Source organism: Pseudomonas sp. GW823-FHT02C02 (assembly GCF_058797635.1).
The window spans coordinates 514848-630190 of sequence record NZ_JBXAJV010000001.1 but is presented as its reverse complement, the minus strand read 5'-3'; the positions used below and the strand labels follow the sequence as shown (position 1 = coordinate 630190).

The 115343-nt window shown below is 60.2% G+C and carries 95 protein-coding genes, 1 tRNA gene, 3 pseudogenes and 2 riboswitches (2 of these 101 cut by a window edge); of the genes and pseudogenes, 53 read left to right on the top strand and 46 right to left on the bottom strand.

Features of this window, described 5'->3' with window-relative positions; all coding sequences use genetic code 11:
• From AC1ROI_RS02765 to AC1ROI_RS02715, 11 genes and pseudogenes are all read left to right on the top strand, one after another.
• On the top strand, positions 1-344 hold the end of the coding sequence (locus AC1ROI_RS02765; RefSeq protein ID WP_010461053.1) for a LysR substrate-binding domain-containing protein. 592 nt of this gene lie to the left of the window's left edge; only the last 344 of its 936 coding nucleotides appear in the window; the start codon falls outside the window, past its left edge; its stop codon occupies positions 342-344.
• A 325-nt stretch (positions 345-669) separates the two neighbouring features.
• A complete protein-coding gene (locus AC1ROI_RS02760) occupies positions 670-1860 on the top strand; it encodes an aromatic ring-hydroxylating oxygenase subunit alpha (RefSeq protein WP_172962165.1) in 1191 nt (396 codons plus the stop codon).
• Positions 1861-1870: 10 nt separating this feature from the next.
• Positions 1871-3316 (top strand): aldehyde dehydrogenase family protein, encoded by a 1446-nt coding sequence (locus AC1ROI_RS02755; RefSeq protein ID WP_010461049.1) that lies wholly within the window; start codon positions 1871-1873, stop codon positions 3314-3316.
• A gap of 5 nt (positions 3317-3321) precedes the next feature.
• Positions 3322-3486 (top strand): annotated as a pseudogene (locus AC1ROI_RS02750) (rubredoxin); the annotation flags it as partial.
• A complete protein-coding gene (locus AC1ROI_RS02745; protein ID WP_256580157.1) occupies positions 3475-4722 on the top strand; it encodes an FAD-dependent oxidoreductase in 1248 nt (415 codons plus the stop codon). The pseudogene AC1ROI_RS02750 and the gene AC1ROI_RS02745, both read left to right, overlap by 12 nt.
• Before the next feature lie 10 nt (positions 4723-4732).
• Positions 4733-6061: an NAD(P)/FAD-dependent oxidoreductase gene (locus AC1ROI_RS02740; protein ID WP_102593974.1), complete on the top strand. Its 1329-nt coding sequence runs from the start codon at positions 4733-4735 to the stop codon at positions 6059-6061.
• A complete protein-coding gene (locus AC1ROI_RS02735; protein ID WP_042932004.1) occupies positions 6058-6429 on the top strand; it encodes an ethanolamine utilization protein EutQ in 372 nt (123 codons plus the stop codon). Before AC1ROI_RS02740 ends, AC1ROI_RS02735 begins: the two co-directional genes overlap by 4 nt.
• A gap of 151 nt (positions 6430-6580) precedes the next feature.
• Positions 6581-7831: an MFS transporter gene (locus AC1ROI_RS02730; RefSeq protein WP_102593999.1), complete on the top strand. Its 1251-nt coding sequence runs from the start codon at positions 6581-6583 to the stop codon at positions 7829-7831.
• A 51-nt stretch (positions 7832-7882) separates the two neighbouring features.
• On the top strand, positions 7883-9130 hold the full coding sequence (locus tag AC1ROI_RS02725) for a M24 family metallopeptidase (protein WP_102593975.1): 1248 nt from the start codon (positions 7883-7885) through the stop codon (positions 9128-9130).
• Positions 9131-9358: 228 nt separating this feature from the next.
• Positions 9359-10915 (top strand): BCCT family transporter, encoded by a 1557-nt coding sequence (locus tag AC1ROI_RS02720; RefSeq protein ID WP_102599720.1) that lies wholly within the window; start codon positions 9359-9361, stop codon positions 10913-10915.
• Between the two features lie 88 nt (positions 10916-11003).
• Positions 11004-11600, top strand: a complete 597-nt coding sequence (locus tag AC1ROI_RS02715) for a cysteine dioxygenase family protein (RefSeq protein ID WP_102594000.1) — start codon at positions 11004-11006, stop codon at positions 11598-11600.
• Positions 11601-11800: 200 nt separating this feature from the next.
• Here AC1ROI_RS02715 and AC1ROI_RS02710 read toward each other — a convergent pair whose 3' ends face one another.
• The 4 genes and pseudogenes from AC1ROI_RS02710 to AC1ROI_RS02695 all read right to left on the bottom strand — a co-directional run bounded on the left by AC1ROI_RS02710 (position 11801) and on the right by AC1ROI_RS02695 (position 13645).
• On the bottom strand, positions 11801-12289 hold the full coding sequence (locus tag AC1ROI_RS02710; RefSeq protein ID WP_102593977.1) for a GNAT family N-acetyltransferase: 489 nt from the start codon (positions 12287-12289) through the stop codon (positions 11801-11803).
• Positions 12290-12357: 68 nt separating this feature from the next.
• Positions 12358-12525: pseudogene (locus tag AC1ROI_RS02705) on the bottom strand (transposase domain-containing protein); the annotation flags it as partial.
• A 15-nt stretch (positions 12526-12540) separates the two neighbouring features.
• Positions 12541-13373: pseudogene (locus AC1ROI_RS02700) on the bottom strand (IS3 family transposase); the annotation flags it as partial.
• A gap of 184 nt (positions 13374-13557) precedes the next feature.
• Positions 13558-13645: transfer RNA gene (locus tag AC1ROI_RS02695), tRNA-Ser, on the bottom strand.
• Positions 13646-13768: 123 nt separating this feature from the next.
• On the opposite strand from AC1ROI_RS02695, the gene AC1ROI_RS02690 reads away from it, so the two are divergent.
• Positions 13769-14440: a Bax inhibitor-1/YccA family protein gene (locus AC1ROI_RS02690; protein ID WP_010461027.1), complete on the top strand. Its 672-nt coding sequence runs from the start codon at positions 13769-13771 to the stop codon at positions 14438-14440.
• Positions 14441-14499: 59 nt separating this feature from the next.
• On the opposite strand, the gene AC1ROI_RS02685 is transcribed toward AC1ROI_RS02690, so the two are convergent.
• Positions 14500-14829: a YceK/YidQ family lipoprotein gene (locus tag AC1ROI_RS02685; protein WP_010461025.1), complete on the bottom strand. Its 330-nt coding sequence runs from the start codon at positions 14827-14829 to the stop codon at positions 14500-14502.
• 57 nt (positions 14830-14886) lie between these two features.
• Complete coding sequence (locus AC1ROI_RS02680; RefSeq protein WP_008155029.1) at positions 14887-15324, bottom strand: Lrp/AsnC family transcriptional regulator; 438 nt, start codon at positions 15322-15324, stop codon at positions 14887-14889.
• Positions 15325-15459: 135 nt separating this feature from the next.
• Here AC1ROI_RS02680 and AC1ROI_RS02675 point away from each other — a divergent pair, with 135 nt between their 5' ends.
• Positions 15460-16353: a DMT family transporter gene (locus tag AC1ROI_RS02675; RefSeq protein ID WP_077749695.1), complete on the top strand. Its 894-nt coding sequence runs from the start codon at positions 15460-15462 to the stop codon at positions 16351-16353.
• 8 nt (positions 16354-16361) lie between these two features.
• On the opposite strand, the gene AC1ROI_RS02670 is transcribed toward AC1ROI_RS02675, so the two are convergent.
• Together AC1ROI_RS02670 and AC1ROI_RS02665 are read right to left on the bottom strand one after the other, a co-directional pair.
• Entirely contained in the window at positions 16362-17381 is a 1020-nt protein-coding gene (locus tag AC1ROI_RS02670; RefSeq protein WP_172962166.1) for an FUSC family protein, read from the bottom strand.
• A 68-nt stretch (positions 17382-17449) separates the two neighbouring features.
• Positions 17450-19075, bottom strand: a complete 1626-nt coding sequence (locus AC1ROI_RS02665; protein ID WP_010461018.1) for an NADP-dependent glyceraldehyde-3-phosphate dehydrogenase — start codon at positions 19073-19075, stop codon at positions 17450-17452.
• A 401-nt stretch (positions 19076-19476) separates the two neighbouring features.
• Between AC1ROI_RS02665 and AC1ROI_RS02660 the strand changes: the two genes are divergently transcribed.
• Together AC1ROI_RS02660 and AC1ROI_RS02655 are read left to right on the top strand one after the other, a co-directional pair.
• Positions 19477-20364, top strand: a complete 888-nt coding sequence (locus tag AC1ROI_RS02660; RefSeq protein ID WP_077749693.1) for a Dyp-type peroxidase — start codon at positions 19477-19479, stop codon at positions 20362-20364.
• Between the two features lie 15 nt (positions 20365-20379).
• Positions 20380-21348, top strand: a complete 969-nt coding sequence (locus AC1ROI_RS02655; protein ID WP_102593979.1) for a Gfo/Idh/MocA family protein — start codon at positions 20380-20382, stop codon at positions 21346-21348.
• Between the two features lie 30 nt (positions 21349-21378).
• Here AC1ROI_RS02655 and AC1ROI_RS02650 read toward each other — a convergent pair whose 3' ends face one another.
• Both AC1ROI_RS02650 and AC1ROI_RS02645 read right to left on the bottom strand, forming a co-directional pair.
• Complete coding sequence (locus AC1ROI_RS02650) at positions 21379-22116, bottom strand: TorF family putative porin (protein ID WP_102593980.1); 738 nt, start codon at positions 22114-22116, stop codon at positions 21379-21381.
• 109 nt (positions 22117-22225) lie between these two features.
• Positions 22226-23968, bottom strand: coding sequence for an amidohydrolase (locus AC1ROI_RS02645; protein WP_102593981.1), 1743 nt, complete (start codon positions 23966-23968; stop codon positions 22226-22228).
• Between the two features lie 103 nt (positions 23969-24071).
• Between AC1ROI_RS02645 and AC1ROI_RS02640 the strand changes: the two genes are divergently transcribed.
• From AC1ROI_RS02640 to AC1ROI_RS02605, 8 genes are all read left to right on the top strand, one after another.
• A complete protein-coding gene (locus tag AC1ROI_RS02640) occupies positions 24072-24989 on the top strand; it encodes a LysR family transcriptional regulator (protein ID WP_010461008.1) in 918 nt (305 codons plus the stop codon).
• Positions 24990-25027: 38 nt separating this feature from the next.
• Positions 25028-25645: a transcriptional repressor LexA gene (lexA, locus tag AC1ROI_RS02635; RefSeq protein WP_102593982.1), complete on the top strand. Its 618-nt coding sequence runs from the start codon at positions 25028-25030 to the stop codon at positions 25643-25645.
• Positions 25645-26262, top strand: coding sequence for a translesion DNA synthesis-associated protein ImuA (gene imuA / locus AC1ROI_RS02630; protein WP_010461005.1), 618 nt, complete (start codon positions 25645-25647; stop codon positions 26260-26262). The genes lexA and imuA overlap by 1 nt, the downstream gene beginning before the upstream one ends.
• Before the next feature lie 7 nt (positions 26263-26269).
• Positions 26270-27685: a Y-family DNA polymerase gene (locus AC1ROI_RS02625; protein ID WP_102593983.1), complete on the top strand. Its 1416-nt coding sequence runs from the start codon at positions 26270-26272 to the stop codon at positions 27683-27685.
• The gene (locus AC1ROI_RS02620) at positions 27661-30759 is read left to right on the top strand and encodes an error-prone DNA polymerase (protein WP_197678975.1); all 3099 of its coding nucleotides are present in this window, start codon (positions 27661-27663) and stop codon (positions 30757-30759) included. The genes AC1ROI_RS02625 and AC1ROI_RS02620 overlap by 25 nt, the downstream gene beginning before the upstream one ends.
• A 215-nt stretch (positions 30760-30974) precedes the next feature.
• Positions 30975-31649, top strand: coding sequence for a CsgG/HfaB family protein (locus AC1ROI_RS02615; protein WP_154505590.1), 675 nt, complete (start codon positions 30975-30977; stop codon positions 31647-31649).
• 60 nt (positions 31650-31709) lie between these two features.
• Positions 31710-32051: a DUF4810 domain-containing protein gene (locus tag AC1ROI_RS02610; protein ID WP_371857854.1), complete on the top strand. Its 342-nt coding sequence runs from the start codon at positions 31710-31712 to the stop codon at positions 32049-32051.
• On the top strand, positions 32048-32707 hold the full coding sequence (locus AC1ROI_RS02605) for a DUF799 domain-containing protein (RefSeq protein ID WP_010460994.1): 660 nt from the start codon (positions 32048-32050) through the stop codon (positions 32705-32707). Before AC1ROI_RS02610 ends, AC1ROI_RS02605 begins: the two co-directional genes overlap by 4 nt.
• 51 nt (positions 32708-32758) lie before the next feature.
• On the opposite strand, the gene AC1ROI_RS02600 is transcribed toward AC1ROI_RS02605, so the two are convergent.
• The 7 genes from AC1ROI_RS02600 to AC1ROI_RS02570 form a co-directional block, all read right to left on the bottom strand.
• Positions 32759-33421 (bottom strand): flavin reductase family protein, encoded by a 663-nt coding sequence (locus tag AC1ROI_RS02600; protein ID WP_010460992.1) that lies wholly within the window; start codon positions 33419-33421, stop codon positions 32759-32761.
• A 12-nt stretch (positions 33422-33433) separates the two neighbouring features.
• Positions 33434-34921 carry an amidohydrolase family protein gene (locus AC1ROI_RS02595; RefSeq protein ID WP_102593985.1) on the bottom strand — a complete coding sequence of 496 codons (1488 nt, stop codon included), beginning with the start codon at positions 34919-34921 and terminating at the stop codon, positions 33434-33436.
• Positions 34918-36114, bottom strand: coding sequence for an amidohydrolase family protein (locus AC1ROI_RS02590; protein ID WP_083376562.1), 1197 nt, complete (start codon positions 36112-36114; stop codon positions 34918-34920). Before AC1ROI_RS02590 ends, AC1ROI_RS02595 begins: the two co-directional genes overlap by 4 nt.
• A 133-nt stretch (positions 36115-36247) precedes the next feature.
• Positions 36248-37309, bottom strand: a complete 1062-nt coding sequence (locus AC1ROI_RS02585) for an extracellular solute-binding protein (RefSeq protein ID WP_010460986.1) — start codon at positions 37307-37309, stop codon at positions 36248-36250.
• Positions 37310-37326: 17 nt separating this feature from the next.
• The gene (locus tag AC1ROI_RS02580; RefSeq protein WP_010460984.1) at positions 37327-38115 is read right to left on the bottom strand and encodes an ABC transporter permease; all 789 of its coding nucleotides are present in this window, start codon (positions 38113-38115) and stop codon (positions 37327-37329) included.
• Positions 38112-39029 carry an ABC transporter permease gene (locus AC1ROI_RS02575; RefSeq protein ID WP_102593986.1) on the bottom strand — a complete coding sequence of 306 codons (918 nt, stop codon included), beginning with the start codon at positions 39027-39029 and terminating at the stop codon, positions 38112-38114. Before AC1ROI_RS02575 ends, AC1ROI_RS02580 begins: the two co-directional genes overlap by 4 nt.
• A 1-nt stretch (position 39030) precedes the next feature.
• Positions 39031-40116, bottom strand: a complete 1086-nt coding sequence (locus AC1ROI_RS02570) for an ABC transporter ATP-binding protein (protein ID WP_010460980.1) — start codon at positions 40114-40116, stop codon at positions 39031-39033.
• A 140-nt stretch (positions 40117-40256) separates the two neighbouring features.
• Here AC1ROI_RS02570 and AC1ROI_RS02565 point away from each other — a divergent pair, with 140 nt between their 5' ends.
• The 3 genes from AC1ROI_RS02565 to uvrA all read left to right on the top strand — a co-directional run bounded on the left by AC1ROI_RS02565 (position 40257) and on the right by uvrA (position 45953).
• Positions 40257-40946 (top strand): GntR family transcriptional regulator, encoded by a 690-nt coding sequence (locus tag AC1ROI_RS02565; protein ID WP_010460977.1) that lies wholly within the window; start codon positions 40257-40259, stop codon positions 40944-40946.
• 146 nt (positions 40947-41092) lie between these two features.
• Positions 41093-43204, top strand: a complete 2112-nt coding sequence (locus AC1ROI_RS02560) for a hybrid sensor histidine kinase/response regulator (protein WP_102593987.1) — start codon at positions 41093-41095, stop codon at positions 43202-43204.
• 121 nt (positions 43205-43325) lie between these two features.
• On the top strand, positions 43326-45953 hold the full coding sequence (gene uvrA / locus AC1ROI_RS02555) for an excinuclease ABC subunit UvrA (protein WP_102593988.1): 2628 nt from the start codon (positions 43326-43328) through the stop codon (positions 45951-45953).
• A gap of 76 nt (positions 45954-46029) precedes the next feature.
• Here the strand turns inward: uvrA and AC1ROI_RS02550 are convergent, their stop codons facing one another.
• The 6 genes from AC1ROI_RS02550 to AC1ROI_RS02525 are packed head-to-tail and all read right to left on the bottom strand — an operon-like array spanning position 46030 to position 51457.
• Positions 46030-47973 carry a response regulator gene (locus AC1ROI_RS02550; protein ID WP_102593989.1) on the bottom strand — a complete coding sequence of 648 codons (1944 nt, stop codon included), beginning with the start codon at positions 47971-47973 and terminating at the stop codon, positions 46030-46032.
• Positions 47963-48838: a sensor histidine kinase gene (locus AC1ROI_RS02545; protein WP_102593990.1), complete on the bottom strand. Its 876-nt coding sequence runs from the start codon at positions 48836-48838 to the stop codon at positions 47963-47965. The genes AC1ROI_RS02550 and AC1ROI_RS02545 overlap by 11 nt, the downstream gene beginning before the upstream one ends.
• Positions 48831-49841, bottom strand: coding sequence for an ATP-binding protein (locus AC1ROI_RS02540; RefSeq protein WP_077749701.1), 1011 nt, complete (start codon positions 49839-49841; stop codon positions 48831-48833). Before AC1ROI_RS02540 ends, AC1ROI_RS02545 begins: the two co-directional genes overlap by 8 nt.
• Positions 49838-50242: an anti-sigma regulatory factor gene (locus AC1ROI_RS02535; protein WP_010460966.1), complete on the bottom strand. Its 405-nt coding sequence runs from the start codon at positions 50240-50242 to the stop codon at positions 49838-49840. Before AC1ROI_RS02535 ends, AC1ROI_RS02540 begins: the two co-directional genes overlap by 4 nt.
• Positions 50239-50601: an STAS domain-containing protein gene (locus AC1ROI_RS02530; RefSeq protein WP_077749680.1), complete on the bottom strand. Its 363-nt coding sequence runs from the start codon at positions 50599-50601 to the stop codon at positions 50239-50241. Before AC1ROI_RS02530 ends, AC1ROI_RS02535 begins: the two co-directional genes overlap by 4 nt.
• 4 nt (positions 50602-50605) lie before the next feature.
• Entirely contained in the window at positions 50606-51457 is an 852-nt protein-coding gene (locus AC1ROI_RS02525; RefSeq protein WP_010460961.1) for an STAS domain-containing protein, read from the bottom strand.
• 281 nt (positions 51458-51738) lie between these two features.
• On the opposite strand from AC1ROI_RS02525, the gene AC1ROI_RS02520 reads away from it, so the two are divergent.
• Positions 51739-52011 (top strand): hypothetical protein, encoded by a 273-nt coding sequence (locus AC1ROI_RS02520; RefSeq protein WP_077749679.1) that lies wholly within the window; start codon positions 51739-51741, stop codon positions 52009-52011.
• 54 nt (positions 52012-52065) lie between these two features.
• Here the strand turns inward: AC1ROI_RS02520 and AC1ROI_RS02515 are convergent, their stop codons facing one another.
• Positions 52066-52587 carry a DUF4142 domain-containing protein gene (locus AC1ROI_RS02515; RefSeq protein ID WP_077749678.1) on the bottom strand — a complete coding sequence of 174 codons (522 nt, stop codon included), beginning with the start codon at positions 52585-52587 and terminating at the stop codon, positions 52066-52068.
• Between the two features lie 218 nt (positions 52588-52805).
• On the opposite strand from AC1ROI_RS02515, the gene AC1ROI_RS02510 reads away from it, so the two are divergent.
• A complete protein-coding gene (locus AC1ROI_RS02510) occupies positions 52806-53048 on the top strand; it encodes a hypothetical protein (RefSeq protein WP_010460955.1) in 243 nt (80 codons plus the stop codon).
• A 111-nt stretch (positions 53049-53159) separates the two neighbouring features.
• Positions 53160-53402 carry a hypothetical protein gene (locus AC1ROI_RS02505; protein ID WP_010460953.1) on the top strand — a complete coding sequence of 81 codons (243 nt, stop codon included), beginning with the start codon at positions 53160-53162 and terminating at the stop codon, positions 53400-53402.
• Positions 53403-53509: 107 nt separating this feature from the next.
• Here the strand turns inward: AC1ROI_RS02505 and AC1ROI_RS02500 are convergent, their stop codons facing one another.
• The 7 genes from AC1ROI_RS02500 to AC1ROI_RS02470 all read right to left on the bottom strand — a co-directional run bounded on the left by AC1ROI_RS02500 (position 53510) and on the right by AC1ROI_RS02470 (position 62015).
• Entirely contained in the window at positions 53510-54601 is a 1092-nt protein-coding gene (locus tag AC1ROI_RS02500) for an SMP-30/gluconolactonase/LRE family protein (RefSeq protein ID WP_010460951.1), read from the bottom strand.
• Positions 54598-55737, bottom strand: a complete 1140-nt coding sequence (locus AC1ROI_RS02495) for an SRPBCC family protein (protein WP_102593991.1) — start codon at positions 55735-55737, stop codon at positions 54598-54600. Before AC1ROI_RS02495 ends, AC1ROI_RS02500 begins: the two co-directional genes overlap by 4 nt.
• Positions 55738-55837: 100 nt before the next feature.
• A complete protein-coding gene (locus AC1ROI_RS02490) occupies positions 55838-56701 on the bottom strand; it encodes a LysR family transcriptional regulator (protein ID WP_010460947.1) in 864 nt (287 codons plus the stop codon).
• A 54-nt stretch (positions 56702-56755) separates the two neighbouring features.
• Entirely contained in the window at positions 56756-58480 is a 1725-nt protein-coding gene (locus AC1ROI_RS02485; RefSeq protein ID WP_102593992.1) for a hydrogenase maturation protein, read from the bottom strand.
• A 303-nt stretch (positions 58481-58783) separates the two neighbouring features.
• Positions 58784-60631 (bottom strand): amidohydrolase, encoded by a 1848-nt coding sequence (locus tag AC1ROI_RS02480; protein WP_010460943.1) that lies wholly within the window; start codon positions 60629-60631, stop codon positions 58784-58786.
• A gap of 294 nt (positions 60632-60925) precedes the next feature.
• Entirely contained in the window at positions 60926-61240 is a 315-nt protein-coding gene (locus AC1ROI_RS02475; RefSeq protein ID WP_102593993.1) for an SCP2 sterol-binding domain-containing protein, read from the bottom strand.
• Between the two features lie 64 nt (positions 61241-61304).
• Positions 61305-62015 carry a histidine phosphatase family protein gene (locus AC1ROI_RS02470; RefSeq protein ID WP_077749673.1) on the bottom strand — a complete coding sequence of 237 codons (711 nt, stop codon included), beginning with the start codon at positions 62013-62015 and terminating at the stop codon, positions 61305-61307.
• Positions 62016-62219: 204 nt separating this feature from the next.
• Between AC1ROI_RS02470 and sohB the strand changes: the two genes are divergently transcribed.
• The 3 genes from sohB to AC1ROI_RS02455 all read left to right on the top strand — a co-directional run bounded on the left by sohB (position 62220) and on the right by AC1ROI_RS02455 (position 72043).
• The gene (sohB, locus tag AC1ROI_RS02465) at positions 62220-63242 is read left to right on the top strand and encodes a protease SohB (protein ID WP_010460936.1); all 1023 of its coding nucleotides are present in this window, start codon (positions 62220-62222) and stop codon (positions 63240-63242) included.
• A gap of 132 nt (positions 63243-63374) precedes the next feature.
• Positions 63375-68237 carry an NEL-type E3 ubiquitin ligase domain-containing protein gene (locus AC1ROI_RS02460; RefSeq protein ID WP_256580156.1) on the top strand — a complete coding sequence of 1621 codons (4863 nt, stop codon included), beginning with the start codon at positions 63375-63377 and terminating at the stop codon, positions 68235-68237.
• Complete coding sequence (locus tag AC1ROI_RS02455; RefSeq protein ID WP_102593995.1) at positions 68234-72043, top strand: dermonecrotic toxin domain-containing protein; 3810 nt, start codon at positions 68234-68236, stop codon at positions 72041-72043. Before AC1ROI_RS02460 ends, AC1ROI_RS02455 begins: the two co-directional genes overlap by 4 nt.
• A 50-nt stretch (positions 72044-72093) precedes the next feature.
• On the opposite strand, the gene AC1ROI_RS02450 is transcribed toward AC1ROI_RS02455, so the two are convergent.
• A complete protein-coding gene (locus AC1ROI_RS02450) occupies positions 72094-72588 on the bottom strand; it encodes a DUF934 domain-containing protein (RefSeq protein WP_010460931.1) in 495 nt (164 codons plus the stop codon).
• Positions 72572-74230, bottom strand: a complete 1659-nt coding sequence (locus tag AC1ROI_RS02445) for a nitrite/sulfite reductase (protein WP_102593996.1) — start codon at positions 74228-74230, stop codon at positions 72572-72574. The genes AC1ROI_RS02450 and AC1ROI_RS02445 overlap by 17 nt, the downstream gene beginning before the upstream one ends.
• 524 nt (positions 74231-74754) lie before the next feature.
• On the opposite strand from AC1ROI_RS02445, the gene AC1ROI_RS02440 reads away from it, so the two are divergent.
• A complete protein-coding gene (locus tag AC1ROI_RS02440) occupies positions 74755-75828 on the top strand; it encodes an ABC transporter substrate-binding protein (protein WP_102593997.1) in 1074 nt (357 codons plus the stop codon).
• Here the strand turns inward: AC1ROI_RS02440 and AC1ROI_RS02435 are convergent.
• Positions 75825-76043 carry a DUF2970 domain-containing protein gene (locus AC1ROI_RS02435; protein WP_010460924.1) on the bottom strand — a complete coding sequence of 73 codons (219 nt, stop codon included), beginning with the start codon at positions 76041-76043 and terminating at the stop codon, positions 75825-75827. The two genes, AC1ROI_RS02440 and AC1ROI_RS02435, sit on opposite strands and share 4 nt — an antisense overlap.
• 596 nt (positions 76044-76639) lie before the next feature.
• Positions 76640-80350 carry a methionine synthase gene (gene metH, locus AC1ROI_RS02430; RefSeq protein WP_102595011.1) on the bottom strand — a complete coding sequence of 1237 codons (3711 nt, stop codon included), beginning with the start codon at positions 80348-80350 and terminating at the stop codon, positions 76640-76642.
• Between the two features lie 155 nt (positions 80351-80505).
• On the opposite strand from metH, the gene AC1ROI_RS02425 reads away from it, so the two are divergent.
• From AC1ROI_RS02425 to nfuA, 3 genes are all read left to right on the top strand, one after another.
• On the top strand, positions 80506-82791 hold the full coding sequence (locus AC1ROI_RS02425; RefSeq protein WP_102595010.1) for a fatty acid cis/trans isomerase: 2286 nt from the start codon (positions 80506-80508) through the stop codon (positions 82789-82791).
• A gap of 186 nt (positions 82792-82977) precedes the next feature.
• Entirely contained in the window at positions 82978-84012 is a 1035-nt protein-coding gene (locus AC1ROI_RS02420) for an acyltransferase family protein (protein ID WP_102595009.1), read from the top strand.
• A 57-nt stretch (positions 84013-84069) separates the two neighbouring features.
• Positions 84070-84654 carry a Fe-S biogenesis protein NfuA gene (nfuA, locus tag AC1ROI_RS02415; RefSeq protein WP_007898222.1) on the top strand — a complete coding sequence of 195 codons (585 nt, stop codon included), beginning with the start codon at positions 84070-84072 and terminating at the stop codon, positions 84652-84654.
• Between the two features lie 156 nt (positions 84655-84810).
• On the opposite strand, the gene cobM is transcribed toward nfuA, so the two are convergent.
• The 4 genes from cobM to AC1ROI_RS02395 form a co-directional block, all read right to left on the bottom strand.
• Complete coding sequence (gene cobM / locus AC1ROI_RS02410; protein ID WP_077747683.1) at positions 84811-85557, bottom strand: precorrin-4 C(11)-methyltransferase; 747 nt, start codon at positions 85555-85557, stop codon at positions 84811-84813.
• Positions 85558-85655: 98 nt separating this feature from the next.
• Positions 85656-86069 carry a cobalamin biosynthesis protein gene (locus tag AC1ROI_RS02405; RefSeq protein WP_102595008.1) on the bottom strand — a complete coding sequence of 138 codons (414 nt, stop codon included), beginning with the start codon at positions 86067-86069 and terminating at the stop codon, positions 85656-85658.
• Positions 86066-86770, bottom strand: coding sequence for a CbtA family protein (locus AC1ROI_RS02400; RefSeq protein WP_102595007.1), 705 nt, complete (start codon positions 86768-86770; stop codon positions 86066-86068). Before AC1ROI_RS02400 ends, AC1ROI_RS02405 begins: the two co-directional genes overlap by 4 nt.
• Before the next feature lie 11 nt (positions 86771-86781).
• The gene (locus AC1ROI_RS02395; protein ID WP_010460909.1) at positions 86782-86973 is read right to left on the bottom strand and encodes a CbtB domain-containing protein; all 192 of its coding nucleotides are present in this window, start codon (positions 86971-86973) and stop codon (positions 86782-86784) included.
• 119 nt (positions 86974-87092) lie between these two features.
• Positions 87093-87320, bottom strand: a riboswitch (cobalamin riboswitch).
• 176 nt (positions 87321-87496) lie between these two features.
• A riboswitch (cobalamin riboswitch) is annotated at positions 87497-87710 on the top strand.
• A gap of 100 nt (positions 87711-87810) precedes the next feature.
• On the opposite strand from AC1ROI_RS02395, the gene cobW reads away from it, so the two are divergent.
• The 5 genes from cobW (at position 87811) to AC1ROI_RS02370 (ending at position 96384) form a co-directional block, all read left to right on the top strand.
• On the top strand, positions 87811-88872 hold the full coding sequence (gene cobW, locus AC1ROI_RS02390) for a cobalamin biosynthesis protein CobW (protein WP_102595006.1): 1062 nt from the start codon (positions 87811-87813) through the stop codon (positions 88870-88872).
• Between the two features lie 3 nt (positions 88873-88875).
• Positions 88876-92757, top strand: coding sequence for a cobaltochelatase subunit CobN (gene cobN, locus AC1ROI_RS02385; protein WP_102595005.1), 3882 nt, complete (start codon positions 88876-88878; stop codon positions 92755-92757).
• A gap of 149 nt (positions 92758-92906) precedes the next feature.
• Positions 92907-93905 (top strand): magnesium chelatase ATPase subunit I, encoded by a 999-nt coding sequence (locus AC1ROI_RS02380; RefSeq protein WP_102595004.1) that lies wholly within the window; start codon positions 92907-92909, stop codon positions 93903-93905.
• 53 nt (positions 93906-93958) lie between these two features.
• Complete coding sequence (locus AC1ROI_RS02375; RefSeq protein ID WP_102595003.1) at positions 93959-94570, top strand: vWA domain-containing protein; 612 nt, start codon at positions 93959-93961, stop codon at positions 94568-94570.
• Between the two features lie 167 nt (positions 94571-94737).
• Positions 94738-96384, top strand: coding sequence for a phospholipase D-like domain-containing protein (locus tag AC1ROI_RS02370; RefSeq protein ID WP_102595002.1), 1647 nt, complete (start codon positions 94738-94740; stop codon positions 96382-96384).
• A 113-nt stretch (positions 96385-96497) separates the two neighbouring features.
• Here the strand turns inward: AC1ROI_RS02370 and poxB are convergent, their stop codons facing one another.
• Together poxB and AC1ROI_RS02360 are read right to left on the bottom strand one after the other, a co-directional pair.
• Complete coding sequence (poxB, locus tag AC1ROI_RS02365) at positions 96498-98222, bottom strand: ubiquinone-dependent pyruvate dehydrogenase (protein ID WP_102595001.1); 1725 nt, start codon at positions 98220-98222, stop codon at positions 96498-96500.
• Positions 98223-98305: 83 nt separating this feature from the next.
• The gene (locus tag AC1ROI_RS02360) at positions 98306-99529 is read right to left on the bottom strand and encodes an NADH:flavin oxidoreductase/NADH oxidase family protein (protein WP_102595000.1); all 1224 of its coding nucleotides are present in this window, start codon (positions 99527-99529) and stop codon (positions 98306-98308) included.
• Between the two features lie 77 nt (positions 99530-99606).
• On the opposite strand from AC1ROI_RS02360, the gene AC1ROI_RS02355 reads away from it, so the two are divergent.
• Entirely contained in the window at positions 99607-100011 is a 405-nt protein-coding gene (locus AC1ROI_RS02355; RefSeq protein WP_010460898.1) for a MerR family transcriptional regulator, read from the top strand.
• Here AC1ROI_RS02355 and AC1ROI_RS02350 read toward each other — a convergent pair.
• Both AC1ROI_RS02350 and AC1ROI_RS02345 read right to left on the bottom strand, forming a co-directional pair.
• On the bottom strand, positions 100008-100265 hold the full coding sequence (locus AC1ROI_RS02350) for a DUF2790 domain-containing protein (RefSeq protein ID WP_077747692.1): 258 nt from the start codon (positions 100263-100265) through the stop codon (positions 100008-100010). The genes AC1ROI_RS02355 and AC1ROI_RS02350 overlap by 4 nt on opposite strands.
• Before the next feature lie 63 nt (positions 100266-100328).
• Complete coding sequence (locus AC1ROI_RS02345) at positions 100329-101867, bottom strand: MFS transporter (RefSeq protein WP_102594999.1); 1539 nt, start codon at positions 101865-101867, stop codon at positions 100329-100331.
• 164 nt (positions 101868-102031) lie between these two features.
• On the opposite strand from AC1ROI_RS02345, the gene AC1ROI_RS02340 reads away from it, so the two are divergent.
• On the top strand, positions 102032-102898 hold the full coding sequence (locus tag AC1ROI_RS02340) for a LysR family transcriptional regulator (protein WP_102594998.1): 867 nt from the start codon (positions 102032-102034) through the stop codon (positions 102896-102898).
• 104 nt (positions 102899-103002) lie between these two features.
• On the opposite strand, the gene AC1ROI_RS02335 is transcribed toward AC1ROI_RS02340, so the two are convergent.
• Positions 103003-103443 (bottom strand): thioredoxin family protein, encoded by a 441-nt coding sequence (locus AC1ROI_RS02335; protein WP_010460892.1) that lies wholly within the window; start codon positions 103441-103443, stop codon positions 103003-103005.
• A 344-nt stretch (positions 103444-103787) separates the two neighbouring features.
• Between AC1ROI_RS02335 and AC1ROI_RS02330 the strand changes: the two genes are divergently transcribed.
• The 8 genes from AC1ROI_RS02330 (at position 103788) to AC1ROI_RS02295 (ending at position 110489) form a co-directional block, all read left to right on the top strand.
• The gene (locus tag AC1ROI_RS02330) at positions 103788-104636 is read left to right on the top strand and encodes a transporter substrate-binding protein (RefSeq protein ID WP_010460890.1); all 849 of its coding nucleotides are present in this window, start codon (positions 103788-103790) and stop codon (positions 104634-104636) included.
• A 52-nt stretch (positions 104637-104688) separates the two neighbouring features.
• The gene (locus AC1ROI_RS02325) at positions 104689-105351 is read left to right on the top strand and encodes an amino acid ABC transporter permease (RefSeq protein WP_008015908.1); all 663 of its coding nucleotides are present in this window, start codon (positions 104689-104691) and stop codon (positions 105349-105351) included.
• 9 nt (positions 105352-105360) lie between these two features.
• On the top strand, positions 105361-106023 hold the full coding sequence (locus AC1ROI_RS02320; protein ID WP_077747697.1) for an amino acid ABC transporter permease: 663 nt from the start codon (positions 105361-105363) through the stop codon (positions 106021-106023).
• Entirely contained in the window at positions 106020-106811 is a 792-nt protein-coding gene (locus tag AC1ROI_RS02315) for an amino acid ABC transporter ATP-binding protein (protein WP_077747698.1), read from the top strand. The genes AC1ROI_RS02320 and AC1ROI_RS02315 overlap by 4 nt, the downstream gene beginning before the upstream one ends.
• A gap of 32 nt (positions 106812-106843) precedes the next feature.
• Positions 106844-107233, top strand: coding sequence for a RidA family protein (locus tag AC1ROI_RS02310; RefSeq protein ID WP_010460883.1), 390 nt, complete (start codon positions 106844-106846; stop codon positions 107231-107233).
• Positions 107234-107390: 157 nt separating this feature from the next.
• Complete coding sequence (locus tag AC1ROI_RS02305) at positions 107391-108155, top strand: IclR family transcriptional regulator (protein WP_010460880.1); 765 nt, start codon at positions 107391-107393, stop codon at positions 108153-108155.
• Positions 108156-108194: 39 nt separating this feature from the next.
• Positions 108195-109412 carry an amino acid deaminase gene (locus tag AC1ROI_RS02300; protein ID WP_102594997.1) on the top strand — a complete coding sequence of 406 codons (1218 nt, stop codon included), beginning with the start codon at positions 108195-108197 and terminating at the stop codon, positions 109410-109412.
• A gap of 141 nt (positions 109413-109553) precedes the next feature.
• Positions 109554-110489, top strand: coding sequence for a sugar kinase (locus tag AC1ROI_RS02295; RefSeq protein ID WP_083376588.1), 936 nt, complete (start codon positions 109554-109556; stop codon positions 110487-110489).
• Between the two features lie 121 nt (positions 110490-110610).
• On the opposite strand, the gene AC1ROI_RS02290 is transcribed toward AC1ROI_RS02295, so the two are convergent.
• On the bottom strand, positions 110611-110886 hold the full coding sequence (locus AC1ROI_RS02290; protein WP_007898282.1) for a peptidylprolyl isomerase: 276 nt from the start codon (positions 110884-110886) through the stop codon (positions 110611-110613).
• 65 nt (positions 110887-110951) lie between these two features.
• Positions 110952-113489: a PAS domain-containing hybrid sensor histidine kinase/response regulator gene (locus tag AC1ROI_RS02285; RefSeq protein ID WP_077747701.1), complete on the bottom strand. Its 2538-nt coding sequence runs from the start codon at positions 113487-113489 to the stop codon at positions 110952-110954.
• Positions 113490-113610: 121 nt separating this feature from the next.
• Here AC1ROI_RS02285 and AC1ROI_RS02280 point away from each other — a divergent pair, with 121 nt between their 5' ends.
• Together AC1ROI_RS02280 and AC1ROI_RS02275 are read left to right on the top strand one after the other, a co-directional pair.
• Positions 113611-114720: a PilT/PilU family type 4a pilus ATPase gene (locus tag AC1ROI_RS02280; protein WP_102595012.1), complete on the top strand. Its 1110-nt coding sequence runs from the start codon at positions 113611-113613 to the stop codon at positions 114718-114720.
• A 125-nt stretch (positions 114721-114845) separates the two neighbouring features.
• Positions 114846-115343, top strand: partial view of a hypothetical protein gene (locus AC1ROI_RS02275; RefSeq protein ID WP_102594996.1) — the 5' end (the start) only. 3363 nt of this gene lie beyond the right edge of the window; only the first 498 of its 3861 coding nucleotides appear in the window; the start codon lies at positions 114846-114848; its stop codon lies off the right edge, out of view.

The following is a 115343-nucleotide window of genomic DNA, read 5'->3' as shown; positions in this document are numbered from 1 at the left end:
CGCAGCGTGACTGGATTGGTTGGACTGAGTGGTTCCAGCGTCTCGGGCTAAAGAGCATTGAGCCAAGGCGCCGGATCAATATCAACAGTTACTCCATGCTGATCCAATCGGCACTCAGTGGGCAGGGTATCGCTTTGGCTTGGTCGAACCTGGTCGACAATCACCTGCAAACCGGTGCTTTGGTGCGGCCGATCGATACAGTATTGAGTTCAGACGCACAATTCTGCCTGCTAGAGCCGAAGGGCCAGGGGAGGATGCGGCAAAGTGTTAAATATTTTCGCACCTGGTTGATCGAACAGTTACCGACGACGCTCAGTGACTCAGAATTCGGTTCCAGCGAGTAGATACCATTCTTAAATAAAACATGCCGCAGGTGGGCAGCCTGCGGCACGGTTGCACTATGGCTCCACTGCCTCCCCCCTCTTTATGCATCATCAAAATTTGCTCCATTCCCACTACCTAAAAGCGTTGATCGACGATCTTTTGAAATCCCGTGTGTCGCTCTGATGCATGAATCTGGCGTGTTTGAATTGATGATTAAAAGTCATAAATGGTGACGTAAATATCGTTTGTCGAACAATGCTCTATTTCTCGAAACTCACTGCCAACGGACGATGGCCAGTGAGCCTGCCGAACATTTCACACCGTGCCCAGCAGGGGAAAACAATAATGAGCAATACCGCCTTGCAACAAATTCCTGTGCGTCATCTGGAAACTGTACTTAACCCGATTCATCAAGCCACCGGGTTGAGCAACGAGTTCTATACCAATCATCAATACTTCGAATTGGAACGTGACCAGGTGATGGGTAAGACCTGGGCGTGTGTCGGGTTCGCCAGCGACCTGACCAAGAACGGCTCGGTCAAGCCTGTCGACTTCATGGGGCTGCCATTGCTGCTGATGCGCAACCGCGAAGGTCTGGTGCAGGTCTTCCATAACGTCTGCAGCCACCGCGGCATGAAGCTGGTGCAGGAAGAAGGTGAAGTACAGGGCGTTATTCGTTGTCCCTACCACTCCTGGACTTATGACCTCAATGGTGCCTTGCGTGGCACTCCGCATGTCGGCGGTATTGATAAGCACAAGGACGAGCGTTTTGCTTGCGAAAAGCACGGTTTGAAAGCAATCAACAGCGCCATCTGGATGGACATGGTGTTCATCAATCTGTCGGGTGACGCACAGCCGCTTGAAGAAATGCTTGCTCCCTTGACCGCGCGCTGGACGCAGTTCCTTGGCGAGGACGGTATGAGTCAGCTGCGCCGCCGTCCGGGTCATGACGCGACCACATTGGATATCAACTGCAATTGGAAGTTGGCCGTCGAGAACTACTGCGAAGCCTATCACCTGCCGTGGGTGCACCCGAGCCTGAACTCGTATTCGCGCCTGGAGGATCACTACAACATCCTGTTTGACGAGCATTTCGCTGGTCAAGGCAGCTATGCCTACAACCTGTCCGATGTGGCCGGTACGCACTTGCCCAAATTTCCAAGCTGGCCACAAGACCGCCTGCGCAATGCCGAATACGTAGCTTTCTTCCCCAACGTACTACTCGGCATCCAGGCCGATCATGCGTTCGCCATGCAATTGGAGCCCGTAGCACCGGGTCGCACCATTGAACACCTGCGCCTGTTCTATGTTGGGGACGAGGCTCTGGGTGATGAATACGCCGCCTGCCGTAACGCCATTCTGGAATCCTGGAAAGTGGTATTTGCCGAAGACATCAGTTCGGTCGAAGGCATGCAGAAAGGCCGTCACTCCCCTGGTTACAAAGGTGGTGCCTTCTCGCCAGAGATGGACGTTCCAACGCACTTTTTCCATCAGTGGGCTGCGCGTCAGTTGCTAGCCACCGTACCGGACGCCTGAGGAAATGAGCATGTATTCAATAGCATCCCATTGGCTCAATTACATCGATGGTGAATGGCTTGATAGCCCGCAGCAGCTGTCGGTGAACAATCCAGGCACCGGCCAGCCACTGGCGACTATCGCCCAGGCTACTGTCGATGATGCCGAGCATGCCGTGCGGGCGGCTCGTCGTTGCGCCGACAGCGGTGAGTTGACCCGCGTTCGTCCGGCGCAGCGGGTCACTTGGTTGCTGCGCATTGCCGAAGAAATCCGCGCCGTGGCCGAAGAGGGCGCCTGGGTGTTGTGCCAGGAAAACGGCAAGAGCCTCAACGATGCCAAAGATGAGTTCGTCGAGGCTGCACGCTACTTCGAATACTACGCAGGCATGGCTGACAAAATCGAAGGCACTTCGATTCCATTGGGCAATGGCTACATGGATTTCACCCTGTATGACCCGATGGGCGTGTCCGCGCAAATCGTACCGTGGAACTTCCCGGTTTCGATCTGTGCCCGCTCGCTTGCACCGGCGTTGGCGGCTGGCAATGCGGTGGTGATCAAATCGCCCGAGCTGTCGCCTTTGGGGATGTGCGTGCTGATCCGCGCTGTTGCCAAGGCCGGGTTGCCTAAGGGCGCGGTCAACCTGATTTGCGGTCGTGGCCGTGAGGTTGGCGCGCACCTGGTTGGCCATCGTGATGTCGATCAGATTGTCTTCACCGGCTCAGTGCCGACCGGTCAATCGATTCTGCGCGATGCCGCCGAACATGCCATCCCCAGCGTTATGGAGTTGGGTGGCAAGTCGGCCGCGATTGCTTTCGCCGATGCGGATCGCGAACAACTGCTTGCCAGCGTCAAGGGCGGTATTTTCTTCAACGCCGGACAGGTGTGCTCTGCCATGTCGCGCCTGCTGGTGCAGCGTGAAATTTATGAAGAGGTCGTCGAGTCTGTTGTCGCCTTGGCCGAAGGTCTCAGCGTGGGCGTCGGCCACGACAACCCCGACCTCACACCAGTGGTCAGTGCCGGGCAACTGGCAGGCATCGAAGCTTTGTGTCGGCGCGCCATTGAAGAGGGCGCAGTAGCGGCCACTGGCGGTGAGGGGTTCAGTGACCGTGCCGGGTACTTTATGCGACCGACCGTGTTCCGCGACGTGAGCCCCGATATGTGCATCGCCCAGGAAGAGGTCTTCGGTCCTGTGTTGGCGGTGATCCCGTTCGACAGCGAAGAAGAGGCGATCGCGATCGCCAATGGAACCGCTTTTGGTCTGGTCGCGGGTGTGTTCACCCAGGACATCAGTCGCGCCATGCGTTGCACCCGTCGCCTGAAAGCTGGCCAAGTGTTTGTGAACGAGTGGTATGCCGGTGGAATTGAAACCCCGTTTGGCGGTGTCGGCCTGTCCGGTTTTGGCCGGGAAAAAGGGCAGGAGGCCTTGTACAGCTACGTGCGTACCAAGAACGTGGCGATCCGCGTAGCAGGGGAGTGAGCAACATGTTCAAGACTTGGCTTTGTGTGGTCTGTGGGCTGATCTACGACGAGGCCCTCGGTTGGCCGCAGGACGGCATCATCGCTGGCACGCGTTGGGAGGATGTGCCAGAAGACTGGAAATGCCCCGAGTGTGGCGTCGGCAAAAGCGATTTCGAGATGTTGGATATCAGTGAGCCGGTGACCGCTGCCGTCAGTGCGCCGGTAGTGCCTGCAGTGCAGCTGCAATCGCCGCCACCGGCCACACTGCCACGCCAGCCGATCGTCATCATCGGCAGTGGCTATGCCGGTTACGGTCTAGCCCAGGCGTTACGCAAGGTCGACCCCAAGGTCGAGATCCGCGTGCTGACTCAAGAGTCTGGCCACTTGTATTCCAAGCCAGCGCTGTCCATTGGCCTGGCACAGGGCAAGAGCGCTGAGGCATTGTCCGGTGAGGCGCCGCTGGCGATCGAAAAGCGCTTGAATATCCGCGTCTATCCGCACTGTACGGTGACGCGTATCGACAGCGCGAGGCAGCGCCTGCACACCAATTTCGGTGAGATGGAGTATGGCCAATTGGTACTGGCCAGCGGTGCGCAGAGCATCCGACTGCCGATCGAGGGTAAGACTGCGGCATTACTCAGTGTCAACAATCTGCACGATTACCAGCGCTTGCGTGAACGCCTGGTGGGCGTGCGGCGAGTGGCAATCCTGGGTGACGGCCTGATCGGCTGTGAGTTCGCCAACGACTTGGCAGGCAGTGGCTTTGCCGTCAGCGTCATTGGCCTCGGCCATTGGCCGATGGAGCGTCTGCTGCCGGCGCAGGCCGGACGGCGGCTGCAATTCGCCTTGAGCGAGCTGGGGGTGAGCTGGTATCTGGAGAACACCCTGAAACGTATTGAGCAGACTGAAGACGGCTATCACCTGACCCTGGCCGATGGCCAAAGCCTTGAAGCCGACCTGGTGTTGTCCGCCGTGGGTTTGCGTCCCAACCTTAGCCTGGCCGAGACCGCCGGGGTCGTCGTTGGTCGCGGCATTCAAGTGGACGCCCAACTGCAGACTTCGCAACCGGGCATTTATGCCCTGGGCGACTGCATCGAAATCGACGGCCAATTGCTCCCGTACCTGGCACCCATCAACCAAGGTATTCAGGCACTGTGCAAGACCTTGCTCGGCCAGCCTACCAACGTCAGCTATCCATTGATGCCAGTCACCGTGAAGACCCCGGCGGCGCCACTGTGCCTGCTTCCACCTGCCGTCGGCGTCGCCGGGGAGTGGCAATGCACGCCGACTGCCGATGGCCTAAGCGCCAGTTATTACGACATCGAGGGGGCACTTTGCGGGTTTGTCCTGCTCGGTCGCCAAGCACAATTGCAGCGCAATACATTGCTGCAGTCCTGTCAGAACGCTCAACGGGCCATGGCCTGAGGGCAGCACCATGAAAAATACAATCAACCTTCCCCATGACGATGCCAGCTGTGGCTGGTATGCCGCCTTGCCTGAGCAACCACCTTGCACGCGGTTGGAGGGTGAACAGCGCGCCGACTACACCGTGATCGGCGCCGGCTTCGCTGGCTTGGCCGCGGCCCGCCGATTGGCCGAGCTCTGTCCTGAGGCCCGAATCCTGCTGGTCGATGCCCAGCGCGTCGCTTATGGTGCCTCTGGACGCAACTCGGGTTTTGTCATCGACCTGCCACACAAATTTGCATTGGAACATCCGGACCCGGCGCACAAACAGCGTTTGCTCGCACTCAATCGCGCTGCCATCGCCCAGTTGCAGGGATTGATTCAAACCCATGGAATCGATTGCCAATGGTCCCATGCCGGCAAGTATCAAGGCGCGGTAGGTCCTCGCGGCCTGGCTTATCTGGATCATTTCGAACACTTGATGAGCGAGCTCGGTGAGCCGTTCCGTCGGGTCGAACGCGCGGAGTTGGCTCAGGTGGTTGGCAGCAGCCATTACAGTGGTGCGATCTACACCCCTGGTTGCTACTTGATGCAGCCGGCAGCGCTGGTCAATGGCCTGGGCCGCTCACTGCCGAGTAATGTCGAGCTGCTTGAGGAATCACCGATCCAGCGCTTGGAGCGAGACGGCCAAGGCGGATGGATTCTACATGGCGCTCAGGGCCGGATTCGCACCGCGCAGTTATTGCTTGGCACCAGCATTTTCACTCAAGAGTTCGGTTTCCTGCGTAATCGTCTGTTGCCGGTGATGACCTTTGCCAGTTGGACTCGTCCACTGACCGATGCCGAGTTGGCGGTCTATGGCGGTCAATTCGATTGGGGTCTGACCCCGGCAGACCACGCCGGTACCACGGTGCGTATGACTCAGGATCGTCGCTTGATCATCCGCAATACCTACAAGCATGTTCCCAAGTACGGCCAAAGCACCAACGATGCCATGCGCGCCAGTGTGCGCAAGGATCACCGAAAAGCGTTCCTGGCGCGTTTTCCGCAACTCGCCGAAGTCCCTTTCAGTCATACCTGGGGGGGCGTCTACGCCATCTCGCGCAACTTCACCAACTTCTTTGGCGAACTGGAGAAAGGTGTCTATGCCTCGGCGTGCGACAACGGCGTCGGCGCGGCCTGGGGCACCATTTCAGGCACCTTGCTCGCAGACCTTGCCGTGGGTGCCGATTCGGCGCAACTGCGCGACATTCAGGCCGTGACGGGCATGCCTTCACTCAATCCGCCGGAACCCTTCCTCGGCCTTGGTGTGCGCTCACGTATCCGTCTGGCGGCCTGGAACAGTCGGAGTGAGCTATGAGTAGGGTCTTTACTGGAAAAGGCCCAGTGCTGCGCGTCGATCATCATGATTTGGATTTCACGCAGCGTGGGGGTCCCCCCGGTGCCGCTTATGTCGCCCGTGCGATCAGTAATGAAATATCGCCAAATATCGGGGTCGGCTTTGCCCGTTGGGAGGGCGCTGAAGTGGCGTGGACCCTGCTGTATGACGAGGTGATCTTCGTCATCGAAGGCTGCTTCGAATTGCAGGCCAACGGTGAGCTGTACCGGGTTGAACCGGGACAGTTGCTGTGGATTCCCGAAGGCACCGAACTGGTCTATGGCGGCCATGCGTTGTTCGGGTATGTGGTTCAGCCTGGCGACTGGAAACAGCGGCACGGTTTATCCTGAGTCGGGAGCGCAGAGCAATGCAGAATGAACAGAGCGATGTCATGGGGCGGCAACGTTGCAGCTTGCAATCTCACGCACACATCATTGACGAGGGTGCTCAGTGCTTGGACTGACGAAGGCGTTCGGCGCCCTGTATCTGAGCAGCTTACTGATGCAGTTGGGTTCAACCTTGTTGATGACCTACCTGGCGCTGCGCCTGAACGCGGGGGGGGAGGCCGAGACGTGGAGCGGTGCATTGATGGCAGCCAACGCCTTGGGCATGGTGTTGGGAGGCAAGGTCGGGCACTACCTGATTGAGCGGGTCGGGCACATTCGCAGCTACGTCACCTGCGCCGGCGGGATCGCCGCCGCAGCTCTGGCTCATGAATTCAGTAGTGCCTTGCCATTTTGGCTGCTGCTGCGAGCGCTGGTGGGAGTGGCCATGATGTGTCAGTTCATGGTGTTGGAAAGTTGGCTCAACGATCAGGCTCGGAGGGAACGGCGCGGCAGCGTGCTGGCCCTCTATATGGTTGCCAGCTACGTTGGCATGATGCTTGGCCAGCTGGCGCTGAGTCTCAATGGCGACCTGGGAGTCCATGCGTTGCTTGGCGTGGCCATCGCTTTTGCGTTGAGCCTGGTGCCGGTGGCGTTGACCCGCTGCCCGCATCCGACGCCCATCCTTGCGGCGCCTGTCGACGTTAAATTGTTCCTGCGTCGAATACCGCAGTCGTTAGTGACCCTGGTGGTGTCGGGCATGATGACGGGGGGCTTTTACGGTCTGGCCTCGATCTATGCCAGTCAGCAGGGACTCGATACGGTCGAAATTGGTCAGTTCATGGCCTTGGTGATTGGGGCCGGATTACTGGCCCAGCTACCCTTGGGCTGGCTTTCGGATCGATTGCCACGTGCCAGCTTGATTCGCGCTGTGGCAGTGCTGCTGGTGCTCGTCACGCTGCCGCTGGTTTTTTGTCAAAGCCCTTCGTTCAACACCCTGATGCTGTTCGGTGCGGGGATAGGCTTTTTGCAGTTTTGCCTGTATCCGCTCGGTGTGGCACTGGCCAACGACAATATTGAGCCGCAATTGCGTGTTTCATTGGCCCGCGTGTTGTTGGTGGCGTTTGGTGTGGGGGCCGGCATCGGTCCGCTGCTGGCCGGTTCACTGATGGAGCACTTCGGCGCATCGAGTCTTTATTTCTTCTTCGCTGCCTGCGCTGCGCTGCTTGTCGTGTTTGTAGGGCAGGGCAAGGTCACCGGTGAGCATTTGCAAGACGATGCTCCCCTTCATCACCCGTCAACGCCCAATGGTCTGGCCAGTTCCAGTCTGGTGGCGGTTGTCGAGTCGGTCGGCGTAAACGCCCAGAGCTCGCAGTGCGACAGAGTGATCAACGAGACTGAAATCGCCACCGCGCTGAATCGTCCATGACGCCAAATGGTGACGTTCCTTTCTCCTATTTTGATTAACGGAATCGAAAGCATGTTCGAAAATAAGAATAAGTACCCTACGGGCGATGACTCCACGCAACCCTTGCACAACCCGGTCACGCTGGAAACGCTGCAATCGGCGCGTACCTACCGCCTGCAGCGGGTGCGCGATCAGTTACTGGCGCGCGATTGTGCCGCCATCCTGCTCTATGATCCGGTCAATATCCGCTACGCCACTGACACCTCGAACATGCAGGTGTGGACCTTGCACAACTTCGCTCGTTACGCGTTGGTGTTTGCCAATGGGCCCGTGATCCTGTGGGAGTTCCACAATTGCGAACACCTGCATGAGGGGATCAGTCTGATCGATGAAGTGCGCGAAGCGGTCAGTTGGAGTTATTTCGGTGCCGGTTCGCGCATATCCGAGAAGGCTGCCATTTGGGCCCGAGAAATTGTCGATGTGATGGGTGAACACGCTGGTGCCAACGCGCGCCTGGCCGTGGATAAGGCAGACTTCGAAGGGCTTGAGCTACTCCAAACTGAGGGGTTGAGCCTGGTCGAGGGGCACAGTCTGATGGAGGAGGCGCGCAAGATCAAATCAGCCGCCGAACTGGAGCTGATGCGCTGGACCATCGAGGTGTGCGAGAAAGGCATTCAGCGCATGCATGATGAGCAGCGTCCTGGCATTACGGAGAACCAACTGTGGGCCTGGCTTCACTACGAGAATATCCGCCACGGTGGAGAGTGGATCGAAACCCGCCTGCTCGCTTCCGGACCTAGAACCAACCCGTGGATGCAGGAGTCAAGCGATCGGGTGATGCAGGAAGGTGAAATCATTTCCTTCGACACGGATCTGATCGGTCCCTATGGCTATTGCGCGGATATCTCGCGAGCTTGGACCGTCGGTCACGTTGCCCCTACGGCCGAGCAGCGCAAGCTGTATGCGCTGGCCCATGAACAGATCCACCACAACATGGCGCTCTTGCGCCCTGGCCTGAGCCATCACGAGTTCGTTCAGCGATCCTGGGATATTCCACAACCTTATCAGCACAACCGTTACTGCTGTGTTGTGCATGGTGTGGGTCTGGCCGACGAATATCCGGCACTGGCGCATAAAGGTGCTGATTGGGAGACCAGTGGTTATGACGGTGTTTTTGAAGAGAATATGGTTATTTGCGTGGAAAGTTATATGGGCAAACGTGGAGGTAAGGAAGGTATTAAACTTGAGCAGCAAGTTTTAATTACCCACAACGGTTGCGAGGCGCTTTCAAATTATCCGTGGCAGGAGGACTGGTTGTAATCGTTCATCTCGGGTGGTGGCAGTTATATGCACATCCCAGCCTGGTACGATAGTACTCATGAGAAATAGTCATTAGTCGCGCAGATAAAATGATTTGTCGTACACCGCTTCCTGTTTGAACATCATTTCCAATGCGTTGCCGTGCATTCCGGTCTGGATAACGTTACGCCTAATGGGCGGTTATTCGATGTTAGCTGTAAATACAAAAATAATAGAGAGGCCCTTAGCATGAAAGAATTAGTTGTCGATGAAGAATCCTGTTCTCGATCGTTCAATACCCGCATATTAGGATTTAATGTTCACCGGGTTATTTTTCCTGTTTCATTCTTGATTGTATTGGCGCTGGTTTTGGTTGCGTTGCATGATCCGATAACCTTCGGCCAGTCCTTGGAGGGAGCGAAAGGCTGGATTCTTAAGAACTGCGACTGGTTCATCATGATTATGGGCAATCTGGCCGTGCTGTTTTGCGCCAGCGTGGCCATTTCACCCTTTGGTAAAATTCGCTTGGGTGGAAAGGAGGCGACGCCGGAGTTCAGCACACTGTCCTGGTTTTCGATGCTATTTGCAGCCGGAATGGGTGTTGGCCTGCTGTATTGGGGCGTGGCTGAGCCGGTCGCACAATATACCGCTTGGTGGAAAACGCCACTCAATGTCCTCGCGAACACCCCACAGGCCGAGCATGCAGCAATGGGGGCAACGATCTTTCACTGGGGATTTCATCCTTGGGCCATCTACCTGACCAGTGCGTTGGTGGTTGGATTTTTTGCCTTTAACAAGGGGCTCCCATTTGCCCTTAGTTCGGGGCTGCAGCCATTGATTGGTAAAGCACATCGAGGGCTGCCAGGGCAGTTGGTCGACGTGTTTACCGTGGTGCTTACCGTATTCGGCTTGGCCACCTCTTTAGGCCTTGGCGCCATGCAGTCGACTGCCGGTATCTCACAAGTATTGGGCATTCCCAACTCCTTTAGTTTGCAGTTGCTGTTCATCTTGGTCGTGACTGGACTGGCCGGGTTTTCTCTATGGCGGGGCATGGATGCAGGAGTCAAGTTGCTAAGCAATATCAATATGTTACTGGCGCTGGGCTTATTCATATTGGTTGTGTTTGGAATTGGGGTATCGACGTTTTTTTCTGGAGTGCTGAGCACGACCGTCGACTATGTCGAGTTCTTCCTGCCACTGAGTAACTGGATCAATCGTCCCGACCAGGACTGGTTCCATGGATGGACGGTATTCTATTGGGCGTGGTGGTGCACGTGGGGTCCGTTGGTCGGTGTATTCGTTGCGCGTGTTTCCCGAGGCCGCACGCTCCGTCAGATGGTCGGCGTGGTGATGTTGGTGCCAACCCTGGTGGCTATCGCCTGGTTCACAGCGTTCGGCGCGGGTGCCATCGATCAAGTCATCTCCGGCAGTGGAACCCTCGCGGCAGGTCTAACCGATGTCAATATGGCGATCTTTCAGTTCCTACAGATGCTGCCGATCCCGCTCATAAGCTCAGGATTGGTGGTCATCCTGTTGGTAATCTTTATGGTGACTTCTATGGACTCGGGCGCCTTAGTAGTCGACAACCTGGCCGCGGGCGGTGACCCGGAAACTTCACCAGTACAGCGGGTACTTTGGTTAGTGATGATTGCATTAGTCACCATCACGCTGTTCGTAATCGGTGGAGATACCGCGTTGAAAGGTATCCAGGCCGGTGCAGTGGCCATGGGGTTGCCGTTTATGGTGCTCATGCTGTTGCTAATGATCGGCTTCGTTAAAGCGCTGGCCAAGGAACCTCGTGACTAAAGTTGCTTTAAGGAGAGCGGCCTACTTCTTCGGAGGTAGGCAGTTGGCCAACTCATGGAAGGCAAAACGGCTGAGGGGGATGTTGAGAATGGAATCGCAACAAGACGATATACAGAGTTTTGTGGGTGAACTAAGGAAAATTGTGCATGACGCAGCGAATGAGGCCGAACTTCTTTCGCTCGTCGGCCCTTTGGTTCAACGAATGGTGCAAAAGCGTAGTTGGCTAAGCGCCGAAATGTATGAAGCCGACTCAGAATTGGGATATGGAACGACGTTGTTACACGTCGAGCCTGACCAGTCATTATTCGTGGTGGTCGATAGCTGGCTACCCGGGCGTGGTGTGCCGCCCCATGACCACGATACCTGGGCGGTGGTGGTAGGTGTCGATGGCACCGAGCGCAACCTGTTTTGGCAGCGTCTGGACGATGCGCTACTTCCTGGATACGCCGAGCTGCAGCTAATGGGTGAGCGATGCATCACAGATGGAGAAGCGCTACTTTTGCCAAGCGGGAGTATTCACAGTGTGATCAATGAAACTGAACACACAAGCCTTTCGTTTCATGTGTATGGTCGACATTTGAATTTTACCGAGCGACGCCAGTTCGACCCGGAAAACAATCTTGAACGGCCGTTCAAAATAGCCCCACGCGCGAGCCATGGCGCGGCTGGAGCCCAATTACCATAGATCATTAAGCGGAGTATCGGATCGAAGTTAACGGTCGCTTATGGTATGGCAACTGGGGAGGATTTCTGTAAGCGTCCGGTAATCCCACCCATTGATCCCTAGGCTGCACAGCGCTGCCCATTCAGCACTGACTGTACCTGAACCAAAGCAACCAACTGAATACCTGAAAGCAGCTGCATTAAGCGGGCTTTCAATGTGAGTTATGGTCGGGCCGCTCTGCTGCGGGCCATATGGATGAGTGCTGATCTACGACTATCTAGGGAAATTCGCTCTTCCACAGCAAATGGTAAGAAGCCCAGTTTTGGATAAAGCAGCAAGCCTGCTGTATTTTCATTGAAGCACGAGATCTGCACCTCTGTGGCGTCATAGCGGTCGAACGCCAGAGCTGTCATCGTCTCCACGATGAAGGTCGCCACACCCTTTCCTCGTGCCTCTTGGGCAACGATGACATTGCCGATACAGCAAACCCCACCTGTTTCAGCCCGATAAAAGTTAGCAAAGCCGACGACGCTGTTCCCGGTCTCGACAACCGTTGAGTCGAATCGTTGAGCAATAGCATTAGACAGCTGAGCTTCAGTCAGAGGGTATTGAGCTTTCGGGAACATATAAAACAGTTCCCGAGCGTTCAGGGGAAAGCTACAGATAGTTTTGATGTCATCAGCCTTCACTGGCCTGTGTTGCAATATCATCGCGCGTCCTTGAGGTCTATGCATCCGGCATTCTAGCTCACCTAGATTTGCTCATACACCTTGCCTGGTTACCGCGGCACCCATTGATGCGGTAGCAGGTTTGCAATATCCCACGCCCGCTGCGTCGGCAGCCGCGTGAGAACATCCTTCAGATAAGCATATGGATCATGCCCATTGAGCCGTGCCGATTGGATCAAATTCATGATCGCTGCCGCACGTTTGCCACTGCGTAATGAATCGCCCCGGATTCTTTAGACACCTTGCAAGCTCGCTGTGTAACGCTTTTCAAACTCTACCGGTGACAGCTGATTGTTGAAACCATGACGACGCTTCGAGTTGTAAAACATCTCGATGTAATCGAACACATCACCACGAGCATCCTGTCGGGTGGTGTAAATTTTCCGCTTGATCCGTTCCCGTTTCAGCAGCTTGAAGAAGCTCTCAGTCACGGCGTTGTCATGACAATTGCCTCGGCGGCTCATGCTGGCAACCAAATTGTTTGCCTTCAAAAAACTGCGCCAATCGGAGCTACTGTACTGGCTGCCCTGGTCGGAGTGAACCATCACCTCTTGTTTCGGTTTTCGCCTCCAAACCGCCATCAATAACGCATCAATGGCCAAATCACTGGTCATCTGTGACTTCATTGACCAGCCAACGACCTGACGAGAAAACAGATCCAGCACCACCGCCAAATACAGCCAGCCTTCATACGTACGAATGTAAGTGATGTCGGTGACCCAAACTTTGTTGGGTTCTACGACATCGAACTGGCGCTTCAGTAAATTGAGTGAGGCGACTGCTGGCTTACCGCCGTATTTGCCAGGCGGCGTCGATACCCTGTCTGAGAGCGCAGACCTTCAAGACGCATCAGCCTCGCCACACGATGCCGACCACAATCCTCACCGACTTCGCGCAGATCGTCATGGACTTTGCGATAGCCATAAACGCCGCCGCTCTCCAGCCAGGAATGCTTGATCAAACCCAGCAGTCGCCGGTCGTCTTTGGCGCGTACAGATGGCGGCTCAGACAGCGAGGCGTAATAACCGCTGGGATGGACTTTCAGCGTCAGGCAAAGCCGTCGTATGGGCCCAACATGCTTTCGCGTTTCATACACCGCGCTGATTGCCAGCGATGAGGGGTTCAAATGTTAGCCGCTTGTCGAAAATCGATGATTTATCCAAGGTATGGGCTGAAGTATGGGCTGCAGGGTTTTGTCAAAAGCCAGAAACGAAAAAGCCCTGAATAATCAGGGCTTTAGCGTTTGAATATGGCGGAGGCGATGGGATTCGAACTCATGGACCTGTTACAGTCGACGGTTTTCAAGACCGTTGCCTTAAACCACTCGGCCACACCTCCGTTTGCGTTGCGGGCGCCATAATACCTGAATGAAACACACTGTCAAACTCTCTGCATGGCTTGTTACAGAGCGTCTGTTATGATCTTTGCGACTGAACGTTTCAAACCAACAGGAGTGTCGCCATGCGCGAACAGGATTACGCAGTTAATAACAGCGTGCAGGTTGAGCAGCTAGAGGTTAGCCGCGTCCTGCGCAACACATACGGCTTGCTCGCTCTCACCCTCGCATTCAGCGGCGTGATGGCGTTCGTTGCTCAGCAGATGCGTGTCGGCTACCCGAATATTTTCGTGGTGCTGATCGGCTTCTACGGGCTTTTCTTCCTCACCAACAAACTCCGTGACTCGGCCTGGGGCCTGGTGTCGGCATTTGCCCTGACCGGTTTCATGGGTTTTCTGCTTGGCCCGATCCTCAACCGCTACCTGGGCATGCAGGGCGGTGCTGAAGTTGTCAGTTCGGCATTCGCGATGACGGCGTTGGTGTTCGGTGGTCTGTCGGCTTACGTGCTGATCACCCGCAAGGACATGAGTTTCCTCGGTGGTTTCATCACCGCAGGCTTCTTTGTACTGCTGGGTGCGACGCTGGCGAGCTTCTTCTTCCAGATCAGCGGTCTGCAACTGGCGATCAGCGCAGGTTTCGTGCTGTTCTCCTCGGTCTGCATTCTGTTCCAGACCAGCGCCATCATTCACGGCGGCGAGCGTAACTACATCATGGCGACCATCAGCCTGTATGTATCGATCTACAACCTGTTCGTCAGCTTGTTGCAGCTGTTCGGCATCATGAGCCGCGATGATTAATCGCAGGCTCTAAGTAAAAAACCCGCTCAGGCGGGTTTTTTATCGCCCGGAATTCGGGCTCATTCCGTGATGATAATGCTGCCATCGGCCTGCTGGCGGTAGATGGTATAGGGCAGGAGCAACGTATCGAGGGCGCCGGAAATGACTGCGTCGATAAGGACAATGGCCGGAGCACTGTCATGCACCTGTGCATCCCGTCCTTTTTGCAGGGGAGCATAGAGCATGCAGAAATCGTAAGTCACGCCGCTGTAGATACGGGGAACGGCACCGCAGTAACTTTTGTACTCCTTGAGACTCTTCGAAGCCACTTCATCCCCGCGCACAACTGTTTGAACCGTGCCGCAGCCGGCGAGCAACAACGTCGCGAGTAAAACCACCTGAATTTTCATACCGCCAATCCTTAGCCGGAAAGCGGTCAATTTACGCGTTTCCAATCAAAACCGCACTCACGCCATCGGTGGCAAGCGGCGTTTGACCGGGGTCTTCTTGACGATGGCGGTGTTGGTCTCCGCGTGGGTGTTGAGGCGATCGAGCAGGGTGTCCAGTTGCTCCATCGAGCGCACATGCAAGCGGGCGATGAAGCAGTCATCGCCGGTGACTTTGTCGCACTCGGTGAATTCCGGGATGGCCTGAATCTGCCGTTCGACTTCCTGCAACTGGCCCGGCAACGGGCGGATCCGCACGATGGCCTGGAGTTGATAACCAAAGCACTTGGGGTCGATTTCGACGGTGTAACCTTTAAGCACGCCACGCTCTTCGAGTCGCCGCAAACGCTCGGCAACGCTGGGCGAGGACAGGCCGCTGATCTGCGCCAGCGCCTTGAGCGAGCGGCGTGAATCTTCCATTAATGCGGTGATGAGCACTTGGTCGATGTCGTCGGTCATGGCAAATCCCCTGTTAGGCCGTTGACTGAATACGCCTTGAAAAAAAAGGCAAAAACCGAGTTTAGCCTGCTTTTTGCGCTGGAGATGCCCTTGGACGGATTGGCATAATTTGGCCTCAATCACAGGAGTCTGATGATGGACAAAAACATACGTCGCGGTTCATTCGAAATGACCGCCGCCATGCTGATTTCCGGGACCATCGGTTGGTTCGTGCTGGTGTCCGGGCAGCCCGTGCTGGACGTGGTGTTCTGGCGGTGCGTGTTCGGCGCCGGCACGCTGTTGTTGATCTGCGCGGCATTCGGCTTCCTGCGTCCGGGCATTCTGACCCGCACCACCTTCCTGCTGGCAGTGCTCAGCGGGGTCGCGATTGTCGGCAACTGGGTGTTGTTGTTCGCCTCTTATTCCCGTGCCTCAATTGCCATCGGCACGGCGGTTTATAACGTTCAACCGTTCATGCTGGTCGGGTTGGCGGCGTTGTTTCTGGGCGAGAAGATCACCCTGCAAAAACTGTTCTGGCTGGGCATTTCGTTTCTCGGGATGCTGGCCATTGTCAGCGCTCATGGCGAGCAGGGCGCAGGTGGCAACGATTACCTGATGGGCATCGGTCTGGCCTTGGGGGCGGCGTTTCTGTATGCGATTGCAGCTCTGATTATCAAACACCTGACCGGCACGCCACCGCATTTGATTGCCCTGATCCAGGTCAGCACCGGGGTGCTGCTGCTCGCGCCATTTGCACACTTTTCTGCGTTGCCGCAAGCACCCAGCGCCTGGGCCAGCCTGGTGACGCTGGGCATCGTCCACACCGGCGTGATGTATGTGCTGCTGTACGGCGCGATTCAAAAACTGCCGACGGCATTGACCGGGGCGTTGTCTTTCATTTACCCGATTGCGGCGATTTTCGTTGACTGGTTTGCCTTCGGTCATCGCCTCGAACCGCTGCAGTGGGTCGGTGTTGCCGCTATTCTGCTGGCTGCCGCGGGCATGCAGCAGGGCTGGGGCTTGAAGTCTCGTCGGGCGGTCACACAATAAGACGGGCGTCAGATGTTCCAGCGCGGCGCGGTCTTCGCCAGTCGTTGGCGCATCTCGCCGATGTTCGAAGCGAACTGGCGTATCAATAATTGATGGCCGTCCAGCGGGTTGTAGACCGGTGCTTCAAGACTTGAATCAACCGGCAAATCGATGGGGCGACTGAGTCGCTGCGATGCGCCGGTTTTCAGCGCCCGGGCCATGCCGATCAGCTGCACGCGAATCTGCCGGTGTTCGGCTTTGAAACTCGATTGCAGATGCGCCATGGCGTCGCGATCCTTGGAGTCCGGCCGGGTGTTACCAAGAATTTCCAAGGTGCTGACGCACATTCGCAAATGACGCTGAATCGCATCGAGCTCGGTCATGGAAATCTTCACTTCCTTGGACACCGACGGCATCAGCGAACGCAATTGCACCATCGACGCGTTCAGGCGATTCATCAGCTTCAGGTGTTCGTCATCCGAGACGGACTGACCATCGATGATGCGCCCGTAAACCGCCGCGCAATCGCGCAGCGAGTTAGCCAGGTTATAGCGCCAGGAAAAAACCGCATACGACGGCAGGGCGAAAGAAAAGGCCAGGGCCAGGGCCACGCCAATCAGAATGTCCACTGCGCGCCACAGTCCGTCGGAGATCGGGTTGTCGCCATGCCCGGCGACAATAAACACCGTGATCCCGGCCAGCAGCGCGGTGTAACCGCCCTTGCCGATGGCGTGATACGAGAAAAACCCGCACACCGCCGACATCACAAAATAGGTCAGCCAAGGCATCCCGAGCCAGGCCTGTTGCGCCACCAGCAGCAGGCCGATAGCGGCGCCGATCAACGTACCGATGGCACGCTCGGTGGCTTTTTTGCCGATGTTGCCGTGGTGCTGCAAACCGCCGATCACCACCAGCATCGTTACCGACGCCCACTCACCGTGGGGCAGGTTGATGCCGGTGGTCAGCATGATCGATGCCAACAAGCCGAGCGACACGCGGACCGCGTGGATCAGCTTGGCGTAGCGATAGCGCCGATACGGGTCCAGCAACGGACGCAGTAACCGGCGCAGCAGCGGTGGCAGTCGATGGGCTCTGAACGTGTTCAGGCTCGGTGTCCTCAGAAGATGTAATCGGTGGTCAGGAAGCTCGAACTGCGCCCGCTGATGATCTCGCTGATGAGTTCCTTGTTGGTTTCCTGGAACTTGGTCGCGACCAGCGTCCTGATCGAAAATACCCGCAGCGCATCATGCACCGACAATGTGCCTTCGGCGGAGTTCTTGCGGCCGTTGAACGGGTAGGTGTCCGGGCCGCGCTGGCACTGGGCGTTGAGGTTGATCCGACCGACCTGGTTGGCAAAGGTGTCCACTAGCCGACCGACCGCCACCGGGTTGGTGCCGAAGATACTCAACTGCTGGCCGAAGTCCGATTCCAGGACGTAGTCGATCACCGTATCGAGATGCCGGTAAGGCACGATCGGCACCACCGGGCCGAATTGTTCTTCCTGGTAGACGCGCATCTGCGGCGTCACCGGGAACAGCACCGCCGGGTAGAAGAACGACGCGCGCGCTTCACCGCCATTTGGATTGACTACGGTGGCGCCTTTGCTGACTGCATCCGCGACCAGCGAGTGCAGGTAATCGACCTTGCTCGCTTCCGGCAGCGGCGTCAGCGCAACACCACTTTCCCATGGCATACCCGGTTTCAGAGTGGCCAGTTTGGCGTTGAATTTTTCGATGAACGACTCGACCACGTCTTCATGGACGAAAAGGATTTTCAGGGCGGTGCAACGCTGACCGTTGAACGACAGTGAGCCGGTCACTGCTTCGTTGACGGCGTTGTCCAGATCAACCTCCGGCAACACGATGCCCGGGTTCTTCGCGTCCAGGCCCAGTGCCGCGCGCAAGCGGTGAGGTTTGGGGTGGAGTTTTTTCAGGTCGCTGGCGGCTTTGTTGGTGCCGATAAACGCAAAGATATCGATCTTGCCGCTGGCCATCAGTGCGCTGACGGTCTCGCGGCCGCTGCCGTAGATCACATTGATCACCCCGGCCGGGAAACTGTCGCGAAAGGCTTCCAGCAGCGGCCGAATCAAAAGCACACCCAGCTTGGCCGGTTTGAACACCACAGTGTTGCCCATGATCAGCGCCGGAATCAGCGTGGTGAAGGTTTCGTTCAGCGGGTAGTTGTAAGGCCCCATGCACAAGGCGACGCCCATCGGTACGCGGCGAATCTGCCCCAGGGTGTCCTGTTCCAGCTCGAAGCGGCTGGAGCGACGGTCGAGTTCCTTGAGGGCATTGATGGTGTCGACGATGTAATCGCAGGTGCGGTCGAACTCTTTTTCCGAGTCCTTGAGGTTCTTGCCGATCTCCCACATCAGCAGCTTGACCACGGCCTCACGCTGTTCGCGCATGCGGCCCAGAAACGTTTCGACGTGCTGGATGCGTTCGGCCACGCGCATGGTCGGCCACAAACCCTGGCCCCGGTCATAGGCGCGGACGGCGGCGTCGAGCGCGGTCAATGCGGTTTCTGCATCGAGCAGCGGCGTGCTGCCGAGGATCACTTGTTCATCGCCATTTTCGCCGGTCAGGTACACCGGGCTGCGGACTTGGGCGAGGGGGCCGGACCAGGTTTTCAGTTCGCCGTCGACCAGGTATTCACGCTGCTCGGTCTGACCGTCGAGGCGGTATTTTTCCGGGATGTCGCTTGAGTCGGGAAACAGGTTGCCAAGGATATGTGCTGTGGTCATGTCGCTACCCCGTCTGGATTGGGTGATGAACTGATGAATCGTTTTAGCAGACCTCGGCCTCGCTTGTCATGACTCATCTCATCGTTCGGCGGTTCAGGGTTTTCGATCGTGGGATGGCCGGCACCGTCGGTCCTGGTCCCAGATGCCCCTCTGGTTGGCCCCCAGAGGGGGGACCCCATGAGAGGACGACCATGCGGGCCATTCCAGTCTCTGAAAAGCCTAGCCTTTGTTTGGTGTTGATGGGCGGCGTCTTGCCGGCGCTGCTCAGCGGTGTTAACGATAAGCCCCAGCGCGTTTCGCAATCAGAGCCCAGCGCGATTTCGCCGTGCGGGGAGGGATGGCAAAGCCACACAAACCCTCGTGCTCCGGTTAAACTCCGTGCTCTTTTTCAAGGAGTTCATATGAGTTACTACCAGCCGGGCATTCTCGCCACCCCCGTTCCGCCTCAAGCCCGCCATATGTTCTTCGCCCTCGAATCCGCCGAAGCATTGCCGGCCGCGCTCGACAACTTGATGCAACTGGTGGACGGAAAATCGGCGGTGGTCGGCTTCGGTGAATCCCTGGTCAAGGCGCTGCACGCACAGATCGATGGCCTGCGACCGTTTCCGGCGCTGACCGGCGTTGGCGTCGACAACCCGTCGACCCAACACGCGCTCTGGTGCTGGCTACACGGCGTCGACCGCGGTGAACTGCTCAATCGCAGCAACGCTATCGAAGCCGCGCTGGCACCGGCCCTGCGTCTGGTGCAGATGAACGAAACCTTCCGCCACATGACCGGCCACGACCTGACCGGCTACGAAGACGGCACCGAGAACCCGCACGACGAAGCCGCCGTGGCCGCCGCGCTGTTGGGCGAGGGCGCGGAAGGACTGGTCGGTGGCAGCTTCGCCGCGATCCAGCAGTGGCAGCATGATCTGAAAGGCTTTCACGCGATGCCGTCCCAGGAAAAAGACAACATCATGGGCCGTCGCTTGAGCGATAACGAAGAACTCGATGACGCGCCGATTTCCGCCCACGTCAAACGCACCGCCCAGGAAAGCTTCGCCCCTGAGGCGTTCGTGGTCCGTCGCTCGATGCCGTGGATCGAAGGGGACCGCGCCGGCCTGATGTTTCTGGCGTTCGGTTTTTCCCTCGACGCCTTCGAAGCCCAACTGCGGCGCATGAGCGGACTGGAAGACGGCATTACCGACGGTTTGTACCGCATCAGCCGCCCGATCACCGGCGGCTACTACTGGTGCCCGCCACTCAAGGACGGCCATCTGGACCTGCGCGCCTTGCGCATCGGCTAAGGATAAGGAGAGAACATGGACGTAGTGCGCTGGGGCATGATCGGTTGTGGCAGTGTCGCTGAACGCAAGAGCGGGCCGGCCTTTTACAAGGCCCCCGGTTCGGCATTGGTGGCGGTGATGGGGCGGCGGCTGGACGCGGTGACCGACTACGCCGCACGTCACGGCATCGCCCGGGTTTACACCGATGCGCAAGCGCTGATCAATGATCCTGAGGTGGACGCGGTGTACATCGCCACGCCACCCGACAGTCACCACGCCTATAGCTTGCAGGTCGCCGCAGCCGGCAAACATTGCTGCGTCGAAAAACCGATGTCGCTGAATGCCGGGCAAAGCCGCGAGATGCAAAAGGTCTTTGCCGACGTCGGACTGCACCTGTTCGTTTCCTATTACCGACGTTCGCTGCCACGCTTTCAACAAGTGCGGCAGTGGCTGGAGGAGGGGCGGATCGGCGAGGTGCGGCATCTGTCCTGGACGCTGACCAAGGCGCCTTCACCGAACGATTTGGGTGGCGCCGACAATTGGCGCACCGACCCGCTGATTGCCGGCGGCGGCTACTTCGCCGACCTGGCCAGTCATGGCTTCGATCTGTTTCAGTATTTGCTCGGGGATATCGTCGAAGTCGCCGGTTTTACCGCGCGGCAGGCCGGTTTGTATGCCGCCGAAGACGCCGTCAGCGCCAGTTGGCGGTTTGCTTCGGGTGCCCTGGGCATGGGCTGCTGGAATTTCGTCGCCGACCGCCGCGAAGATCAGGTAGAACTGATCGGCAGCCAGGGCCGGATCAGTTTTTCGGTGTTCGATGAGCACCCGGTGCGACTTGAGGCGGATGAAAATCTCAGCCTGCACATCGACCATCACGAGCACATCCAGTGGCATCACGTGCTGGGCATGAACGCGCATATCCGGGGCGAAGCGCAGCATCCGGCGATGGCCGAACACGCGCTGAAAACCGACTGGGTGATGGACCAGATCCTCAAGCGCACCTGAAATTTAAGCTTCAATGCAATCCTGTGGGGGTCAGAAGGATTTGCTCAGGCTTGCTACTACGGTCGCGGTGCAGACATCTCCATAACCCCAATTACTGACGCACTGGCTTTTCGACAGGTCAGTATCGATGTAACTCAAACCCAGCATTACACCGGCCAGTTCGTGGGACAGTTTGACCTCCCATTCGCGGTACGAGTCTTCGGCCTGGCCTGACATCGAGTAAAGGTGCGGGTCCTTGAAATCCATGTTGCCGTATCGCAGTTTCAGACCGGTGTCGTAAGGCAACTCGGTTTCGTAGCCCACGTAGCTGTACAGCGAGCTCTGCTTGCTGTCGATGCCTGGCGCATCCGCGGAATAATAGGCCGCCAGCTTCACGCCATAAGCGCTGAGGATTGCGTAGGTCTCACCCTGGTTAAACTGACTCTCCCTGGGGTAAGCGTATTTGAGATAGCCAAGGTCCAGGCTGACCGTATCGGTCGCTTGCCAGAGCCAACCGGCGTAGTAATCGACTTCCTGCCGGGTCTTCAGACCGCCGCCGAAATCGACGTTTGAACTCCATGCGCCGAGGTACAGCCCGCTGCTGTGGGCCAGGGTCAAACCGGCCTGCACTGCAGGATCATTCTGGGTTTGCGAAATGCCACGGGTGCGGTAGTCGCTGGCCAGGGTCAGGTCGACCAGTAGGGCGAAATCGTCATTCAAGGGCAGCGCCTGACTGCTCAAGGGAAGAAGGCTCAAGGAACCGAGGGCGAACAGGGTGAAAGCTTTCATGGGGTGCGTCCCGTTATTGTGATTGTTATGGGCAGATTTTTTACGGCAAGGCTGCGCCGAACCCCGGCGACAAACGCGGGGGGCGGGCAGTGGTTTCAGATGATTTTTCTTACAGCGTCGGTGCGTAGACTTCGCGACCGGCGAACCAGGTTTGCAGCACCTGGGTGTCATGCAGGGCTTTGTTGTCGACGCTGAACACGTCGCGGTCCAGCACGATGAAGTCGGCTTGCTTGCCGGGGCTCAACGAACCGATCTGCTTCTCCAGGCCGATGGTGCGCGCAGCGTTCAGGGTGTAGGCATACAACATCGTTTCGCGATCGATGCGCTCATCGGCGTTCAGCACGCCCAGCGGGCCTTCCCGTGAGATGGCCTGGGCCATGGCGTTCCATGGATTGGGAGAAGACACCGCCCAGTCACTGGCGCCGGCGATAGTCGCGCCCTGTTTGAGCAATGAGTGCGCCGGGTATTGGTAACGGAAAGCGAGCGCACTGACATACGGCTTGATCATGTCCAGGGTGTACTCGTCGGCGCTGGCCCACAGCAGTTGCATCGAGGCGATGACGTTGAGCGGTTTGAACCGCGCGAACTCTTTCGGGTTGACCATTTGCAGGTGGGTGATCGAGTGGGTCACGCCGCTCTGGCGGTCCTTGCGCGCCTGGGCGATGCCGTTCAGCGATTCACGCACTGCGCGGTCGCCGATGGCATGGATGTGCACCAGCCAGCCGCGCTGATCGATGGCACTGACCAATTCGCCAAAGTGCTTCGGATCGATCAGCAGTTCACCCTGTTTGTGCGAGTTGCTGTACGGATCGATCATCGCCGCGCTCTGCGCCGGGTATTCGATCACGCCGTCGGCGAAGATCTTGACCCCGGGCAAGGTCAGGTTCGGGATGCCCTGGAATTGCTGGCGGACCTTGTCCAGGGTGTCGAGATCGGCCGGCACGCTTTTCGGATTGGCCACCAGCAGTGCAGCGACGTGGGCGCTCATGCCGCCGCTTTCGGCCAGCGCTTTGTACACCGGCAGCACGCCGACGGTGTTCTCCGTGGGCTTGAGCGCGAACACGGGTTCGCCGGGTGCGGCGTTGGCGGCGGGGTCCATCCACGCGGTGATGCCCAGGCTGTTGTTGTAGCGCACGGCGGATTGCGCGGCTTTCAACATGTCGGCGGGGCTCGGCACCGGCATCTTCGAGGCGACGCGATCCCAGCCGGCGTCCACCAGAAAACCGTTGGGGCTGCCATCGGCGAGTTTGCCGATCGTGTCTTTCTCGGCGTCCGGCAATGACTTGAGCAGCGCCGCATCAATCCCGGCGCGTTCGAGCATCACGTTGTTGGCCCACGCGGTGTGGTGATCGCTGCCGGTGAACACCACGGGCACCTTGGCCCACTCGCCAGCGTTGAATTTCTGGCCAAAAGCTTCGGCCTGGGCCCAATAAGCCGAACTCATGCCGGCCACGCCCAGCACATCGCCATGCCTGGCCTTGCCGTCATCGCGCCAGGCTTTCAGGCGTTTTTCCAGTTCGTCGAGGTCGACCACCTCGTCTTCCATATTGGCCGAGGTCATTTCCAGACCGCCGAATATGGCGTGGGAATGACTGTCGATCAGGCCGGGCATCAGGGCTTTTCCGCCGAGGTCGACGACTTTGGTGCCCGACGCGATCAGGGCCTTGATCTGCGCATTGCTGCCCACTTGCAGCACTTTGCCGTCCTGCACCGCCAACGCCTGCACCTTCGGTTGCGCGCGGTCGGCGGTGAAAATCTTGCCATTGAACAGCACCAGATCGGCCGCTGCCATGGCTTCCATCGAGGCAAAACTGACGGCGGCCATCAATAGATTCGGGATGAATCTTTTCATTGAATGTTTCCTTGTTATTGCGTCTGATGGCCAGATTAGTGGCTTGTCACGGCCAGCAGAACGCCTCGCTCACGAAAAACGTTTTTGCCTGAATGGAAAAAGAATGGACAAGTTGGGTGCATTGAAAATGTTCGTGGTCACGGCGCAACTCGGCAGTTTCAGCCGCGCCGCCGAGCAACTGGGCAAGACCCCGTCGGCCCTGACCAAAGCGGTCAATCACCTCGAAGCGGAGCTCGGCGCCCGCTTGTTCGAACGCAGCACCCGACGGATTTTGCTGACCGAATCGGGTCGTCTTTATCTGGAAACCGCGCGCCAGGTGTTGCAACGGCTGGAGGAGGCCGGCGAGGAAATCGAGCAGTTGCAGCATGGCCTGCGCGGCAACCTGAAAATCACCGCGCCGCTGGCGTATGGGCAGGCTTTTCTCGATCAGGTGTGCGGAGGCTTTCTGGAGCAATACCCGCAGATCAACCTGCAAGTGGACCTGTGCGATGAGTTCGTCAACCTGTTGGAAAGCGGCTACGACCTGGCGTTGCGCGAGGGGCATGACGATTTGCCGGGGTTGATTGCTCGCGTCGTCGGCAGCAATCGGCTGGCGTTATGCGCCAGCCCTGAATATCTGGCGCGCAAGGGGTTGCCGGTCACGCCGGACACCCTCGATGACCACGAATGGCTGCTCTACCGTCATCCGCTGCTCAGCCGCGAGTTCTGGTGGGCCGAGCGCGACGGACAACGATTGAGCCTGGCGCAACCGCAATCACCACGATTGCGCAGTGACAACTACGACCTGCTGCTGGCCAATGCACTGGCCGGACGCGGTTTGCTGCACACGCCGTTGTGGAGTGCCGCGGCGTACATCGCCGACGGGCGGCTGGTGCGGGTAATGGCCGATTACGACATCGATCCCGACAGTTTTGGCTCGTACATCCTGGCGGTGTACCCCAGTCATCGGCGGGCAACCGCCAAAGTGCTGGCCTTCATCGATTACATCGCAGGGTTTCTGGCGTCACGTGGCTTGAGCTGACTGGCGGTCCTTGCCAGGAAAATGCCGAAAGAGTACAAATGTACTCCATGACGACTTTAACTCCCCGCCGTACCGCCATCCTGACCTTTATCCGTGATCGAATCGCGGAGCACGGTCAATCCCCGAGCCTCGCTGAAATCAGCGAGGCATTTGGTTTCGCCTCCCGCAGCGTGGCGCGCAAGCATGTGCTGGCGCTGACCGAGGCCGGTTTTATCGAGGTCAACCCGCATCAGGCCCGGGGCATTCGTTTGCTCGGGCAACCGGCGCGGCCCGAATTGCTGGACATCCCGGTACTCGGGCGGGTCGCGGCGGGTGCGCCGATCGGTGCCGATGCCGAAGTGCACAGCCGCTTGCTGCTCGACCCGTCGATCTTCTCGCGAGTGCCGGACTACATGCTGCGGGTCCAGGGCGACTCGATGATCGAGGACGGTATTCTCGACGGCGACCTGGTGGGCGTACACCGCAATCCCGAAGCGCTCAACGGCCAGATCGTCGTGGCGCGGCTCGACGGCGAAGTCACCATCAAGCGTTTCGAGCGGGTCGGCGATGTTGTCCGGTTGTTGCCACGCAACCCGGCCTATAAGCCGATCATCGTCGAGGCCAGTCAGGACCTGGCCATCGAAGGCGTGTTCTGCGGTCTGGTGAGGCAAGGGTGATGGGCGCCGTCGTTGCGTTGGATACGTTGTTCAATGGCGGCCAGGTCTGGAAGGGCCGGCCTGCGCCACCATCTGTCAGCCCGCAACCGACCGGGCATGCCGCACTGGACGCGGCGTTGCCCACCGGCGGCTGGCCGGAGGCGGCGCTGACCGAAATCCTCCTGGCCGGGCAGGGCGTTGGCGAGTTGCAACTGGTGTGGCCGGCCCTGGCGCGGCTGTCGGCGGCGGGCGAGCGCATTGTGCTGGTGGCGCCGCCTTACGTGCCGTATCCCCAGGCCTGGCAGAACGCCGGGGTCGATCTGCGCCAGTTGTCGATCATCCAGGCCAGCGAGCGCGATGCACTGTGGGCGGCGGAACAATGCCTGCGTTCGGGCAGTTGCGGCGCGGTGCTGTGCTGGCCGCACAAGGCCGATGACCGGGCGTTGCGGCGCTTGCAGGTGGCGGCGGAAACCGGCTCGACCCTGGCGTTCGCCTATCGCTCGATCAACGAAGCCATCAACCCTTCGCCTGCGGCGCTGCGCATCGCCATCGATGCCCGGCCTGCACAGTTGCGTGTGCTCAAGTGCCGGGGCGGGTTGGCGCGTTCGGCGCCGATTGCCTTTCCCGTGGGGCATTGAGGTTGCCATGCGCTGGGTGTGCATTCTCTTCCCGCAATTGGCGCTGGACGCGGTACTGCGTCAGCGCCCCGATCCCGATGAACCGTTGGCGCTGCTGACGGGCCCGGCACAGCGCCGGGTGTTGCAAGCGGTCAACGTTCCGGCGCGGGCGCTGGGTTTGCGCCCGGGGCAGTCGATGACCGCCGCCCAGGCCTTGAGCAAAAGTTTTGTCACGGCCGAATACGATGTCGCCGAGATCGAGCACTGGCAACAGTTCCTGGCGGCGTGGGCCTATCGGTTCAGCTCTCAGGTTAGCGTGCATTACCCGCGTGCCGTGGTGTTTGAAATCGAATCCAGCCTGGGGTTGTTCGGGCCGTGGCCGCAGTTCGAGGCGCGGTTGCGTGCCGAGCTCGGCGAACTGGGCTTTCGGCATCGGATCGTCGCCGCGCCCAACCCGGTGGCTGCGCGGGTGTTGGCCAATATGTATGACGGCCTGGTGGTGCCGGACGATCAAGCCTTGCGCTATCACCTGGGGCAATTGCCGGTTGACCGGATCGCCCTGGAACCGGCGGTGGCCACGGCGTTGTCGCGCATGGGGTTGCGCACCTTGAGCCAGGTTCAGGCGTTGCCGCGCAACAGCCTGGCGCGACGTTTCGAGGCCCAAGTGCTCAAGCACCTGGATGCGCTGTTCGGCGAGCGGCGGCTGGCGCTGGCGTTCTACCTGCCGCCGGACCGGTTTGATGTGCGCATCGAGCTCAACTTCGATGTGCAATCCCATCAGGCGTTGTTGTTTCCATTGCGTCGCTTGACCGGCGATCTGTCGGCCTTCCTTTGTGGCCGGGACAGTGGCGTGCAGCGTTTCGACCTGCATCTGGAACACGCCGGCTTGCCGGACACGCTGATCAAGGTCGGCCTGCTCAGCGCCGAGCGCGATCCGGCGATGCTCTTCGAACTGGCCCGGGGACGGCTGGAACAGGTGCAGGTCGAGGCCCCGGTGCGCGGTTTTCGGCTGCGCGCCGAAGACCTGCCGAGCTTCGTCCCGCAACGTCAGGAACTGTTCGACGACCGTCCGCAGCAGTCCTTGCCCTGGGAGCAACTGCGCGAACGCTTGCGTGCACGGCTCGGGGATGACGCGGTGCATGGCTTGCGTTTCCAGGCCGATCACCGGCCAGAGTGCGCGTGGCAGGCACGGGCCGACAAACAACTGTGTGCGGGATTGGCGGGGGTGCAGCGTCCGGGCTGGTTGCTGACGGAACCGCAGGCCGTACACGAAGGCTCGACACGGATCCTCATGGGGCCGGAGCGCATCGAGTCCGGCTGGTGGGACGGCGACGACGTGCGCCGCGATTACTACCTGATCGAAACCCGTTCCGGCCAGCAGGGCTGGGCCTACCGTGCGGTGGGTGAGGGTGGCCCGCTGTGGCTGCAAGGCTGGTTCGCATGAGCGTCGAGTATGCGGAGCTGCACTGCCTGTCGAACTTCAGTTTCCAGCGCGGTGCTTCCAGTGCCCTGGAATTGTTTCAGCGGGCGAAAAAACACGGCTATCAAGCGCTGGCGATCACCGATGAATGCACCCTGGCCGGTATCGTCCGCGCCTGGCAAGCGGCCAAATCCGTGGAGCTGCCGCTGATTATCGGCAGTGAAGTGCGCATCGAGAACGGTCCGAAGCTGGTGCTGCTGGTGGAAAACCTTGAGGGTTACCAGACCCTGTGTCGGTTGATCACCCGGGCGCGGCGCCGCACGGAGAAAGGCCAGTATCAAGTGCTGCGTGAGGACTTCAGTGAACCGATGCCGGGGTTGCTGGCGCTGTGGGTGCCGGACACGGTCGATGATTTTGCCAGCGGTCATTGGCTCAAACAGACGTTCACCGATGGCCTGTGGCTGGCGGTGCAGTTGCATCGCGGGCAGGACGACACCCGGCGACTGGACGCGCTGTTGACCCTGGCGCGGGAACTGCGAATTCCTGCGGTGGCCAGCGGCGATGTGCACATGCACACCCGTGGACGGCGCGCCTTGCAGGACACCATGACCGCGATCCGTCATCACCTGCCGGTGGCCGAGGCCGGGTTGCGGCTGCATCCGAACGGCGAGCGGCATGTACGCAGCCTCGATGCCCTGCAATCGATCTACCCGCAAGCACTGCTCGATGAAACGCTGACCATTGCCCGGCGTTGCACCTTCGACCTCGGCCAGTTGCGTTACCAGTATCCCCGCGAGCTGGTGCCGCAAGGCCAGACGGCCACGTCCTGGCTGCGGCATCTGACCGAAGAGGGGATCGCGTGGCGCTGGCCGGACGGCCCGCAAGCCAAGGTGCTGGTGCAGATCGACAAGGAGCTGGAGCTGATCGCCGAGCTGGGCTATGAAAGCTACTTTCTCACGGTGCACGACATTGTGCGGTTTGCCCGTGAACAAAAAATCCTCTGTCAGGGCCGGGGTTCTGCCGCGAACTCGGCGGTGTGTTTTGCCTTGGGCATCACGGAAATCGACCCGGACCGCACCACGCTGTTGTTCGAACGCTTTCTCTCCAAAGAGCGCAATGAACCACCGGACATCGACGTCGATTTCGAACACGAGCGCCGCGAGGAGGTCTTGCAGTACGTGTTCCAGCGTTATGGCCGGACCCGCGCCGCGCTCACGGCAGTGGTCAGCACCTATCACGCGGCCGGCGCGGTGCGCGATGTGGCCAAGGCCCTGGGTTTGCCACCGGATCAGATCAACGCCCTGGCCGATTGCTGCGGCCACTGGAGCGATGCAACGCCGCCCGTGGAGCGCCTGCTTGAAGGCGGTTTCGACCCCGAGAGCCCGGTGCTGCGCCGGGTGCTGAGTTTGACTCAGCAACTGATCGGTTTCCCCCGGCATCTGTCCCAACACCCCGGCGGTTTCGTGATTTCCGAGCAGCCACTGGACAGCCTGGTGCCGGTGGAAAACGCTGCCATGGCCGAGCGCACCATCATTCAGTGGGACAAGGACGATCTCGATGCGGTGGGGCTGCTCAAGGTGGATATTCTGGCCTTGGGCATGCTCAGTGCGATCCGCCGCTGTTTTGATCTGCTGCGCCGTCATCGCCATCTGGACTTGAGCCTGGCGACGATCCCCGCCGAAGATGTCCAAACCTACGACATGATCGGCCGTGCCGACACCATCGGCGTGTTCCAGATTGAATCCCGGGCACAAATGTCGATGCTGCCGAGGCTCAAGCCCCGGACCTTCTATGACCTGGTGATCGAGGTGGCAATCGTCCGTCCGGGGCCGATCCAGGGCGGGATGGTGCACCCGTACCTGCGACGGCGAAACAAGGAGGAACCCGAGGTTTACCCGTCCCCGGCGCTGGAAGTCGTGCTCAAACGCACCTTGGGCGTGCCGCTGTTTCAGGAACAGGTGATGCAGATTGCGATTGTCGCCGCCGACTACAGCCCCGGCGAGGCTGATCAGTTGCGTCGCTCCATGGCCGCCTGGAAACGCCATGGCGGACTGGAACCGCACAAGGATCGGCTGGCCGCCGGGATGAAGAAAAACGGCTATACGGCCGAGTTCGCCGCGCAGATCTTCGAACAGATCAAAGGCTTCGGCAGTTATGGTTTTCCAGAGTCCCACGCCGCCAGTTTCGCCTTGTTGACCTACGCCAGTTGCTGGTTGAAATGCCATGAACCGGCGGCCTTCGCCTGTGCGCTGATCAATAGTTGGCCCATGGGTTTCTACAGCCCGGACCAGATTCTGCAGGACGCGCGCCGGCATCATTTGCAGATTCGCCCGGTGGACGTGCGCGCCAGTGACTGGGATTGCAGCCTCGAACCGATCACCGGCGCGCAGCCGGCGATTCGCATGGGGCTGCGGATGATCAAGGGCTTTCGCGAGGACGATGCCCGGCGCATCGAAGCGGCGAGGGCAAAGGGTGTATTTGTCGACATCGCCGACCTGGGCGAGCGCGCGCGACTCGACGCCCGTGCCCAGGAGCAACTGGCCGATGCCGGTGCGCTGCGGGGGCTGGCCGGTGACCGTCATCGGGCGCGCTGGGAAGTGGCGGGGGTTCAGAAGCAGCTCGGTTTGTTTGCCGGCCTGCCGAGTCAGGAAGAACCTGCGATCTATCTGCCCAAACCCACAGTGGGCGAGGACCTGCTGGCCGACTACAACAGTGTCGGCACCACCTTGGGTCCGCATCCATTGGCGTTGTTGCGTGGTGAGTTGAAAGCCCGACGTTGCCGCAGTTCGAAAGAGCTGATGGAGGTCGAGCACGGGAGACCGGTCAGCGTCGCCGGGCTGGTCACCGGCCGGCAACGGCCGGGCACGGCCAGTGGCGTGACCTTCGTCACCCTCGAAGACGAATTCGGCAACATCAACGTCATCGTCTGGCGCGACCTGGCTGATCGGCAGCGAAAAGTGCTGGTCGGCTCGCAGTTGCTCAAGGTCGATGGCCGCTGGGAAAAGGAAGGCGAGGTGCGCCACCTGATTGCCGGACGCTTGAGCGACCTGAGCCCCTTGCTGGATGGCATCAGCGTGCGCAGCCGCGATTTCCACTGATCCCAACCACTGATCGCGACAGCCAATGCATTGGCGCCAATAAAAAATTAAACACTGTTATCAGTGATGGCACTTTGGCATAATGCCGGCCGCCGACGTCCCGCACGTCGATTATCGATTTGATTCCCCCTCGCTTTTTCGCCGCTGCAATCCGCAGCGGTTGGCTATTGCCGTGCCGGGATAAACCGTTTTTTCAGAAGGAATGCACAGTGAGAATGATCTCTCGGATGTTGGTATCGACGGCAGCGATTGCCCTTTTGGGCAGCATGGCCGGTTGCGCCACGGAAAGCTCGCGCGCCTTGCCAGTCGCAAAAGTCGAAAGCGCCAGCGTGGCGTATGCCGGTGTTCGTGTACCCATGGCGGTCGGCAAGTTCGACAACCGTTCAAGCTACATGCGCGGGATCTTCTCCGACGGCGTGGATCGCCTCGGCGGTCAGGCCAAGACCATCCTGATCACTCACTTGCAGCAAACCAACCGCTTCAGCGTGCTGGACCGCGACAACATGGGCGAGATCCAGCAGGAAGCCGCGATCAAGGGCCAGTCCCAGCGCCTCAAGGGTGCTGACTTTGTGGTCACCGGTGATGTCACCGAGTTCGGCCGCAAAGAAACCGGCGACCATCAGCTGTTCGGCATTCTCGGTCGCGCCAAGACCCAGGTGGCCTACGCCAAGGTCAACCTGAACATCGTCAATATCAGCACCTCCGAAGTGGTTTATTCGACTCAGGGCGCGGGCGAGTACGCCTTGTCGAACCGTGAAGTCATCGGCTTCGGCGGCACCGCTGCCTACGATTCGACCCTCAACGGCAAAGTGCTCGACCTGGCCATGCGCGAGGCGATCAATCGCCTGGTAGACGGGATGAACGCCGGGGCATGGAAACCGGGTAACTGATCAAGGTTGATGACAAGGAGCGGTAAAAGCATGTTCAAGACGTATGTGTCGTGGGCGCTGATGGCGTCGACATTGCTGGTCAGCGGCCTGTTGGCCGGTTGCGCTGGCCCGAAAACCCTTTACCAGTGGGAAAGCTACCAGCCGGAAGTTTACGAGTACTTCAAGGGTGAAACACCCAAGGAAGCCCAGGCCGAAGCGCTGGAACGCGACCTGCAGAAGATCAAGTCCACCGGCAAGACGCCGCCGCCTGGCTACCACGCTCACCTGGGGCTGTTGTACCTGAGCATGGGCAAGGACGATCAGATGGTGCAGCAGTTCAGGACTGAGAAAACCCTGTTTCCCGAGTCGACGCCGTACATGGATTTTCTGCTTAAAAACGCCAAGACCGGAGACACCCAATGATCGCGCGTTCATTGAAACTGATGGCCGGGTTGCTGGCGCTGGCTGTGCTCGGTGGCTGCGTCAGCCCCAAGACCGTGGACTATTCGGCGTACAAGCAAGCCCGTCCGAAAACCATTCTGGTGCTGCCGCCGCTGAACAACTCGCCGGACGTCAAGGCGTCCTACAGCATGTTGTCGCAGGTCACGTACCCGTTGGCAGAAGCCGGTTACTACGTGCTGCCGATCACCCTGGTCGATGAGACATTCCGCCAGAATGGCCTGACCACACCGGCGGACATCCACCAGGCCCCGGCCAACAAGCTGCAGGAAATTTTCGGTGCCGATGCGGCGTTGTACATCACCGTGACGGACTACGGTACGCGCTACATGATCATCAGCAGCGAAACCGTGGTGACCGCCACCGCGAAACTGGTAGACCTCAAGAGCGGCACCACCCTGTGGACCGGCTCGGCCCGGGCTTCGAGCGAAGAGGGCGGCAACAACGGTGGCGGCGGCTTGGTTGGCATGCTGATTACGGCAGCGGTCAAGCAAGTGATCAACAGCGCCACCGACGCCGGTCACCCGATTGCCGGTGTGGCCAGTGCGCGCCTGCTGTCGGCCGGGCAACCGGCGGGCTTGCTGTACGGACCGCGTTCGCCGAAATACGGTACTGATTGAACCCAGTGAGATCGTTCCCACGCTGCGTGGGAACGATCAGTTAAGGGACGATCATTTGGTGACAGGCCAAAACCGCTCCCCACCCCCCGGCGCATCCGTCCACGCCTGCAACGACCGCGTCGGTAAATCGAAATAATCCCGGGTCCGCGCATAGCCATGACCACCCATGCGCCCGATCGCATCCAGCCCCAGCTGATCGATGTACAAGGTTTTCGGGTCGATCAATTCGTCCCGCACATGCGCCATCAACACTTCCCCGAAGATAATTTCCCGCGACTGCCCGATGGACAGCGCCATCATCCGCCGACACTCCAACGCCACCGGCGCCTCGCCGATGCGCGGGCATTTGACCGTGGTGCCGGCAATCGCCGTCAGCCCCGCAGCCGTCAACTCATCGAAGCCGGGCGCGAAGGGCACCGCGCACACATTCATCGCCTCCACCAGCGCATCGCTGACGATGTTGACGGTGAATTCCTGATTGAGCTGGATGTTGCGGGTGGTGTCCTTGGGGCTTTGGTCGCCGTAGTTTTCCACGCCCAGCGCCAGGATCGGCGGGTCGGCGGACAGCGCATTGAAGAAACTGAACGGCGCGGCATTGATCCGGCCTTCGCCATCAATCGTGGTGACCAGCGCAATCGGCCGAGGCACCACGCTACCGATCAGAATCTTGTATTTGTCCCGCGCACTCAATGTGCTGAAGTCGAAGCTTTGCATTGGCAGACATCTCTAAATAAGGGGATTGATTACGCTCAACGGCGCGTCTGCGCTGTAGTCATCGGCGAACGGAATGGCCGGTTTGAACAGGGTTTTCCAGTCCGGTCGGCCCATGGCCCGGTCGCTGTGGCTGCGCATCAGTTTTTCGAATTGTTGTTGGGCCTGGCGTTGCAGAGCGGGGTAATCGATGCCCTGAACCTGGCCGTCTTGCATCACGCAACGGCCGTCGATGTAACTGGCGATGCAGTCGTCACCGCGCCCGGCCAGCACCAGGTTTTTCAGCGGGTCGAACAACGGCCCCAAGTGCAGGCCGCGAAGGCTGAACACCGTGATGTCGGCCTTGGCCCCGGTTGCCAGGCGACCGAGATCATCGCGGCCCAAGGCTTTCGCACCGCCGAGGGTGGCGGCGTTGTACATATCCAGCGTGGAGGTCAACGCATCGCCGCCCTCCATCAAACGGGCGATGTTCAACCCCTGGCGCATGTTTTCCAGCAGATCCGCCGGCCAGGTGTCAGTGCCCAAGGCGAAGTTGATGCCCTTGGCCCGATAGCGCCCAAACGAATTCAGTGCCTCACCGTCGCGAGCAAACACCACCGGGCAATGCACCAGGCTTGCGCCGCCATCCACCACCCGTTGCAGATCGTCATCGCCCGAGGTGTAGATGCCGTGGGGCAGCAGGCTGCGCGGGGTCAGCAGGTCCAGTTGCTGCAACCAGTGCAGCGGCGACACACCACGCAGTTGCTCGACCATCGCCACCTCGCCAAGCCCCTGGCAGCAATGCAAACGCATCGGCGCGCTCAATTCGCGACTCAGCGCAGCGGTGCGTTGCAGCAGCGCCGGGGTGCAGGTCTGGATGCGATCCGGCAACAAGGCGCCGCGAATCAAGCCTTGGTGCGCATCTTCGAAATCATGGAAAAACCGAACCGCCGCATCGAGTCCGGCCATTCCCCGGGCTTCATCCCAGTGATGCCCGAGGGTGCCATCGGCCCGCCAATAACTCATGCCGCTCATGTAGCAGGGGCCGAGGTAAGTGCGCAGCCCCAGTTCGGCCGCCACGCCGGCCACCGCTGCAAATTCGTCGTAGGTCTCGGCCCACTCGCGGTAGTACATCGAGGTGATTGGCAGGGCCGTGGTGATGCCGTTGCGGATCAACTGCGTGAAGGCGTAGCGGTATTTGAAGACTTCTTCATCGGGGTCGAAACTCTCGCGCGGACCGGCCGCCAGATAGTCCTCAGACCACATCCGGCCCATGTCGCGTTCATCGCCGTTGTCCAGCGTCAGCACCGTGGAATCCAGATCCCCTAGTGCGTCCAGATCGATGAAACCCGGGCCGATCAACGCATTGCCATAGTCGACCCACTGATCGACCGGCCCGGTAAAACCACGCCCGACAAACACAATGCGCGAACCTTCGAACACCACTTCGCCGTCGCGCCACAGCACATGCTGCGTGCCGTCGAAGCCGACCACGCAACTGGCCTTCAGACCGATGCATTTCACAAGCGGCTTTCCAGCAGCCGACCACCTGAGGCGATCAACTCACCGCCGCGATAAACCTGCCGCACGGGTCGAGAAACCACGGCTTCGCCCAAAGTCTGTACCGGCATCAGCAGGAAGTCCGCCGCTTGGCCGATCTCCAATCCATACCGTTCACAACCCAGCGCCCGGGCACCGTTCACCGTCGCCGCTTCGAACGCTGCGGCCAGTTCATCGTCCTTGTTCAAGTCAAAGCGCAAGGCCAGCAGCATTGCCCGTTCCAGCATGTCGCCGTTGCCCATCGGCGACCACGCATCGCGAATGCCGTCCGAACCCAGGCAGACATTCACGCCTGTTTCACGCAACGCAAGGAAAGGCGGCACCGCGCAATCGGCCGGCGCCGAACTCATCAGCGAAATGCTCAACGCCGCCAAGCGTTCGGCCAGCGGTTTGACCTGACTCCACGGCAACATCCCCAGGCAGTAAGCGTGACTGATCATCACCCGACCTTGCCGCCCGAAGCGCTCGGTGTAATCGGCGATCAACGCGATTTGCCACAGGCCCAGTTCACCTTTGTCATGCAGGTGAATGTCGACGCCACGGTCGAATTCGCTGGCCAGCTTGAACACGAAGTCGAGTTGCGCGACCGGGTCGTTGTCGATACCGCACGGGTCGAGGCCGCCGACGTTTTCCACGCCCAGCGCCATGGCTTCGCGCATCAGTTCGGCGGTGCCGGGGCGGCTGATCAGGCCGGTTTGCGGAAACACCACCAGTTGCAGGTCGATCAGGTCGCGGTAGATGTCGCGCAGTTGTTGCATGGCCTCGACATGGCGCAGGCCGAATTCCGGGTCGATGTCGACGTGGCAACGCATCGTCAGCGAGCCACGGGCGATGCAGTTTTCCAGCAACGCGCCGGCACGATGGGCGATGGGCGCGTCAACTTCACGCAGGACGCGGCGCTCGTTGGCGATGTAGTCCTTGAGGGTCGGGCCGGCGCTGTTCGGGCGCCAGGGTTGGCCCCACAGGGTTTTGTCGAGGTGGACGTGACTTTCCACCAGGGCAGGGGTGAGGAGCTGGTGTTGGCCGTCGATGTCGGTGGCGGCCAGCGCGGTGTTGGAGGCCGGGCGGCGTTGTTTGAACAGGCCGTTTTCCAGCAGCAGGTCTTCGGCTGTGGCGCCGTAGGGGCGCACGTTGCGTAGCCAGCGGGGTTGAGTCATTGCATACACCTCAAATTTGATGGTGGATTGGCCGGCGTCTTCGCGGGCAAGCCTCGTTCCTACAAGGTTGCGCATTCCCCTGTAGGAACAAGGCTTGCCCGCCAAGGCCGCACCTCGGTCTAAAGCCAGGCACTCAGCCCTTGAGCTTCGACCAAACCCGATCCTGCAGCTCCCGCGCCTTGTTGCTGCACTCTTTCTCCGGCCGCAAGCGCGAGGCAAATTCGTCGGGCATGTTGATGGCGTCCATGACTTTCCACTTGGCGTCGAGCAGCTTGTCGCTCTGGATGCCGTTGGCGTAGGCAATGGAATTGGACACGGCGGCGGCGTTTTCCGGTTTCATCATCCAGTCGATGAAAATCTTCGCGTTACCGGGGTGCGGTGCGCTTTTCGGCACGGCGAAGTTGTCCTGGAACATCGCCAGGCCTTCGCGCGGATACACGTATTTGATGGTGCTCTTCTGCAAGGTGGCGCGTGCGGTCGAGCCGTTCCAGTTCTGCATCATGATCACTTCACCGGAGGCCATGCGGTCGACGGTGTTGTCCGAGCTGTACATCTTCAGGAACGGTTTCTGTTTTTGCAGCAGTTCGAGGATGCGCTTGGCGTCCTGCGGGTTTTCGCTGCATTCGTCGACGTTCAGGTAATGGCTGGCGGCGTTGATCACGCTGCTGGAAGTGTCGAGGGCGGCGAGTTGCCCTTGCAGTTCCTTGCGCGGTTCGAAGAACTCTTTCCACGAATCGTCGAGCTTGCCGCCGGGCACGCGCGCGCTGTCATAGGAGAACCCGGTGGTGCCCCACAAATACGGTGCGGAGAACTTGCGGCCGGGGTCGAATACCGGATCGCGGAATGCGGGTTTCACGTATTGAAAGTTGGGCAGGGTGGAGGCGTCGATTTCCAGCAGCAGGTTCTGGTTGATCAAGGTGCGCATGATCGACTGCGACGGCACGATCACGTCATACGCCGCGCCACCGGCCTGCAACTTGGCCAGCAAGGTTTCGTTGCTGTCGTAGCCGTCCATGGTGACCTTGATTCCGGTCTCCTTTTCGAACTTGGCCAGCAGGTCGACCGGGTAATAATCGGTCCAGTTGTAGAAAAACAGTTCCTTGGGTTCGGCGGCGTGCGCGCCGAACGCAGTGAGTGCAGTGAAGCAGCTTAGGGCCAGACCGGCGACAGCGGGACGCATGCTTTTTGTTTTCATTCGAGAACGCTCCAGGCTCATTGTTGTTTACCGCGCTGTCCCAGCCAGAAGGCCAGCACCACCAGCACGATGGAAATCAACAGCATCAGGGTCGAGATCGCATTGATCTCCGGTGTTACGCCGGCCTTGATTGCCGAGAAGATGTACACCGGCAAGGTGGTCGAACCCGGGCCGGCGACGAAGAAGGTCATGATGAAATCGTCGAGGCTGACCACGAACGCCAGCACCGAACCGGACAGCACTGCCGGCCACAACAGCGGAAGCGTCACCCGGCGGAACACCTGCCACGGGTTGGCGTACAAGTCGTTCGCCGCCTCCAGCAGGCTCTTGTCCAGATCATTCAGGCGTGCGCGGATCGGCAGGTACGCGAAGGGAATGCAGAAGCCGATGTGCGCGACGATCACCGTCAGCAAACCGAGCTTGATTCCCAGCGCCATGAACAGCAGCAGCGTGGCCACGGCGGTGACGATTTCCGGCAGGATCAGCGGCAGGTTGATCCCGCCCTCGACCATCTTCTGTCCATAGAACGGCCGGTACGTCGCCAATGCCGCGAGCAGCGCAATCGCCGTGGCGCAGACCGTGGCGATGCTGGCGACGATGATCGAATTCAATGCCGCCGTCTGGATCGACGGGTTGGCCAGAATCCGTCCGTACCAGGCGAACGAAAACTCGGTCCACACCGTCGCCGAGCGGTTGGCGTTGAAGCTGTAGGCGATCAGGACGAAGATCGGCACGTACAGATAGGCCAGGATCAGCAGGCTGACTTCGCGGGTCAGTGGCAGTTTTTTCAGGTGCAGGGCGATCATGCGGTGGCTCCCCGACGTAGTGTTTTGGCAGCGCTGCGGCTATAGAGGGCGTAACCCACCAGCGACAGCAACAGAATCCCCAGCAACAGGAACGACAGCGAACTGCCCAGCGGCCAGTTGCGCGCGGTGCCGAACTGCTGCTGGATCAGGTTGCCGATCATCAGCGTCTTGCCACCGCCGAGAATCGCCGGGGTGATGAAGGCCCCCAGGCTCGGCACAAACACCAGCAGGGCACCGGCAATCACCCCCGGCATCGACAGCGGCAGGATGATCCGCTTCAGCGCATGCCAGCGATTTGCACCGAGGTCGTAGGCGGCTTCCACCAGGCGCCAGTCGAGTTTTTCCAGGGTCGAATAGATCGGCAAAATCATGAACGGCAAGAAGCTGTAGACCAGCCCGACACAAACGGCGAAGTCGTTGTAGAGCAGGGTGATGCCGCCGGCCTGGGGGAACAGCGCGTTGAGGCTTTGCGCGACCCAGCCGTGCTCGCGCAGGATGATCAGCCAGGCGTAGTTGCGGATCAGCAGGTTGGTCCAGAACGGGATGGTAATCAGCAAGACCATGAGGTTGCGCCGACGCGGCGTGAGGCTCGACATCCACAACGCCACCGGAAAGCCGAACAGGAAACACAGCATGGTGGTGCCACCCGCTTGGAACACCGAGCGCAACAACGCCTGGGCGTAGACCCAGTTCAGTTCCAGTTCACCGTCGAATCCTTCCTGGAAAAACAGCTGCACGTAGCTTTGCAATTGCCAGTCGGCCTGCCAGTCGACGCCGCCGTACACATTGCGCGGCAACAGGCTGATGTAGCCCATGATCCCCAGCGGAATCGCGATCAGCGCCAGCAAGGTCAGAATCACCGGGCTCAGTAACAGGGCGCGGTTGAGGGCGGGAGAAGTGCTACTGACGCTCATCTCAGGCCTCCATCAACAGGCAGGCGTGGGGCGGCAGATTGACCGCCACGCGATCACCGACCACCCGGCCACGGTTCAGGCCTTCGTTGTTTTCGCGCAGCATGACCTTGATGTCGTTGTTCAAGCGGCACTGATAAAGCGTCGCGGTGCCGACATACAACACCGCTTCGATTACGCCGCGCAGGTGATGCGGTTGCGCCGGATCGACCAGTTGCGAACGTTCCGGGCGAAAGGCCAATTGCACCTTGGCGCCGTCGAAGCCTTGAGCCGGGCAAGGAATTTCCACCGGCATGCCGCTCGGCACGAAGAGTTTTTCGTTCTGCTGGCCGCGCTTGAGGTGGCCGGGGAGGAAGTTGATGTCGCCGATGAACTGGGCGACGAATTGATGTTGCGGGCGTTCGTAAATGTCGTTGGGCGTGCCGATCTGCAGGATCTTGCCGGCGGACATCACGGCAATGCGATCAGACAGCGTCAGCGCTTCTTCCTGATCGTGAGTCACGAAAATGAAGGTGATGCCGGCTTCCTTCTGTACGCGCTTGAGTTCGACCTGCATTTCCTTGCGCAGCTTGAGGTCCAGCGCCGACAGCGGCTCATCCAGCAACAGTACTTTGGGTTTCGGCGCCAGGGCCCGGGCCAGGGCTACGCGTTGCTGTTGACCGCCCGACAATTCGGCCGGTTTGCGCCTGGCCAGGTGTTGCATTTGCACCAGCGCCAGCATCTCATCGACACGCTGGGCAATTTGCTTGTGATCAAGACCCTGCATCTCGAGGCCGAAGGCGATATTCTGCGCGACACTCATGTGCGGAAACAGCGCGTAGCTCTGAAAGACGGTGTTGACCCGACGCTTGAACGGCGGCAAATCGTTGACCGGTTCGCCCGCCAGACGGATCTCGCCGTCGCTGACATGTTCGAAGCCAGCGATGGTGCGCAGGAGGGTGGTTTTGCCGCAGCCGGAAGGGCCGAGCAGGGTGAAGAATTCGTTGTCGGCAATGTCGACTGATACGTTGTCGAGGGCTGGAGCCAGTCCCGGATCGTCGGAATACCGTTTAGAGACGTTACGCACTTCGATAGCTATTGGTTGACCCATAATGGTGCAATCCTCTAATTATTGTATGCAATATCTGGATGCAATCTACAAATAACCGGATTAATCTGCCCGTGCAACCCCCTTTTTCAAAGGCTGCTCATCGCCTGGGGCCGGTTGTTTAGCGCTAAAGGAGGGTTGAAATGACCGATAAGAAACTCGAAACCACGGTCGACCGCGTCTACCAAGGGGTTTACGAGGCGATCAGCAAACGTTCGTTGCGCCCCGGCATGAAGCTCGGAGAGGCTTCGCTGGCCGAACTTTTTAATGTCAGCCGCACGTCGGTTCGTGCCGCGCTCAAGCAATTGGAAGCGGATGGGCTGGTCACCACCGAGCCCAATAAGGGGGCGTCGGTGTCGTTGCCCAGCGACGAAGAGATCCGTTCGCTGTTCGAAACCCGGCGGTTGATCGAGATCGGCATCGTCAGCGAACTCTGCCGTCGTCGGGACACCGCGGTGACCCAGGACTTGCGCGATCATTTGTTGCTGGAAGATGAAGCGCACCGCAGCGGCGACCACGAACGGCTGATTCATCTGCTCGGCGAGTTCCACATCAAACTCGCGCGAAGCCTGAACAACCCGGTGCTGCTGGACTGGTTCCAGAAGCTGATTTCCCGCGCCTCGCTGTACGCCGCCGCCCTCGACGACGACAGCCACGAGGCGTGCCGCGATGATGAACACCTTCGGCTGATCGAATACATCGAGGCCGGCAATCAAAGCGCGGCCATCGAGCTGACCTGCATGCATTTGAATGGTATCGAGAAGGCGATCCTCGACGTCGCCGCCACACTGAAAACCGGCTACCACCCGCTCAAGCACCTGATTGAGGTCTAGCGTTCGCCACAAGAGCCCGCACGGTTTGAATCGGCTAACCTCATATGAAACCATTGGCGTCGGCGATGCTCGAAACAAACGGGCACGCGCCGTCCTCGCACTGCGATCCCGCATTTCAGTCACTCACAGGGACAAAGAGCCAGTCGATGCAGTTTCTATCTGATAGCCACGGGTGTGCCGGCTGGAACGGTGAAATGGCCGGGCGCATCCGCGCGTTCGACTGGAGCCAGACCGAGCTTGGAAACATCGACACCTGGCCCGCCAGTCTGTGCAGCACGGTGCGGCTGATGCTCGCGTCGCCACTGCCGATGGTGATGCTCTGGGGGCGCGAGGGCTACATGATCTATAACGATGCCTACTCGACGTTTGCCGGTGGTCGCCATCCGTATCTGCTGGGCTCGCCGGTCGAGTTGGGTTGGCCGGAAGTGGCCGAGTTCAATCGACATGTGGTGGATACCTGCCTGGCCGGCGGCACCTTGTCCTATCGTAATAAATTGCTGGAATTGCTACGCGACGGGGTCCCCGAAGACGTCTGGCTGGACCTGTATTACAGCCCTGTCGCCGATGATGAAGGGCGCCCCGCCGGGGTCATGGCGATGGTCGTTGAAACCACTGAATATGTAATCTCCGAACGCCGGCGCCAGGAAGCCGAAGACGCCTATCGCGCCGACAACGAACGGGTGCGCCTGGCGCTCAATGCCGGGGCTTTGCTCGGCTCGTTCGTCTGGGACATCAAGGGCAACGTGCTGTCCGGTGACGAGCGCTTCGCCCGGACGTTCTCCTACCCGACCGAGCAGAACCTGGCCGACCTGCCCGCCGACATTGCTGAAGCCAAGATTCATCCCGACGACCGCAGCTGGGTCCAGGAACGGGTCAGTCAGTCAGTGGCGACCGGCGAGCCCTTCAACGCCGAGTACCGGGTCTTGCGCCCCGACGGCAGCTATTTGTGGGTGCAGGCGAGCGGCTGCTGCGAGTTCAACGAACAGGGCGAGCCGTTCCGCTTCCCCGGCGTGTTGATTGACATTCATGAACGCAAGATTGCTGAAGAATCTCTGCTCAAATTCACCCGCAACCTGGAGCAGCGCGTGGCCGATGAAGTCGATGCGCGGCTGGCGGCTGAAGAGCAACTGCGCCAGTCGCAGAAGCTCGAAGCCATCGGCGGCCTCACCGGCGGCGTGGCCCACGATTTCAATAACCTGCTGCAGGTGATCGCCGGCAACCTGCACCTGCTGGCGCGGCATGAGCCGGACAACGCCAACGTGCAGCGCCGGGTCAGTGCATCGATTGCGGCCGTCGAGCGCGGCGCCAAACTGTCTTCGCAATTGCTCGCGTTTGCCCGCCGCCAACCGTTGTCGCCGGCGGTGTGCGACCCACAACTGATATTCGAAGGGCTGGGTGAGCTGTTGCAACGGGCTCTGGGGGAAACCATCCAGATTGATGTGCAGGTGCCGCAAGAACCTTGGTACATCAACGTCGACCGCAACCAGTTGGAAAACGCCATTCTCAACCTGGCGATCAATGCCCGTGACGCCATGCAGGGCGAAGGGACCATTGAGCTGAGCGCCGGGAATGTCGCGCTCGATCGTAAATTCTGTGCCGGTAAGGGCATCGCGGCGGGCGATTATGTGCGTGTCGCGGTGGCCGACAGCGGCGCCGGTATGTCGCCCGAAATACTCGGGCAGGCGTTCGAGCCGTTTTTCACCACCAAGGCTGATGGTCAGGGCACGGGGTTGGGACTGAGCATGGTGTTCGGTTTCGTCAAACAGAGCGGCGGGCACATCGAGATCTCCAGCATCGTCGGGCAGGGCACTCGGGTGCAGCTTTACTTCCCGCGCAGCTTGCGTGCGTTGCCCATTGAAACAACATTACGTAATTCACCCCGGCAGGGCGGGCACGAAACCATCCTGGTGGTGGAGGACAACGAAGCGGTGCGCAGCTCGGCGGTGGAATTGCTGAGCGAAGAGGGCTATCAGGTCCTGACCGCGGCCAACGGCGACCAGGCGATGCAGATGTTGCTGGAGGGCGTGCGGGTGAACCTGATTTTCACCGATGTTGTCATGCCCGGCCTGATCAAAAGCTCGGACCTGGCAGCCTGGGCCAAGGTGCAGAATCCCCCGGTGGCGGTGCTGTTTACCTCCGGCCACACTCGGGACATCATCTCGCGCAATCACCAGCTCAGCCCGGATACCCATCTGCTGAGCAAACCTTATGGGCCCGAAGCCCTGACACACATGATCCACACCGTCCTCAGTGGCTAACCACGCACACATTATGGGGGGTTGAATGATCGTTCCCTCGCTCTGCGCGGGAATGATCAGGTGGGAGCACGCTCGCTCCCTAGGATTTTGTGTTTTTTCTGCTATCCAATAAGGGCTCACGATGACTTCAACGCGTACCTCCAATCCTCCTTCCGGCATGGTCAGGGTACGCGGTGCCCGGGAACACAACCTCAAGAACATTGACGTCGACATTCCACGGGATGCCCTGGTGGTGTTCACCGGCGTCTCGGGGTCGGGCAAGTCGTCGCTGGCGTTTTCCACGCTGTACGCTGAAGCGCAGCGCCGTTATTTCGAATCCGTGGCGCCCTACGCGCGGCGGCTGATCGATCAGGTCGGTGTGCCGGACGTGGATTCCATCGAAGGCCTGCCCCCGGCCGTGGCCCTGCAACAGCAGCGCGGCACGCCGAGTACGCGGTCTTCGGTGGGCAGCGTGACGACGCTGTCGAGCCTGATCCGCATGCTGTACTCCCGGGCCGGCAGTTATCCGCCGGGGCAGCCGATGCTGTACGCCGAGGACTTCTCACCCAACACGCCTCAAGGCGCCTGCGCCGAATGTCATGGCCTGGGCCGGGTGTATGAAGTCACCGAAGCCTTGATGGTCCCGGACCCGAGCCTGACCATCCGCCAACGGGCGGTGGCGTCCTGGCCCACGGCGTGGCAAGGGCAGAACCTGCGCGACATCCTGGTGACGATGGGCTACGACGTCGACAAACCCTGGCGTGATCTGCCGAAAAAGCAGCGTGACTGGATCCTCTTCACCGAGGAAACACCGACTGTTCCGGTGTATGCCGGGCTCACCCCGGAAGAAACCAAAGTGGCGCTCAAACGCAAAATGGAGCCCAGCTACCAGGGCACCTTCACCGGCGCCCGACGCTACATCCTGCACACGTTCAGCCACTCGCAAAGTGCGTTGATGAAGAAGCGCGTCGCGCAATTCATGCTCGGCAGTCCTTGCCCGTTGTGCGACGGTAAACGGCTCAAGCGCGAGGCGTTGTCGGTGACCTTTGCCGGCTATGACATCGGCGAGCTGTCGCAGATGCCGTTGCTGCAAGTGGCCGAGGTGCTGAAACCGGTGGCGGCCCACAGCTACCTTGAACAGGCCGATGAGGCGGGCGAGGTGTTGACTCACCGTCAGACCCGCGAGGCCCGTGAACAGCGCGTGGCCCACGGCGCCAGCGGCCACGCCAACGCGCCGGATGTGCGGCATACGCCTAACTTGTCGGTGGAGAAACGCCTGGCCGCGCAACGCATCGCCCAGGATTTACTGGAACGGGTCAGCACGTTGACCGATCTGGGTCTTGGTTATCTGGCGCTGGAGCGCAGCACGCCGACACTGTCGTCCGGCGAGTTGCAACGGCTGCGCCTGGCCACGCAATTGGGTTCGCAGTTGTTCGGCGTGATCTACGTGCTGGATGAACCGTCGGCCGGTCTGCATCCGGCCGATGGGGAAGCGCTGTTCGAAGCGCTGCAACGCTTGAAGGCGGCTGGCAATACGTTGTTTGTGGTTGAACACGACCTGGAAACCATGCGCCGTGCGGACTGGCTGATCGATGTCGGCCCGGCGGCGGGTGAGCATGGCGGTCGGATCCTCTACAGCGGACCGCCACAGGGGCTGACCGAAATCAAAGATTCCCAGACCCGCGCCTACTTGTTCGCCGAGCAAGTCACCGAAGCCAGAACCAGCCGCAAGCCGACCGATTGGCTGCGCCTGGAAGGCATCACGCGCAATAACCTGAACGACCTCGGCGTCGAGTTTCCCTTGGGGTGTTTTACCTCGGTGACCGGCGTTTCCGGTTCCGGCAAATCGAGCCTGGTCAGTCAGGCCTTGCTCGAGTTGGTGGGTGCGCATCTGGGGCGCGCGACCAGCGCCAGCGAACCTGAAGAGTTGAGCCTTGAGGACGATGCGCCACAAGTCAGCGGCGGTCAGGTCACGGCGGGGCTGGAATCGATCAAGCGCCTGGTGCAGGTCGATCAGAAACCCATCGGCCGCACGCCGCGCTCGAACCTGGCGACCTACACCGGGCTGTTCGACAACGTGCGCAAACTGTACGCCGCCACTCCCCAGGCGCAGGCCGAGGGCTACGACGCCGGGCAGTTCTCGTTCAACGTCGCCAAAGGCCGTTGCCCGACGTGCGAAGGCGAGGGGTTTGTCAGCGTTGAGTTGCTGTTCATGCCCAGCGTCTATGCACCGTGTCCGACGTGCCATGGCGCTCGCTACAACCCCGAGACGCTCGCGATCGTCTGGCAAGGTCTGAACATTGCTCAGGTCTTGCAATTGACCGTGGACGAAGCGGTCGAGGTGTTCGCCGAGCAACCGGGCATTCGCCGTTCGCTGGAAGTGCTACGCGACATCGGCCTGGGCTATCTGCGCCTCGGCCAGCCAGCCACGGAACTCTCGGGTGGCGAAGCCCAGCGCATCAAACTGGCCACCGAGCTGCAACGCAACCAGCGCGGGGCGACGTTGTATGTGCTCGACGAACCCACCACCGGCTTGCATCCAAGGGACGTTGACCGGCTGCTCGAACAGTTGAATACGCTGGTCGCGGCGGGGCACACGGTGATTGTGGTGGAGCATGAAATGCGCGTGGTGGCGCAGAGTGACTGGGTGATTGATATCGGGCCGGGGGCGGGGGATGAGGGCGGCAAGATTGTCGTTGCCGGCACGCCGCAGAAAGTCGCCAGGAGCAAGAAGAGCAGGACTGCGCCGTTCCTGGCCCGGGTCCTATGATCGTTCCCACGCGTGGGAACGATCAAAATCCGGTTATCGTTCTTCGCGGGCGAGCCTCGCTCCTACAGGATCGGAGTCAGGCGCAATCGAGCGTGCGTCGGACTTTGTCCAACAGCTCATTGATCTGAAACGGCTTGATCAGCATCTCCATGCCATCGCCGAGGAATACCTGGCGATTGATCGCGTTCTCCGCGTAGCCGGTCATGAACAGGATCGGCAAGCCTTCACGCCATCCTCGGGCGACATCGGCCAGTTCCCGGCCGTTCATGCGCGGCAGTCCCACATCCGTCAGCATCAGATCAATCGAGGGGTCGTTCTGCAGGCGTTCAAGGGCGCCTTCGATATCGCCCACCTGCGTGCAGCGATACCCGGCATCCACCAACACTTCGGCAACGAACATGCGCACCGACGGCATGTCTTCGACAATCAGCACATGCTCGCCCGCGCCCTGTTGATCGACGGTCGCCGGTTCCGCTTCCGTGGTGGTCGGGTCGGCGCTGGCGGGCAACATGATCGTGACTTCGGTGCCGCGACGGGCCACGCTGCGGATGTGCGCATCGCCCCCCGATTGCCGGGCGAACCCGTAAATGCTCGACAACCCCAACCCGGTGCCCTGGCCCAGTGGCTTGGTGGTAAAAAACGGGTCGAACACCTTGTCGATCACACTGTGTTCGATGCCCGTCCCGTCATCGCGCACTGAAAGCGCGACATACGCTCCGTCCGCCAGTTTCAGGTCGCCGTGGGAATACGCCGCATAGGTGCTGACCCAGATATTACCGCCTTGGGGAAGGGCGTCGCGGGCGTTGATCACCAGGTTGAGCACGGCGCTTTCCAGCTGGATCGGGTCGACCAGGGCAATCGCGGCCTTGGAGGTCAGTTCGAGTTTGAGCGCAATGTGTTCGCCGATGGTGCGCACCAGCAGTTCCTCAAGGGAACGGATGTGTTCGTTGATGTCCACCGGACGCGTATTGAGCGGTTGCTGGCGCGCGAACGCCAACAAGCGATGGGTCAGCGAGGCGGCGCTCATGGCCGAGTTCAGCGCCGCTTCGGCATAGAACTGGACCTTGTCGGTACGCGAATCGGCCACCCGTTTCTGGATCAGTTCCAGGCTGGTGATAATGCCGGTCAGCAGGTTGTTGAAGTCATGGGCGATGCCGCCCGTCAGCTTGCCCAGCGCGTCCATTTTCTGCACTTGCAGCAACTGGCTCTCGGTGCGCACGCGTGCGGCGATCTCGTGTTCCAGTTGCGAGGTGGCATCGTCGAGACGGGCCAGGTGCGAGCGCTCGCGATGGCGATGCTCGGTGACGTCTTCGACGAATACCAGGCTCAGTTCAGGGGTGCGATACGGCGAAATCTGCCACTCGGTTTCCCGCAGCTCCCCGTCGATGCGCATATTCAGCGTGCCTTTCCAGCGTTCACCCGCCGTCAGGCGCACCCGCAATTCATCGAGGATCGACTCCTGTTGCTCGGCGAAGCATTCGCGCAAGCTCTGTGGATCGCGATTGTCCTGAATCAGTCGGGCGAAGGCGTGATTGCATTCGTGGACTTTGAATTGCGCGTCGAGCACCGCGATGGGGGCCGAGACGTTGACGAAAATCTCCCGAAAACGCGCCTCGCTTTCTCGCAGGGCGTTTTCCGTTTCACGCACCCGCAGCAGGGTGCGCAGGGTGGCCAGCAATACGTCCGGGTCCACGGGATGGATCAGGTAGGCATCGGCTCCAGCGTCCAGGCCAGTGATGATGTCGCCGGTCTGGATCGACGCCGCCGACACGTGAATCACCGGCAACAGCGCCGTGGCCGGCTCCGAACGCAGCTTGCGCACGATATCGAAGCCACTCATGTCCGGCAGGTTGACATCCAGGATCAGCGCGTCGATCAATTCACTGTCGATCAGCGCCAGGCCGTCGCCGCCGGTCCCGGCTTCGAGCACGAGGTAACCGTGGCGTTCCAGGCGTCGACGCAGGGCATAGCGGGTGGCGACGTTGTCATCGACGATCAACAGGCGGATGTCACGTTTCATCGGCGGGCTCCATGGCGATGGCCAGCGGGATGATCACGAAAAAGGTCGAGCCGACCCCGGGCGTGCTTTCTACCCCGACGTCGCCTCCCAGCAGCGCGGCGAAGCGTTTGCACAAAGACAAGCCCAGACCAGTACCGCGCAAGCGTTTCTGCAAGGGCGAATCGACTTGGGAAAAGTCCTCGAACAATGCGCCATGTAGCTCGGCAGCGATACCTATTCCTGTATCCGTGACGGCAAAGCGCACGTGGCTGGAGCCTTCGAGGGAGGCCGAGACCCGCACTTCACCGCGTGTGGTGAATTTCAGCGAGTTGGAAATAAAGTTGCGCAGGATCTGCGCGAGCTTCTTGTCATCGGTGTACAGGCGCGGCAGGCCAACCGGTTCTTCAAAGATCAGGTCCACGGCGGATGCATTGACGATCGGGCGAAACATGCCGCGCAGGGCGGCAAACAGGTCGAACATGTCGAACCAGGCGGGCGAGATGGTGATGCGCCCGGCCTCGATTTTCGCCAGGTCGAGCAAGTCGTCGACCATGTCGCTCAGTTCCCGCGCGGCCGTGCTGACGAACGCGACCTGTTTGTGCTGCTCGGGGCTGAGCGGGCCGTCGAGTTCATCGGTCAGCAGGCTGGCGATGCTCAGGATCGAGCCCAGGGGCGTGCGAAACTCGTGACTCATGTAGGACAGGAAGCGGCTCTTGAGGTCCGACGCCTGACGCAGTTCTTCGGCCTGGTTGTCGAGTTCGGCGTAGAGCGCGAGCACGCCCTGATTGGTTTCGTCGAGCTCTTCGCGCAGCGCCGTGGCTTCACTTTGCAAGCGCTCGATCAATGCCGATTGTTCTTCGATCGGCAGCAGGGGCGATTCAGCCATGGGCAGCCTCCAGTGCAACGACCAGTACCGTTACATCGTCCCGGCCGCGACAGAAGTCGCGATGCAGGACCGCGGCGATCACGGCGGGATGGCGGTACACCAGGCCGGGGTAATCGTGGAGGTTCCAACGGGATTGCAGGCCGTCGCTGTACATGATCAATAGATGTCCGTTCACATGAGCGTAGTCAAAGGGTTGGGCTTTGCGGTATTGCCCGCCGACGATTCCCGGATGGGACGCCAGGCCACGGGACTTGTCCGCACTGATCAGGCTGCCGCCGATATTGCCGATACCGGTGAATCTCAGCGTACCGAGGTGACCGTCGAACTGCGCAATCGCCAGCGCACCGCCGCGGGTGCCTGTCATGGCCTGGTGAATGTCTTCGAGCAGGTACACCGGCGAGGCAAAAGGGGCCAGGGCGAAAGCTTTTTCACCGGCGCGGGCGGCGCGTTCGGCTTCTTCGCCATGACCCAGGCCGTCGATCACCAACGCGCTGAGGTTCGCCCCGTCAAACGCCAGGTGCCAGACATCGCCGCACGCCGGGTCGTTGTGCAGCGAGTGCTGGCTGATGCCGATGCGCAAGTCGGCGGCCTTGCTGGCGCGTGGGTATAACCGGGCCAATAACACGGTGCCGCGCGAGTCGGTATGAACATCGAAGACTTCCGCCTGGCGCGACACTGCCCCCAGGCCGATACCCTGCGTACCGCCCGTGGAAAACCCGTCCGTCATGCACGCCTGCAGGTCAAAGCCTTGGGCACGGTCCACTGCGAGTATCTCGATGCCGTTGGCGCTGCTGCCCGGCAGGATGCGCAGGTGTAATTCGCCCCTGGCCGCATGCTTGAGCACGTTGCTGGCCAATTCAGTGGCCACCAGTGCCACGCGTCCGGCATCCGTCGCGTCGAAACCGTTGTCTTCGGCGAGCTTCTGCGCCGTGCGCCGGGCATGGCCGATCTGGCTGCTGTCCTCGATCAACAGCACTTGGGTCAGCGACCCCCCGATGTTCATGTCCATCGGGTGATCGTGATGCGAGTGCCCTGTCCGGGTACGGTGTCCAGTTCGAACTCATCCACCAGCCGTTTCGCGCCTGTCAGGCCAAGGCCCAGGCCGCTGCCGGAAGTCCAGCCGTCGGTCATTGCCAGTTTGATGTCCGGGATGCCCGGGCCTTCATCTCGAAACGTCAGGCGCAGGCCGACCCGCGAGTTTTCGTCGAGGATCTGCCAGTCCATGTCGCCACCGCCGCCATAGACCATGGTGTTGCGCGCCAGCTCGCTGACGGCGGTCACCAGTTTGGTCAGGTCGATCAGGCGCATGCCGCACTCGGTGGCCAGCTTGCGCGCCGTCTGCCGGGCCAGGACCACGTCCTGCTCGATTTGAATGGGCTGAGTGCCGCTGCTGCGCAGGGTCATTGCTCGCGTACTCGTTCCTGGAGCAGTTTCATCCCGCGCTCGACGTTCAGCGCGGTGCTGACGCCGGGCAAGGTCAGCCCGAGCTCTACCAGCGTGATCGCGACCGCAGGCTGCATGCCGACCAGCACGGTCTGGGCATCCATGATTTTCGACAGGCCGGAGATGGTGCCGATCATTCGACCGATGAACGAGTCGACCATGTCCAGCGCCGAGATGTCGATCAACACGCCGCGAGCGGAAGTCTTGCTGATGCGTTCAGAGAGATCGTCCTGGAGCGTGAGGGCAAGCTGGTCATGCATGTCCACCTGAATGGTCACCAGCAGGAAGTCGCCCATCTGCAAAATCGGAATGCGCTCCATCGTCTTAAACCGTCTTGCTGACGGTGATTCCCAGACGGGTCAGGGCCAGTTTCAGGGCATCGGCCAGGTTGGCCTTGGTGACCACGCCTTGCAGGTCCAGCCCCAGGTGAACGATGGTCTGTGCGATCTGCGGACGCACGCCGCTGATGATGCAATCGGCGCCCATCAGGCGAATTGCAGTCACGGTTTTGAGCAGGTGCTGAGCCACCAGGGTGTCAACGGTCGGCACACCGGTGATGTCGATGATGGCGATTTCCGAGCCGGTATCGACGATGCGTTGCAGCAGCGATTCCATCACCACCTGGGTGCGTTGCGAGTCCAGGGTGCCGATCATCGGCAGGGCGAGGACGCCGTCCCAGAGCTTGACCACCGGGGTGGAGAGTTCCAGCAGTTCTTCCTGCTGACGCTTGATCACTGCTTCGCGGGATTTCTGGAAGGTACGGATGGTGTGCATGCCCAGCGCGTCGAGCAGCTCGGACACTTGCCAGAGCTGTTCGGCCAGTACCCCAGGATTTTCTTTGTAGTGAGACTGCAGCAGGGAAAACAGCGGACCTTTCAGTGAAAAAATGAAACTGGCGGTCTGGTGCGAATCCTGGCCGAGCAGGGCGCGGCTGTGGGAGAGTTTTTCGAGGAACTGACGAGCCTCATCCCAACCCGGCGCGGCGATGTTGGGACCGTTGCCGTTTTCCAGGCCCGCGGTCACCAGTTGCAGAAAATCCGAGGTTTGCTGCTTGAGATCGTGGTCTTTGACATTACGATTGGCACCACCGGCTTCCAGGCTCTTGATCCATTCCCCAAGCAAATACGTGTGGTTGTTTTTCATCGCGTCGAGTGTGTTGATCTGCATTGCTGCCATGTCCTTGTGCTCCTGAAAGATGGCGGGCCGATTCCCCAAAAACGATCGACCCGAATCAGTGACATTTGCCGTCTGAAATAGTTGTTCGTCCCGACAAGAATTTTTCGTCCTGGCCGGCATTTGCCCGGTAACTCTAGTCGGCACTGCCGCAGACGGCGATTTTTTGACCTTGAGCCTGACGTTGCCTGTCCATTGGATTGAACCCCTGTCCCGGGGTGGCTTCGAACCTTTAAGCCCCCGGCTGTTTGAATCGTGGGCTGGCCGTTACGAGCGAGGTGTGTATGAAAGACGAATCGACACAACAACAGGATCAATCGGGGATGCCGGTCGACCGCAATGACCCGGCGATTGACCCGCAGACGCCGGGTGAGGGTGCGCCAGGCGGTCAGCGTCAGAGCCAATCCTCCGACTCAGAAAGCGCTGACGCAGCGGTGGATCAGAAGAACCGCCATACCGACAATGACAACGAGTTCAGCCCCGGCTTCAAACCGAATCCCGACCGGCCGAAACCCGGCGATGACACGGATGCCGACATCGATACCGATGGCGGCTAGTGCCGGCAGTATGCAGAAAGGCCGCATCCATCGATGCGGCCTTCTTTTTACCGGTTATTTGCTGGGGTGGGCGGCCTGGAGCTCTTTCGCCATCTCCAGGTGTTTTTCCAGTGCCGGCAGCATTTTTTGCGCGAAGCCTTTCAAATCGGTGGCGCCTTTGACCTTGTCGTCCGTCACCGTGTTGGCCTGTTTTTCGAACAGCTTGATCGTGTCTTCGTGGGCCTTCACTTGGTTATTGGCATAGGCCGCGTCGAAGGACTCGTCCCGCATGTCGAGGATTTTTTCCTTGGCCTGTTTGACCAGCGTCGTCTCGTCCGGGACCTCGATGTCATTCTTTTTCGCCAGGGCCGCCAGTTCATCGTTGGCCTTGGAATGATCGGTGATCATCATGTTGGCGAATTTCTTGATGTCGGCCGATGAGCTTTTTTCCAGCGCCAGTCGGCTGGTCTCGATTTCCGCAATGCCACCTGCGGCTGCGTTGTCGACAAAGTCATTGGAAGTGGCAGCAAAAGCTGTGCCCATGCTGGTGCTCAAGGCGACGGCCAGGGCGAGATGGCGCAGGGTGAATCCGTCCATTGGTCATTCTCCACACAGGTTCGGGTTAGCGATCGAGGTGATCGTTATTCAATGGAGGCAGGCGCTGCGCTAAAGGTTTTATCGGGTTTGCGCCAGGACGACGAACGGACACCGCTGGTCTGATAGGCGGTCGACAGAACCGGCCAACCGAGGCCATTCTGATAGTTGGCGAACGCAATCGATCGCGTTTGCTGCCGATCAACAAACGGAGGTGTTCCATGCCGGTGCCACACGACCTTTATCAGGACCTGAAACTTTCAAAGGAAGATATCCAGCAAAAACGCTCCAAGGATCCGTTACTGGATTCACTGATCAACAAGTATTCGCAAGCGGACGCCGAGGTAGTAAAGGCTGAAACCGCAAAATCGGATGCGCCCAGCGATGACGCACTGAAGAAGCTCAAGGAGACGCGCGTGCAGGTTAAGCAAAAGATCGTTGACCGGCTCCAATCGCCGTCCTGACACGCCTTGTCCACCCACCGACAACCGGTGACTGAAAAATTGGAACGGTGATCAAGACCGGCACCTCGAAAGATCAGAGTCCGACCTTTTCGACTCCTTGCGAGGTGCCTTATGAACGAGCCCAGATTTCCAAGTGAAGAGCAGGGCGGGTACGACCCGATCCCGACTCATCCCGAACCGCTAAGCCCCGGCCGCACGACGGTCAATCCCGAAGACGAGCCGGGCATCGACGAATTGCCGAACAACGAAGGCGTGCGCCCGCTGGATGAAGACGACTCCACCGCGATGGACCCTGAGCGGGTGCTTGAAGAGACGGACAATGCCGTGCGCGATAACGAGATAGATCCCCGCTAGCCAAAACCACCACATACCCCCTGTAGGAGCGAGCCTGCCAGTCAATATCACTATTGAATGGCAGACTGCCCGCGCGAGCAGGCCCGCTCCCACATTTTTGGTGTGCGTTATTTCTGGAGCGCGGTGTTCAGGGGCAGGCGCGCCATGTTTTTTGCCTTCAACGAACCCAGGTACAACCAGTCCCCATACTCGCGTACTGTCGTGATCGGCGAGTAATTACCGGTGCTCGCATCCTGCAGGTTGGCAATCACCTTGCCGTCCAGGTCCAGACCCAGCGCAAAGGCGCGCTTTTCCACGGGTTTGGGCAGTACCGTCAATGCCCGAACAATCATTTTGCGCACGAACGGGTGCTGCGCCGTGGCGTCGAGCAGCGCATTACGCGGTGCGTAGAGCGCCACCCAGAAACGGTCGCGGCCATTGAACGCGAGGTTGTCCGGCAGCCCCGGCAGATTGTCGATAAATACATCGTGAGTTCCGGCATTCGGCCCGCTCAACCAGAAACGGATGATGCGGTAAGCGCCAGTTTCGTTGACCAGCACAAAGCTGTCGTCCGGGCCCAGCGTCACGCCGTTGGCAAACTCCAGCGTGTCCAGCAACACCGTGGTCTTGCCGGTCTGGAAGTCGTAACGCAACAAACGGCCGTCGCCCCCGTGCTCGATGATTGCCTCGCCATCCTTGCCGTAGCCCCAGCGGCTGGAAGCGTCGCTGAAATAGGCGTAGTGCCCGGATTTATCGATGGCCACGTCATCGGTAAACCCGAAAGGCACGCCGCCGGCCGAGGTGGTCAGCGGGATCAACCGGCCCTGGGCATCCAGCGACAGCAAACCCTTCACGCCGTCAGCGATTACCAGCAACCCGTTCGGGTGCCGCGCCAGGCCCAGAGGCCGGCCGCCGGTATCGGCCAGCACTTTGGTGTCCTTGCCGTCGAGGCTGGTGCGGATCAGCCGGCCGTCGTGCAGCCCGGTGATGAGCACGTTATCTTCCAGCAGCAGCGCCTCGGGCCCTTCGATGTCCGCCGGGCCGACACGCTCCACCCCTTTGAGCCGCTGATTGTCGGCATACACCCCGCTGGTCAGGGAAGGCGCCGGCGGCGGTGTCCAGGCCACCGGCCGAACCTTGGTCGGGAACAACAATAGAAAAGCCCCCAGGACAATGATCAGCAGCGACAACAGATGGCGAAACCTGAAGGCGCTTCTCACACGCTGACTCCTGCCGGATTCAGGTTTTTCTGCGCCATGTCACGCAACGCCAGCATCGATGCTGCGGACTCACGCTCGATACGTCGCTTGAGCAGCAATCGATTGGTGATTCGCATCGCCAGGCCCGAGAATTGATACTCCAGGGTCCGTACAAAACGTGTGCCTTCGCCCTGCGCCTCGCATTCGTAGGTCACGACCAGCGACAACCCGTGATCACCGCGCGCCCAGGCACTCCAGCGGCGTCCTGGCAGGTATTCGTTGACTTCCCAACTCAAGTGCCCCGCGCGCCCGCCGGCACTGATGTCCTCCTCGAACCGCAGGCCGGCATGCAGCGGCCCACCCTGGCCCTCGACCTTCAGGGACGACGGATGCCACTCCGGCCAACGGGTGACGGTGCTGGCATAGGCGAGCACGTCAATCGGAGTTCCAGCGATAGCGATCTGGTGCTGCATGCGGGTCATGGTCGTACTCGTCAGGGGGGCAGGCACCGGCTCCCAGTACAGGGTGCCGAACAGGTAGTCCATCAGCGGGAAAACGATATTGAAATTGCGTTCCTGCATCAGCTCGCGGCGGTGATGCAGTTCATGCAGGCGGCGCATCTGGCGGATCCACGGCAGACGTGTGACCGGGTTGTCCGGCGGTAAATGCTCGCAGGCATGGAACACCTCGTACATCAGGTACCCTAGGACCAGACAGCCACCAAACAATCCGGCGACGTTGGCATTGACCTGCTTGAACAGCCACCAGGCGGGCAGGGTGAAGACCACGGTGTGGATCACGATCAGCCAGGCTGGAAACAGAATCACCCGCCAGTCCCGGGCAGTATCGTAGGTCATGTGGCCGGGGGCGAAAAAACTGTGATGGTCGCCGGCATGGCGGGCGTAGAACATCCGCGCGAAGCTCTTTTTGTGATGCCCCAAGTGCCGGTGCACCAGGTACACGCCGAAGTTGAAGAACAACAGCGTCAACGGCACTGTCAGCCATTCCAGCGGCCGGACCTGATGCACAGTGCTCCAGAACCCACCGATGGCCAGCACGCCGAACAGCAGCACAAAGGCCCCGTGCAGCCAGGGGTTGTAGAGCGGATGGATGTCAGCGCGATAGCGGTCGCGGAATGCCTGGGTGGTTTGCCTCACTGCGTTCACCTCTGCTTATTGTTATCACCAGCAGATTAGCTGATCTGCCCGCGCAAGCTTGGGCAAACCTGGATGACACAAGCGCCATGATCCGGTGTATTCAGGTCAGCGGATTCCAGCGCTGGGACCAGTCGTCGTCGATCTTGATCACTTCACGCAGTAAATCGAAGGCCCGTTGCAGGGTCGCCGAGTCGCGATCCCGCGAGTAAACCAGGTAGGTCGGGTAACTGAATTCCGGGGCTTTGGGCACGGGCTCCAGCACGCCGCTTTCGAGGTAACTCTGCACCACGCGTGTACGGAAGTAGCCGCTGCCGCCGTTTTCCAGAATGTATTGCAAGGCCAGGGGGCCGAGGTTAAAGCTCAGGGCGGCCTTGGCTTTTTCCGGCAGGGCGGCATCGTGCTGGCGGCGGAAGTCCGGACCCCAGTCGATATACACATAAGGATCGGGCTGCCCGGCGAGGCGTACCAGGATGAGTTTTTCTTCGAGGATCTGCTCGACTTGCAGGCGCGGCCAATATTCGGGCTGATAGACCAGCGCCGCGTCCAGCACCCCCAGTTCCAGTTGGCGCAGCAGGGTCTCGCCGTCGCGGATTTCCATGCGCAAGGCGTGACTGGGAATCTTCTCGCGCAGTTCGCCGGCCCAACTGAGCATCAGCGGATTGCACAGACTGACCTCGCCGCCAATGTGCAGCACATCGCGGTAACCGTCGGGCAACGGCAAGTCCCGCCGCGCGGCTTCCCAGGTCTCGACCAGTTGATTGGCGTACACCACAAAGGCCTCGCCATTGGGGGTCAGCCGCGCGCCGGCACGGTTGCGCACGAATAACGTGCTGCCCAGCTGGCTCTCGAGTTTTTGCACGCGCGCCGTGATTGCGGTCTGGGTGACGTGAAGTTTTTCCGCCGCGGCAGCCAGGCTGCCGTGGCGAACAATTTCCAGAAAGGTGCGAGCGAGATCAATGTCCATGGGGCGGCCGGTGCGGGAGGTGCCGGCATTGTAAACGGATCTGCGGGGGCCGGCTTATGTAGCAGCGGCCAACGGCTGCGTCCGGCTGCGCTGGCGTGCCCACTGCGCCACCAGCCGCACCGGTGTGCCGCACGCCTTGCGCTTGAACACAAAATGTCGGCACTTCTCGGCGAACTGTTTGCGGTCGTGCACCATGTCCAGTTCCATCGCCGCCAGCTCGGCGTTTCTGCAGTGCTGCATGAGTTGGGTATCGAGCCGGCTCTTGCGCTCGCGCACAGCGGCATACGCCGGATCGGTCAGCGCATTGCCCGCCCGTTGCAACAACCACCGGCCGAACGCGTCCGGGCAGCGTGGGCCGATTTCCTGAACCATGCCCAGTTGCATGGCATGCGTCGCGCTGACCGGCAGGCACTCCTCGCAAAGTTTTTCCGCCATCCGCGGACCGACGGCGCGGGGCAGGCTGTAGGTCCAGTATTCAGAGCCGTACAGCCCCATGGTTTTGTAGTGCGGGTTGAGGACGATATCCGCGCGCGCGAAGACAATATCTGCGGCCAGCGCCAGCATCACGCCGCCGGCCCCGGCACTGCCCGTCAGGCCGCTGACCACCAGTTGCCGGGCGCTGAGCATTTCTTCGCAGACGTCGTCGATCGCCTGGATATTGGCCCAGGCCTCCAGCCCCGGCGCCTCGGCAGCCTGGATCACGTTGAGGTGCACGCCATTGGAGAAACTGCCGCGCCCACCCTTGATCAGCAGCACCTGGGTATCTCGGGTCTTGGCCCAGCGCAGAGCGGTGACCAGTCGCTGGCATTGCTCGGTGCTCATGGCGCCGTTATAAAACTCGAAGGTGAGCTCGCCGACAGTCCCCGATTCACGGTAGCGGATCGGTTGATAGGTTTCGGTGTCAGGGGACGAGGCGATCGATCCGTGGAGGATGGGCACGTTATTCAGTTGAGCAGCGAGTACATGCCGGGCTGGACGTTTGAAGGTTTCTTCGCCCGGCCGGGGTTTGCGTCGCATCGAACCGATCCACACACTGTGATCGCCGGTGGCGACCAGTACCGCGTCGTCGCGCACCGCCAGAATGTCTCCAGGTGTGCCGCTGCGTGAGTCCAGATGGGCGTCGTACACGTAATACTGACCACCTGCCAGGCTCGCCAATACGCCAGGTTGCCCGTCCGCTGCGTCGATGCAGCGTTTGATGAATCGCGAGCAGTCATGCCAACCGAAGGTCCGATCAGCCTGGTTCATGTTCGGCTGCAAGTGGCCCATCACCCGGGGATGATGTTCGACCGGTACGGGCTCATAACCGTCGATGAATTTGTCCACGACATCACGAATGCAGCGGATCGCGGCATCGCTGACCGGGCCGTTATACAGCTCGGATTTGCGCAGGCCTTGGGGGAGGTTGAATTCGCACGTAGACCAGACCGGCCCGGCATCCATGTCTTCCACGGCTTGAAGCGCGGTGACACCCCAGCGGGTCAGCTCACGGGTAATGGCCCAATCCAGTGCGCTGGCGCCCCGGTCACCGACAATGCCCGGATGGATAATCACCAGCGGGCGATCACGGTTGCTCCACAGGAGTTGCGGCACCCGGTCCTTGAGGAATGGGCAAATCACCAGGTCGGCCCCCGACTGCTCAATCTGCTCGCAGACAGCTTCTTCGTCGGTGAACAGCACTACGCTGGGGCTATGTCCCAACTCGCGCAATTCGAGCCAGGCCCTTTGGCTCAGACCATTGAATGCCGATGACAACAGGATAATGTTGAGTGAACGCATGTTTGACTCTTCCTTGAGAATGGCCGGCCATCAGCCTCGAATAAGCCTTCATTGGCTTTCGATGCAAGTTAGGTTGCGGGAATGACAGGCGCTGGACCTTGATGTGGGTCAAACCATTCCGACTTGCCTGTCAGTTGAAAGAATAGGGCCGACGTCCTTGTGCTGGCACCTGTAAGAACTAACAGTTTTTTAGACGAGTTTGCGATGTCGGCGGTCGCTAAAGAAGGGGGGATTCGCGAGTGCGGCTACAGCCTGGGAGTCATGCCTGAGGCAGACCCCCAGTGGGTGTGGGGGAATCATTATTCAAAACGCAAAACACGAACAGCCAAACGCGCCCCAGAACCCCTGAAAGTCGCTGACCGGCGCTGACGACAATCGCGCCCGCTCGTGGCTGTGCGCATGCACCGCGCACGCGCCGATGCATTGATGCACCTGCGCCGTCAGTGGCGCCACGGGCTTCCAGTGGCCCGGCACCTTGGCGACGGGCGACCACTCGGGCACCACAGGAATCGGCGGCGGCCCGAGTTTTTCAAACTCGACGCTGCCGTAGACGATCTTGCCGTCGACAATGGTCAGCACCGACTCGATCCATTTGATCGCTTCATCGTCGATGTGGAAATAGTCCGCCGAGAGTGCAATCAGATCCGCCAGTTGCCCGACCTTGATCTGGCCTTTCTTGCCTTGTTCGGACGAAAACCAGGCGCTGCCGTGGGTGAAGAGTTCCAGCGCCGTATCGCGGCTCAAGCCTTGCGGGTACAGTTCCAGTCCGCCAACGGTGCGGCCGCTGACCAGCCAATACATCGATGTCCAGGGGTTGTAGCTGGACACCCGCGTGGCATCGGTGCCGGCCCCCACCGGAATACCTTCTGCGAGCATGCGCGCAATCGGCGGCGTGTGTTCGGCGGCTTTGGCGCCATAGCGGTCGACGAAATATTCGCCCTGGAAAGCCATGCGATCCTGAATGGCGATGCCCCCGCCCAAGGCTTTGACCCGCTCGATGTTCCGCGGGGTGATGGTTTCCGCATGATCGAAAAACCACGGTAAACCGTCGAACGGGATGTCGCGATTGACCTTCTCGAACACGTCGAGCATGCGGCTGATGGATTCGTTGTAGGTGGCATGCAGGCGGAACGGCCAGCGCTGTTCCACCAGATGCCGCACCACTGGTTCCAACTCCTGTTCCATGGTTTGCGGCAAGTCCGGGCGTGGTTCGAGGAAGTCTTCGAAGTCGGCCGCCGAAAACACCAGCATTTCCCCGGCACCGTTGTGCCGCAGGAAATCGTCGCCCTGGCCGTAATGGGAGGTGCTGGTCCAGTTTTTGAAGTCGGTCAGCTCTTCCTTGGGTTTCTGTGTGAACAGGTTGTAGGCGATGCGCACGGTGAGTTGCTGGTCTTTGGCCAGCTGCTGAATGACTTGATAGTCGTCCGGGTAATTCTGATAACCGCCGCCGGCATCGATGGCGCTGGTCACGCCGAGGCGATTGAGTTCGCGCATGAACTGGCGGGTCGAGTTGACCTGATAGTCCAGCGGCAACTTCGGCCCCTTGGCCAGGGTCGAGTAGAGAATCATCGCGTTCGGGCGGGCGATCAGCATGCCGGTGGGATCACCATTAGCGTCCCGCTGGATTTCGCCGCCCGGCGGGTTCGGCGTGTCGCGGGTATAACCGACCACTTTCAGCGCCGCGCGGTTGAGCAGGGCGCGGTCGTAAAGGTGCAGCACGAACACCGGGGTGTCCGGTGCGGCTTTGTTCAGTTCATCAATCGTCGGCAGGCGCTTCTCGGCAAACTGGAATTCGTTCCAGCCACCGACCACCCGCACCCATTGCGGTGTGGGCGTTCGGTCGGCCTGGTCCTTGAGCAGGCGCAGGGCATCGACCAGCGATGGCACGCCTTCCCAGCGCAGTTCGAGGTTGTAGTTCAAGCCACCGCGGATCAGGTGCAGGTGCGAGTCGTTGAGGCCGGGAATCACCGTGCGTCCGTGCAAGTCGACGATCTGTGTGCCGGGGCCTTGCAGGGCCATGGCCTGGGCGTCGCTGCCGACTACCACGAAGCGTCCGTCCTTGATCGCGACGGCGCTGGCCTGGGGTTTCTTGCGGTCGACGGTGTGCAGGCGTCCGTTGTACAGAATGAGGTCGGCCGGGGTGTCGGGCATGGTTTTACTCCCTGCGATGAGCGGGCTGATCCAGGCACCGACGGCGCCTGCCGAAAGGCCTTGCAGTACACGTCGGCGGTTCAGACCTTCGTGGTTGTCAGGTGGACTCATGGCAGTGCGCTCCGTCAATTCATCGAGGGGCAAACAGCCGATGTCTGACGCATGCGGCCACAAGGAATATAGACGGCAAATTCACCGGTAGCCGATTTGCGGGGGCGGAAAACGACGAATCCCGCCACAAGGGGCGGGATTCGTGTGCAGCCAGAGAGGTTCCCGAAGATGGGAACCGCCGTCTTAGCTTGGGAACAGCTCGGACAGTTTCATGGCCAGCATCATGTCGCCTTCAGCGCGCAGTTTGCCGCCCATGAACGCTTGCATGCCGTCGGTCGAACCGTCGACGATGCCTTGCAGGGTTTCGCCGTCCATCACCAGAGTGACCTGGGCGTCAGGATTTTCGCCTTCCTGCAGCTCGCAAGTGCCATCTTTGACGACCAGCGAGAAATTCTTGGTGTCGTCGATGCGGAAACCGAATACCAGGTCCAGACCGGCAGCGGCGGCTGGGTTGAACTTGGCTTTCATTGCTTGTACGGCATCAGCTACGGAGGTCATGGTTCGATCCTTTCTTGGGTAATTAGAGCTGGGTGATTACAGCCAGGGTCACAATAGTCCGGACTCAGCGAAACGTGATGAGTTCCGGTGCCTTCAACAGCTGCAAGTGCGCATGACTGTTGAAAGAAGACAGTGCCACCTCGCGACCGCGAAACTTCAGCAGGTTGAGCGAGGTGTTGACGATTTGCCAGTTCAGTTCAAATGCCTGCCTTGCGGGCATCTGAGTAATGAGGTGGAGCAGGGCAGTGATGGTGCCACCGGAGGTGAACACGGCGATTTTCTGGGTGTTGTCGGCGCTTTCGAGGAGGCGGTGCAGACCGGCCTGTACGCGTTCGACAAACCCAAGCCAGCTTTCAAGCCCCGGCGTGTCATAGGTGCCGGCAAGCCAGCGCTCGATGATCAGGGCGAAGATGCGCTGGAACTCGGCACGGTTTTGCGCGGCATTGCGCAGGATGTCCAGGGCTTCGGGTTCATCCTCCAGCATGGCTGGCAGCAGCGCGCGGATCACCGCGTCGGCGTCGAATTCGTTGAAGGCGGAATCGATTTCCAGGGTCGGCACCGGCAAGCCCACGGCAGCGAACTGTTCCAGCGCGCTGGTGGCGGTGTGCTGCTGACGGCGCAAGTCGCCCGAGAGGCAGCGGTCAAAGCTGACACCCAGCTCGGCGAGGTGCTGGCCGAGGATTTCTGCCTGGCGAACACCGGTCGGCGACAGGACGTCATAGTCGTCTGCACCAAAGGAGGCCTGGCCATGTCGAATCAGATAGATGCTGCCCACGTCCGCGTCATCCCGGTACGTTGAAGGTTTGGCGAGGTTATGAGGATGACAGTGAGCTGTCAATGAAAAAACATACGCTTGTTTGAAATGCCCGTTACAGGCCTGTTGCCAGAGGTTTCACGGCTGGCCGCCGAGGCGGAGCATGGGTATGCTGGCGTTGTCCCGCGCGTGTTTTAAGCCGCGCATCGTTTTGAAGGAGTCACTGTGGAGTTTTTGTCCGAGTACGCCAGTTTCCTGGCCAAGACCGTGACACTGGTGATCGCCATTCTGGTGGTCCTGGCCAGTTTCGCGGCGCTGCGCAGCAAAGGTCGGCGCAAATCGGCCGGCCAGTTGCAAGTCAGCAAGCTGAATGATTTCTACAAAGAGCTGCGCGAACGCCTGGAGCAAACCTTGCTCGACAAGGACCAGCTCAAGGCCTTGCGCAAGTCCCAGGCTAAAACCGATAAAAAACAAAAGAAGAAACCCGAGGCCAAGCCGCGGGTATTCGTGCTGGATTTCGACGGCGACATCAAGGCGTCGGCCACTGAAAGTCTGCGCCATGAGATCACGGCACTGTTGACGTTGGCGACGCCCAAAGACGAAGTGGTACTGCGTCTGGAAAGCGGCGGCGGCATGGTTCACAGCTACGGCCTGGCGTCCTCGCAGCTGGCGCGCATCCGCGATGCCGGCGTGCCGTTGACCATCTGCATCGACAAGGTCGCGGCCAGTGGCGGTTACATGATGGCGTGTATCGGCGAGAAGATCATCAGCGCCCCGTTTGCGATTCTGGGTTCGATCGGCGTCGTGGCGCAGTTGCCTAACGTCAATCGCTTGCTGAAAAAGCACGACATCGACTTCGAAGTCCTGACCGCCGGCGAATACAAGCGCACCTTGACTGTGTTTGGCGAAAACACTGAGAAAGGCCGCGAGAAGTTTCAGGAAGACCTGGACATCACCCACCAGCTGTTCAAGAACTTCGTCTCGCGTTATCGCCCGCAACTGGCCATTGACGAAGTGGCCACCGGTGAAATCTGGCTCGGCATCGCCGCGCTGGACAAGCAACTGGTGGACGAACTCAAGACCAGCGATGAATACCTCGCTGAACGAGCGAAGAAGTCGGAGCTGTACCATTTGCATTACGCCGAACGCAAAAGCCTGCAAGAGCGTATCGGGATGGCGGCCAGTGGGTCGGTGGATCGCGTATTGCTGAGCTGGTGGAGCCGGTTGACCCAGCAACGCTTTTGGTAACACTTTAAATCAACGGTCGCTTGCACTGCCTTGCAGTGAAAGCGACCGTTTTTTTGTGGCGGTATATAGATAGCGCTTTTTAAAAAAGTGGCTCGATAGGCTAGCGATCCTAGTCAGTTTCGAGTGATCACAATGTCTTCTCCGCCCACAAACTCAAACACGCCTGTGTTGACGCCAGATCAACAGGGTGTCTTTTTTGATCTGATTAAAAGTAATGCTCCTGCCTGGTTGTTGACTGCCTCAAGTCAACGGCGAAGTGAACTTTATGAAAGCCTGACCGCCAGCCATCGTTCAAGAGGTGAACTTGCCGACCTCCTGAAGGGCTTCAAATCGCCTGAAAGCGTCTGTCGTCCCTTACTGGCTCAAGCCATGTCGGACAAGCTGGGTACGCCACTGGATACGCAGGGCGTCATTTTCCAGCACGTGCGATCAACGTCCAGCCTGCTGGGACTTCGCAAGAAACTGGTGCTGCCGATTGATCGGGATCTGCTGTCGGCCGCCTGTGAAAATTTTGAACTCAGCGAAACACTGGCCGGAAACTATAGCGATACATCGTTAATTTATATCCCGCAAACCATCACCGGCACAGTCAATAAAGTCTTATCGATAGAGCCGCATGAGTTCGCCGCGTTGTGCCGCAAACTTGATCTTGGAAAACAATACCAGGCGCATGTCAAATCACTGTTTGAGCCAGCGTCCGGTATCAACCACTTATCTAACAAGTATGTTGCACACGCCAAGAACAGCTTTGAAGTACAGCGGCATGTCGCGCTGATGAAAAAAGCCATCAGTGTCGAAATGCACCAGGCATTGAAGTCAGTCAAGGAACAGCGCCCCGTCAAACTTGGCAACCACACACTGGGTTACCAGGCGTTGGAAATGTTTGATGTCACGGTCAATGGCGCGATGTTTATCGGGCCGGTCGAGGAGCATGACGATGACGATTACCGCTGCGTGGTCTACCTGCCGGATGACCCGCTGCACCCGTTGAAGGAATACGCGTCCTTCACGGATTTCGAGGTGGAATTGAGTAAGCGTCTGAGAACCTCCGCGTTCCAAAAATTCTTCATGCGCTACATCAAGCTGGGTGAACGGTCCGCGTTTCTGCAAGCTCTTGAAAAACGCTTGTCCGTCCCCGTTTCCTCGCCGCTTCCCGCGACCAGTGTCTACGTGTCGCTGTCGGGTGTGGACATACAAGGCGACATGTTCGAGGAAATTTTTCGTCAGTATGCGAACCAGGTCATCGCCGATGCCCGGCTTCTGGTGGTGCCCACGGACGACGAAGACGAAAAATCCCGACTGGACAGGCTGGAGACCTACAAGGCCATCAGCCTTAATGTCCTGTTGTTCGGTGCATCGTTTGTGCCGTTTGTTGGCCACATCCTCTTGGCTGTGACGGTGATGCAGTTGCTGTCGGAGGTGTATGAAAGCGTGGCCAGTTGGTCCAGGGGCGAGCAGGAGCAAGCCACGGATTATCTGTTCGATACCATCGAAAACCTGATCCTGATGGCCGCGTTTGCTGCTGGTTCGGCGGCTGTTGGTACCGCGTTTAAAAACATCAGGACATCCGTCTTCATCGAGCGCCTGAGAAAGGTCCCGGGTGTGGACGCTCGGGGCCGTCTGTGGAATCCCGATCTTACGGTGTATCAACAGAGCCGACGGTTGCCCCCGGCACTCGCAGCGGATGCGAGAGGACTGCACTGGATGGACGGTCAGGCGTACCTTCCAATCGATACACATCTGTATGCCGTGCGGCCAAAAACGGCGACGGACCTGTGGGAGGTGATTGCCCCGGTGGGGAGCGGAGGCACCTATTCACCCGAGCTCGAAACCAACGATGTCGGGGCGTGGCGCCATGACTCTGAGCTGCCGCAAGAATGGGATCGGCTAAAATTGTTTCGCCGTTTCGGTTACACCCGCGACAAGGTGCCCGATACCACGGCGACGCACATCCTTGCCGTCTGCGGGATCGAGGACACGGTCTTGCGCCAGGCACACGTCGACCGCAGCCGGCCACCGGCACTGCTGGTCGATACAGTGCAGCGGTTTCGGGCGGATGCTGCGGTCACCGACTTTATCGAGCAGTTGAAAACCCCGTCGTCGGCAGTCTTGGCAGACCCGGATCTGCAATTGCACCTGCTGACGACGTCCCGTCATTGGCCAGACAACTCGGCCATCAAAGTTGTCACTGCCGCAGGCAGGCAAACGGGGTTCTATGGCGCGGCCACGGCGTTACCGGGGAAAACCGTCAGCCTCAACCAGGATGCTTTGCATAAGGGCCAATTACACACCTCGCTGCTGACAGCCATGGACAGCGCCCAACGCCAAAGCCTTCTGGGCTCCACTACCCAGGACGCGAGCGCGCGGGCAAAGGCCCTGACAAAGCTCATTGCCGATCAAGCCGAAAGCAGCAAGCTCGCGCTGTTCGAGCGGATTTACAAACGTACTGAAGTACCGGCTGATACCCGGGTCACGGTGTTGATCGACAAGATGGCCCAGTTGCCCTCGGCGATTGCCGAAGAACTGGTGCGGCATGCCGATGCTGCGGAGTTGAGCAGCCTGGAGGAGGGCAACGTACCCTTGCGTCTGGCGGAGGAAGCCCGTCGTTATTTGCAACGGGTGCAGGTCAGTCGCGCTTACGAAGGGTTGTACCTTAATGCCGTGGGTGGGCTGGCCACCGACCGCCTGGTGCTCGACACCCTTGAGCAACTGCCGGGATGGACGGGTAATACCAGGGTTCAGTTACAGGCTTCGTCAGGTGCGCAAAGCGAGTCGACCAGCATTGGATCGGCGGACGCTGCGCAGAAGCTGCAGATCGACGTCCATCCTGATCGATACAGCGTGTCGATCGACGACATTGCTCCCGCCACCGCATTCGCGGGACGCACGCGCGAACAGTATTTCAAGGCCCTCTGGCATGGCCTCTCGACGCCGCTCAAAACAGCACTGGGCGTTAACCTGAGCGACGGCGGGGCAGCGTTGCGAGAGAAAATAACGCAGCTCGCCCTGACACGGCGAACCGCCATCGCGGAACTGATCGATGCACGCCCCCCGCGAGCGGGCTACACCTCCCCCATGCGGCTGGCAGACAGGCACGCGACGTCGTCTTCTCCCGTTATACCGAGGCCCGTGCTCATCAAAACCACCCAAGACGTCCTGGTCCGCAGGGCGCTGGAACTGTATCCGATGCATTCCCCGGTTCGCATTCACGCGTTGGTAAATGATCTGGGGCAGAACGTGACGGTCGTCTTGAAGAAGCTGGAAGCGTTGAGGCTGCAATTTCAGACCATCAGGCAGGTACTGAGTCACTGGGTCAGTCGGCAAACCTGGTATCTGCGGCCCGATGGCTCAAGGCAGGAGGTCAGTCGTCTCAGCAAATATCGCATCGCTCAGGCGATCATTCGCTGCTGGCGCAACGAGCCCGAGGCGAGTGAAGCGGGCGCTAACCTACGCTCCACACTCAGCTTTGACGCCCAGCCTCTGGGCGAATTGCCGGTTATCGTCGGGGACTTCAGCCACGTCGAGAGGTTGGTGCTGGACGGCGTGGGCGCCAGCGCCGGGCTGAACGCCTTCCTGAGAAACTTCCGCACTCTTCGAAGCTTGTCATTGAGAGGCAATCAACTGACGAGGCTGCCGCTGGCGTTGAGCTCAATGCCCGGGTTGGCCCATCTGGACCTGAGCGACAACCTCATTCAACTGACCTCTGAGTCGGTGACTCAATTGGCCGATATGACCAGCCTGCAATCAGTGAACCTGGCGTTTAACCCAAACCTTGTGAGGGCTCCCGATGTCAGCAAGTTGCAGCACCTGGAACACCTGAACCTGCAAGGCACCGGGATAAAAAACTGGCCTTTGGGCGCCTCCGGTTTGCCCAGGCTGAGTGAGCTGGATTTACGAGACAATCAGATCGAAATCCTGCCTGAGGATGTCTTCAAGGGGCATGCGGTCCCGAACAAAGGCACCAACCTGTATGGCAATCCTCTGTCCGCCGACACGTTGAAAAAGGTCGTGGTGCATCAGCAGAAGACCGGTGTAAGCCTGGGGATCATTGCTTCGGACTACCGTCGCTCAGGCGCTTACTCGCCGACCGAGGCTCACAGTTCCGCGTGGCTGACCGGGCTTGGCTCTACCGAAACCCGGCGCAAGCGCGGGTTGTGGGATTCATTGCGCGCCTATCCGGAATCCAGGGGCTTTTTCACTGTGCTTGCGCAACTGTCCGAGACGGCCGATTACAAACGACTGTTCAGCCACTTCAGCCAGCGGGTGTGGAGTGTCGTGGAGGCTGCGACGGAAGATGATGGCTTGCGACGCAGGCTGTTTCGTCTGGCCCGGGTCGGAAGGTTCAGCGCTGATGGCTACTCCGCACTCTTCAGTGAGATGGAAGTGCAGGTGTTGTTTTATCGGGCCATGGCCGCAGCCCTCACCGGGCCTGCTTCGGTGGAGCAGCAACTGATCACCCTGCTAAGGGGGTTGTTCAGGCTGCATGAGGTCGAGGGGTTTGCGCTGGCGGATATCAATGCGCGCACCGGTCCACAGTCCGGAAGCTACGAACAAGCTCTGGAAATCAGTCTGGCGTATCGCGTGGGGCTGGCCGAACGCCTGAGCTTGCCGGCTCAGCCCAGAATGGTGACATCGGCGTTGGATGTCGAGGTGGCGCCGGCGGCGCTGGAACGGGCTTATCAGAAAGTCCTGACCACCGAACGCACCAGCGCGTTGCTGGAATGGATGATCATCCAACGGTTTTGGGTGGAGTATCTGGAGGTGTCAAATCCAGATCGTTTCCTGGCAATCGCCGACCGCTCGGCACGAGATTTTGCGCAGGTGGAGAGGCAGGCTGAACTCACCCGTCCGGTGGCCACCGAACGCCTGAACGCCATTTTCGATAACTTCAAAAATGAACGTCGGGCATTGATCAGGCAGCTCACCGGTGCGGCGCTGATGCGCCATCCTGCGCCGCCAGTCCCGGGGCCCAGCCATTCGGGGGCACCTCAATGAACGACATCGCTCACGAGTCTGCTGATAGCCCGACACCGTCGGCGGCGCCGAAATGGCGTGATGAATTGAAAGCCGTTATCGATCTCGCCTTGCCACAATCCCCAGGGCAGTTCGGCGAATGCCTGATCAAGCAAAAGTGGGGCGCGGGCATCGACCCGCAGACGGCCTTGCTGGTCACGCTCGATTACCATTACAAGGGTCATCCTGCCGAGAACGGTTTCGAGCAGGGACGAGTGGCAAGTTCCCGGTCGCTGCTGCACGCGCTGCTGTCCAACGACCAGACGGTGGGTGACGGGCGTTTTGCCGAGACGGCGTTCGGCCTGTACACGCCGCCGGACGTGGGACCGACCATTCGGATCGTCGAGCACGTCGACGAATTCGCCGATCACGGCAGCGGCAATCACCAGACCTATGAAGGCATCTACCGGCAGACCACCCCGCAGGTATATGGGCCGCTGACTCAGCTCAATCTCAGGCCCGCCGATTTCAAGAAATGGGTCTGGGAGCTGGAGCTCAAGGACCTGTACCAAGCGTATCTCGATCAGGCATGGCCAGCCGACGCTGTGCAGGTGGCGGCCAGACCGTCCGCATTGAGAACGTCGGTCAAGGCGGCGTTCGTCATGGCGGCCTGGTTGCAGAGACATGAACAACGCCTGACGCAAGAAGGTCTGGCGCTGGCGATGCGGGCGGCAGGTCTGTCCGCCGATCAGTCCTGGCAAACGCTGACCCTTGAGCAGCTGCAAGCACCGACTCGCGTGCCTTCAACCGTCAAGTTCGGCCTTCTGAAACTGTACCGCTACACCGCGACCGATATCTGGGCCTTCCGTGACACCGTCAGTGCCCGTGTGCTGGTGTACATCCCTGGCAATTCTTCCCCGCTGCATGAATTCGCCAATACCGCGCAGTTGCGCCAGTGGGTTGCCACGCAGGGCAAGCTCGACGCGACCAGGCAGGCCTTGGCCCGTCACTTTGCCGAAGACGATCGCGAAGATGGAACGTTTCACGCCGGTGTCCTGACAGCGCTGGATGGCATGGCGATTTATCCGGCTAAACATTGGCTGGGCAACAACGCCGGTTTCTTCAACAACGACGGCTATTGGGACCCGAACGATTACATCGGCTTCGATGATCCGGCGGCGGCGACCGACCCTTTTGCCCGCCTGCTAATGACAATGAAACAGGCCGCACGGGCAGAGCTTCAGGCCATCCGTGACGATGCGCAGGTCAACCGGGATCAGTTGAGCGCCGTCGTCGAACCCGTTGTGCAATGGGTCAACCGGTTTGGTCCGCTCGCCTTGTTTGTCCCAGGAGGCGAGGGGGTGCTGGCATTGGCCGGGCTCATTGACGCCGGGTATGGCCTGAATCAGGCGGTCAATGGAAAAACGCCGGGCCAACGCTCGGAGGGCCGGACACGCACGGTGTTTGGCTTGCTGAATGCGTTGCCGATGCTGGGTGCCGAGTCAGCGCTCAATGGGAGCGCTGCGCAGGCCGATAGCATGGCGGAGCGCGTCCGCGAGCCCAGCGTCGATCCGGCAGAGCCGGGCGCCCGTCCTGCGTCGGAACCGGCCGTTGCGCCGACGCCCTTGAACCCTCGCATCGAATTGATCCGTGGAATCGGCCCCTCGGTGGCCTCCTTCAGCGATGAGGTCCTGGCGCAGATCGCCAAGGTCAGCGCGGTCGACGATGACATGCTGCGGTTGATGCAGACGGGCCGTCCACCGACCCCTTTATTGGCGGATACCATCAGCCGCTTCAAGATCGATCAGGATCTCGGTCTGGAAGCAGACACTGTGCTTTTCAACCAACGCTACGAAGCGCTGCAAAAGTCGGAGCATGAATGGGTCCGGCTATTTCAGCGCGAGTACCCCGACCTGCCGACAATCGCCATCGAGCAGATGCTCGACCGCTATGGCATCGACATCACGTCGTTGCCAGATGCGAACGAGGCCAGGCAGGTATTCGCGCGACTGGACGGCAAAGCCCGGCAATACCAACAGCATGTCCGTCTCGACCGGGTCTATGAAGGCTTTTACCTGCGCTCGGTCGCGAATGCCGAGACGGACACGCTGGCATTGCACTCGCTGAACAATCTGCCCGGCTGGCCGAAAGACCTGCGCATCGAGGTCCTCGACGGTGCGTCCTCTGGCCGGGTGCTTGATCGTTGCGGCCCCCTTGACAGCCCTCACTGCCGAAACATCATCAAGGTGGGAAACCGTTACCTGCGCCAAGGCCGGCAAACGGATGTCTATGACGCGGTCCTCGGCGTGCTGACGGACGAGGAACGCTCGGCGTTGCACCTCACGTCACCAGACCCGGCCAAGGCGTTGCGGCTCAACCTCGGCGATCGGGCATTGTCCCGTGCCGATACCCTGCTCGGCCTGCAAAGGCTGGACACGGGGTTGACCTTTGAACGGCAGGGACTGCGCGGCGGCGGTTACCCGACAACCCCTCAGGGTGACGCCCTGAAGTTGCAAGCGATCAAGTTGCAGTTCAAGGATATTTATCCGGACATCAGCGACGCGAGCATTGATCAGGTGTTGCTGCTGGCAGAGGGCAGGGTGCAGGCGTATATCGACCTGCTGGCTCTGCAACTGCAACAGCTCAATGTCGATTTGACCGAATGGGTCGATCAAGCGGTACAAGACATTGCCGATATGGACGTTCCCTTCGTGGCCATGGGCGATGAGGAGGCGGAGGGGATGAACCCTGCGCAAATCGCCGTGCACAATGCCCACGTCCTGCACACCGCCCTGCAACAGGAGCGCGGGGTCAGGAATGAGCTTGCCGTGGAGCTTGTCGCCATTTGGCAAAAACGCGGGCCGCTGCAAGATCGTGTCTATGTCGACGGGCAACTGCGTGGTGTCAGGTTGGACCTGACCTTCGAGGACTTTCACCGATTACCCACGCTGAATGCCAGGCTCAACGATGTGATCGAATTGTCGATGCATGGTTTTCACCTGACCGAGCACGAGAGTCTGAACGGGTTCCTGGAGGGCTTTCCGAACCTTGAAGTGTTGAATCTGGAAGGCTTCGATTTGCGTCCTTTCTTCGTAGGCGGTGACGCAGGGCGCGCCTTGCCGCCCGTTATCGGGCAGTTGCCGAAACTGGTCTCACTCAATCTGCGAGCCACACAGTTGGCATTCACTGAGCGCGCCGCTTCACAATTGAGTGATCTGACCCACTTGCAAACCCTGGACCTGAGCGACAACCCGTTGGGCGTTCCGCCGGTGGTGCTGGGCATGAACAATTTACGCCAGCTCAACCTGAGGAATACGGCGATCAATCGCTGCCCTGTCGGGGGCAAGGATGAGCCTTATCTGACGATGCTGGACCTGCGCGACAACCGTATTACCCGGGTTCCGCCCGCGATCATCAATCAGGCGGTGGCGGACGACCGCGTATTGCTATGGGGCAATCCGTTGACAGACGAGGACACGCTGCACCGGTTGATCAGTCATCGTGAACAGACGGGCATCAATCTGTGGCTGAGCGCTCCGGCCGCGGATTATGGTACGCCGACGGTGTGGTTGCGCGACTGCGACGAAGCGTTGCAACAGTCCCGGCAAGCCCTTTGGCAGCGATTGGCAGGTAAACCCTCCGGTACGCGGTTTTTAGCCGTCATAGACCGGCTGAGCCTGACGGCCGACTTTCGGGTCAGTTACCTGTCACTTCAGGCGCGAGTCTGGCGGTTGTTGCATGAGGCCGATGCTTCAGAGGACATGTGGGGGCGGATAATTCGCGGGAGCGGGCGCTTCGATCACCCGATGGCGGCATTCCGGGCGCTGGAGGCGCGTGCGGGTTTCTAAGCGAAGGAGGGCGCCTTGAACCCCGGGCGGGGTTCAAGGTTTTGCCGGTATCAGCGGCGACGGAACAACGGCAGCGGTTCGTCGGTGGCGGCCTGATAGGTCACCGAGAAGTCCTTGAGACCTTCAAGGGCTTCATACGGGTCTTTATCGGCGCGAATGGCAAAGGCGTCGAACCCGCAGCGGTGCATGTAAAAGAGCTGGTCGCGCAGCACATCGCCGATTGCCCGCAATTCGCCTTTGAAGCCATAGCGGTCACGCAGCAGACGTGCGTTGGAGTAGTTGCGCCCGTCGGTGAAGGCCGGGAAATTCAGGGCGATCACTTGGAACTGATCGACGTCTTCACCGATTTCCTCGGCTTCTTCATCGGCATCCAGCCACACGCCAAGACCGCCATCGCGGGCCTTGAGCATACGACTGTGTTCGCGCCACAGCTGCAGCGGGACGATCAGGTCATCGCAGTTGCTGATCTCGTCGATGTTGAAATCCTTGGGCAGCAAGTGCCAGGTTTCGTCGACGACCTCGTTGTTCTTAATGATTCGCTGCATAGACGCGTTCCTTGAAGAGGTCGATGCCAATACGCTGATAGGTGTCGATGAAGCGCTCGTCTTCGGTACGTTGTTCGATGTACACGTCGATCAGTTTCTCGATCACGTCAGGCATGGCTTCCTGGGCGAAGGACGGGCCGAGGATCTTGCCCAGGCTGGCGTCGCGGCTCGCGCTGCCACCGAGGGAGACCTGGTAGAACTCTTCGCCTTTCTTGTCCACCCCGAGGATGCCGATGTGGCCGACGTGGTGGTGACCACAGGCGTTCATGCAGCCGGAGATGTTCAGGTCCAGCTCGCCGATGTCGAACAGGTAGTCCAGGTCTTCGAAACGACGCTGGATCGACTCGGCGATCGGGATCGACTTGGCGTTGGCCAGCGAGCAGAAATCACCGCCGGGGCAGCAGATGATGTCGGTCAGCAAGCCGATGTTCGGCGTGGCAAAACCTTGCTCGCGCAACTCGCCCCACATCGCGAACAGTTGGGACTGTTCAACGTCGGCCAGGATGATGTTCTGCTCGTGGGACGTGCGCAGTTGACCAAAGCTGTAGCGATCGGCCAGGTCGGCCACCGCGTCGAGCTGCTTGTCGGTGATGTCGCCCGGCGCAACACCGGTCGGCTTCAGGGACAGGGTCACCGCGACATAACCCGGCTTTTTGTGGGCCAGGGTATTGCGGGTGCGCCAGCGGGCGAAGCCCGGGTGTTGTTTGTCGAGCTCGGCCAGTTGGGCCGCCTGGTTGTCCAGGGCCTTGTAGTCCGGGTCGACGAAGTGTTTGGCGACGCGATGCACTTCGGCCTCGGTCAACGTGGTCTGGCCACCGCGCAGGTGTTCCATTTCCGCGTCGACTTTCTGGGCGAAGACTTCAGGCGTCAGGGCCTTGACCAGAATCTTGATCCGCGCCTTGTACTTGTTGTCACGACGGCCATAGCGGTTGTAGACCCGCAGGATGGCGTCGAGGTAGCTCAACAGGTCTTGCCACGGCAGGAATTCATTGATGAACGCGCCCACTACCGGTGTACGGCCGAGACCACCGCCCACCAGCACGCGGAAACCGAGTTCGCCGGCCGCGTTGTGCACCGGCTCGAGCCCGATGTCATGGACTTCGATGGCCGCACGGTCAGACGTCGAACCGTTGATAGCGATCTTGAACTTGCGCGGCAGGTAGGCGAATTCCGGGTGGAACGTGGTCCACTGGCGAACGATCTCGCACCAAGGACGCGGGTCAATCAGCTCATCGGCAGCGACACCGGCGAACTGGTCGGTGGTGACGTTACGCAGGCAGTTGCCGCTGGTCTGGATCGCGTGCATCTGCACGGTGGCCAGCTCAGCGAGAATGTCCGGGATGTCTTCCAGCGCCGGCCAGTTGAACTGGACGTTCTGCCGGGTACTGATGTGGGCATAGCCCTTGTCATAGTCGCGGGCAATCTTGGCCATCATCCGCGTCTGGCGCGAAGTCAGTTGGCCGTAAGGCACCGCCACCCGCAACATCGGCGCGAAGCGTTGGATATAAAGCCCGTTTTGCAGGCGCAGGGGGCGGAATTCTTCTTCGCTCAGCTCACCTGCCAGATAGCGTCGGGTCTGATCACGGAACTGCTTGACGCGGTCCTCGATGATCCGCTGATCGTACTCGTCATATACGTACATATAAGTCCTGTTCTCAGGCTTGGGCCGGTCGGATCCCGTTGCGTTTTTTCGCCTGGAGGTCTCCGATGCTGCCTCGGCAATTCTGCGCGCACGGCCGCGCACTCCCTACGGAGCCGGGGCAAGATACCAGTTTGCAGTTATGCGCAAAAGTGATGTTTGAGTATATGTAAAGAACCAAAACGACTAACGAGATCCGTTATGGATAAACCCGTATTTGTCGTGAGGGCAATCGTCGTCTTTACTGTGGTCGAGTCTTTATGCAATCACCGATAAAACCGACAAGAGGCGATGCAATGAGCAACCCTACCAAAGCGACAAAACCTGATAGCACGGTCGATGCTTGGGCGATTCTGTTCCTGATCATCCTGGTCGTGGGCACCGCTGTATTTTGGGTCAGCCATCAATAACCGACCCCGTCCGGGCCCGGTTCCGACGATTGTCGGACAAAAACCGGAATAAACGCCGTTTGCCGGGACTTCGCTGGCTATAATACGCGGCGAAAATTTCCGGGGGCTCGGGCGTTAATGTTGAAGTTTGTCTACACCTTCCTGCTGATGCTTGGCGCGGCTTGGGGCCCTGTCGCGCATGCAGAGTCGGTGTTGTTCCTCAATCCGGGCAAGACGGATGAGGCCTTCTGGATCAGCTATTCGCAATTCATGCAGGCGGCCGCCAAGGATCTGCGCATTGATCTGCGAATTCTGTATTCCCAACGTATGCCCGAGCTCACCGTGGCGCAAGCCCGCCTGGCCCTGCAAGGTCCCGATCGTCCGGACTATCTGGTGTTCGTCAACGAGCAGTATGTCGCTCCACAGATTCTGCGCCTGGCTCAAGGCAGCGGGGTGAAGCTGTTTACGGTCAACGCTTCGCTGACAGCCAATCAGCTGAGCCTGCTGGGCGAGCGTTCCGATCGATTGGGCAGCCTGGTGCCGAACGATGAGGAGGGCGGCTACCTGATGCTCAAGGAGCTGATTCGCCAGCATCCACCCGTGGCGCCTGGCCAGGTCATCGAATTACTGGCGTTTTCCGGCCTGAAGATCACGCCGTCGTCGCAACTGCGCGAACAAGGCATGCTGCGCGCCTTGGCCGAGCACCCGGAAGTGCGCTTGCGCCAAGTGGTTTACGGTGGCTGGAGCCGGGGAAGGGCCTATGAGCAGGCCAAATTGTTGTTCCGGCGTTACCCGAATGTCTCGTTGGTGTGGTCTGCCAATGACGAAATGGCGTTTGGCGCCATGCAAGCCTATTCGGAGACGGGTGGCGTGCCCGGCAAAGATGCCTTGTTCAGCGGGGTGAACACGTCGCCCGCTGCATTGCAGGCGATGATCGACGGTCACCTGAGCGTGTTGGTGGGCGGGCACTTCACATTGGGCGGTTGGGCGCTGGTGGAGTTGCATGACGTGGAAATGGGCGTGGATCTGGACCAGTACGGCGGGCGCGACCGGTTGATTCCGGTATTGCAACTGATCGACAAGGCCCACGCCAAGCGGTTGCTGGCGATGGGCGCATCACCGGATTACGGGGTGAATTTCCGTCGTCTGTCGGCCAAGGGCCGGCCGACCTCCTATCGCTATCCGTTCAGCCTGCAAACCCTGATGCGCTAACGCCCCGCCAGATGCACCACCAGTTGCACGATGCCGAACAGCGTCAAAGCGAACACGGCCGTGAACAGAATCCCCAGAATCACGAAATGACTCGGCTTGCCGTGGGTGAAGTCCCGCGCCCGATTCTTCCCGCTCTGCACACCGAACGCCGCCGCCATGACGCTTTGCAGCATCTGCCAGAAGGTCGGTGGCTTGTTGTCGACTGGATCGTCCATAAATCCCTCGTCATCAATGTGTGAAGAGTAAGCATAGACAATCCGTGGCATGCACAAAGCAAATGTGGGAGCGAGCTTGCTAGCGAAGGGGTCGTAACACTCAACATTTTCGTTGACTGTCACATCGCCTTCGCGAGCAGGCTCGCTCCCACACTTGATCGGGTTGATCCACACGTTTGTGAACGACCCAAAACAACTGTGCGAGCTAGCCTGCTAGCGAAGGGGTCGTAACATTCAACATTTTCGTTGACTGTCACATTGCTATCGCGAGCAGGCTCACTCCCACACTTGATCGGGTTGATCCACACGTTTGTGAACGACCCAAAACAACTGTGGGAGCTAGCCTGCTAGCGAAGTGGCCATAACATTCAACATCTTCGTTGAACGTTATAACGCCATCGCGAGCAGGCTCACTCCCACACTTGATCGGGTTGATCCACACGTTTGTGAACGACCCAAAACAACTGTGGGAGAGAGCTTGCTAGCGAAGGGGTCGTAACATTCAACATCTTCGTTGACTGTCACATCGCCTTCGCGAGCAGGCTCGCTCCCACAGGGGGCTCATCTGGCCACAATATTGTGGCCAGGCGCCTGGGTTAGTTGTCGTAACCGAGGTTCGGCGCCAGCCAGCGTTCGGTCACGCTCAGTTCCTGCCCTTTGCGCGATGTGTAGCTCTGCACCTGGTCTTTGTCGATTTTGCCCACCGCAAAATATTGCGCCTGCGGATGAGCGAAGTACCAGCCGCTGACCGCTGCCGCCGGGAACATCGCGTAGTGCTCGGTGAGGAACACGCCGCTGCGGCCGGCCTGCATTTCGCTGGCCTCGGGGTCGAGCAAGGCAAACAGGGTGCTTTTCTCGGTGTGATCCGGGCAGGCCGGGTAGCCCGGGGCAGGGCGGATGCCGGTGTATTGCTCTTTGATCAGCGCCTCGTTGTCGAGCGTCTCGTCCTTGGCGTAACCCCAGTGTTCTTTTCGCACCTGCTGGTGCAGCCACTCGGCACACGCCTCGGCCAGTCGGTCGGCCAGAGCCTTGACCATGATCGAGTTGTAATCATCGCCGGCGTCTTGATAAGCCTTGGCCACTTCTTCGGCGCCGATCCCGGCCGTGGTGATGAATCCACCCACGTAGTCGGTGATTTCGCTGTCCTTCGGCGCGACGAAGTCGGCGAGGGAGAAGTTCGGCTTGCCATCGGTCTTGATGATCTGCTGGCGCAAGTGATGCAGCTTGGCAATCGGCTTGCCGTCATCGCCGTAGACTTCGATGTCATCCTCACGCACCTGGTTGGCCGGCCAGAAGCCGAACACCGCACGGGCGCTGATGAGTTTCTCGTCGATCAGCTTGGCGAGCATTTCCTGAGCATCGGCATACAACGCGGTAGCGGCTTCACCGACCACTTCGTCCTGGAGGATGCGCGGGAACTTGCCGGCCAGGTCCCAGGAGATAAAGAACGGCGTCCAGTCGATGTATTCGGCCAGAACCTTGAGGTCGATGTTGTCCAGCACCCTGGAACCGGTAAAGGTCGGTTTGACCGGCACATAAGTGCTCCAGTCGAACTGCGGCTTCTTGGCGATGGCGGCCGGGTAGCTCAGGCGTTCGGTGCGGGCGCTGCGATTGGCGGTGCGCTCGCGAACGTCTATGTATTCCAGGCGAGTCTTTTCGACGAACGCCGGTTTCAACTCCTTGGACAGCAACTGCGTCGCCACGCCCACGGCGCGGGAGGCGTCGGTGACGTAGATCACCGCATCGTTGCTGTACTTCGGTTCGATCTTGACCGCCGTGTGCGCCTTGGAGGTGGTCGCGCCACCGATCATCAACGGCAGATGGAAATCCTGACGCTGCATCTCGCGGGCCACGTGGACCATTTCATCCAGCGAAGGCGTGATCAGACCGGACAGGCCGATGATGTCGCACTTCTGCTCCTTGGCCACTTGCAGGATCTTCTCCGCCGGGACCATCACGCCGAGGTCGACGATGTCGTAGCCGTTACAGCCGAGCACCACACCGACGATGTTCTTGCCGATGTCGTGCACGTCGCCTTTCACCGTGGCCATCAGGATCTTGCCCTTGGCTTCCGGCTTGTCGCCTTTTTCCAGTTCGATGAACGGGATCAAGTGGGCCACGGCCTGTTTCATCACACGGGCGGATTTCACCACCTGCGGCAGGAACATTTTGCCGGCGCCGAACAGGTCGCCCACGATGTTCATGCCGGACATCAGCGGGCCTTCGATCACTTCGATCGGGCGGGCGAACGACTGGCGCGATTCTTCGGTGTCTTCCACGATGTGCGTGGTGATGCCCTTGACCAGCGCATGCTCCAGACGCTTGTTGACGTCCCAGTTGCGCCACTCTTCGGTCTCGGCTTCCTTGACGCTGCCGTCGCCCTTGTATTTGTCGGCGATGGCGAGGAGGGCGTCAGTGCCGTTCGGCGTGCGGTTGAGCACCACGTCTTCGACCGCGTCGCGCAGCTCGGCCGGGATCTGGTCGTAGATCTCCAGCTGACCGGCGTTGACGATACCCATGGTCAGGCCGTTGCGGATCGCATACAGCAGGAACACCGAGTGAATCGCCTCGCGCACCGGGTTGTTGCCGCGGAACGAGAACGACACGTTGGACACGCCGCCCGAGGTCAGCGCGTAGGGCAGTTCGTCGCGGATGTAGGCGCAGGCGTTGATGAAGTCCACAGCGTAGTTGTTGTGTTCTTCGATGCCGGTGGCCACGGCGAAGATGTTCGGGTCGAAAATGATGTCTTCCGGCGGGAAGCCGACTTCGTTGACCAGAATGTCGTAGGAGCGTTTGCAGATCTCTTTCTTGCGCGCTTCGGTGTCGGCTTGGCCGGCTTCGTCGAACGCCATCACGACCACGGCGGCGCCATAGCGCTTGCACAGTTTGGCGTGGTGAATGAATTGCTCGACGCCTTCTTTCATGCTGATCGAGTTGACGATGCCCTTGCCCTGAATGCACTTGAGGCCGGCTTCGATCACTTCCCACTTCGAGGAGTCGATCATGATCGGCACACGGGAGATGTCCGGTTCACCGGCAATCAGATTGAGGAAGGTCACCATGGCCTTCTTCGAATCGAGCATCCCTTCATCCATGTTGATGTCGATGATCTGGGCACCGGCTTCAACCTGTTGCAGGGCCACTTCCAGCGCTTCGGTGTAGTTGTCTTCACGGATCAGGCGGGCGAATTTCGCCGAGCCGGTGATGTTGGTGCGCTCGCCGACGTTGACGAACAGCGAACTGCGATCGATGGTGAACGGCTCCAGGCCCGAGAGGCGGCAAGCCTTCGGGATTTCCGGAATGACACGTGGTGCATAACCGGCCACAGCTTTGGCGATGGCTTCGATGTGGCCCGGCGTGGTGCCGCAGCAGCCGCCGACGATGTTGAGGAAGCCACTCTGGGCGAATTCTTCGATGACCTTGGCGGTTTCCGCCGGCAGCTCATCGTACTCGCCGAATTCGTTCGGCAGGCCGGCGTTCGGGTGTGCCGAAACGTGGGTGCCAGCCTTGTTTGACAGTTCTTCCAGGTACGGGCGCAATTCTTTGGCACCGAGGGCGCAGTTCAGGCCGACCGAGATTGGCTTGGCGTGGGCGACCGAGTTCCAGAACGCTTCGGTGGTCTGGCCGGACAGGGTTCGGCCGGAGGCGTCGGTAATGGTGCCGGAAATCATGATCGGCAGTTCGATACCCAACTCTTCAAAAACACCCTGCACGGCGAAGATCGCGGCTTTGGCGTTCAGCGTGTCGAAAATGGTTTCGATCAGGATCAGGTCGGCGCCGCCTTCGATCAGGCCTTTGGTGGCCTCGGTGTAGTTTTCCACCAATTCATCGAAGGTAACGTTGCGGTAGCCGGGGTTGTTCACGTCCGGTGACAGCGAGCAGGTGCGGCTGGTCGGCCCGATCACGCCAGCGACGAAGCGCGGCTTGTCCGGCGTTTCCAGGGTCTTTGCGTCGGCCACCTTGCGTGCCAGGCGCGCGCCTTCTACGTTTAACTCATATGCCAGGCCTTGCATGCCGTAGTCGGCCAGGGAAACCTGGGTAGCGTTGAACGTGTTGGTCTCCAGAATATCGGCGCCGGCATCCAGGTAGGCTTTCTCGATCGACCCGATCACGTCCGGGCGCGTCAACACCAAGAGGTCGTTGTTACCTTTGACGTCGCTTGGCCAGTCAGCAAAGCGTTTGCCCCGGTAATCCTGCTCTTCGAGCTTGTAGCTCTGGATCATCGTGCCCATGCCGCCATCGAGAATCAGGATGCGCTCTTTGAGGGCGTGCTTGAGAGCTTGAAGGCGAACGCTGCGATCGGACATTGGGACTACTCGAAAAGACCATGACGAAGGGCCGGGATAATAGCAAACCTGTGCGCTTTTAGAGCATGCTCCGGTTTTGCATGAATATCGCTCATGTTGGTGAGAGGGCGAGACCGGTAGAATCGCGGCGTTTTTTCAGGATCAGGACCAGGGACATGTCGTATCGCGTCATCACCAGCATCTTTATGCTGCTTATAAGCTGGGATGCCGCTGCGCAGGATCCGGCGATTTCCTACACACGTGACATTCAACCGATCTTCACCGAAAAGTGCGTGGCCTGCCATGCCTGCTACGACTCCGCCTGTCAGCTCAATCTGGGCAGCGGCGAAGGGGCGGCGCGTGGCGGGACCAAATCCCCGGTCTACGACGGCGAACGCAGTCAGGCCGCGGCGCCGACCCGGTTGTTTTATGACGCTTTCGGCAAGCGTGCCTGGCAGCAGAAAGGCTTCTATTCGGTACTTGACGCCCAAGGCAGCCAGGCGGCGTTGATGGCGCGAATGCTGGAACTGGGCCACACAACCCCGTTGCAACCCAACGCCAGGTTGCCGGAAGACATCGTCCTGGGCCTCAACCGGGAAAACATGTGCGCCATGCCGGCGGAGTTCGACGGCTACGCCAGTACCCACCCGAAAGAAGGCATGCCGCTGGCCGTCACCGGCCTGACCGACCAGCAATACCAGACGCTCCAGCGCTGGCTGGCTTCGGGTGCGCCTATCGATGAGCAAGGCCTGGTCCCGAGCGCGAAAGAGGCCATGCAGGTGGTGCAGTGGGAAAACCTGCTCAACGCCCCGGGTGCCCGGGAAAGTCTGGTCGGTCGCTGGTTATTCGAGCATTGGTATATCGCCCATATTTACTTCAAGGACGGTGAGCCGGGGCATTTCTTCCAATGGGTCCGTTCACGCACCCCGACGGGGCAGCCGATCGACCTGATCGATACGCGCCGGCCGAATGATGATCCGGGCACTCGGATTTATTACCGTTTGTGGCCGGTGCAGGGCGTGATCGTGCACAAGACCCACATCACTTATCCGCTGAGCGCGTCGAAGATGGCGCGGATCAAAACACTCTTTTACAGCGGCAACTGGCAGGTCGATGCCTTGCCGGGATACGGGCCGGAGCGCCGGGCCAATCCGTTCAGCACATTTGAAGCGATCCCGGCTCAGGCGCGTTATCAGTTCATGCTCGATAACGCCGAGTACTTCGTCCGTACCTTCATTCGCGGTCCGGTCTGCCGTGGCCAGATCGCCACGGACGTGATTCGTGACAACTTCTGGGCATTGTTCCAGGCGCCGGAACATGACCTCTACATCACCGACCCGAACTACCGCGGCCAGGCCACGCCGTTGTTGGCGATGCCGGGACAAAACGACGATGTCGGCAGCGTCCTGAGCCTGTGGCATGACTACCGCGACAAGCGCAACGAGTACGAAGCGCTACGCCGGGACAACTACGCCGATCTGCCGGCGCCGAGCTGGTCGACCCTGTGGGCAGGCAACGACAACGCGTTGCTGAGCATCTTTCGGCATTTCGACAGCGCGTCGGTGAACAAGGGCCTGATCGGCGACGTGCCGCAAACCATCTGGCTGTTTGACTATCCGCTGCTGGAACGCACGTATTATCAGTTGGTGGTCAACTTCGACGTGTTCGGCAACGTGTCTCACCAGGCCCAGACACGCTTGTACTTCGACCTGATCCGCAACGGCGCCGAGCAGAATTTCCTGCGCCTGATGCCGGCCGATTCGCGGGACGATTACCTTGATGATTGGTATCAAAGCGGTGGCAAATTCAAAATGTGGCTGGATTACGAGTCCATCGACAATGACACGCCGACGGCCCTGAAGCTGGATGAAAAGGACCCCAAGCGCGACTTCGCGATGCAACTGCTGGCCCGTTATGGCGAGCTCGATGCCAAGCCTGATCCGATCAACCGTTGCGACGGCGCTTACTGTTCGCGACCGAACATCGACCCGGCGTTGCAGAGTGCCGAGCAAGCCTTGAGTCGCCTGACGTCACGCCCGGCGGCCGGTTTGAATGTCATCAATCAATTGCCGGAAGCGACGGTGCTGCGCATCGAGACGGCGAGCGGCAAGCGCGAGGTCTACAGCCTGCTGCGCAATCGGGCCCACAGCAATGTGGCCTTCCTGCTCGGCGAATCGCTGCGCTATCAGCCTGGGCTCGACACCTTGACCATTTTCCCGGGCGTGCTCAGCAGCTACCCCAACTTCATGTTCAACATACCCGCCGACCAGGTTCCGGCGTTCGTCGATGCGATGGAAAACGCCAAGGATGCGCACCGCTTCGAGAAAATCGTCGAACGCTGGGGCATTCGCCGCAGCCATCCGCAGTTCTGGTTCTACTTCCATGACCTGAGTCGCTACATCCACGAAACCGAGCCGGTGGAAGAAGGCGTGTTGGATATGAACCGGTACGAGAATCTTTGATCGACCTTTGACTGCTGGTCGGTGTCGGACTCAATAGGCACCGCCATTCCCCTGTAGGAGCGAAGCTTGCTCGCGAAGAGGCCGGTACATTTAACATCATTGTTGGCCGGTCGATCGCCTTCGCGAGCAAGCTTCGCTCCTACGGGGACCTGCGGTGATTTGTGAGGTGCGATCGGAGGGGCGCCGATGTTGATTTCAGTACAGGCACTGCGCGCCGTCGCGGCATGGACGGTGGTCTGCCACCACTTCATGCAGATATTCTTCGACTTCAAGGCCCGTGGTCCCGTGGGTCAGATGTTCATCGACAAGGGCGCGGTGGGCGTTGATATCTTTTTCGTCATCAGTGGCCTGGTGATCTTCCTGTCCACCGAAGGGAAATCGCTGCCACCTGCACGGTTTCTCCTGTATCGACTGTTTCGCATCGTTCCGGCGTACTGGCTGTACACGGTGCTGATGGCGCTGGTGGTCGTGTTCGCACAGCCTGTGTTGCCGGATCAGACGGTCGACTGGTCACATGTCCTGCTGTCGCTGTTATTCATTCCCACACAAAACCCCGGTGGCTACGGCATCTATCCGACCCTCAATGTCGGCTGGACGCTGAATTACGAAATGCTGTTCTACGTGCTGTTTGCCTGGGCGTTGCTGTTCCGTTTGCAGGTTCGGCTGCTGATCGTCGCGGCGTTGCTGTTTGCGGTGTGCCAGGCGTGGACCGGTTATGGCTGGATCAGCGAGTTCTACCGCTCGGACATTGTTTATGAGTTTCTGCTGGGGATCGCCATCGGCATGATCTACCGGCGCGGCTGGATCAAGCCCGGTGTCTGGCTGCCCTTGCTGGGGATTGGCGGCGCGTTGCTGGCGATTTATAACCTGGCACCGCAGCCACGTTTCCTGGCCTGGGGCGTGCCCGGTGCGGTGTTGGTGATGGCGTGCATGGCGCTGGAACGCTTTTTCGAGAACACCCGTCTGTTCAAGGTGCTTGGCGATTGTTCCTATTCGGTTTACCTGATGCATGTGCTGGTGCTGTCTGTCGGCGGATATGTCGCCCAGCGTTATGGGGTAAATCCCTACGTGATGTTCGCCGTTTGTGTGGTGACCATCGGCGTGGCTTCCTGGGCAAGTTACGAATATGTAGAAAAATGCAGCTATCGGTGGCTTAAAGAGTGGATCGACGGCGAACCGGCAAGCAACGCTGTTCCGGCTCTTTCCCGACAAAAATACTAGGACTTTGTACGGCGCGATGATTGGCGTAAACTGCGCCCAAGCCTGCGAGGAGTTTCCATGACCGCTATTACCATCACCGACGCCGCACACGATTATCTGGCTGATCTGCTCTCCAAGCAGAACACCCCGGGTATCGGCATCCGCGTCTTTATCACCCAGCCTGGCACCCAGTACGCCGAGACCTGCATTGCGTACTGCAAGCCGGGCGAAGAGAAACCTGAAGACACCGCGCTGGGGCTCAAAAGCTTCACCGCTTACATCGATTCGTTCAGCGAAGCTTTCCTGGACGACGCGGTCGTCGACTACGCCACCGACCGCATGGGCGGCCAACTGACGATCAAGGCGCCCAACGCCAAAGTGCCGATGGTCAACGCTGACAGCCCAGTCAACGAGCGCATCAACTACTACCTGCAAACCGAGATCAATCCGGGGCTGGCCAGCCACGGCGGTCAGGTCAGCTTGATTGATGTGGTCGAAGACGGCATCGCCGTATTGAAATTCGGCGGCGGTTGCCAGGGCTGCGGCCAGGCAGACGTCACCCTTCGCGAAGGCATCGAGCGCACCTTGCTCGAGCGCATTCCCGAGCTCAAGGGTGTACGCGATGTAACTGACCACACGCAGAAAGAAAACGCCTACTACTAAGTAAGGTGTTCGCTGCGAAATGAAAAAACGGCACCCGTGAGTGCCGTTTTTTTATGGGTGAAATTCACTGGCCCTATCGCGAGCAGGCTCGCTCCCACAGGGGGCTATCATTGGATACCCAATCTGTTTCCGCCGCAGATCCAATGTGGGAGGGCCCTATGGCCTGTAGAGATGTGCATGTCCGGCGCGATACAGCGATGACTCACTGAACTGATCACTGCCCAACACCCGACCCACCAGAATCAACGCCGTGCGGCGAAATCCCTTGGCTTCAACCTTCGCGGCAATGTCCGCAATCGTCCCCACCACCCAATCCTGATCCGGCCAGGTCGCCCGGTGAATCACCGCAATCGGGCAGTCGGCGCCGTAATGTGGTAGCAACTCCGCCAGGATCTTCTCCAGATGATTGACCCCCAAATGAATCGCCATGGTCGCCCCGTGCTGGGCCAGGCTCCCCAGTTCTTCGCCGGCCGGCATCACGGTTTTGTCGGCGTAGCGAGTCAGAATCACACTCTGTGAAATGTCGGGCAGGGTCAGTTCAGCCCCCAAAAGCGCCGCACACGCGGCAGTCGCTGTGACCCCCGGGATGATTTCAAACGCAATCCCGAGTTCACGCAGACAGCGAATCTGCTCGCCAATCGCGCCGTAAAGACTCGGATCACCGGAATGCACCCGCGCCACGTCCTGGCCGTTGGCATGGGCGGTCTTGATCAGTTCGATGATTTGCTCCAGGTGCAATTCGGCGCTGTTGACCACCTGTTCGGCACCATGGCCTTCGAGCACGGCGGCGGGCACCAAAGAGCCTGCATAGATGATCACCGGGCAACTGCGAATCAGCCGTTGGCCTTTGACGGTGATCAGTTCCGGGTCACCGGGACCTGCGCCAATGAAGTAGACGGTCATCGTCCGTTCCTTTGAATAAAGAGTCTGTCAGAAAAGGGGCTTGGGCAAGGCTTCAGATGAAGATTGCTCATGATCGAAGGCGGGGATTATCGGGGATCTTACGCAACGCAGGCCAATGCCAGGGTGGCCTGGGCATATTTTTGTCGCGAAATCAGCAGTTTTGCCGGGGCCTGGGCCAAGTGTTCGGCGAGGGCCAGGGCGGCACTTTCCGCCACGCCGTAGCAGCCGGTGCGTTCGAACGCGATGTCCGAATGATGGCTGAGTTGGGGTTTGTAACCTTCCAATTGCTTACTGCTGAAATACATCAGCGGTAACGCCAGTTGTTCGGCGAGCTCGACCAGGCCAGGCTCATCACGCTTCAGGTCGATACTGGCCAGGGCCTTGATCTGGTGAAGTCCGATTTGATGAGCCTGCAATGCCTGATCGATCAACGCCCGCAACGTGCTGGCGGGGCAGCCGCGCTGGCAGCCCAGGCCGACGACTAAAGTCGGCGCTGTGCGGGGATCAATCATGCGTGGTATTGGCCATCGCTTTTGCGGCGGAACAACCAGGCGCTGATCAGGCCCAGGGCCAGCCAGAACGCGACGTTGGTCAGCTGCGACGCGATTTTGAACTGCGCTTCCAGCGCTTGCGGAGCGAGCATCGAGTGCACTTCCGGTTGCGGCGCGCCGATCACGTGCGGAACGGCGAGAATCGCCACGCCAAGGATTTTCATCAGCCAGTGACGGCTGAACACGATCAAGGCGATGCCGGCCGCCGTGGAGGCGGCTGTACTGATCCACCAGAGTTGCCGTTGCGCCAGATCAGCTGCGGCAGTGCCCGGCAGTTCAGGCGGCAGGCCGAGGGTCGGGGCCAGCACGAAGGTCGCGTAACCGGCCAGGCCCCAAAACAAGCCCTGGGAGGTTTTGGTCGGTGCACGCAAGGTGTAGAGGCCAGCGAGCATCAGGGCGAAACCGACGGCGACCACCAGGTTACCGCCCGTGGTCGACAGCAGGCGCTGCCAACCGTCTTCCGGTTCCCAGGCTTCGGCGTCGTGAGTGTGAGCGGCGACACCGGCGGCGTGTTCGTGAACTTCAACAGCGGCCGGCTCGGATTTTTCGTAAGTCTCGGCCTGCAGAATCAGCGGCGAGACCCAGAAACTTTGCAGCAGGGTCAGCAGCAGGGCGGCCAGCAGCCCTGTGAAACCTGCGGTTTGCGCAATACGCTTGATCATGTCGACAGGTCTCAATGGCACGGGAAGGCAGAGCTGTGACGGGTGTCGTGCGCGGCATTGTGCACCGCTTCGATGTGCGAGAACCCAGCGAAATACACAAGGCACGCGCCAAGGATCGACGCACACACGGCGGCGGTCAGGCGTTGGCTCAGGGTTGTGGTGGTGCTGGCGGTGCTGTGGTCGGTGCTGCTGATGATCGACATGGCGCATCCCTCTGGTCTGTCAGCGGGTGAATAGAGCGCATGGAAGACCCCTGCGAGTCGGGCGCGCAGAGGTTCAAACAGCGCCCGCCCACCGCGGGTTTGTTATTCAGTGACGTAAAGGTCACTTTGTGTTGCGGGCCGGTCTCCGGGCTCACGAGGGGTCAAGGCTTGCGCCTGAACCTGCAAGCATCACCTTCCCATGCCGAACTGCTGGCACAGTGGATCTGACGCTTCGCTCGCTTACCGTTGCGGGGGCAGCACCGGACTGACATGGCTTGGAGTAAAGCACATGATTCACCGGTTTCCCGTTTCACCCTGTGAAGGGCACCCGTAACAAGGCGTGTAGGAGAGCATGGGCGGGGGTTTGACGTCAATTGGCATGGGTTCTCATTCGATAGCCAGGTGAATTCTTCGCGGGCACGCCTCGCTCCTGTAAAAGCACCGCTGTCCCGCAGGAGCGAGGCGTGCCCGCGAAGGCGCCGGTGAGAGCGCCACAAGACATTGACCCGCCCCCACACCATGCGTAGCCTTGCGCTTTCGAGGTTCTTCGGCATTTGCCGAAGCTAAGAAGGGAACGCGGTCGATGCCGCGGCTGCCCCCGCAACTGTGAACGGTGATGTTCGCTGCCACGCCACTGCAAACCCTGTGCAACGGGTTCGCGGGAAGGCGCAGCGAATGCCAGGTCCATCGACCGGCACACCGTCAGCCAGGAGACCTGCCTCGACACAGATTCTCACTACAACCGGGCGGGGTGATCCGGTGGCGAACTCTTCCGCGCGCGCATCCGTCGCAGCGATTGTCGTCCCGTATGCCCGCCACCTTGCCAAAGGGCATCCGATGAAAACACTGGCCAAACTCCCCGTCACCATCGTTACCGGCTTCCTCGGCTCGGGCAAAACCACCTTGCTGCGGCACATGCTCGACAACGCTCAGGGCCGCCGCATTGCGGTGATCGTCAACGAGTTCGGCGAGCTGGGCATCGATGGCGAAATCCTCAAGCAGTGCTCCATCGGCTGTACCGAAGAAGAGGCCAACGGCCGCGTCTACGAATTGGCCAACGGCTGCCTGTGCTGCACCGTTCAAGAAGAATTCTTCCCGGTGATGCGCGAATTGGTCGCCCGTCGCGGCGATCTCGACCACATCCTCATCGAAACCTCGGGCCTGGCCCTGCCAAAACCGCTGGTGCAAGCCTTCCAGTGGCCGGAAATTCGCAGCGCTTGCACCGTTGACGCGGTCATCACCGTGGTCGACAGCCCGGCCGTCGCCGCTGGCACGTTCGCCGCGTTCCCGGATCGGGTCGATGCCCAGCGCAAACTCGATCCGAACCTGGACCACGAATCGCCGTTGCACGAGCTGTTCGCCGACCAACTGGCCAGCGCCGACCTGGTGATCCTCAACAAGGCCGACCTGATCAGCCCTGAAGATCTGGCCCGGGTGCGCCTGGAAGTCGCCGAAGAACTGCCACCGGCCGTCAAAGTCATCGAAGCCAGCAGCGGCCGCGTGCCACTGGACGTGCTGATCGGTCTCGGTGCCGGTTCCGAAGAACACATCGACAGCCGTCACAGCCATCACGATCACCACCACGAAGGTGAAGACGATCACGACCACGACGCCTTCGACTCCATTTCCATCGAATTGCCCCAAGCCGACGAAAGCCTGCTGCTGGACGCGCTGACCCAACTGGTGGTCCAGCACGGCATTCTGCGGGTCAAAGGTTTCGCGGCGATTCCGAACAAACCGATGCGCTTGCTGATTCAGGGCGTGGGCACACGTTTCGACAAGCACTTCGACCGTCAGTGGGGCATCGATGAAGCGCGCAACACGCGTCTGGTGTTGATCGGTCAGGAGCTGGACGCCACGCTGCTTGAAGCGCAATTGCGCGCCGCGCTCAGCGTTTAAGCCATGCACCTGCTCAGGACCCAGCCCGGCGGTTTCGTGTCGGATGACAATATTGCCGACCTTGGACAAACCCCCGCCGAGCTGGTGATCCTGTGCAGCGGCGATTCCAGCCTGGCGCTGCTCGCCGAAGCGGCGCAGCAGTTGCCGGACGATTACCCGAGCGTGCGCCTGGCCAACCCGATGCAAGTGCAGAATCACGCGTCGGTCGACCTGTATGTCGACGAAGTGTTGCGCCATGCCAAGGTCATTCTGATTTCGTTGCACGGCGGCATCGCCTATTGGCGTTACGGGGTCGAGCGTCTGGTGGAGCTGTCCCAGCGCGGTGTTCAGCTGATTCTGGTGCCCGGCGATGACCGCCCGGACCCGGAACTCAGCGACCTGAGCACCGTAACCGCCGCCGACCGCGACCGGCTCTGGCAGTTTTTGCGTCAGGGCGGCATGGCCAATGCCCTGGATTTTTTCCGCTGCCTGGCCAATCGCTGGCTGGATCGCGATTACGCCTGGGCCGAGCCGCAAACCCTGCCGCGCACGGCGATATACCACCCGCAAAAGAGCCCCGCCGACCTTCACGATTGGCAAGCCGATTGGCAGGCCGGTCAACCGGTGGCGGCAGTGCTGTTCTATCGATCGCATTTACAGGCGGCGAACACCGCGTTCATCGATGTTTTCTGCCAGCGTTTGCAGGCGGCGGGTTTGAATCCGTTGCCGATTGCTGTGGCCAGTCTGAAAGAACCCGGCTGCCTGACGGTGGTCGAGGACCTGCTGGACGACGTCGAGGCGGGGGTGATCTTGAACACCACCGGTTTCGCTCAATCCAGCCCCGAAGCGCCGCATCTGCGGCCGTTTCGACGCAACATTCCGGTGATCCAGGCGATCTGCGCCCAAGACAACGAGCCGGGTTGGCTCGCCAGTGAACAGGGCCTCGGCCCCCGTGATCTGGCGATGCACATCGCGTTGCCGGAACTGGACGGACGGATCATCAGCCGGCCGATCAGCTTCAAGGACCTGGCGTGGCGCAGCGAGCGCAGTCAGTCGGACGTGGTGTGCTATCGGGCGCAACCGGAGCGCATGGATTTCGTCGCCGAACTGGCGCGGCGCTGGATCGATCTGGCCCGGGTACCGAACAGCGAAAAACGCATCGCGCTGATCCTCGCCAACTACCCGACCCGTGACGGGCGCATCGGCAACGGTGTCGGCCTCGACACCCCGGCCGCCGCGCTCAACATCCTGCGGGCGCTGCACACCGAAGGCTATCCGCTGCCTGCCGGGTTGCCGGACAGCGGCACTGCGTTGATTCAACAGTTGCTTGGCGGCGTCAGCAACGACCTCGACACCCTTGATCAGCGTCCCTGCGCGCAAAGTTTGGCGATGGACGACTATCGGCTGATGTTCCACCAATTGCCCAAAGCCAATCAGCAAGCGGTGCTGGAGCGCTGGGGCACGCCCGAAAGCGATCCGATGTGCCGTGACGGCCGCATGATGGTCGCCGGGCTGCGCTTTGGCCTGACCTTCGTCGGCATTCAACCGGCGCGGGGTTATCAGGTTGATCCGAGTGCGGTGTATCACGACCCGGACCTGGTACCGCCCCACGGCTACCTGGCGTTCTACTTCTGGCTGCGCCATACCTATGGCGCCCACGGCGTGATCCACGTCGGCAAGCACGGCAACCTCGAATGGCTGCCGGGCAAAGGCGTCGGGCTGTCGGAAAACTGCTGGCCGGATGCGCTGCTCGGGCCACTGCCGAACATTTATCCATTCATCGTCAACGACCCGGGCGAGGGCGCCCAGGCCAAGCGTCGCACCCAAGCGGTGATCATCGACCACCTGATGCCGCCGCTGACCCGCGCCGAAACCTACGGCCCGCTGCGCAACCTCGAACTGCTGGCCGACGAGTATTACGAAGCGCAATTGCTCGATCCGCGCCGCGCCCGAGAGTTGCAGCGCGACATCCTGCAACTGGTGCGCGACACGCACATCGACCGTGAACTGCAACTGGACGAAAAGCTCAACAGCGACGTCGATGCGGCGATCTGGTTGCCACGGCTGGACACGTACTTGTGCGACTTGAAAGAGTCGCAGATCCGCGATGGCCTGCACATCTTTGGCGAGTCGCCGACCGGGCGCTTGCGCATCGATACGTTATTGGCGCTGTTGCGCATCCCCCGTGGCGACGGTCGTGGCGCGCAATCAAGCCTGCTGCGGGCGTTGGCCAAAGCGTTTGAACTGGGGTTTGATCCGCTGGATTGTGCGTTGGCCGAGCCATGGACCGGGCCGCGTCCTGTGGAACTGCAATCGCTTAATGAGGAGGCCTGGCGCACCGCCGGGGATACCCGCGAACGCCTCGAACTGTTCGCTGCTCAACTCATTGCGCAAACTCTGAATACCAACGCCGAACCTCATGGGAACGAGCCTCTGTGGCGAGGGAGCTTGCTCCCGTTGGTTCGCGAAGCGGACCCAGAAAGTGGGACTGCTGCGCAATCCAGCGCGATGATGCAGCATTCCGACAAACTCCCAGCGGGTTGGTCCGACGTCCGCGCCATCCTCGACAGCCTGCGCGAAGTCGTCGCCCCGCGCCTGGACGCCTGCGGCCCTGCAGAAATGCGCGGCCTGCTCGATGCCCTGAGCGGTCGTTTCGTCCCGGCCGGCCCCAGCGGCGCGCCGAGTCGCGGTCGTCTGGACGTGCTGCCGACCGGGCGCAATTTCTACTCGGTGGACGTGCGCAACCTGCCAACCACCACGGCGTGGCGCATCGGTTTCCAGTCGGCCAACCTGATTCTCGAACGGCATCTGCAAGACCACGGCGATCACCTGCGTCAGCTCGGCCTGTCCGTCTGGGGCACCGCGACCATGCGCACCGGCGGCGATGACATCGCCCAGGCCATGGCGCTGATGGGCGTGCGTCCGGTCTGGGCCACCGGCAGTCAGCGGGTCGACGACTTTGAAATCCTGCCACTGAGCTTGCTCGACCGTCCTCGCGTGGATGTGACCTTGCGCGTGTCCGGATTCTTTCGTGATGCCTTCGCCAATCTGATCCGCCTGTTCGACGCTGCCGTGCAAGCGGTCGCCGCGCTGGACGAGCCGGACGATCTCAACCCGTTGGCCGCCAAAGTGCGCGCCGAACGTGAAGCACTGATGCAATCGGGCCTTGATGAAGACGCGGCCAAGCGTCAGGCCGGTTGGCGCATCTTCGGGGCCAAGCCCGGTGCTTATGGCGCAGGCGTGCAGGGCGCCATCGACGGTCGTCTGTGGCAAAGCCGCGAAGATCTGGCCGAGGTTTACTTGAACTGGGGCGGCTACGCTTACGGCGGGTCCGATGAAGGCACCGCCGCCCGCGAACAATTCGCCCAGCGTCTGAGCCAGGTGCAGGCGGTGCTGCAAAACCAGGACAATCGCGAGCATGACCTGCTTGATTCCAACGACTATTACCAATTCCAGGGCGGCATGCTCTCTGCCGTGGAAAGCCTCAGCGGCGAAGCGGCGGCCAGTTACCACGGTGATCACAGTCAGCCGGACTTGCCGAAGATCCGCACCTTGAAGGAAGAGTTGAACCGGGTGATCCGCTCCCGGGCGGCGAATCCGAAGTGGATCGACGGCGTGAAGCGTCACGGCTATAAAGGCGCATTCGAATTGGCCGCGACGGTCGATAACCTGTTCGCGTTCGACGCCACGACCCAGTTGATCGACGATCATCAATATGCGTTGCTGGCGGATGCGTATTTGCTCGATCCGGCAACCCGGGATTTTGTGCGTGAGCATAATCCGCATGCGCTGCGCGACATGACCGAGCGCATGCTCGAAGCGCAGCAGCGGGGAATGTGGCAGGAACCGGGCGCGTATCGCGAGGCGCTGGAAAACCTGTTGCTGGACATAGAAGAAGACGGCTGATACACCGCAAACCCCGTAGGAGCGAGGCTTGCCCGCGATGAGGCCTTCACATTCAATAGTGATATCGACTGAATAGACGCCTTCGCGGGCAAGCCTCGCTCCTACAGGTACAAAGTGTGCCTGCTACAGACCATGACCGAGTATTGAAGATGACCGACACCCCGCATTTCCCGCTCTCCGCCGTGGTCGGCGCCGACGATCTGAAGCTCGCCCTCTATCTGACCGCCATCGACCCGAAAATCGGCGGCGTGCTGATCGAAGGCCCGCGCGGCATGGCCAAGTCGACCCTCGCCCGAGGCCTGGCGGACTTGCTCGCTAGCGGTCAATTCGTCACCTTGCCCCTCGGTGCCACCGAAGAACGGCTGGTCGGCACCCTCGATCTCGACGCCGCCCTGAGCGAAGGCCGCGCGCAATTTTCCCCCGGCGTACTGGCCAAGGCCGACGGCGGTGTGCTGTACGTCGATGAAGTCAATCTGCTGCCCGATCACCTCGTTGACCTGTTGCTCGACGTGGCCGCCAGCGGCACCAACTTGATCGAGCGCGACGGTATATCCCATCGGCATTCGGCGAAGTTCGTCCTGATCGGCACCATGAACCCGGAAGAGGGCGAGCTGCGTCCGCAACTGCTCGACCGTTTTGGCCTGAACGTCGCCCTCAGTGGTCACACGGCACCGGTCGAGCGTGGCCAGATTATTCGCCGGCGTCTGGATTTCGACACCGATCCCCAGGGTTTCTGCGTCGAGTGGGAAAGCCAGCAGCAGTCCCTGCGTGAACGTTGCCAGAAGGCGCGCGGCGCATTGGCGAGCATCCCCCTGGATGATGCCGCACTGGCGCAGATTACCGAGCGCTGTTTTGCCGCCGGTGTCGATGGCCTGCGCGCCGATCTGGTCTGGTTGCGCGCGGCCCGTGCCCACGCCGCATGGCGAGGGGCGGGCGCCATCGCCGAGGAAGACATCGACGCCGTCGCCGAGTTTGCCCTGCGTCATCGTCGTCGCGAGCAATCGCCACCAGCGCCGCCCCACAATCAGTCGCCCTCGGCGCAATCTTCCAGCCCGAGCGAAGGCCAGGGCCAATGGGGCGAAATGCCCGCTCAGGCCCTGCCGGTCGGCGCCCGACGTGAAGTGCCGAGCTGGCCAAAAAAGCCCTAGGCATTCGCCCTCGATCTGACGCGGGGGCGAATGCCAGACCCCGCGCAGGCCGACTGGATAACGGTAAACAGGGCAAGCGTCACGCTGCGCGCAGTGGCTCGATCAACTGGCCCGGCACTTTGCTCAATGGTCGGCCGCGTCAACGCAAAGATGTGCTGTTCCAGCTGCGCACACGTTCCTCCCATGAGCTGTGGCTGGTGATCGTCGACGCATCGGCCTCGACACGCCGTCATCAGGCGTTGAGCGATGCCAAGGGTTTACTTGCGCAAGTGTTCGACGATGCGTACCGCCAACGCGCGCGCCTGGCCTTGTTGACCGCCAGCGGTCAGGCGCCGAAGTGGCAGGTGCAAGGCTTGAAAGCGTCGGCGGGGTTGCGTGCCTGGCTCGATGGCCTGGGTGCGGGCGGCGGCACGCCGTTGTTGGCGGCGCTGGGTGAAGCGGGGCGTTGGCTGGCGGCACGGAAAAAACGCTTTCCGGCGGAACAGCAAAGGCTGCTGCTGGTGACCGATGGGCGATTGAAGGACTGGCCGGGGTTGCCGGTGCTGGACTGCCCGGGGTTATTGATTGATATCGAGCGCGGGCCGATTCGGTTAGGTCGGGCCAGACAGATGGCAGCAGAGTTGCAAGCGGATTATCGCCACATTGATGAGCTGGTTTCAGGCTGAGGACTGTGTTGTCTGCAAAGGCCCCATCGCGAGCAGGATTTGTTTACGCCGCAGATCCCTTGTGCGAGCGAGCCTGTACCCGATGGCATCACCCGGGTCCCGGAGAATCATGGTGAATCCGCATCGCTCCCCTATGCTCTGAGTGCATTCGATCAAAGGAGTGAATCATGCGCGCACTTGCCGTTAACCATCAGAACGATTTCCGCGTCAAAGCCTATGCCGGCACCAATGGCGTGCTGTTGGCCATGGATGTGGCCGAACCCCGCCGCAAAGGTCTTCTGGGTTTCGCCATCGAAAAGCAGCAGGGCAGCAAACCCTGGCAATTTCTCTTCAACAGCCTGACGTTCCCGGGCAAGACCCATACCTTCCCTCAATACCACGCCACCCCCAGCAATATCGCGCCTTTGCAGAAATTTCGCTGGGCCGATTACGCGGTCAATCCGGGGCTGACGATCCAATACCGTGTCTATCTGGCCTACGGCAGCGCCGATGCGCCGCAACTGGGCGAATCCCTGGAGGTGACGGTCACTTCCGATGACGGCCATCCCGGCAACCAGAGTGTCAATTTCAACCGCGCCGTGGCCGCCAGCCAGGCGTTCCAGCGCAAGTTTCCAGAGCTCGACGCGCTCCTTGGCGGCAAGGAAAGATTGCCCCTTGAATCCTGGCCCGATGCCCCGCGCCGATGGCTGGAAAACGGTCTGCTCGGGCGTTTGCTGGGGTTTATCGAGCGTGCCGTCGGCAGCGAATGGGCACTGGATGTCGCCATCTACGAATACCAGTTACCGGTGATTGTCGAGGCGGTGAACGCGGCGCGGGAGCGCGGGGTGCACGTTCGCGTTCTGTATCACGCGCAACCGGGCGAAGACACCACCGCCTTTAACGAGGCTAGCCTGGAAAAGATCCCGGCGGCAAACAAGCGCGGACGCGTCACCCACAGTATTTTCCATAACAAGTTCATCGTCCTGAGCCGGTTCGATGCCGCGGGGCTGCGTCAGCCTGAAGCCGTGCTCTGCGGCAGCACCAACTTCACGCCCAACGGCATCTACCGTCAGGCCAACGTGGTGCATGTGCTGGACGATGCTCGGGTCGGCGCCCGTTATCTGCAAACGTTCGAGCAGGTCTGGGGCACACCGGCGGATGTCGGTGCCGCGCGGCAGTGGATTACCGAACACAACCCGATGGACCCGAGCCAACCGTTGTTCGCCGGATTCTCCCCGCGCTCGGGTCAGGGCGACTTGCATGAGTTCGTCGACATCATCAATGCGGCGAAGAAAGACCTGCTGTTCGTCACTGCCTTTACCTTGCCCGACGCCATCCTCAACGCGTTGCTCGGTAAGCCCCACGACGACATTCTGCGCTACGGCCTGCAGAACTCCGTGAGCAAGATCACCGGTTTTCACGCCGACCGTAGCGCCGAATTCACCACGGTTGCGTTGCTCAATACCGGCCTTGAAGGCTGGCTCCTGGAAAGCAAGGAAGGACAGAAGGGCAACCTGCTGGTGCACACCAAAGCGATCGTCACGGATTTCACCAGCGATACGCCAACGATCATCAGCGGCAGTCATAACCTCAGTGCGGCGGCCAGCAACAGCAATGACGAGAACTACCTGATCATCCGCGGCGATACCGACCTGGCGGACCGTTATGGTCTGGAGTTGCTGCGGTTTTATGAGCATTACCGGTTTCGCTATTACGCGAAAAAACTGGCGCTAAAGCAGGTCCAGCCGTTGGCGGCGGATGACAGTTGGACGGATGATTATTATGTCGAGGGGAATTTGCGACAGTTGTCGCGATTGCGTTTTTCCGGGCGGTAATCGTTAGCCTCACGGGGGCCCATCGCGAGCAGGCTCGCTCCCACACTGGATCTCGGGCGTTCACAAATCCTGTGCGAGCCTGCTCGCGAAGGGGGCGATGCGGTCCAAGCGCGTCAGCGGAACAGATTAGTACGCGCCAACTCAATCACCTCATCCCCACGCCCGCTCATCACCGCTTTGAGCATGTACAAACTGAACCCTTTGGCCTGTTCCAGCTTGATCGTCGGGGGCATCGCCAGTTCCTGGGTCGCCGTCACCACGTCCACCAGCACGGGCCCGTCATGCGCCAGCGCGCGGCGCAAGGCCGGTTCCAGCGCTTCGGATTCCTCGACACGAATCCCCAGGATCCCCATGGCATTGGCCATCGCCGCGAAGTCCGGATTGTGCAGGTCCGTACCGGTGTCCAGCAGCCCGCTGGATTTCATTTCCATGGCCACGAACCCGAGCGAGGCATTGTCGTAGACGATGATTTTCACCGGCAGCTTGAGTTGCGCCAGCGAAATGAAGTCCCCCATCAACATGCTGAAGCCGCCATCGCCAGACAGCGAAATTACCTGCCGCCCGGGAAATGACGCTTGCGCGCCAATGGCCTGGGGCATCGCGTTCGCCATGGAACCGTGGTTGAACGAGCCCAGCAATCGGCGCTTGCCGTTCATTTTCAGATAACGTGCGGCCCAGACGGTCGGCGTGCCCACGTCGGCAGTGAAGATCGCATCGTCATCGGCCAGCTCACTGAGCAGGCGAGTGAGGTACTGCGGATGAATCGGCCGACCCGGCGCCGACGGTTGAGCCAGGTCATCCAGCCCCTGACGGGCCTTCTGGTAGTGCTTGAGGGATGACTCAAGAAAGCTCCGGTCGCCACGATAAGGCAGGCGCGGCAGCAACGCGGCGAGGGTTTCGCCTACATCGGCGGCGATGCCCAGATCCAGCGTGGTCCGCCGTCCGAGGGCTTGCGGGTCGTGGTCGATCTGAATGATGGTGGCGTCGGAGGGGTAGAACTGGCGATAGGGAAAGTCAGTCCCGAGCATCACCAGCGTGTCGCAGTTGAGCATCGCGTGATAACCGGAGCTGAAGCCGATCAGCCCGGTCATGCCGACGTCGAACGGATTGTCCCACTCCACGTGCTCCTTGCCGCGCAACGCATGCACCACCGGCGCGCCGAGGGCGTCGGCCAATGCCACCACCTGATCGTGGGCACCCGCGCACCCGGCGCCGCACATCAGCGTCACGGCGTTGCTTTCACTCAGCAATTCGACCAGCCGATCCAGGTCGTGAGGCGCGGGCAGGGTGCGAGGTTTGGACAGCGCCGGCCAGGGTTTGAGGTTGTCTTCGACCTCCTGCAGCGCGACGTCGCCGGGAATCACCACCACCGCGACACCGCGATTGAGGATGGCACTGCGCATCGCCCGATGCAGCACCTGGGGCATCTGCGCCGGGCTGCTCACCAGCTCGACGAAGTGGCTGCATTCCTTGAACAGTTCCTGCGGGTGGGTTTCCTGAAAGTAATTCAGGCCTACTTCCGAAGAGGGAATCTGCGCCGCGATGGCTAACACCGGCACATGGTTTTTATGGCAATCGAAGAGCCCGTTGATCAAGTGCAGATTGCCCGGCCCACAGCTGCCAGCGCAGACCGCCAGTTCCCCGGTAACCGCCGCATCGGCGCCGGCCGCGAACGCTGCAACTTCCTCGTGACGCACGTGCATCCACTCGATGCTGTCCATGGTGCGCAGGGCTTCGGTCAGGCCATTGAGGCTGTCGCCCGTCAGGCCCCAGATGCGTTTCACACCTGCTTGTTCGAGGGTGGTCGCCAGTTGCTGGGCAAGGGTGATTTTCGCCATGGGGTGCTCCAGTGGTTAATGAATGGTCCTCAGGGTTAAAAGAGGACAACGCTGCGGCAACCATGACTCACCCCGATTTGAGATTACTTGCCCATCGCCTGCCGGTACTGACGCGTGCGCCGGGCGAGATACAGCTGATCAACGATCAACGCCCATAGCGCTGAAACCTGTGGCCGGGTCTTGCGTCCGCGGCTCAGGCGATTGAGCTGGAACTTCACTACGGCCATGTTCGCCAGGGCGGCCAGCGGTTTACGTTTCCAGAGGATCGGCGGCAACTGCGGGTGGCTGTTCTGGCCTTCGCGCCAGCGTTTCACCAGCTGCGGTTCAATGGCGAGCGCCGTGCCGATACCGGCCATGGCGATGCCGCTGTCGAGCACCTGTTCGACGATGGCCAGACGTCGAATCCCACCCGTTACCATCACTGGCATGCTCGCAACACTGGCCAGTTCGCCGGCCATTTCCAGAAAGTACGCTTCCCGGGCCAGGGTCCTGCCGTCGCGGGCATCGCCTTGCATGGCTGGTGCTTCGTAGCTGCCCCCAGAGAGTTCGAGCAAATCCAGTGGTTGGTCGTTGAGCCACTGGATCACTTGGCGGGCGTCGTCAGCGTCGAAACCGCCGCGCTGGAAGTCTGCCGAGTTGAGCTTTACCGAGACGCAAAACTGAGGCGACACCGCTTGGCGAACGGCGCTGACCACGGCCAGCAACAGCCGGGCGCGATTCTCCAGGGAGCCGCCCCACTGGTCAGCCCGACGGTTGGTCAAGGGCGACAGAAACTGGCTGATCAGGTAGCCGTGTGCCGCGTGAATCTGCACGCCGGTGAAACCGGCTTTTTCTGCAAGGGCGGCACTGGTGGCGAAGCGTTGGATAACCTCGGCGATATCGCTTTCCGACATCGGTTTGGGCTCGGCAAACATCTTGGAAAAAGAACCCAGGTCCAGCGCCACGGCGGAGGGTGCCCAGGCTTGCTGACCGAGGTTGGCCATGATCTGGCGCCCGGGATGGTTGAGCTGCATCCACACATGCGCGCCACCGGAGCGGCCAATGGTGGCCCACTGACGGAACAGCTCAAGATGGCGCTCGTCTTCCAGCACGACACCTGCAGGGCTGGTCATGGCGCGGCGATCGATCATCACGTTGCCGGTCAGCAACAGGCCCGTTTCACCTTCGGCCCAAGCCTGATACAACTTGAGCAGCGCAGTAGAAGGCGCTTGTCCGGTATCGGCAAGGTTCTCATCCATCGCAGCTTTGGCGATGCGATTGTCGAGGGTCTGGCCGTTGGGTAACTTCAGCGTTTGAAAGGGTGACATGCTTGACTCCTCATCAGTAATGCGAAGAGGCTAAGCTTAAAGTTAACTTTAATGTCAAGCAGGCAAATGAGGCCGAGATGAAGATTGGTGAATTGGCGCAATTGAGCGGGTTGAACGCGTCGCGCATTCGGTTCTACGAGGCTCAAGGCCTGATCCGGCAAGTGGAGCGCATGGCCAACGGCTATCGGCGTTACCCGCCGCAAGTTCTGCAAACCCTGAAGATTATTCAGTGCGCACAGCAGGCCGGGTTCAGCCTCGACGAGCTCAAGTTATTGTTGCCGGACACCGTAACAGGCGAGTTCGACGACGATGCACTGGTGGCGAGCCTTGGGCGCAAAGTCGAACAGATCGAAGCGATGCAACTGCACCTGGCGCAAAACAAGGCGCAGTTGCTGGGGTTGATCGAGAACATCCAGACGCGGCCCGAAGGAATGGCGTGCGGTGAGAATGCCGAGCGAGTGCTGGCGTTGATCCAGCATTAATTTTGACCGAGGCAGTTATCGCCAAAGGCCTGGTAACGCAGGACATGGGTGGTGCCCGCGGTATCAATGTAAGTCATCTCCCGCGGCAGGGGGCCGCAACCATCGTCGCGGGTCATGTTAAGCACTTTGGCGATATGGAGCGGCGTCGAGTACTTGTAGTCCTCGACTTTCGGCGTGCTGGAGTTGTCGACGGCGGCGGCCGCTGCAACACCGCTCAGGCTGATGAGAAACAGGGCGGACAGAATGCGTTTCATGATGGGGCTCTCATAATGACTACTGAACGATTTCAGTGGCAGTACGACGAGCCCCGTTGGGGTTTATTCCAGGCTCAGGGAAAAACTTTTCGGCGCAGGGATCGGATTGCGCATCAGCGTGCCGACCACCAGTGCCCCCAGCAGGGCCAGCAAACCAGCGACCAGAAGCAGCAGGCTGAAGCCGCCGACGAAGGCCTGACGCGCCAGTGGCTCGACCAACGCACGCGCTGTTTCCGGCAGCAGGTTCATCGCCGCCGTCATGTCTCCGGCGACCACCCGTGAGGCAATGCCCTGGGTCTGGCCGAGCCATTGCGGACCCTGTGTCGACAGGCTGGTGCGCAACAGCAATTCGGTGTGGCTGGACAGCAGCGCGCCAAAGACACCGATGGCCAGCACGATCGCGCTGAAACGCATGGTAGTGCTCATGCCTGAGGCCATGCCGGTGCGCTCGCGAGGCACGCAGGCCATGATGTTCTTTTGCGTGTCGCCATTGAGCAGGCCGGCACCGGCGCCCGTCACGGCGATGGCCAGTGCGAAGGGCAGGTAGCCGCCGCTGCTGACGGCCCAGGCGCTGAGCAGGTTGCCGCTGCCGACCAGGGTCAAACCCGTCGCCATCAGCGTGGCTGGGGCAAGTCGATTGGCCAGCCGAGCGCCGATGCGCGGGCAAATCAACATGGTCACGGCAAACGGCAACATCCCCAGCCCCGACGCGATGGCCGAGAAGCCCAGGCCGTTTTGCAGGTAGAACGGCAGCAACGTCATCATCACCTGAGCGCAACCGGCGTAGGCAAACATGCCAAGGAGGGCGCCGATGAAACGCGGATGCCTGAACAATTTCAGGTCGACCATCGGCCGCTGTTGCATCCGCTCAATCAGTACAAACAGCCCCAATAGCAGCGCGCCCCCGATGATCCGGGCGTAGGTGAGCGGGTTGCTCCAGCCGATTCGATTGGCTTCGATCAAGCCCCAGATCAGGCACAGCAAACTCGCACTGAACGCCAGGCTGCCCCAGGGATCGAGTCGCGCCGATTGGGGGTCCCTGGATTCCGGCACGGCGCGCCATACCATGAACATCAAGAACGCGCCCACCGGCAGGTTGAGGTAGAAGATCCAGCGCCAGCCAACATATTCGGTGATCAGCCCGCCGACCGTCGGCGCAGCGGTCATCGCCACGCCCATGCACGCACCCCAGAACGCCCAGGCCTTGGCCCGTTCGACTTCATCGTGAAAGGTGTGGCCGATGGAGGCCAGGGCCGAGGTCAGCAACAGTGCCGCGCCGACACCCTTGACCGCCCGCGCAATGTCAAGGAACAACGCCGTGGGCGCCGCGCCGCAACCGATGGAGGCAAGGATGAAAACCCCCAGACCCCAGAGCAGGGTTTTCTGCCGGCCAAAGCGGTCGGCGATGCTCCCGGCGGGCAGCAACAACGCTGCGAACGCCAGCATGTAGGCGCTGACCACCCATTCAATGTCGGCAAAGTTCGCGCCCAGGTCCCGTGCGATGGTCGGCAGAGTGACGGCGACGATGTTGGTGTCGAGCACGATCAGCGAGCACACGCCGGAGGCCGTCAGCAGCGTCAGGCGCGGACTGACCCGGGTCATGACGTGATTGCCTTTTGGGCAAGGTCGTTGATCGTGGCGGCGCAAAGGTGTTTGACGTACATGGCGTTGGCTCTCTACTGTGATTGCCATTGAGCTTATCGCGGTCGATTGTCGGCTCTGTTAGCCCGGCACCGGGACTTCATTACCTTTGAGCTAATGCACCCATGGACATACGGCATTTCCGCTACTTTCTGGCCGTTGCCCGGCAAGGCAACTTTACCCGCGCCGCCGAACAACTCGGTATTGCGCCGCCGACCTTGACCCGGCAGATCCAGGACATGGAGAACGAACTCGGCACGCGACTGTTCGTGCGCCAGACACGTGAAGTCAGCCTGACCGAGGCCGGCGCGGCGTTAATGATCGAAGCCGAGGCGACGGTGCGGCAATTCGAGTACGCCCAGCACAATGCCCAGCGGGCCGGACGCGGGGATATTGGCCATATCGAACTCGGTTACGTGGCGTCGGCGGTGTACTCGGGGGTGCTGCAAAAACAGGTGCAGGCTTTTGGTCGTGAATGCCCGGACGTCAGCTTGAATGTTCGGGAAAGTCCTATGGCGTCATTGCCAGCCATGGTGGTCGAGGGGCGATTTGATGTGGGCTATGTCCGCTCACCGATGACCCTGCCCGACGGACTGGAGGCTATTCGTCTGGACTCAGAAGGCTTTGTGCTGGCGCTGTCCTCCGAGTCCTGGTTGTGCCGACTGCCAGAGATTGCTCCGGAGCATCTGCAAAACGAGACGTTCATCCTGCCAGAACAAATCAGCGGCACTTTGCAAGTCGCCGCCGAGGGCGGGTTTGCACCGAAACTGGGCGCGCAGCCGGGCGGTCTGGTGGCGGTGATCGCGCTGGTTTCGCTAGGGCAGGGCGTGACAGTTGTGCCGGCGTCGGTGGTCGGGCATGTCGGGTTGCCCGGTGTGTTGTACCGCACGATCAAGGGCTGCGAGGCGACGTCGTGGTTGTCGTTGATTCATCGACGGTTCGAGAAATCGGCGGCGGTGTCCAGGTACATCGAGCAGGTCAAAAATCGCTAAGGCCAAAAGCTTTCGCGAGCAGGGATCTTGTGAACACTGAAGATCCAATGTAGGAGCGAGCCTGCTCGCGAAAGCAATCTACCCAACGCCACCAATGCCCCAACCTAACAGCAAACCCGACGATTCAACCGCTCAGTGGCACGAGGCACCGTGCACAGCCGGCGCAAGGTCCGTCGCAACCATGTGAGATCGTGCGTCGGCTTACGCTTCTCCCTCGCCGGTTTCACCCTGCCAATGTGCCTGGCGAAATCCTCTTTCAACGTTTGTTCGGTTCCAATCCCTTTGAGCTTCTTCAGCAGTTTACCGTTCTGATAAAACAGCACGGTTGGAGTTCCGGTGACGTGCGGATGCCGAGGCGACTCAATGGTGTTCAGCATGTAGACGTGCGCGTGATGCCGATAGGCCTCGGCAACCTGACGGAAGATCGGCCCGGCCATTTCGCAGGCCGGACAGTGCTGGCTGCCGAAGTACAAGATCACCGGACGCCAGGTTTTCAGGGCTTTGCGGTAAGTCGGGGCCAGCGTGTTGTGGGCAGCCGAGCGCATGGTGAACTCCTTTTTTCACTGTGCATTGAGTGTCTGTCGACGGTAAAGGAGCGGAGACGGGTGGGTCTACTGTCAGAAATTACAGGTAACACGCTGCCCCAATTTGAACCGCCTCAAGACGAATGTGGTGCAAGTACCCGAACCGTGTAGCTAACGGTAGCGTTCGTTCCCCTGTGCGTTTCGTAACGTGCATTTTTAACGTTCACCCATCCATTTGATTCAAAACACTTTCCAATCTCCCCGACATTCCCCTCGCAACCTGTGGCACACTTTCTGCTGTCTATTCCGTTGTTACACACCTATGTCCGGTATAGCGGAATAAACATCACCCTGGAGTGCTTGCCATGCAACGCCGACCTTCCTTGTTTAAAGCGTGTATTTTTCTTGTCGCTGCTTCGGCTGCTGCCATGGGCGTGGCCCAGGCGGCGGACAGCAAGCTCGATAGCGTGCTGGCCCGCGGGAAACTGATTGTGGGCACGGGCAGTACCAATGCGCCGTGGCACTTCCAGGGAGCGGATGGCAAGTTGCAGGGGTTTGATATCGATATCGGGAAAATGATTGCCAAGGGTTTGTTCAATGACCCGACCAAGGTTGAATTCGTGGTGCAGTCGTCCGATGCGCGGATTCCCAACCTGCTGACGGACAAGGTCGACATCAGTTGCCAGTTCATCACCGTGACCGCCAGCCGTGCCCAGCAAGTGGCGTTCACCCTGCCTTACTACCGCGAAGGTGTCGGACTGCTGCTGCCGGCCAACAGCAAGTACAAGGAAATCGAAGACCTCAAGGCCGCCAACGACAGCGTGACCGTGGCGGTGCTGCAGAACGTGTACGCCGAAGAGCTGGTGCATCAAGCCTTGCCCAAGGCCAAGGTCGATCAGTACGACAGTGTTGATCTGATGTATCAGGCCGTGAACTCCGGCCGTGCCGACGCCGCCGCCACCGATCAATCGTCGGTGAAATACCTGATGGTGCAGAACCCTGGCCGCTATCGCAGCCCGGCCTACGCCTGGAGCCCGCAGACCTACGCCTGCGCGGTCAAGCGCGGCGATCAGGACTGGCTGAACTTCGTCAACACCACCTTGCATGAAGCCATGACCGGCGTTGAGTTCCCGACTTACGCGGCGTCCTTCAAGCAATGGTTCGGCGTAGACCTGCCGACCCCGGCCATCGGTTTCCCTGTCGAATTCAAATGATCCCGTGAGAGCGGGGCGCCGATGACGCGCCCCGTTCAAGGTACTGCTGACCATGAACTATCAGTTGAACTTTGCCGCCGTGTGGCGCGATTTCGACACCTTGCTGGCGGGGCTCGGTCTGGGCCTTGAGCTGGCGCTGGTGTCGATCGCCATCGGTTGCGTGATCGGCCTGATGATGGCGTTTGCTTTGCTGTCAAAGCACCGTGCATTGCGGGTGCTGGCGTCGGTGTATGTGACGGTGATCCGTAATACGCCGATTCTGGTGTTGATTCTGTTGATCTACTTCGCCTTGCCGAGCCTGGGGATCCGGCTGGACAAGATCCCGTCCTTCATCATCACCCTGTCGCTGTACGCCGGGGCGTACCTGACTGAAGTGTTCCGTGGTGGCTTGTTGAGCATTCCCAAGGGGCAGCGTGAAGCGGGCCTGGCGATCGGGTTGGGCGAGTGGCAGGTCAAGGCCTACGTCACCGTGCCGGTGATGCTGCGCAATGTGTTGCCGGCCTTGTCGAACAACTTCATTTCGCTGTTCAAGGACACCTCGCTGGCCGCCGCGATTGCGGTGCCGGAGCTGACTTACTACGCACGCAAGATCAATGTCGAGAGCTACCGGGTGATCGAAACCTGGCTGGTGACCACAGCGCTCTATGTTGCGGCCTGTTACCTCATTGCCATGATGCTGCGTTACCTCGAGCAGCGTCTGGCGATCCGCCGATAGGAGGCCACCATGTACGAATCCCCCAGTTGGTTGCATGAGTTATGGGTGGCGCGGGAAGTTCTGTGGCAGGGCTTTTTGACCAGTGTGCAGGTCTCGGCCCTGGCGATTTTGCTGGGTACGATGGTCGGTATTGTTACCGGTCTGGTGCTGACCTACGGCAAGTTCTGGATGCGCGCACCGTTCCGGTTTTACGTGGACATTATTCGCGGCACACCAGTGTTTGTACTGGTGCTGGCCTGCTTCTACATGGCGCCCGCATTGGGCTGGCAAATCAGCGCGTTTCAGGCCGGTGCCTTGGGGCTGACGCTGTTCTGCGGCTCCCACGTCGCGGAGATTGTGCGCGGCGCGTTGCAAGCGTTGCCCAGTGGCCAGATGGAGGCAAGCAAGGCCATCGGCCTGACGTTTTATCAGGCGCTCGGCTACGTGTTGTTGCCCCAGGCGTTGCGGCAGATCCTGCCGACCTGGGTCAACTCGTCGACCGAAATCGTCAAGGCGTCGACCTTGCTGTCGGTCATCGGTGTGGCGGAATTGTTGCTCAGCACGCAGCAGATCATCGCGCGCACCTTCATGACGCTGGAGTTTTACCTGTTCGCCGGATTTCTGTTTTTCGTCATCAACTACGCCATCGAATTACTCGGCCGGCACATTGAAAAGCGGGTGGCCTTGCCATGACTCAACCTCAAGTTTCAACACAGAACCAGGCCCTGCTGGACATTCGCGGCCTGCACAAACAGTACGGCAAGCTTGAAGTGCTCAAGGGCGTCGACCTGACCATGCAGCGCGGCAACGTGGTCACGCTGATCGGCTCCAGCGGCTCGGGCAAGACCACGCTGCTGCGTTGCGTGAACATGCTCGAAGAATTCCAGGGCGGGCAGATCGTGCTCGATGGCGAGTCCATCGGCTATGACGAGGTCAACGGCAAGCGCGTGCGTCACCCGGAAAAAGTCATCGCCCGGCACCGGGCAATGACCGGCATGGCGTTCCAGCAGTTCAACCTGTTCCCGCACCTGACCGCGCTGCAGAACGTCACCCTTGGCTTGCTCAAGGTCAAGAAACTGCACAAGGACGAAGCGGTGGCGCTGGCGGAGAAATGGCTGGAGCGGGTTGGCCTGCTGGAGCGTCGTGACCACTATCCCGGCCAGTTGTCCGGCGGTCAGCAACAGCGCGTGGCGATTGCCCGGGCGATTGCGATGAACCCGAGCCTGATGCTGTTCGATGAAGTGACCTCGGCCCTGGACCCGGAACTGGTCGGCGAAGTGCTGAACGTGATCAAGGGCCTGGCCGACGAAGGCATGACCATGTTGCTGGTTACCCACGAGATGCGTTTTGCCTTCGAGGTCTCGGACAAGATCGTCTTCATGAACCAGGGGCGGATCGAAGAGCAGGGGCCTCCCAAGGAGCTGTTCGAACGCCCGCAATCGCCGCGTCTTGCCGAATTTCTCAAGAACACGCGGTTTTAATTTTTATATTTTTTCGATCAGGAGAAACACTCATGAGCATTACTCGTTACGGCACCGGCAGCACCGCCGCTGGCGGTCAGCCTCGCCCTTTCGCCCGAGCCGTTGAAGCCGATGGCTGGCTGCACGTTTCCGGGCAGGTGCCGGCGGTGGACGGCGAGATCATTACCGGTGGCATCGTCGAGCAGACCCACCAGGCCATGAAGAACCTGATCGCGATTCTCGAAGAGGCCGGTTATGGCCTGGAAGACGTGGTGCGTGCTGGCGTGTGGCTGGAGGATCCGCGGGATTTCACCAGTTTCAACAAGGTCTTCTCCGAGTACTTCAAAAGCGAGCACGCACCAGCCCGGGCCTGTGTGCAGGCGAACATGATGGTCGATTGCAAGGTCGAGATCGACTGCATCGCGTACAAGAAAAAGGCCTGAGCCTAATGATCGATCCCACGCTCTGCGGGGGAATGCAGCCCGGGGCGCTCCGCGTCGCAAAGCGGACGCAGAGCGTCCATTGAGGCATTCCCACGCCAAGCGTGGGAACGATCATTAGCGGTAAACTCCCCGGCGAATTTGTATGGGAACCACTGACATGACCGAAGACACCATCAAGCGCCGGGCTCGCGGTCTGGACCGGGCGTTCGATATCCTCGATTTCCTCAAGGAAGTCGGCAAACCGCTGCGCCCGAATGAAATCGCCAGCGGCATCGACAGCCCGAAATCCACGATCTACGAACTGGTCGCTTCCCTGCTGGAACGTCGCATTCTCGAACCCGTGGGCAAGGACGGTCACGTCTACCTCGGCCGTCAGTTGTACTTTCTCGGGCAAGCGCATTTGCGCCATTTCGACCTGACCCGCGAAGCCGATCACGCTTTGCAGGACATCGTCAGCCAGACCCATGAAACCGCGCAGATGTGCCTGCTTAACGGGCGCAAATACACCGTCGCGCTGATGAAAGAGGGCGAGCGGCATTTCCGTATTTCCTCGGACATCGGCGAGAACGCGCCAATCCCCTGGACTGCGTCCGGGCGCCTGCTGCTGGCGCACCTGAGTGATCAGGAGATCATTGACCTGATCGACCACGACGACTTCATCCTGCCCGACGGCGAACGCCTGCCGCTGGAGCAGTTTCTCAAGGAAATCCGTCAGGCCGGTATCGATGGCTTCTTCTCTTTCGATAGCGTCGCCGACACCTTCACCCATTGCTTCGCCGCCCCGGTCAAAGACCCGAGCGGCGTGGCCATTGCGACCCTGTGCATCGTCGCCCCACGGGACGACGCCAAGAACAATTACAACGACTATCGCCGGGTGCTGATCGACAGCGCCAATAGCCTGGCCCGGCGTATCAACGAATAAAAGCGGCTGTCTGCAGCCGCGAATGTGAGGAGTTCGACCATGTCTTCTGCCCAAAACACTGCCGCTGTGGAAAAGGGCTTTGCCCAGACTGGCGCCAATCTCGTGCGCGACGTCAGCCTGCCTGCGCTGGTGCTGCACCGCGAAGCGCTGGAACACAACATTCGCTGGATGCAGGCGTTTGTCAGCAACAGCGGCGCGGAACTCGCGCCCCACGGCAAAACCAGCATGACGCCCGCGCTGTTCCGGCGCCAACTGGACGCCGGCGCCTGGGGCATCACCCTGGCCAGCGCCACGCAAACCCGCGCGGCCTATGCCCACGGTGTGCGTCGGGTGCTGATGGCCAACCAATTGGTCGGTACGCCGAACATGGCGCTGATCGCCGATTTGCTGGCGGACCCGACGTTCGACTTCCATTGCATGGTCGATCACCCGGACAACGTCGCTGACCTGGGCGCGTACTTCGCCTCGCGCGGTGTGCGCCTGAACGTGATGATCGAGTACGGCGTGGTCGGTGGTCGTTGCGGTTGCCGCAGTGAAACGGAAGTGATCGCGCTGGCCAAAGCCATCAACGCCCAACCGGCGCTGGCGCTGACCGGCATCGAAGGCTACGAGGGCGTGATCCACGGTGATCATGCGGTCACAGGCATTCGTGAATTCGCCGCCTCCCTGGTGCGCCTGGCCGTGCAGTTGCAGGACAGCGGCGCCTTTGCGATTCCCAAGCCGATCATCACCGCGTCGGGTTCGGCCTGGTACGACTTGATCGCCGAATCCTTCGAAACGCAGAACGCGGGTGGACGTTTCCTCAGTGTGTTGCGCCCCGGCAGCTACGTGGCTCACGACCATGGCATCTACAAGGAAGCGCAATGCTGCGTGCTCGACCGCCGCAGCGATCTGCACGAGGGCCTGCGCCCGGCGCTGGAAGTCTGGGCGCATGTGCAGTCGTTGCCGGAACCGGGTTTTGCGGTGATCGCCCTGGGCAAACGCGACGTCGCCTACGACGCGGGGTTGCCCGTGCCGCTGCTGCGTTACAAGGCCGGCGTGGTGCCTGCCACCGGCGACGATGTCAGCGCCTGCAAAGTGACGGCGGTGATGGACCAGCACGCGTTCATGACCGTGGCGCCGGGGGTTGAGCTGCGGGTGGGCGACATCATTTCGTTCGGCACTTCGCACCCGTGCCTGACGTTCGACAAGTGGCGCACGGGGTGTCTGGTGGATGAGCAGCTGAACGTCATCGAAACAATGGAAACCTGTTTCTAAGGCTTCGGACCGAGGCGCGGCCTTCGCCAGCAAGCCGGCTCCTACAGGGATCTTGTGAACACTGAAGATCCAATGTGGGAGTGAGCCTGCTCGCGATGGCATCCTCCCAGACAACACCGCAATACCAGAGACCCCACAACAATGAACACCATCAACACCCTCGGCCCCAACACCCCGCGCATCGCCTTGATCGGCGAATGCATGATCGAGCTGCAACAACGCGCCGATGGCACGCTGCAACAGAGCTTCGGCGGCGATACCTTGAACACTGCGGTCTACCTGTCCCGGGAACTCGGCACCCGCGGCATCGTCGATTACGTCACTGCACTGGGCGACGACAGTTTCAGCGATGCCATGTGCCAGACCTGGGCCGACGAACACATCGGGTTGGGCATGGTTCAGCGCCTGCCCGGGCGACTGCCCGGTTTGTACTGCATCCAGACTGATGCGGCGGGCGAGCGCCGCTTCCTCTATTGGCGTAACGAAGCGGCCGTGCGCGACTGCTTCACCACCCCGGCCGCCGCGCCGATCCTGGCCGCGCTGCCGGATTACGACGTGCTGTATTTCAGCGGCATCACCCTGGCGGTGCTCGGCGTGCAAGGTCGGGTGAAACTGCTGGAAACCCTGATCGAGGCCCGTCAGCGGGATGCGCGGATCGTGTTCGACAACAACTACCGGCCACGCTTGTGGGCGTCAGTCGAAGAGGCGCGGGCGGCTTATCGCAGCGTCTTGCCCTATGTCGATCTGGCGTTGCTGACCGTCGATGACGAGCAGGCGCTGTTTCATTTTTCCGATGGCGAGGCGGTGTTTGCCGCTTACGAGCAGATTGGCACCCCCGAAGTGGTGCTCAAGCGTGGCGCCGAGGCGTGTCTGATTCGCTGTGATGGCGAGTCGTTCGAGGTGCCCGCGCAGAAGGTCGAGCGCGTGGTGGACACCACGGCGGCGGGGGATTCGTTCAGCGCGGCGTATTTGGCCAGTCGGCTCAAGGGTGGAAGTGCGGTTGAGGCGGCCGAGGCGGGGCATCGGTTGGCGAGTCGGGTGATTCAAGTGCCTGGAGCACTGATTCCCAAAGATTGAAATAAGCTTTTGTGGCAAGGGAGCTTGCTCCCGTTCGGGTGCGCAGCAGCCGTAAATTGGGGCCGCTACGCAGCCCAGCGGGAGCAAGCTCCCTCGCCACAGGGCCTTTAAGCCAAACCCATCAATCCCGGTAAAACACCTGCACCAAGTGATACCCGAACTTGCTCTTGATCGGTCCATGCACCACCCGCAGCGGTTTTTTGAAGATCACCGCGTCGATCACCCCGACCATTTGCCCGGGCCGCACTTCACCCAGGTCGCCCCCGCGTTTGCCGGACGGGCAGGTGGAATACTTCTTGGCCAGCACATCAAAGGCTTCGCCCTTGGCGATGCGTTGTTTGAGCTGCTCGGCTTCTTCCGAGGTTTTCACCAGAATATGGCGGGCTTGAGCTTTCATGGGGGCATACCTTGCAACGGTGGTGGCTATGTTGATGCCAGCGGGGCGCGCGATTATGCCTCAACTCACTCCGGTTGGCCGATCATCGTGCGAATCTTGTTGGCCAACAGGTCAATGGAAAACGGTTTGGCGACCATGTCCATGCCTTCTTCCAGGAAGCCTTGGCGTTCGGCGGCTTTCTCCGCGTAACCGGTCATGAACAGGACCTTGAGTTCGGGACGGTGCTGGCGAGCGATCTCTGCCAGTTGCCGACCGTTCATGCCCGGCAGGCCTACGTCGGTCACCAGCAGATCGACCCTCAGGTCGGATTCCAGCAAGGGCAGGGCGGTCTTCGCATCCTCGGCTTCGTGGGCGTGATAACCCAGCTCGTTGAGCAGGTCGAGCACCAGCATGCGCACCGCCGGATCGTCTTCCACCAACACCACGGTTTCGCCGGCAATCGCCGCCGGAGCCTCGCCCGTGAACGGCAGCAGTACTTTTTCCGGTTCCGTGGCGTGCAATCGGGGCAAGTAAAGGCGAACGCTGGTGCCCTTGCCCGGCAAACTGAACAGGCTGACATGCCCGCCCGACTGCTGGGCGAACCCATAAATCATCGACAACCCAAGGCCGGTACCCTGGCCGATGGGTTTGGTGGTGAAGAACGGGTCGAACGCCTTGGCCAGCACCGACGGTGTCATCCCGGTGCCGTTATCGCTGACGGCAATCATCACGTAATCCCCGGCCTTGACCGGTTCCAACGTGGTGATGTCGCTGCCGTCGAGGTAAACGTTGGCGGTTTCGATCAGCAACTCGCCGCCATCGGGCATGGCGTCCCGGGCGTTGATGACGAGGTTGAGCAGAGCGTTTTCCAGTTGGCTGACGTCAGTGCTCACCGGCCAGACCTCGCCGGCCAGCAGCAGTTTGAGTTCGATGTGATCGCCCTTGGTCCGGCTGAACAAGTCTTCCAGGGAGTGCACCAGGTCATTGGCGTTCAGCGGCCGGCGATCCAGCGACTGACGCCGGGAAAACGCCAATAGCCGATGGGTCAGGGCGGCGGCACGATTGGCCGAGGACACCGCGGCTTCGGTGAAACGGCCAATCTCGGCGGCGCGCCCTTCAGCGATATAGCGCTGCATCAGATCGAGGCTGCCGATGATCCCGGTCAGCATGTTGTTGAAGTCGTGGGCGATGCCGCCGGTGAGCTGCCCGACCGCCTCCATTTTCTGCGCATGGCGCAAGGCGTCTTCCGCGCGTTCACGCTCGAACATCTCGTTTTGCAGCCGTTGGTTGGCTTCGGCCAACTGCTGGGTGCGGGCCGCGACCCGTTCCTCAAGGGTATCGTTGAGATTGCGCAGGGCTTCTTCCGTCTGTTTGCGCTCGGTTTCGTCAATGACAAAGATGTAGAAACCATTCACCGTGCCGTCGGCACCGTGGCGCGGCAAGTAATTCATCAAGGCATGGCGGTTACTGCCGTCCCGGTGCGGGGTATTGATGCTGAAACAGCAAGACTTGCCCGTCAGCGCCAGGGCAATGTGTTCGGCGCGCAAGGCATAGGCTTCCTCGCCCAGCACTTCACGAATGGTGCGGCCATAGAGTTCCTGCGGTGTCAGGCCATACCAGTCCAGATAAGCGGCGTTGTTCAAGCGAAAGCGTTCCTCGCTGTCCACGTAGCTGATCAGGATGGGCATGGCGTTGATGATCAGCTGCAACTCGGTCTGGCTCTGGCGCAGGGCTTGCTCGGTGAGCTTGCGTTCGGTCAGATCCAGCGCGGCGCCAAGGAAGCGGATCGGCCGGCCATGGTGGTCCTTGTAGCAGCGACCGCGGGCAAACACCCAGCGCAGGTGACCGCTGGGTTGCAGCAAGCGATATTCCTCGGCGTATTCGGTGCCGTGGGTGATGGAATATTTGATGCTGCGGGCGACCATGGCGCGATCTTCCGGGTGCACGGCCTGGAGGTAGGCGCTGATGGGCAACTGACTGGCGAGCAGTGGGTCGATGTTGTGCAGTTCGGCGAAATGCGCATCGGCGATGAAGCGATCTTCGCCGATGTCCCAATCCCAGGTGCCGACGGCGTCGGTGGCCGCCAGCGCCAGTTGCAGGCGCTGTTCGGTTTCGTGCTGGGCCTTGAGACTGGCGGCCGACCGCTGTTCCAGTTCCAGCGCGATGCGTCGGCGTTCATTGGTTTCGATGGCGGTGACCAGAATGCCAGCAACCTCAGCGTTTTCATCGCGGATCGGGCTGTAGGTCAGGTCCAGCCAGAAGTCGGAATCACCTTCGTCGCGTTGCAAGGTAAAACGTTGTTCGCTGTAGGTACGCACCTGGCCTTGTAGGACAGCGCTGTAAATGGGGCTGGTAAAGTCCTGAAGTTCTGGCCAGATTTGGTGCGTCGGTTGTCCGAAAGCGTGTGGATGCTTGCTGCCGGCGAGGAGGGCGAAGCCGTCGTTGTAGATCTGCGTGAGGTGCGGCCCCCACAGCAACAGCATCGGCATCGGTGAATGAATCACGATGTCCACGGCAGTGCGCAGGCTCTGTGGCCAGGTGCTGGCAGCGCCCAGCGGGGTGCGTGTCCAGTCCAGTCTGGCGATCAAGGCCTGTGCATCGCTGCCCGTCAGTGTTGCGTTCATCAAATTGTCCTGCACTTAAGTCGGTGGCGCGGCGTCTACTATCCTTGCAGGGCGGTAGACGCTGGATGACCTGCCATGGGTCATTACTTTTTCATTGAATGCTTCGCGGGTGTTTTTTGCCATGGAAATCGATGCACTGTTGCAGATACTGTCTGACCGGAATGGATCCGATCTCTATCTTTCCACCGGCGCACCACCCAGTGCGCGGTTCGACGGTGTGCTCAAGCCGCTGACCGACCAGCCATTCAAGCCGGGAGCAGTCGCTGCCATTGCCGAGTCCATCATGGACGCCGAACAGCGCCTGGAGTTCGATCGGGAACTGGAGATGAACCTGGCAATCTCCCTGGCGGGTGTCGGGCGCTTTCGGGTCAACATCTTCAAGCAACGCAACGATGTGTCAATCGTGGCACGCAACATCAAGCTCGACATCCCGCGTTTCGAAGACCTCAAACTACCGGCGGTGCTGCTCGAAACCGTGATGCTCAAACAAGGATTGATACTGTTCGTCGGCGCCACCGATTGCGGCAAGTCAACCTCTCTCGCGGCGCTGATCGATTACCGCAACCGCCACAGCACTGGCCATATCGTCACCATCGAGGACCCGATCGAGTACATCCATCGGCACAAGCAGTCGATCATCAACCAGCGCGAGGTCGGCGTCGATACCCGCAGTTTTCATGCTGCCCTGAAAAACACCCTGCGCCAGGCCCCGGACGTGGTACTGATCGGCGAAATCCGCGACCGCGAAACCATGGAGCACGCGCTGGCGTTTGCCGATACGGGCCATCTGGTGATCTCGACGTTGCACGCGCACAACGCCCATCAGGCGCTGGACCGCATCATCAATTTCTTTCCCGAAGAGCGACGGACGCAGTTGCTGCATGACTTGAGCAACAATCTGAAAGCGTTTGTTTCCCAACGATTGGTGCGGACCCTTGACGGTCAGCGCAGGGCGGCAGTGGAAGTGATGTTGGGAACACCCACGATCGGTGACTTGATAAGGCGCAATCAACTGGACGAACTTAAAGACATCATGGAAAAGTCCGCAGAGTTCGGTATGCAGACGTTCGATGGCGCACTGTATGCACTGGTGATGGAAGGCGCAATCAGTGAGGAAGAGGCGCTAAAACATGCGGACTCGCTGAGCAATCTGAAGTTGCGCCTCAAGCTGTATGGCGGTGGGCCTTCGACCGTCAATGCGCCCAATGGGGACTGGGGGTTAGTGGATTGATGAGGTGGGTAAGGCGGCGACGATGAAATGTTGTCTTATGAAGTTTTACTGTTTAGTTAATTTTTGGTGGGTCAGGATTCACCTTCGATTAATGAATCAGTGAACTAAATACATAAGGTTGTTTTATGGTTGTTAAGTTGAAATATAAAGACTATCCGTTGTCCGGAGCCGTTTCCGAAGTCCAGCACCAGTGGTTAAGGGCCGATGCCGCTGAACGACAAGTGGTCGCGCGCTTGTTGCAAAGTGTCTTCGAGGATCAAGAGGATGAAGGGCCGTACCATTGGCAAGGTTATGAGTTTGAGCTGGCAAAAGGTTCTTCGCTGTATGAAGTCCATATGCCGGGGCGAGTGGCATGGAATAACCTGGCCAACTACACGGTCGTAATGGACGAACTCCGTCGCCACCGTCCGGAGAATATGGCGGCAACCCGTATTAACGAAAACGGCGGACTTGAGATTTTCCGAAAAGACCGGCAAGTGTGGGAAGTCGTCGACGTGAATATCGTCCAGGCGTCGCACTATTATCAAAAGCTGCTGGTGGTAGGTGATATTGCCAGGCAAGCCGGTGGATACATTTACACCGAAGATTTCGTCGATGTGGACCAATGGCTGAGGTTTCATGGC

What these genes read in the sequence shown, in the direction of transcription:
- AC1ROI_RS02760 (WP_172962165.1), top strand. Translation starts at nt 670, where the DNA reads ATGAGCAATACCGCCTTGCAACAAATTCCTGTGCGTCATCTGGAAACT.
- AC1ROI_RS02755 (WP_010461049.1), top strand. Translation starts at nt 1,871, where the DNA reads ATGTATTCAATAGCATCCCATTGGCTCAATTACATCGATGGTGAATGG.
- AC1ROI_RS02745 (WP_256580157.1), top strand. Translation starts at nt 3,475, where the DNA reads ATGTTGGATATCAGTGAGCCGGTGACCGCTGCCGTCAGTGCGCCGGTA.
- AC1ROI_RS02740 (WP_102593974.1), top strand. Translation starts at nt 4,733, where the DNA reads ATGAAAAATACAATCAACCTTCCCCATGACGATGCCAGCTGTGGCTGG.
- AC1ROI_RS02735 (WP_042932004.1), top strand. Translation starts at nt 6,058, where the DNA reads ATGAGTAGGGTCTTTACTGGAAAAGGCCCAGTGCTGCGCGTCGATCAT.
- AC1ROI_RS02730 (WP_102593999.1), top strand. Translation starts at nt 6,581, where the DNA reads ATGCAGTTGGGTTCAACCTTGTTGATGACCTACCTGGCGCTGCGCCTG.
- AC1ROI_RS02725 (WP_102593975.1), top strand. Translation starts at nt 7,883, where the DNA reads ATGTTCGAAAATAAGAATAAGTACCCTACGGGCGATGACTCCACGCAA.
- AC1ROI_RS02720 (WP_102599720.1), top strand. Translation starts at nt 9,359, where the DNA reads ATGAAAGAATTAGTTGTCGATGAAGAATCCTGTTCTCGATCGTTCAAT.
- AC1ROI_RS02715 (WP_102594000.1), top strand. Translation starts at nt 11,004, where the DNA reads ATGGAATCGCAACAAGACGATATACAGAGTTTTGTGGGTGAACTAAGG.
- AC1ROI_RS02710 (WP_102593977.1), bottom strand. Translation starts at nt 12,289, where the DNA reads ATGATATTGCAACACAGGCCAGTGAAGGCTGATGACATCAAAACTATC.
- AC1ROI_RS02690 (WP_010461027.1), top strand. Translation starts at nt 13,769, where the DNA reads ATGCGCGAACAGGATTACGCAGTTAATAACAGCGTGCAGGTTGAGCAG.
- AC1ROI_RS02685 (WP_010461025.1), bottom strand. Translation starts at nt 14,829, where the DNA reads ATGAAAATTCAGGTGGTTTTACTCGCGACGTTGTTGCTCGCCGGCTGC.
- AC1ROI_RS02680 (WP_008155029.1), bottom strand. Translation starts at nt 15,324, where the DNA reads ATGACCGACGACATCGACCAAGTGCTCATCACCGCATTAATGGAAGAT.
- AC1ROI_RS02675 (WP_077749695.1), top strand. Translation starts at nt 15,460, where the DNA reads ATGGACAAAAACATACGTCGCGGTTCATTCGAAATGACCGCCGCCATG.
- AC1ROI_RS02665 (WP_010461018.1), bottom strand. Translation starts at nt 19,075, where the DNA reads ATGACCACAGCACATATCCTTGGCAACCTGTTTCCCGACTCAAGCGAC.
- AC1ROI_RS02660 (WP_077749693.1), top strand. Translation starts at nt 19,477, where the DNA reads ATGAGTTACTACCAGCCGGGCATTCTCGCCACCCCCGTTCCGCCTCAA.
- AC1ROI_RS02655 (WP_102593979.1), top strand. Translation starts at nt 20,380, where the DNA reads ATGGACGTAGTGCGCTGGGGCATGATCGGTTGTGGCAGTGTCGCTGAA.
- AC1ROI_RS02650 (WP_102593980.1), bottom strand. Translation starts at nt 22,116, where the DNA reads ATGAAAGCTTTCACCCTGTTCGCCCTCGGTTCCTTGAGCCTTCTTCCC.
- AC1ROI_RS02645 (WP_102593981.1), bottom strand. Translation starts at nt 23,968, where the DNA reads ATGAAAAGATTCATCCCGAATCTATTGATGGCCGCCGTCAGTTTTGCC.
- AC1ROI_RS02640 (WP_010461008.1), top strand. Translation starts at nt 24,072, where the DNA reads ATGGACAAGTTGGGTGCATTGAAAATGTTCGTGGTCACGGCGCAACTC.
- lexA (WP_102593982.1), top strand. Translation starts at nt 25,028, where the DNA reads ATGTACTCCATGACGACTTTAACTCCCCGCCGTACCGCCATCCTGACC.
- imuA (WP_010461005.1), top strand. Translation starts at nt 25,645, where the DNA reads ATGGGCGCCGTCGTTGCGTTGGATACGTTGTTCAATGGCGGCCAGGTC.
- AC1ROI_RS02625 (WP_102593983.1), top strand. Translation starts at nt 26,270, where the DNA reads ATGCGCTGGGTGTGCATTCTCTTCCCGCAATTGGCGCTGGACGCGGTA.
- AC1ROI_RS02615 (WP_154505590.1), top strand. Translation starts at nt 30,975, where the DNA reads ATGATCTCTCGGATGTTGGTATCGACGGCAGCGATTGCCCTTTTGGGC.
- AC1ROI_RS02610 (WP_371857854.1), top strand. Translation starts at nt 31,710, where the DNA reads ATGGCGTCGACATTGCTGGTCAGCGGCCTGTTGGCCGGTTGCGCTGGC.
- AC1ROI_RS02605 (WP_010460994.1), top strand. Translation starts at nt 32,048, where the DNA reads ATGATCGCGCGTTCATTGAAACTGATGGCCGGGTTGCTGGCGCTGGCT.
- AC1ROI_RS02600 (WP_010460992.1), bottom strand. Translation starts at nt 33,421, where the DNA reads ATGCAAAGCTTCGACTTCAGCACATTGAGTGCGCGGGACAAATACAAG.
- AC1ROI_RS02590 (WP_083376562.1), bottom strand. Translation starts at nt 36,114, where the DNA reads ATGACTCAACCCCGCTGGCTACGCAACGTGCGCCCCTACGGCGCCACA.
- AC1ROI_RS02585 (WP_010460986.1), bottom strand. Translation starts at nt 37,309, where the DNA reads ATGAAAACAAAAAGCATGCGTCCCGCTGTCGCCGGTCTGGCCCTAAGC.
- AC1ROI_RS02580 (WP_010460984.1), bottom strand. Translation starts at nt 38,115, where the DNA reads ATGATCGCCCTGCACCTGAAAAAACTGCCACTGACCCGCGAAGTCAGC.
- AC1ROI_RS02575 (WP_102593986.1), bottom strand. Translation starts at nt 39,029, where the DNA reads ATGAGCGTCAGTAGCACTTCTCCCGCCCTCAACCGCGCCCTGTTACTG.
- AC1ROI_RS02570 (WP_010460980.1), bottom strand. Translation starts at nt 40,116, where the DNA reads ATGGGTCAACCAATAGCTATCGAAGTGCGTAACGTCTCTAAACGGTAT.
- AC1ROI_RS02565 (WP_010460977.1), top strand. Translation starts at nt 40,257, where the DNA reads ATGACCGATAAGAAACTCGAAACCACGGTCGACCGCGTCTACCAAGGG.
- AC1ROI_RS02560 (WP_102593987.1), top strand. Translation starts at nt 41,093, where the DNA reads ATGCAGTTTCTATCTGATAGCCACGGGTGTGCCGGCTGGAACGGTGAA.
- uvrA (WP_102593988.1), top strand. Translation starts at nt 43,326, where the DNA reads ATGACTTCAACGCGTACCTCCAATCCTCCTTCCGGCATGGTCAGGGTA.
- AC1ROI_RS02550 (WP_102593989.1), bottom strand. Translation starts at nt 47,973, where the DNA reads ATGAAACGTGACATCCGCCTGTTGATCGTCGATGACAACGTCGCCACC.
- AC1ROI_RS02545 (WP_102593990.1), bottom strand. Translation starts at nt 48,838, where the DNA reads ATGGCTGAATCGCCCCTGCTGCCGATCGAAGAACAATCGGCATTGATC.
- AC1ROI_RS02540 (WP_077749701.1), bottom strand. Translation starts at nt 49,841, where the DNA reads ATGAACATCGGGGGGTCGCTGACCCAAGTGCTGTTGATCGAGGACAGC.
- AC1ROI_RS02535 (WP_010460966.1), bottom strand. Translation starts at nt 50,242, where the DNA reads ATGACCCTGCGCAGCAGCGGCACTCAGCCCATTCAAATCGAGCAGGAC.
- AC1ROI_RS02530 (WP_077749680.1), bottom strand. Translation starts at nt 50,601, where the DNA reads ATGGAGCGCATTCCGATTTTGCAGATGGGCGACTTCCTGCTGGTGACC.
- AC1ROI_RS02525 (WP_010460961.1), bottom strand. Translation starts at nt 51,457, where the DNA reads ATGGCAGCAATGCAGATCAACACACTCGACGCGATGAAAAACAACCAC.
- AC1ROI_RS02520 (WP_077749679.1), top strand. Translation starts at nt 51,739, where the DNA reads ATGAAAGACGAATCGACACAACAACAGGATCAATCGGGGATGCCGGTC.
- AC1ROI_RS02515 (WP_077749678.1), bottom strand. Translation starts at nt 52,587, where the DNA reads ATGGACGGATTCACCCTGCGCCATCTCGCCCTGGCCGTCGCCTTGAGC.
- AC1ROI_RS02510 (WP_010460955.1), top strand. Translation starts at nt 52,806, where the DNA reads ATGCCGGTGCCACACGACCTTTATCAGGACCTGAAACTTTCAAAGGAA.
- AC1ROI_RS02505 (WP_010460953.1), top strand. Translation starts at nt 53,160, where the DNA reads ATGAACGAGCCCAGATTTCCAAGTGAAGAGCAGGGCGGGTACGACCCG.
- AC1ROI_RS02490 (WP_010460947.1), bottom strand. Translation starts at nt 56,701, where the DNA reads ATGGACATTGATCTCGCTCGCACCTTTCTGGAAATTGTTCGCCACGGC.
- AC1ROI_RS02485 (WP_102593992.1), bottom strand. Translation starts at nt 58,480, where the DNA reads ATGCGTTCACTCAACATTATCCTGTTGTCATCGGCATTCAATGGTCTG.
- AC1ROI_RS02480 (WP_010460943.1), bottom strand. Translation starts at nt 60,631, where the DNA reads ATGCCCGACACCCCGGCCGACCTCATTCTGTACAACGGACGCCTGCAC.
- AC1ROI_RS02475 (WP_102593993.1), bottom strand. Translation starts at nt 61,240, where the DNA reads ATGACCTCCGTAGCTGATGCCGTACAAGCAATGAAAGCCAAGTTCAAC.
- AC1ROI_RS02460 (WP_256580156.1), top strand. Translation starts at nt 63,375, where the DNA reads ATGTCTTCTCCGCCCACAAACTCAAACACGCCTGTGTTGACGCCAGAT.
- AC1ROI_RS02455 (WP_102593995.1), top strand. Translation starts at nt 68,234, where the DNA reads ATGAACGACATCGCTCACGAGTCTGCTGATAGCCCGACACCGTCGGCG.
- AC1ROI_RS02450 (WP_010460931.1), bottom strand. Translation starts at nt 72,588, where the DNA reads ATGCAGCGAATCATTAAGAACAACGAGGTCGTCGACGAAACCTGGCAC.
- AC1ROI_RS02445 (WP_102593996.1), bottom strand. Translation starts at nt 74,230, where the DNA reads ATGTACGTATATGACGAGTACGATCAGCGGATCATCGAGGACCGCGTC.
- AC1ROI_RS02440 (WP_102593997.1), top strand. Translation starts at nt 74,755, where the DNA reads ATGTTGAAGTTTGTCTACACCTTCCTGCTGATGCTTGGCGCGGCTTGG.
- AC1ROI_RS02435 (WP_010460924.1), bottom strand. Translation starts at nt 76,043, where the DNA reads ATGGACGATCCAGTCGACAACAAGCCACCGACCTTCTGGCAGATGCTG.
- metH (WP_102595011.1), bottom strand. Translation starts at nt 80,350, where the DNA reads ATGTCCGATCGCAGCGTTCGCCTTCAAGCTCTCAAGCACGCCCTCAAA.
- AC1ROI_RS02425 (WP_102595010.1), top strand. Translation starts at nt 80,506, where the DNA reads ATGTCGTATCGCGTCATCACCAGCATCTTTATGCTGCTTATAAGCTGG.
- AC1ROI_RS02420 (WP_102595009.1), top strand. Translation starts at nt 82,978, where the DNA reads ATGTTGATTTCAGTACAGGCACTGCGCGCCGTCGCGGCATGGACGGTG.
- nfuA (WP_007898222.1), top strand. Translation starts at nt 84,070, where the DNA reads ATGACCGCTATTACCATCACCGACGCCGCACACGATTATCTGGCTGAT.
- cobM (WP_077747683.1), bottom strand. Translation starts at nt 85,557, where the DNA reads ATGACCGTCTACTTCATTGGCGCAGGTCCCGGTGACCCGGAACTGATC.
- AC1ROI_RS02405 (WP_102595008.1), bottom strand. Translation starts at nt 86,069, where the DNA reads ATGATTGATCCCCGCACAGCGCCGACTTTAGTCGTCGGCCTGGGCTGC.
- AC1ROI_RS02400 (WP_102595007.1), bottom strand. Translation starts at nt 86,770, where the DNA reads ATGATCAAGCGTATTGCGCAAACCGCAGGTTTCACAGGGCTGCTGGCC.
- AC1ROI_RS02395 (WP_010460909.1), bottom strand. Translation starts at nt 86,973, where the DNA reads ATGTCGATCATCAGCAGCACCGACCACAGCACCGCCAGCACCACCACA.
- cobW (WP_102595006.1), top strand. Translation starts at nt 87,811, where the DNA reads ATGAAAACACTGGCCAAACTCCCCGTCACCATCGTTACCGGCTTCCTC.
- cobN (WP_102595005.1), top strand. Translation starts at nt 88,876, where the DNA reads ATGCACCTGCTCAGGACCCAGCCCGGCGGTTTCGTGTCGGATGACAAT.
- AC1ROI_RS02380 (WP_102595004.1), top strand. Translation starts at nt 92,907, where the DNA reads ATGACCGACACCCCGCATTTCCCGCTCTCCGCCGTGGTCGGCGCCGAC.
- AC1ROI_RS02370 (WP_102595002.1), top strand. Translation starts at nt 94,738, where the DNA reads ATGCGCGCACTTGCCGTTAACCATCAGAACGATTTCCGCGTCAAAGCC.
- poxB (WP_102595001.1), bottom strand. Translation starts at nt 98,222, where the DNA reads ATGGCGAAAATCACCCTTGCCCAGCAACTGGCGACCACCCTCGAACAA.
- AC1ROI_RS02360 (WP_102595000.1), bottom strand. Translation starts at nt 99,529, where the DNA reads ATGTCACCCTTTCAAACGCTGAAGTTACCCAACGGCCAGACCCTCGAC.
- AC1ROI_RS02355 (WP_010460898.1), top strand. Translation starts at nt 99,607, where the DNA reads ATGAAGATTGGTGAATTGGCGCAATTGAGCGGGTTGAACGCGTCGCGC.
- AC1ROI_RS02350 (WP_077747692.1), bottom strand. Translation starts at nt 100,265, where the DNA reads ATGAAACGCATTCTGTCCGCCCTGTTTCTCATCAGCCTGAGCGGTGTT.
- AC1ROI_RS02345 (WP_102594999.1), bottom strand. Translation starts at nt 101,867, where the DNA reads ATGACCCGGGTCAGTCCGCGCCTGACGCTGCTGACGGCCTCCGGCGTG.
- AC1ROI_RS02340 (WP_102594998.1), top strand. Translation starts at nt 102,032, where the DNA reads ATGGACATACGGCATTTCCGCTACTTTCTGGCCGTTGCCCGGCAAGGC.
- AC1ROI_RS02335 (WP_010460892.1), bottom strand. Translation starts at nt 103,443, where the DNA reads ATGCGCTCGGCTGCCCACAACACGCTGGCCCCGACTTACCGCAAAGCC.
- AC1ROI_RS02330 (WP_010460890.1), top strand. Translation starts at nt 103,788, where the DNA reads ATGCAACGCCGACCTTCCTTGTTTAAAGCGTGTATTTTTCTTGTCGCT.
- AC1ROI_RS02325 (WP_008015908.1), top strand. Translation starts at nt 104,689, where the DNA reads ATGAACTATCAGTTGAACTTTGCCGCCGTGTGGCGCGATTTCGACACC.
- AC1ROI_RS02320 (WP_077747697.1), top strand. Translation starts at nt 105,361, where the DNA reads ATGTACGAATCCCCCAGTTGGTTGCATGAGTTATGGGTGGCGCGGGAA.
- AC1ROI_RS02315 (WP_077747698.1), top strand. Translation starts at nt 106,020, where the DNA reads ATGACTCAACCTCAAGTTTCAACACAGAACCAGGCCCTGCTGGACATT.
- AC1ROI_RS02310 (WP_010460883.1), top strand. Translation starts at nt 106,844, where the DNA reads ATGAGCATTACTCGTTACGGCACCGGCAGCACCGCCGCTGGCGGTCAG.
- AC1ROI_RS02305 (WP_010460880.1), top strand. Translation starts at nt 107,391, where the DNA reads ATGACCGAAGACACCATCAAGCGCCGGGCTCGCGGTCTGGACCGGGCG.
- AC1ROI_RS02300 (WP_102594997.1), top strand. Translation starts at nt 108,195, where the DNA reads ATGTCTTCTGCCCAAAACACTGCCGCTGTGGAAAAGGGCTTTGCCCAG.
- AC1ROI_RS02295 (WP_083376588.1), top strand. Translation starts at nt 109,554, where the DNA reads ATGAACACCATCAACACCCTCGGCCCCAACACCCCGCGCATCGCCTTG.
- AC1ROI_RS02290 (WP_007898282.1), bottom strand. Translation starts at nt 110,886, where the DNA reads ATGAAAGCTCAAGCCCGCCATATTCTGGTGAAAACCTCGGAAGAAGCC.
- AC1ROI_RS02285 (WP_077747701.1), bottom strand. Translation starts at nt 113,489, where the DNA reads ATGAACGCAACACTGACGGGCAGCGATGCACAGGCCTTGATCGCCAGA.
- AC1ROI_RS02280 (WP_102595012.1), top strand. Translation starts at nt 113,611, where the DNA reads ATGGAAATCGATGCACTGTTGCAGATACTGTCTGACCGGAATGGATCC.